This window comes from Amycolatopsis sp. NPDC005003 (assembly GCF_053600695.1).
The window spans coordinates 169574-280773 of the sequence record NZ_JBSGAI010000005.1 but is presented as its reverse complement, the minus strand read 5'-3'; the positions used below and the strand labels follow the sequence as shown (position 1 = coordinate 280773).

Here is a 111200-nt window from a genome sequence, read left to right as displayed (position 1 = left end):
TGCGGGCCGGAGGTCGAGGTCGAGGGCATCATCAGCCTCAAGACCGGCGGCTGCCCCGAGGACTGCCACTTCTGCTCGCAGTCCGGCCGCTTCCCGACGCCGGTGCGCTCGGCGTGGCTCGACATCCCGAACCTGGTCAAGGCCGCCCGGCAGACCGCCGAAACCGGCGCGACGGAGTTCTGCATCGTCGCCGCCGTCCGCGGTCCCGACAAGCGGCTGCTCTCGCAGGTGCGTGAGGGTGTTCGCGCGATCCGCGAGGACGGGAACGACATCCAGATCGCCTGCTCGCTGGGCATGCTGACGCAGGAGCAGGTCGACGAGCTCGTCGACATGGGCGTGCACCGCTACAACCACAACCTCGAGACGGCGCGCTCGCACTTCCCGTCGGTGGTCACGACGCACACGTGGGAAGAGCGCTGGGACACGCTGCGCATGGTCGCCGACGCGGGCATGGAGGTCTGCTGCGGCGGCATCATCGGCATGGGGGAGACGGTCGAGCAGCGCGCGGAGTTCGCGGTGCAGCTGGCGTCGCTGAACCCGGACGAAGTGCCGATGAACTTCCTCATCCCGCAGCCGGGCACGCCTTACGAGCACTACGAAATCGTCGAGGGCCGCGACGCGTTGCGGACGGTCGCGGCGTTCCGGCTCGCGATGCCGCGCACGATGCTGCGCTTCGCCGGCGGCCGCGAGCTGACGCTCGGCGACCTCGGCGCGGAGCAGGGCATGCTCGGCGGGATCAACGCGATCATCGTCGGCAACTACCTGACCAACCTCGGCCGGCCGGCTTCGGCGGACCTGGAGATGCTGGACGAGCTCAAGATGCCCATCAAGGCCCTCAGTGACAGCCTCTGAAGCTGCGGGGTTCTGTGTCCACTGTGGACAGCCGTCGCCGGGTGGCGCGGACCACCCGGCGTGCCACAACCCACGGACGGCGCTGGAGCCGCCGCGCTACTGCACGTTCTGCGCGCGGCGGCTGGTGGTCCAGGTGAGCCCGCTCGGCTGGACGGCGCGCTGCAGCCGGCACGGCGAGACAGCCGGCGGCTGATGGCGGGCGTGGCGCGGGTAACGAACCGGATCGTTCATTGGCCGGGTGGGCTGCGGGCCTAACGAACCAGATCGTTCATCAGCGACCGGCCGTGGCGTAACGAACCGGATAGTTCACAAGCGGCGGGTCGGCGACACGGCGAGCGGCTCACCGCGCCCACGCGTCGACCGGTTACGCTCGGTGGGCACAGTCGCAGGAGGGAGTCCGGGTGAGTGAGTCGTCGGGGCCCGCGCACCGGCCGTCGGCCGTGGCCGGCCCGTGGTCGGTGCCCGTGCTGTTCCGGGAGCGGCGGCCGCGCGTCGTCGTGAAGGCCGACCTGCTGCCCGCCATCAGCGTGCTCGGCGTCCTCACCCTGCTGAGCTTCCCGCTCGCCTTCGCCTGGTCGCGGCTCGCGCCGCCGGAGCGGGTGCGCATCGTCGCCGCCGACGGCACCCAGGGCGCCCTGGAGCTGGAGAGCTGGCACCGGTTCGACGACCTGGCCGTCTTCGGGTTCCTCGCGCTCGGAATGGGGATCGTCGTCGGCGTCGTCGTCTGGCTGCTGCGCGAACGCCGCGGCCCGGTGGTCTTCCTCGCCGCGGTGCTCGGCGTCGCGCTGGCCGGCGCGCTGGCCATGCTGCTCGGCGTCGGCTGGGCGAACAGCCACTACGCCATCGCCACCCCGCCCGCGCTCGGATCGGTGATCGAGCTGGCGCCGCGCCTGGAGTCGTGGTGGGTGCTGCTCACCGGCCCGCTCGGCGTGTCGATCGCCTACACCCTGCTGGCCACCTGGAACGGCCGCGACGACCTGGGCCGCCGCCTCGGCTGACCGCTTTCCCCTAAGGTGGTGTCCGTCACCTACAGGGGGGATCCAGCAGTGACCGACGACATCGAGGTTTCGCGGCACAACGCCGTCCGCTTTCCCGGCATCAGCCCGCGTGCGTACGAGCACCCGGTGGACCGCGGTGCGCTCGCCACGCTGCGCGCGGTGCCCGGCTTCGCCCAGGTCGTCAAGACCGTTTCGGGCTTCTACAACGAACGCGGCGAGCGGCTGATGGCGCTCGCGTCGTCGATCCGCGTCGGCCCGAAGCAGTACCCGGAGCTCGACCGGCTGCGCCACGAATGCGCCGAGACGCTGGACCTACCGTCGGTGCCGAACCTGTTCGTCTTCCAGAACGCGCAGATCCATGCGGAGACGGTCGGCATGGACGAGCCGTTCATCGCGATCAGCACCGGGCTCGTCGAGCTGATGAACGTCGACTCATTGCGGTTCGTGATCGGGCACGAGATGGGGCACGTGCTGTCCGGGCACGCGGTCTACCGCACGATCATGGTGCGCCTGATCCGCCTGCAGCTGGCGATGTCGTGGACGCCGGTCAGCGCGCTCGGCATCCGGGCGATCATCGCGGCGCTGCGCGAGTGGTTCCGCAAGGCGGAGCTGTCGTGCGACCGGGCCGGGCTGCTGTGCAGCCAGGACCCGACGGCGGCGCTGCGCGCCCAGATCCAGGTGGCGGGCGGCATCGACCCGGCCCGCATCGACGTCCCGTCGTTCCTGCAGCAGGCCGCCGAGTACGAGTCGGTCGAGGACATCCGCGACAGCTTTCTCAAGCTCAGGTTCGTCGAGACGGAGTCGCACCCGTTCGCGGTGGTCCGCGCGGCCCAGCTGCAGAAGTGGGCGGCGTCCGAGGACTACCGCGCAATCCTGGCCGGCGACTACCCCCGCCGCGACGAAGACTCGCCGACGTCGGATTGGAAGGACGACCTGAAGTCGGCGGCCAAGTCGTACAAGGACTCGTGGAACTCCTCGACGGACCCGCTGACGAAGGTGTTCAGCGACGTCGGCGAGGCGGTCTCCGGCGCGGCGGGCAAGGTGTGGAACAAGTTCGGGAACGGCAACGGGAACCGCAGCGGTTCGGAGGAGAACGCCTGACCCCGCGCCCCGGCCGGGCGGGGTCAGTTCAAACTCGCCGGGCGGCTGAGGTCGGTCAGCTCGCCCGGGGGCAGGGGGACCGCGCCCAGGGTGTTCAGGAAGCCCGCTTCCCGGGTCAGCAGGCGGCAGGCGATGCGAAGGCGGCGCAGCGGGTGGCGTTCCTCCAGCAGTCGCTGGCGGTCCTCCAGCGGCAGCAGGCAGTCCGCCGCCAGCACGTACGCCAGCTCGGCGATCGTCGTTTCCGAGGCCGGGGCGTGCCAGTCGTCGCTGCGCCAGGCCGTTTCGCAGTACCTCTGGTGCGCCGCGCGGGCCACCGCGGCCAGGCGCTCCGCCATGCCTCCGGACGGGGCCACCGGGTCGTCGTCGACCCACTCCACCGAGGCGATCAGGTACGGGGCCGACACGCAGTCGAGGTCGCGCAGGCGGAAGCGGCGCCGGGCCTGCGTCACCACGTCGAACCGGCCGTCCGGGAGGCGTTTGGCCTCGCGCAGGACCGTGCTGCAGCCGATCTCGTGCAGTTGGTCCAGACCACGGACCTCGCGGGTCAGTGACGACCGGAGGGCGATCACGCCGAACTCGCGGCCCGGCACCGTGCCGCTCACCAGGTCCGCCGTCAGCTGCCGGTACCGCGGTTCGAAGATGTGCAGCGGGAGCTTGGTGCCGGGCAGCAGCACGGTCTGAAGCGGGAACAACGGCAGGATCGTCGTCGTCGCGTCACTATCCGGTTCCGGCTCGGTCACGCGTCCACGGTAAGGGGAGAACGCCTTCGGCGCAGCACGGTCACCTCGATGGCGGCTTGAACACGGCGAACGGATCCGTGATCTGCATGCCGTTGCCGGCGAAGGAGAACAGCGCCGCCGGCCGCCCGCCCGCGCGGCCCGGTGCCGCCGTGTGGCCCGTCGGCACCAGCAGCCCGCGGCGGGACAGCACCCGCTGCAGGTTGGTCGCCGACACGCGGTAGCCCAAAGCCGCCGAATACAGGCCGCGCAGCGCCGAGATCGTGAACTCGTCCGGCGCCAGCGCGAAGCCGAGGTTGGTGTAGGAAAGCTTCGACCGCAGCCGGTCGCGGGCGCGCAGCACGATCGCCTCGTGGTCGAACGCCGTCCGCGGCAGCGAAGCGACGTCGTGCCACTCGGTGTCCTCGGGCACTTCGGGGTCGACGTCGGACGGCACCAGGCCGAGGAAGGCCGTCGCCACCACGCGCGGCCCCGGGACGCGGTGCGGGTCGCTGAACACCGCCAGCTGCTCGACGTGCTTGAGCTGGCGGACGTCCACTTTCTCGGCGAGCTGGCGCCGGATCGACGTCTCGACGTCCTCGTCGGGCCGCAGCCGCCCGCCCGGCAACGACCAGCGCCCGAGGTGCGGGTCCAGCGCGCGGCGCCACAGCAGCACCCGCAGTGTGTCCGAGCGCACTTGAAGGACCGCGCCCAAAACCTCGTGGGCCAAGGGGGCCTGGGTGTTAAGATGACTTCGCACGGTTTTCGATTGTAAGGCGAAAACCGGAGATCGGTCCAGGAGGGCCAACCATGACTTCGACGCTCGATCAGGACCTCACCCCCTACGGCGGGGTCGAGGCGAACGCGGCCTGGGCGGAGGAGGTGCGGCGCCTGGCGAAGCAGCGCGACGCGGTCCTGCTCGCGCACAACTACCAGGTCCCCGAGATCCAGGACATCGCCGACCACACCGGCGACTCCCTCGCGCTCAGCCGGATCGCGGCGAGCAGCGACGCGTCCACCATCGTCTTCTGCGGCGTGCACTTCATGGCCGAGACCGCGAAGATCCTCGCGCCCGAAAAGACCGTCCTGATCCCGGACGCGCGGGCCGGCTGCTCGCTGGCCGACTCCATCACCGGCGCCGAGCTGCGGGCCTGGAAGGCCGAGCACCCGGGCGCGGTGGTCGTCTCCTACGTCAACACCACGGCCGAGGTGAAGGCCGAGACCGACATCTGCTGCACGTCGTCGAACGCGGTCGACGTCGTCGCCTCCATCCCCGCTGACCAGGAAGTTCTCTTCCTGCCGGACCAGTTCCTCGGTGCGCACGTCAAGCGCGTCACCGGCCGGGAGAACATGCACGTCTGGGCCGGGGAGTGCCACGTCCACGCGGGCATCAACGGCGCCGAGCTGGCCGAGCGCGCGGCCGAGGAGCCGGACGCCGACCTGTTCATCCACCCCGAGTGCGGCTGCGCGACGTCGGCGCTCTACCTGGCCGGCGAGGGGGCCGTGGCGCCGGAGCGGGTCAAGATCCTCTCCACCGGCGACATGGTCCACGAGGCCCGCGACACCCGCGCCAAGACCGTGCTGGTGGCCACCGAGATCGGCATGATCCACCAGCTCCGCAAGGCCGCGCCCGGCATCGACTTCCGCGCGGTGAACGACCGCGCGTCCTGCCGGTACATGAAGATGATCACGCCCGCCGCGCTGCTGCGCTGCCTGCGTGACGGCCTCGACGAGGTCCACGTCGACCTCGAGACGGCGGCGCGCGCGAAGGCCTCGGTGCAGCGGATGATCGAGATCGGGCAGCCCGGCGGCGGCGAATGACCCCGCCGGTTAATGACCCACAGGCGAAAACCCCGGTCTGGGAAGCCCGTGCCGACCTGGTCGTGATCGGCAGCGGCGTCGCCGGGCTGACCGCGGCGCTGCGGGCGCAGGCGCTCGGGCTGCACGTCCTGGTGGTCACCAAGGCCGCCGTCGCGGACGGCAACACGCGCTGGGCGCAGGGCGGCGTCGCCGTCGTCCTGGACGACCAGCACGACCTCGACGACTCCGTCGCCCGGCACGCGGAGGACACGTTCACCGCGGGCGCCGGCCTGTGCGACGAGCCGGCGGCGCGCTCGATCATCGACGGCGGCCCGGCCGCGGTCGCCCGGCTGCGGGCGGACGGCGCGAAGTTCGACGTCGCGGCCTCCGGGCTGCTCGCGCGGGGCCGCGAGGGCGGGCACAGCGCGTTCCGCGTGATCCACGCGGGCGGCGACGCGACCGGCGCCGAAGTCGAACGCGCCCTGGTCGCGCAGGCCGGGCAGGCGGGCGTGCCGGTGCTGGAGCACCACATCGCCGTCGACGCGCTGCTCACCCCCGGCGGGCGGGTCGCCGGCGTGACGGTGCTCGACCGCCACGGCGTGCCCGGCGCCGTCCGCGCTTCGGCCGTGCTGGTGGCCAGCGGCGGCCTCGGGCAGCTCTACCAGGCGACCTCGAACCCGGAGATCGCCACCGGCGACGGGCTCGCGCTCGCGCTGCGGGCCGGCGCGACCGTCGCGGACATCGAGTTCGTGCAGTTCCACCCGACCGTGCTCTACACCCCGGGCGCGCGCGGCCGGTGCCCGCTCGTCACCGAGGCGGTGCGCGGCGAGGGCGCGACACTGGTGGACGGTGCCGGCCTGCCGGTGATGCCGGGCGTGCACCCACTCGGCGACCTCGCGCCGCGTGACGTCGTCTCGGCGGCGATCACCCGGCGGATGGCGGAGGCGCCGGGCGGCATCGACGACCACGTCTTCCTCGACGCGACTTCGGTCGCGGGCTTCGCGCAGCGGTTCCCGACGGTATTCGCGGCTTGCGCGGCGCTGGGCCTCGACCCGGCCGTGGACCCGATCCCGGTGACCCCGGCGGCGCACTTCTCGTGCGGCGGCGTGGTGACCACTGTGGACGGACGATCGGCGGTGGCCGGGCTCTACGCGGCCGGCGAGGTCGCGCGCACCGGGCTGCACGGCGCGAACCGGCTGGCGTCCAACAGCCTGCTCGAAGGCCTGGTCGTCGGGCAGCGCGTCGCCGAGGCCGTCGCGGCGGACCTCGCGGCCGGCCTGCTGGCCGATCCTTCGCGAGGGCGGCTGCCGTCGCGGATCACCGCGCCGGCGGCGGAGCGCGACTCCCTGCAGCGGGTGATGAGCCGGTACGCGGCCATTGGCCGGGACGCCGACGGGCTGGCGGCCGCCGGTTCGGTGCTGGATCTGTCCCTTTCGGACACTCCGCTGTGGACGCACGCGGGCGTCGAAGACGCGGCGCTGACCGTGGTGGCGCAGGCGTTGCTCGCCGCGGCCGTCCGGCGCACCGAGTCGCGGGGCTGCCACGTGCGCACCGACTTCCCGGCGCGCGACGACGGCTGGCGGCGCAGCCAGCTCATCCGGCTCAGCCCGTCCGGTCAGCCCGTGCTGGCCGACCCGATCCCCCTGGAAGGCGTGGCATGACGTTCCCGATCTCCGACTCCGTCCGCCGGCTGATCGCGGCCGCCGGGCTGGACGTCGACGACGTCGAGCGCGTGGTTTCCACGGCGCTGGGCGAGGACCTGCGGTACGGGCCGGACGCGACGACGGCGGCCACGGTGCCGGCCGACGCGGCCGCGGTCGCCGAGCTGACCCCGCGCGTGACCGGGGTCGTCGCCGGGCTGCCGGTGGCGCTCGCGGTGTTCGACATGGTCCTCGGCGACGGCTACGAGGTGCTGGCCCGGCGCGAGGACGGCGACCGGCTGGTCGCGGGGGAGCCCGCGCTGGTGCTGGCCGGCCCGGTGCGCGGGCTGCTCACCGCCGAGCGCACGGCGCTGAACCTGCTGTGCCACCTCTCCGGCGTCGCCACCGCGACCGCCGCCTGGGTGTCCGAAGTGGACGGCACCGGGTGCGCGATCCGGGACTCGCGCAAGACGTTGCCGGGGCTGCGGCTGCTGCAGAAGTACGCCGTCCGCTGCGGCGGCGGGGTCAACCACCGGCTGGGCCTCGGCGACGCGGTGCTGATCAAGGACAACCACGTCGTCGCCGCGGGTTCGGTGACGGCGGCGCTGGCGGCGGCCCGGGCGCACGCGCCGGAACTGGCCTGCGAGGTCGAGGTCGACACGCTCGACCAGCTCGAGGAGGCCCTGTCCGCCGGCGCGGACGAGGTGCTGCTGGACAACTTCACGCCCGAGCAGTGCCGCCGGGCCGTGGCGCGCCGCGACGAAGTTTCGCCGAAGACGCGGCTGGAATCCTCTGGTGGGCTCACCCTCGACCGTGGTAAGGCCTACGCACTGTCCGGTGTGGACTACCTGTCGGTGGGCGGGCTGACGCATTCCTCACCGGCGCTGGATCTGGGCATGGACCTTCGCTGAGGCGTCGTCGGAGGCTAGACTGGCGGTGGCGGACTTCCTTGTCCGCCACCGTCTTTCGGTTTCGGGGGTTCGGGTGCGGTTACCGGCGTTGCTCGCGGTGGCGGGCCTCGTGGCGGCTTCGGGTGTCTTCGGTGCACCGGCCGCCTGGGCGCAGGGGTGCGCGAACCCGTCCGGCACCTACACCGGCGAGGTCCCGTGGGGCCAGCGCCTGGTCGACCCGGCGCGGCTGTGGCCGCTGACCCGGGGCGGCGGCCAGCTGGTGGCCGTGGTCGGCACCGGCGTCGACGGGCAGAACGCGCAGTTCGCCCCCGGCCAGCTCGACACCGGGGCCGGCACCGAGCGCACGGACTGCGACGGCCGCGGCACGATCGCGGCCGGGATCGTCGGCGCGCAACCGGATCCGTCGACGACGTTCGCCGGCGTCGCGCCCGGCGTGCGGCTGCTGCCGATCCGGTACACCACCGGCGACGGCGGTGACCCCGGCGAGCTGGCCGAGGCGATCGACCGGGCGGTGGACCGGCGCGCGGGCGTGATCCTGGTCGCCGTGCCCGCGGCGGCCGACAGCCCGGCGTTGTCGGGGGCGGTTTCCCGGGCGCGCTCGCGAGGGGCGGTGGTCGTCTCGGCGGCGTCGGCGACCCAGCAGGGCGCGCGGACGTACCCGACGGCGACGTCCGGCGTCCTGGCCGTCGGGTCGGTGAACCCCGCGGGCGCGCCGGTGCAGACCGAAGCGGGGGACCACGTCGGCCTCGCCGCGCCGGGCGCGGAGCTGGTGAGCACGTCGGCGGGGGCCGGCGGCGCGGTGGCGCACCGCTGGCCGCTGACCGACCCGAGCCTCGCGGCGGCGTACGTCGCCGGGGTCGCGGCGCTGGTGCGGGCCTACCACCCGGAGCTGTCCGGCGACCAGGTCGTCACGCGCCTGACGCTGACGGCCCACCGCCCGCCGTCCGGCAGCCACGACCCGCGGCTGGGCTGGGGAGTCCTGGACGCCTACGCGGCGGTGTCGTCGACCCTCCCAGCCGACGTCCCGCCACCCGGCGCTCTCCCGCCTTCGGCCTCGGCCCCGACGGTGGTCCCGGCCGCCGCACCCGCGCCCCGGCCGTCGAACGTCCCGGCGGGCACGATCGCCCTGGCCGGGGTCGCCTTGGCCGCGGCCGCCGGGGTGACGGTGGCCGCGGTCCGCCGCGCCCGCCGCCGTGGCTGGCGCCCCTCCCGCTTCACCCCGTAACCCCGTGTCGTCCCCCCAATCACGTGTGATTGGAGGGGCATCACTCGTGATCGGGGGGACGACACGTCAGGTGGGGAGGGGGCGGGTGGAGCCGATGATCGTGACCGAGCCGGCCACGTGGATCGTGAAGTCCGCGCCTTCGCGGGTGAAGCGGGTGATCTGCTCGCGGGGGGTGCTGCGGTCGTGGGATTCCCAGCCGTCGCGGTGCAACGCCGGGAGGAGCGCCGCCAGGCTGGTTTCCGGCGCGGCCGGGTGGTCGACGCGGACGCCGTACTGCCAGCACAGCAGGTGACCCGGGCTGGTCGGGTCGCAGTCCAGCTCGCCGGAAAGCGTCGGCTCCGCGGAACCGCCGAAGGCGGCCGCGACGTCGTCGATCACCGTGGTCAGCTCGGCCGCCAGGCGGGTCAGTCCGGGCGTCATCGGAGGTCCCCGGCCGAGGTGAGGACGCGGTAGATGTTCGTCCACGAATCCGAACCCGGCTTCAGCACGTCGTTGTGCGACGACACGCCCCAGATCGCCGAACCGGAAGCGTCGCTGCCGGTGCCCAGCTCGGTGACGCCGGGGAAGACGTCCGGGTCCGCGCCGTGCCCGATGCCGGTCCACTCCAGGCCCCAGGCGTTGCCCTGCGCGAGCACGATCGGGTCCAGCGGTGCCGTCATCGAGAACCGCTGGACACCCGCCTGGCTCGGCGGCAGGTCGGCCGGCGACCACACGCCGTGGCCCATGCCGGCCGACTCGACGTGCAGCACGCGGTCGACGTCGAGGCCGTGCGCCTCGGCCAGCCCGACCGTCGCCCCGCCGTAGCTGTGCCCGATCGCGGTCAGCGTGACGCCGGAGCCCGCGTGGCTCGCGATCTCGCCGCGCAGGTCGTCGGCGAAGTGCTTGAGGTCCGGCGCCATCGCCTGGGCGTACCCCGCGTCCGGCCCCTGCGCCACCGGGCCCTGCGGGAACACGCCGTCGGCCCAGACGACGACCGCCGTGCGCCCGGCCGGGTCCGCGGCCACCAGGCTGCGCCCGAGACCGGCGTAGGCGTCGAAGTTCGACAGCTGCGTGTTGACGCCGGGCACGAACAGCCCGACGTTCCGCGTCCCCGGCTCGATGTGCCCGACGAGCTCGACGATCCGGCCGTTGCCCGCGGGATCGAACCGGAGGATCTGCCGGTCGTGCGCCAGGATGTCCTCGTACAGCTTGATCCGCGCCTGCGACCGCGCGATGGCATCCGCATCGGTCAACGCCGCCAGCCGCAACCGCTCGGCGGTGAGGGCATCGGCGACCTTGCCGCGGTTGTCCGCGATCGCGTGCGCCCACGCGCCGGTGTCGGCCGGGCCGCCGATCCCGGCCGGGTTTCCCGCGCGGGGCAACGGATCCTCGGGCAGCAGGGCCCGGTACATCGCCGCGACCTGCGCGTCCGCCCGCCGGTACCCGGCCGCGCACGAAGTCAGTCCACTTCGGAGCGTCCGCAGCCGGGACACGCTCGACTCGAGCTTCGCACCCAGCTCGGTCATCGTCTTCTCGAACGTCTTGGCCGCGGCGGCCGACTCGCTCACCTGGCCGAACGCGGTGGCGGGCAGCTTCTCACCCGCCACCGCCGACTGCGCCGCGGAAAGCGCCTCGGCGCGGGAACCGGACTCGCCGGCCACCGCGTCGAGGCGCGCCGGGGCCACGCGATAGCCCGCCGCCGTCATCAGGAGCCGTCTTCGCCGATGACCGGCGGCGCGACCGGCGCCGACTGGCCCCAGACGTTCTCGGTCTCCACCAGCCACGCCGGGATCCGCCGGCCGGAGCCCATGTCCCCGCCGCCGCCCATGCCCATCGGCATCATGGGCATCATCGGCATCGCGCCCTTGGCCGCCGACGCCGCCGCGGCCCCGGCCGCGCCACCGGCGAGCCCGCTCAGCGCGTTGCCCGCGCCGCCGTCGCCGGCCAGGCCGGAATGCGCCGCCGGGACTTCGCCGGGCCCGGTGAGCCCACCGCCGATCGGCACGCCACCGCCGCCTCCGCCGAGCGAAGGCGCGTCGCCGCCGCCGATCGGGATGCCGCCGCCCTTGCCGCCCTCGACGCCGGCGCCGCCCCCGCCGAGCTTCGTCCCGGGCGGCTGTTCCTTGTCGTCCTTGGGATCCTTGCCGGTCGCCCACGACGGCACCTTCGGCATGATCGAGCCGAACCGGCCGAACGCGGCGGCCGAAGCCGCCGCGAGCCCGGCGGTGAACATGTCGCCGAACAGCGGGTTCGACGTCGGCACGGTCGTCCCGGGCTGGGTCGTCGTCGTCCCGCCACCGGGCAGCGGGTGCCCGTCGGTGGGGGTGACGACGACACCGCCGCCGGTCATGCCGTTGCCGACGAGCCCCGGCGAACCGGCGCTGCCCGCGCCCCCACCGGCGGGCGGGGTCGTGGGCACGGGCACGGCGTTGGGCGAGGCCGGGATCGACTCCTCCGCGGCGGTGTACTCCCCGGCGAGCTGGGTCATCACGACGATGGCCTTGCCGTGCGCCGAGCCCGCGGCGTTCGCGGCGGCCTGCTGCGCTTCGACGTTCGCGATGGCCTGCTGACGCTGCTGCGCCGCGGCCTGGATGACGGCCGGCGAGGCGTCCGGCGGCAGCAGCGGCGGGTTCACCGCGAGCGCGACGTCGGCGGGGGCGACGTCCGGCACCGAAACCGGCGGCGGCATCTCCTTCTTGGCCTTCACCAGCGCGTCGGCGGCGTCGCCGAGTGTCACGTTCATCGCCTCCGCGGTCTGCGCCACCTTCGAGATGCCGTTCGCGAGGTCGGTGATCATCCGCTGGTACTGGTCGGCCGCCCCACCGGTCCACTGGTCCTTGAACTCGGTGAGCTCGGCATTCAGGTTGTGGGCCTGCTCGTGCAGGTGCAGTGCGGCGGACTTCCACTTGTCGGCGGCGTGCCGCGCGCTGTTCGGGTCGCCGGCCTGCAGCATCGCGTACAGCTGCTGGTGGCTGTACGCGGCGAAGTTCGTGTGCGCGGTGTTCGTCATCCCTTGCGGCTCCCGTCGCTGTCACCCGAGCCGAGCAGGCCGAGCACCGGGTCGAGCAGGCCGGTGACGGCGCCCGAAGCGTGCAGGTCCCCGGCCACCGACTGGTCGGCGTGCTGGTACCCGTCGGCGACCGTGGTGGTCACGTCCTGGGCGAACCCGATCGCGCTGCGGACCTGGTCGAGCAGGCCCTGCATCTCCGACACGGCGGCGCGGTGGGCGTCGGCCAGCGACCCGGCCTCGCCGAACTCGCCGAACAGCAGCGGCTCCTCGCCGAGGGTGAGCAGGAAGTCGTTCGGTTTCGACATCGCGTGGATCTGGGTTTCCAGCTCCCGCACGAAGTCCTTCAGCGATTCCAGGTGGACGTAGTACGACTGGTCTGGCATCGGTCCCGGCTCTCTGGCGCGATGGGGCTGACGTGGGGAAAGCCGGTCGGCCGGTGCGAGCGGGGGGTTTCCCGCACCGGCCGACCGACGTCTGGGGCGCGGTCAGCCCGCGAACAGTCCCTGGTTGCGGTTCTCCAGCGACTGCTGGAGGTCGTGCGCCTCGCCGACCTTCCCGCCGAACTGCGCGATGATCGCGACGATGTCCGCGGTGGCCTGGCGCAGGCGCGTTTCGGCCTGGCGGGCGGCGTCACCGGCGGAGCTGCCGGAGGCGTACCAGGTCGCGGTGATCGGCTGCAGGTTCTGGTGCAGCTGCTCCAGCTGCGAGGTGAGCGCCTTGGCCTTGGCGGCCAGGGATGCCGAGCTGTGCTGCAGCGCGGCGAAGTTGATTTCGACGACGTCGGCCATGGTGGGCGTCCTCTCGGGTCAGGGGTTGAGGCGGGGGAGCACGCCCGAGCCCTCGAGGGTGTTGCCGACCCCCTGGAAGCTCTGGTGGACGTCGGCGTCACCGCGGCCGTAGTTCGCGTGGCTGGTGTGCACGAGCTGCGACATCGTGTCGAGCTCCTTCACCGCGGCGGACATCTTCTCCTGCAGCCGGCGCTGGAGGTCCCAGAAGGCCACGGCCTGGTCGCCCTTGTAGTTGCGCAGCGCCTCGGTCAGCTCGGACTCCAAGCTGGCCATCGTGGACTTGGCGTTCGTCGCGGTTTCCTCGAAACCCTGGACGGCGCGCGTCATGGCAGCGGAATCTGCCTGGAATCCCGGACTGGACATCGACGGGCCACCTCCTTCCTGAAGCGAATTCCCCTGGCGCGGTGGTCCGCGCGGTGTGAAAGTCACGCTAGAAAAGAGGCCTGTTCGGTCAAACGGCACAACTGCCGGTCGCGGTGACGGCACTATTACCCACGCGGCCGGGGTAGGGCGGTCCCCACCTCGGGACGGTGGTGCGCTCCAGTGCCCCCGGGCCGCTCCCGCGCCAGGCTTGAAACTATGGCAGACAAGGGAAATCCGCTGGTCACGCTGCGGGCGTGGCACCGCCCGCTGGTGGTGCTCGCCGGGGCGACGGGGGTGCTGTGCGCGGTCTCGCTGCTCGGGCTCCTGGTCGATGATCGCACGCTGGTCAACGCGCCGATCTGGCTCAAGCCCTTCAAGTTCTCCGTTTCGATCGGCCTGTACGCGCTGACGCTCGCGTGGCTGCTGACGCACGTGCGCCGCGGCCGCCGCGCCGGCTGGTGGTTCGGCACCCTGTTCGCCGTGGGCATCGGCCTCGACTTCGTGCTGCTGGTGTGGCAGATCATCGGCCGCGGCCGCACGCTGCACTTCAACCAGGCGACGCCCACCGACGCCGCGATCAACAGCGTCGTCGCGGGTGGCGCGTACACGGCGTGGCTGATGACCGCCGCCGTCGCCGTCCTGCTGCTGTTCCAGCGCATCCCGGACCGCGCGCTGCGCTCGGCCCTGCGGTGGGGCGCCGGTCTGGCCGTGGCCGGGATGTACGTCGCGACGCTGATGTTCTCGCCGACGCCGGCCCAGCAGGCCGTGCTCGAGGCCGGCGGCGAGTACTCGACGTTCGGCGCGCACTCGGTCGGCGTCGAGGACGGCGGCCCGGGGCTGCCGGTGGTCGGCTGGAGCACGGCCGGCGGGGACCTGCGGATCCCGCACTTCGTCGGCATCCACGGGCTGCAGGTGCTGCCGCTGGCCGCGTTCGGGCTGCTCCTGCTGGCCCGCCGGTACCGGGTGCTCGAATCCGACGTCGTCCGCCGCCGGCTGGTCCGGACCACGGGCGCGGGCTACCTGGGCCTGCTCGCGCTGCTCACCTGGCAGGCCGAGCGCGGCCAGTCGATCGTGCACCCGGACTTCTGGACGCTCGCCGCCGCCACCGGCCTGATCGGGGCCGTCGCCCTCGCGGGCACGCTGTCCCTGCGGTCGCTTCCGCGGGAGCCGGTCGGTTCTGCCGAAATTCTGAGATCCGCCCGGTAGACCGGGACGCCCCGGCGAGAGGTGAGTCGCGATGGTGCACCCGCAGGCACTGCTGGACGAGCTGGAGCGCGCTCCGGAGGTCCCCGCGTTCGAACACGGTTCGCGGGTGACCACCCGCGGCGAGCTGCGGGAGCTGATCGGCCGGTGCACCGCGGGCCTGCGGGCGGCCGGGGCCGGCCCGGGCGAGGGGGTCGGGCTGGCCACCGGCGTCACCCCGGAGGGGTTCGCGGCGCTCGTCGCGGTGCACGTGCTCGGCGCCCGCGCGGTCGCGGTCCGGCCCGGGCTGCCGGAGGCCCAGCTGCGGCACATCCTCGGTGACGTCGCGGTGGTGGTCGCCGACGGCACGCTGCCGGTGGAGACGGCGGTGCCGGTGGTGCGCATGGAGCGGCTGCTGGCCCGCTACGCCGAGCCGGTGCCGCAGGGGCGGCCCGACGACATCGCGACGGTCGTGTTCACCAGCGGCAGCACCGGCGTCCCGAAGGGGGTGGCCTACAGCTACCGCGCGCTGACCGAAGGCCGGGTCTGGCGGCCGCCGGTCCCGGGTTCGGCGCACGAGCGGCTGGGCGCGGGGTTCCGGCGGTACCTGCTGTTCGGGTCGCTGGCCAGTGCGGTGATGGTCGAGCAGCTGGGGGTGTGCCTGTTCGCCGGCGGCACGGCGGTGATCCCGCAGGGGGCGCCGGACTTCCCGTGGGTGCTGCCGCGGCTGGGCATCACGGCGGCGCTGACGACCGTGCCGCGCCTGCACCGGATGCTGGACGTGCTGCGGGACACGGACGTCGACCTGAGCGGGCTGCGGTGCCTGATCGTGGCCGGGTCGCCGGTGCCGCCGCACAAGCTCGCCGAGGCGGCCGAGCGGATCGGGCCCGCGATGCACCACGCGTACGGGCAGACCGAGACGGGGATGCTGACCCTCTGCCGGGCCGACGAGGGCCCGGGTTCGGTCGGGAGGGCCTGCGACACGGTGGAGATCTCGGTGCGCGACGGCGAGGTGTGGGTGCGCACGCCGTCGGCGTTCGCGGGCTACTGGCGTGATCCCGCCGGGACCGCTGCCGTTCTGAGCGACGGCTGGGTGCGCACTCAGGACCTGGGCCGGGTGGACGCCGCGGGCTACCTGCACCTGTCCGGCCGCGCGCGGGACGTGGTGATCGTGAACGCGATCATCCACTACACCGGCCCGATCGAGCGGGCGATCGCCGCGTGCCCGGACGTCGACCAGGCGTACGTGGTGGCGGTGCCCGACGAGCGGACCGGGGAGGCGGCGCACGCGTTCCTGGTTCCGGCGCCGGGCCGTTCGCCGGACCTCGACGAGGTCCGCAAGGCGGTGGCGGCCGAGCTGGGGGAGGCGGCGGTGCCGGCGCGGTTCAGCTTCGTGGGATCGGTTCCGGTGGCGCCGTCGGGGAAACCGGACAAGGCGGCGCTGCGGAAGTCCATTATGGAGTGAACACCGTGGAGTGAACACTGTGGAGTGAATGGACTACTTCCCGGCGCGCAGGTCGGTGATCACCTTGGCGACGCGCCGCTGCCGGGTCTCCGCGGTCTTCGCCTGGCCGATCGGCAGCACGAACCGCTGTTTCGCGCTGTAGGACAGGCTTTCGAACCGGGTCCGCGCGGTGTCGTCGGCGGCGAGCGCTTCGGCCAGATCGGCGGGGATTTCGAGTTCGCGGGGCGCGGTGTCGAGGGCGATCTCGACCTCGACGTCGTCCCCGGCGGCGACCCCGGCCCGCGTCCGGTTCTCCGCGCTCAGCGGCACCAGGAACTGCCCGCCGCGGCTGGCGACCGTCGTGCGGTAGGTGTGTCCGCCGAGCGTCACGGTGACCGCGGGCTTCTTGCCGGCGCCGAGCGCCTCGACCACGTCGGCGGGAACCGGCAGGCCGGTCGCGGTCTTGCCGCCGAGCAGGACCTGGGTGCGGAACTTCATGCCGCGAGTATGCCGCGTGCCGGCCACCCTCGCGGGGCGGCCGGCGCGCGGTGTGCGGTCAGACGCCCGTGGTCGTGCGGATCCAGCTGCGGCTGGAGGCGATGCTCGCGTAGTTCTGCGTGCCCTGGGTGTTGGAACCGGAGTTGCTGCCCGTCGAGCACACCCCGACCTGGACGCCGTTGTAGAGCTGCGGACCGCCCGAGTCGCCGTGCCACGCCGAGCCGTTGATGCCCTGGCTGGCGATGGCCGTGCCGCCGTAGGCGTCCGAGCTCAGGCCCGTCACGCGCACGTTGGCCGTCTTCAGGGTGCTCGACGGCGGGTTGCTGCCCTGCGTGCGGCCCCAGCCGTAGATCTGGTTGGTCGATCCGGTCGGCGGGTTGCCCGTGCCGAGCTTCATGTACGTCGTGCTGACCGCCGTCGTCAGGTGCAGCAGGGCGATGTCTCCGTTGGGGGAGGCCTTCTGCTGGTCGACGTTGGCGTTCGTGCCCTGCTGGAGCGTCACGTTGCCGACCTTGACGTGCATGCCCGGCGAGTTGAGGCAGTGCCGGGCGGTGAGCACCCATTGCGGGGCGATGATCGTGCCCGAGCACTCGAAGCCGCCGTACGTGGTGACGTCGTTCCAGTAGATCTGGGCGCCCCACGGCGCGGAGGAGACCGTGCTCCCGCCGATGATGTCCTGCTGGGCGTCCGCAACCCCCGCTGAGACCAGACTCAGCGCCGCGGCGGCAGCTCCCACCGCGGCTACAGCCCTCGACATTCGCATGAAAATGCCCTTCGGCCCAGGTGATCCGGATATCCGTCCCGAACGGGACGGCCAGCTCAACGTAAAAGCCGTGAAGGATTTTCGGAACCTACCGAAGTCGGTAACCGGCCTCCGGGACCGTGGTCCCGGAGGCCGGCAGCGCTTCCCTAGAGGATCGGGATCGCCCGGGGGAGGGGAACCTCGCTGTTGTAATCGAAGTCGCCGTGCCAGGCCGAACTGGTGTCGAACTTCGCGCCGGTCGACAGCGAGACGTAGACGTCTCCGGCGGTTCCGCGGACGAAGACGGCGATGTCGTCCTTGCCGTCGCCGTTGAAGTCGCCGGTGGCGGGGATTTCTTCGGCGATGCCGAAGTAGTCGTGCCAGAGCGAGCTGGTGCCGAACTTGGTGCCGTCGGAGAAGGCGACGTACACGTCTCCGGCGGTTCCGCGGACGAAGACCGCGATGTCGTCCTTGCCGTCGCCGTTGAAGTCGCCGATGGCCGGGATCTCGTTGGCGATGCCGAAGTAGTCGTGCCACTTCACGCCGCTGCCGACGAACTTGGTGCCGTCGGAAAGGGCCACGTAGACGTCTCCGGAGCTGCCGCGGGTGAAGACGGCGATGTCGTCCTTGCCGTCACCGTTGAAGTCGCCGACGTAGGGCAGTTCGGCGTTGTACCCGAAGTCCGTGTGCCACGCCGAGCTCGTGCCGAACTTGGTGCCGTCCGACAGGGAGACGTAGACGTCACCGGTTGCGCCCAGGGTGAAGGTGGCGATGTCGTCCTTGCCGTCGCCGTTGAAGTCCCCGACCGCGGGGATCTCGTTGCCCGCGGCGAAGTAGTCGTGCCAGAGGGGGCCGGCGCCGAACTTGGTGCCGTCGGAGAGGGCGACGTACACGTCCGCCGCGCTCCCGCGGGTGAAGGTGGCCACGTCGGCTTTGCCGTCGCCGTCGAAATCGCCGGAGAGCGGCACTTCCGAGGCGGCCGAGAACCAGTCGCTCCACAGGACGCCCGAGCCGTTGAACTTCGTGCCGTCGGAGCCGGCCACGTAGACGTTGGCGGTCGACCCGCGGGTGAACGCGGCGATGTCGGCCTTGCCGTCGCCGGTGAAGTCGGTCAGCGACCGCGCTCCGGTGGTGACGGTGATCTGCGGGCTCGCGGCGCCGCCCGGACCCACGACCAGGTACGACCACGTCTTGCGGGAGGTGGCCGAGTGGACGAACGAGGTCGCCTTCGTGGTGCCGATGAGCTGGGTCGCGCTGTTGGTCGCGGGACCGGCCGAGCTGGCGTAGACGGAGTAGGTCGCGTCTTCGGAGGCGGCGAGCGGGGTCCAGGAAAGCGTGACACCGTGGCCGATCGCTTTCGCGGTACCGGTGATCGCCTGGCCGCGGATCCAGCCGCCCAGGTCGTCCACCCGGACCCCGGTCGTGCCCTGCCGGGTCTCGGTCTCGCCGAAGCAGCCGTGCTGCCAGGAGGCCCCGGCCACGGCGGCGATCGTGCCGTTCGGCCGGACGACCGGCGCGCCGGCGTCGCCCTTGCAGGCGTCGACGCCGTCGGCACCGGTGAGGGCCAGGGTCGTCGCGGTCCCGGAGGCGGCCTTGAACTTCGCGGCGTGCGAGGCGTCCGGCACCCATTCGGTGGCCGTCCGTCCCCAGCCGGTGAGCGAGAGCTCCTCCGCCGGGTCCGGGAGGTTGGCGGTGGAGCCGAGCGGCGCCGTGGCGACGTCGGTGATCGTGGTGTCGATCCGGGCCAGCGCGACATCGCGGTCGGAGCGCGTGATCAGGCCGGTCACCTTTGCGGTGTGGCCGCCCACGGTGACGGTCGTGGCCTTCGCGGGGGTGCCGCCCTGCGGGTTTTCGGGGAAGCAGCTCGCGGCGGTGAGCACGAGCGTGGGTTCGACGAGCGCGCCGCTGCAGGCACGGCCGTCCATGGTGATCTTGGCGGCGAAGCCGGCGGTGCCCGGCGGGGTGCCGGGATCCGTCGGCTGGGAGGAGCCGGGCAGGACCCCGGTGACGACGAGCTGCAGCAGGGTGGTCGGCTGGTTCGCGGGACTCGCGCCGACCCCGACCGGGGTGCTCCCGCTGGGGTTCACCGCGACCGACGTGCGCTGGCCGGTGTCGGTGGTCAGGTCCGCGGTCACCTGGTGCCCGGCCCCGGACACCTGGCCGTCGCCACGGATTTCGAAAACCGCGGGCACCTTCAGCGACAGCCGCGCGGTGGGCGCCAGTGCTTTGAAGCAGAGCGTCTTGTTCGGCGTGGTCACGGGGTCATCGGTGGTGCGCACGCGGATCAGGCCGAGGTTGCCGTCGGCCGGGGTCGTGCAATCGGTGAAAACCAGGTGGCCGTCGCCCGAAATCAGGGTGACGCCGTAATCCGCCAGAACGCCTGCCGCGCCCGGATAGCTGAAATCCTCCGCGAGCGGGCTCTGCTGATCTGCCGCCGAGGCAGGCGTACCCGAGCCGACGAACGTCGTGGCCACGAGGGCGGCGACAATACTCGGCAAGGCCTTCGAGCGCGTTCTCATCGATGTCCGATCTTCTCCGTTGCGTGCGGATTTTCGCAGCATGCACCGCCGGGCGTATCGGGCGGAACGGTGACTTCCTTACCGAAAACGGGAGTGATCTACGCCATGTTTTCCGCCGGTTGACAGCTGGATAGCGTGAGGGGCGCTGCCGCTTTCCGGGTGGCCTTTCGCTGGTTTCGGATACGCCATTCGGTGGCATGGTCGTCGGTTTTCACGAGGGGGAACTGGGTGATGTTCGCGCGCCGGGAATCGGGCCGGGCCGCTGTCGGGCTGGTCTTGCTCATCGGCACCCTGCTGGCGGGAGCGGTGAGCGCGCCGGCGGCGTCGGCCGCCGATCCGGAGCCGCCGGAGACGTCGGCGCCGCCGCTGACCGACCGCGACCGGGTCGTCCAGTTGTGGCGGCTGGGCGGACCCACGGTGAAAGCCGATGCGGCGGCGGCGCTGGTCGGGACCGAGGCCGATGTCACGGCCTTCCTGACCGTCAAGCTGCCGCAGGACCGGAAGGCCGACGACCGGATCAGCGTGAACCGGATCCTGGCTTCGGGTGGCCCGACCGTCCGGCACGCCGCCCAGCAGGCGCTGGACGCGACGGACGACGCGGCGAACGCCACGTTCCTCGCCTCGGGCTGGCAGCTGCCGTCGAGCCTGGACCGGCGGATCCGCGTGGACCAGATGCTCGCGGTCGGCGGTCCGCAGCTGCAGAAGGCCGCGCAGGCGGCGTTGGACGCCGAGACCGACGAGGCGCTGGACACCTTCCTCGACACGGGGTGGAAGCAGCCCTACGCGCTCGACCAGCGGATCCGGGTCGACCAGGCCCTCGCGGTCGGCGGTCCCGAGACACGCGCGGCCGCACAGCGGGCTCTCGACGCCGACACCACCGAGGCCTACGCCCAGTTCCTCAACCACGATCGCGCGATCGCCGAAGCGCGGGACCTGGAAACCGCCACGATCGCGCAGCTGGCCGGGGCGGCCAAGGACGCCGGGGAAGAGGCGGCCCGCGAGACCCAGGCGTCCAAGGACGCCTCGGCCCGGGCGGTGACCGAGGCGGAGCTGGCCAAGCAGGCCGCCGAGGCGGCGGCGACCGCGAGCGCGAACGCGCACAACGACGCGAACGCGGCGACCTCCGCGGCGGTGCAGGCCGCCGACGCCGCGGACAAGGCCGCCTCGGCCGCACGGGAAGCGGTCGGCGCGGCGAACGCCGCCAGTGTCGCCGCCCGTGTCGCGTCCGGCGCGGCCACCCGCGCGGCGACCGCGGCGACGAAGGCGGGGCAGGCGGCGTCGCAGGCGTACAACTCGGCCTCGGCCGCGGCCACCGACGCGAAGAACGCGGACACCGCCCGCCAGGCCGCGGAAACGGCGAGGGACGCCGCTCGCGGGGCCCGCGACGCCGCCGCGGCCGCCAAGTCCGCCGGTGACGCGGTCACCGCGGCCAAGAACGCGATCTCCGCGGCCGGCTCGGCCGGGAACAACGCCGCGGCCGCGGCGCGCGCGGCCGAAGCCGCGAGCAAGAACTCCGCGGTGGCGAAGGCGCAGGCCGCCAAGGCGCGCCAGGCTGCCGCCAGCGCGGCCGCGAACGCTGCCCGCGCGACCCGGGCCGCTCAGGCCGCTTCGGCGTTCGCCGACACCGCGGCCGGCGCCGCCTACGCCGCACAGGCCGCCGCGGAACGGGCCGCCGCGGATGCCGACGCGGCCGCGGCGGCCGCGCTGGACGTCGCCAGTCATGCGCACAACGCGGCCGAGGCGGCCGACCTCGCCACGACCCACGCGAACGCGGCGACCCAGGCGGCGCAGGCCGCGATCACGGCGGCGACCCAGGCCAAGCAGGTCTACGAAGCCGCCCGGACGGCCGACGCGGCCCGCCTCGCCGCGGAAACCGAGCGGGACGACGAACTCGCTCTCCGCCTGGGCGCCGTGGCGGACCAGGTGGTGCTCGCCGACCGCTGGAACAAGACCCAGAACGACCTGCGCTCGGCCGAGACGAACCGCCTGATCGCCGAAGCGACCGCCCCCGGCACCGCTCCTGCCCTGGCGCTGGCGGACGCGCGCAAGGCGGCGCTGGCCCTGGCGACCGGCGGGGGCCCGTGGACGCGGGCCGCGGCCGAGAACGCGCTCGCCGGTCCCGACATCGTCGCGATGGACTTCGTCCGCACCGGCCTGCCCCTCGCCGCCGGCCAGGACGACCGCGTCACCCTGACCAACCTCGCCCGGACCGCGACCGACGGGTTCAAGAAGGCCGCCGACGCCGCGCTCGCCGGCAGCGACGCCGACGTCCAGGCGTTCCTGCGCAGCCAGGACTACCCCGGCCGCGGGCTCGACGACCGGATCGCGGTGGACCGCATCCTGGCCGCCGCGCAGCAGGCCGGCAACCTGGCGACCCAGGCTGCCGCGCAGAAGGCGCTGGACGCCGACACCGATCAGGCCCTGCGTCAGTTCCTCGATTCCGGGCAGACCGGGGCCGCGGTCAACGACGACCGGATCAAGACCAACCAGATCCTCGCCGCCGCCACCAGCGGTCCGCAGCTGAAGGCCGCGGCCCAGATCGCGCTCGACGGCACCCCGGCGATGGTGCACGACTTCCTCGTCTCGGGGCAGTACGCCGCGGCCCAGCAGGACCAGGACAGCGCCGCCCACGACGCCCAGGTTTCCGGCTACCTCGCCCAGGCGATGCAGACGGCGCAGACCGCGGCCCAGAACGCGGACCTGGCCCAGCAGGTCGCCGCCACCGCCCGCGGTGCCGCCGCCGAGGCGGCCGGCCACGCCCAGCAGGCCGAGAAAGACCGCCAGGCGGCCGCGATCAGCGCGCAGCAGGCCCACGAGTCGGCGTTGGCAGCCCAGGACGCGGCCACCCGGGCGGCCCGTTCGGCGGCGACCGCCAACACGGCCGCGGCGAATGCGCGGGCGTCGTCGCGCAGCGCCGCGATGTCGGCGGCCTGGGCGAATTCGTCGGCGAACTTCGCCGCCCGCATGGCCTCGGCCGCGTACGGTTCGGCCCGCGACGCGTTCAAGAGCGCGTTGGCCGCGGGCGACAGCGCCGAGAAGGCGAAGACGGCGGCGAACGACGCGGTGTCGGCGGCACTGGCCACCGTCAAGCGGCAGCAGGAGGAAGCGAACGGGATCCTGCTGCTGCACTGCAAGAGCCTGCCGGGCGGCATCGGCTACGACGAGTGCATCCAGTTCGCGCAGATGTCGGACGCCGACAAGGTGATGCGCGTCCTGAGCAACGACTGGCTCTGCCGGCACACCGAAAACATGGGACGCGCGTTCCAGCAGCAGTGCTTCGCCGCCGAGACGAGCCCGACGTTCGCTACGGACCTGGCTTTCACGGCGGCGGCGCAGGCGCTCAACGAACTCGGTGCGATCTACGGGGCTCTTGCCACCGTGGAAACCGCGTTGCTCGGCGGGACGCTGTGCGCTGCTTTCGAACCTTGCGCTCTGCTGGCCGCATCGATCATTCCCGAGGGGACGGCATTCACCTCGTGGATGGCCATCGCCACCGGAGATGCCCTCGTCACCTCCCGAGTCGCCGGGCTGTTCGAGCAGTTCGGCATAGACGCCGAAGTCACCGTGGGTGCGGTGGCCGACACGATGTCCCGGCCACGATCCATGCTCGACCCGCGGCTGCTGGAGCAGTTGTCCCTCAGCGGGGTGAAGTTCACCCGCGAGAACCTGGTCGGCGTGCGGCTCAATGCGGATGGGAAGCTTATTTTCCTCGAAACCGGCAACGAGGGCGCAGGCTTGATCCACGTCCTGCGTCATGGTGACGAGTTCGCGCAGCTCGGCATTCCCCAGGAGGAGGTCGGGGAGTTCGTCCTGACCGGCGCTGCCACCGGCCGCATCGTCGGCTACCAAGGGAAGGGTACGGGACGTCCGATCTACCAGTTCACCTACAAGGGCAAGGAGTATCGCTTGGCCATCACGGTCGGGAGCAACGGATTCATCGTCGGAGCCAATTCGGTGGGGTCGTGGTGACCGCGGAGAAAACTCTCCGGGTACTGGCGGATTACGACTGCTGGGCACTGTGGGTGTCCGCGGGGTCGGGTACCGAAAACGTCGACCCAGCGGATCGCAGGCTGGGCTTGAGCCCCGCTCTCGTGCGCGATTTGAACCGCTGGGCCGACGAGTACACCGCGACTCTGGACCGGGACGACCCGATCGCTTCGGGGTTCCCGTCGGAAGCCGCCGAGCAGGCGTTCGTGGCCGAGGGTCGCCGGCTGGCGGCACAGGTCCGCGCTCAGGTGGGCCCTGACTGGCGGGTCGTGTACTACGACAGTGAGCTCGGCCGAGACGTAGTGGTCGAAGCCACTCCCTGAAGTCAGGACTCCGCCGGTTTCGTCCAGGCCACCTGGACCAGCCCCGTCCCGTGCCGCCGCGATACCAGCGTGCCGCGGCCCGGCGGCTGTGGTGACGGCTTCACGTCCGCCAGCAACGCGCCTTCGTCCTTCGTCCCCGACATGATCAGCCCCGGCGAGCCGAGCTCGCGCAGGCGCTGCAGCACCGGCTCGAACAACGCCCGGCCCGCGCCACCCGAGCCGCGCACGATCACCAGGTGCAACCCGATGTCGCGGGCCTGCGGCAGGAACTCCAGCAACGGCTGCAACGGGTTCCGGCCGACCGTCGCCACCAGTTCGTAGTCGTCCACCAGGACGAACAGCTCCGGGCCGCGCCACCAGGACCGATTGCGCAGCTGTTCCGCCGTCACCTCCGGCCCCGGCAGGCGGTTGCGCATCGCCTGCGCGCACTCGCCGATCAGGTCCGTCAGCTTGCCCTCCGCGCCCGCGTACCCCAGCAGGTGCGGCTCGGACACCGCGCCCAGCAGGCCCCGGCGGTAGTCCGCGACGATGATCGCCGCTTCCTCCGGCGTGTACGCCGACGTGATTCCCGAAGCGATCGCCCGCAGCAGCGAGCTCTTGCCGGATTCCACGTCGCCGAAGGCGATGAAGTGCGGGTCCGCCGCGAAGTCCAGGTGCACCGGGCGCAACGTCGATTCCGCGATCCCCAGCGTGACCTGGCGCGAAGGGGCCGGGGGCAATCCGTCGAGGGGCACCTCCGGCGGCAGCAGCCGGACCTGCGGGGCGCGCGGCCCCTGCCACGCCTCGGAAATCCGCCGGACCAGGTCGACGCCGCCCGCGCCGACCGTCTCCGGGCGCTGGTCCGCATCGATGCGGGGCAACGCCGCCAGGAAGTGGAGCTTCTCCGCCGTGATGCCGCGGCCCGGGCGGTCGGCGGGCACGTTCGCCGCCACCTTGCGGTCGATCGACGAATCCATCGGGTCGCCCAGGCGCAGCTCGAACCGCGTCCCGATCGCGTCGCGCAGCTGGGCACGGACGCCGATCCACTGGTTGAGCGAGACGATCACGTGGATGCCGAAGCCGAGCCCGCGCGCGGCCAGGCCGGTGATCTGTTCCTCCAGCTGCTCGTACTCCTGGCGGATCGTCGTCCAGTTGTCCACGAACAGGAACACGTCACCGAACTCGCGCTCGTCCGTGCTCTCGGTGAACTCCGCACGCCGGGCGCGGAACGCCGCCATCGACTCGATCCCCTGCGCGGCGAAGAACTCCTCGCGCTGCTCCAGCAACGTCGTCAGCTCGGCGACCACCCGGCGGCAGCGCTGCGCGTCCCGGCGGGTCGCGTACCCCGACACGTGCGGCAGGCCGGCGATCGGCGCCAGTGCGCCACCACCCATGTCCAGCACGAACAGCTGCACCTCGGCCGGGGTGTGCGTGAGCGCGAGCATGCCCGCGATGTCCTTCATCAGCGTCGACTTCCCGCTCTGCGGCGCGCCGACGATCAGCGCGTGCCCGGCCGCGCCGGAGAAGTCGGCCCACAGCAGGTCGCGGCGCTGCTCGAACGGCTTGTCGACCAGCGCCACCGGGATCGTCAGCTTCCCGTTGCCGCCCCAGCCGAGCGGGCACAGGCCGCGCGCGGCGTCCTCGCCGAGCGGCGGCAGCAGCTGGTCCAGCGTCGGCGGTTCGTTCAGCGGCGGCAGCCAGATCTGGTGCGCGGCCGGGCCGCGGCCCTCCAGCCGCGACAGCATCGCGCCGATGATCGTCTCGCCGGTGCCGCCCTCCGAGGGAGCCGAAGACACCTCGGTCGTCACCGGGATTTCCACCGGGGCCAGGGAAAACGGCAGCACGCCCAGTTCCTGCCCGTCCTCGCGCACGACCGTGCTCCGCGGCGGCAGCTCGCCGGAGACGTAGGCGGCCTTGAGCCGGATCAGCGTTTCGGTGTCGGACTTCAGGTACGCCGACCCCGGCACCGGCGGCAGGTGGTAGGCGTCCGCGACCCCCAGCACCGCGCGGCTTTCCGCGGCGGAGAACGTCCGCAGCCCGATCCGGTACGACAGGTGGGAGTCGAGCCCGCGCAGCCGGCCCTCTTCCAGGCGCTGCGAGGCCAGCAACAGGTGGATGCCCAGCGACCGCCCGAGCCGGCCGATCGCGACGAAGAGGTCGATGAACTCCGGGCGGGAGGACAGCAGCTCGCTGAACTCGTCGATGATCACCAGCAGCGACGGCAGCGGGTCCAGCGGCGCGCCGTCCGCACGGGCCTTCTCGTAGTCGCGCACCGACGCGTAGTTCCCGGCCGCGTGCAGCAGTTCCTGCCGCCGCAGCAGCTCGCCGTTCAGCGCGTCCGCCATCCGGTCGACCAGCGCGAGGTCGTCGGACAGGTTGGTGATGACGGCGCAGGTGTGCGGCAGCCCGGTCATCCCGGCGAAGGTCGCGCCGCCCTTGAAGTCGATGAGCGCCAGGTTGAGCGTCTCCGACGAGTGCATCACGGCCAGCGCCGTCACCAGCGTCCGCAGCAGCTCGCTCTTGCCCGACCCGGTCGCGCCGATGACCAGGCCGTGCGGGCCCATCCCGCCCTCGGCCGACTCCTTGAGGTCCAGCTCCACCGGACGGCCTTCGGGGTTGACGCCCAGCGGGATCCGGAGCCGGTCGCGGGCCGCGCGCGGCGCCCACGTCACCGTCGTGTCGGTGTCGCGCGGGTCGCCGATGCCGAGCAGCCCGGCCAGCCCGAACGTCGTGGACATCGGTTTCTCGCCGACGACCGCGGCGGGCGTGTGCAGCGGCGTCAGCATCCTCGCCAGCGCTTCGGCGGCGCCGCGGTCGAGGAGGTCCGGGCGGCCGAGGAAGCCGAGCCGCTGCTCGCCGCCTTCGCCGACGACCATGCCGAGCGACTCCGGCGCGGTGTGCAGGCTCAGCAGCTTCTCGGACGACGACGCCCGCGGGTGTTCCTGCCCGATCTCGATCACCGTGACGCCGAGCCTGCCGTCGGGGCCGACCAGCCGGGGTTCGCCGTGGGCGTTGCCGCCGTCGACGAGGACGACGAGGTGGGGCAGGTCGAGTTCGGCCGCCGCGCGCCGGCTGAACGCGGGGCGTTCGCCGAGGTCGGCGCCCAGCAGCTCGGTCAGCCCGGCCGCGGTGTCGGCGGCCAGCCGCCGCGCGCCGACGGCGTCGGCCGCGCCGGCCGCCGTCGCGTGCGGCAGCCACTTCGCCCATTCCCAGTCGTGCTGCCGGTCCGGCGAAACGCAGAGCGCGATCCGCAGGTCCGCGGGGGAGTGGAAGGTGACCAGCTGGCACAGCAGCGCCCGCACCAGGCCGAGCACGGCCGGGCGCCGCCCGGCCACGGTGACCGCGGCGAACGAGCGCAGCGACAGCGCGACCGGCAGGCCGTCCACCGTCGAGTAGGTGCGGATGAAGTGCTTGAGGCTGGTGGAGGACACCGGGTCCAGGTCCTCCAGCGGCACGGTCTGCGGCGCCTTCAGCGGCGTCGCGAGCCGCTGCGGCCCGGTGCCCGCGCGCACCTGGGCGAACTGCGGCTCGCCGCGCCGGCGATCCCACAGCTTCCCGGTCTCGACGTAGGCCCACAGGTCGGCCGGGTCGGGCTGGACGGCGACCATGGCCGCGCGCTGGCCGTCGGCGATGTCGCGGACCTGGGCGCGCAGCCCGGAGAGGTAGCGCTGGTAGTCCCGGCGTTCGTCGTTGATCTGCGCCTTCTTCGCCATCCCGCCGCGGCCCAGCGACATCACCACCATGCCGCCCATCGCGCAGATGAAGAGGGCGCCGAAGATCCACGTCATCACCCCGCCGTCGCGTCCGATGTAGACGAACGACATCGCGCCCATGCCGAGCATCATCGGCAGGAACATCATCAGCTGCACCATGCCGCCGGACGAGCTCTTCGGGAGCATCGGCGGTGACTGCAGCACGATCTCGGACGGGCGCTCGGGGATGAGGCTCATGCGGCAATGCTCCAGCGGATCGGGGCGGCTCTGACCGGTATTTTGGCCACTTGCCGTCCTGCCGCGGTGGGTACTTTTGCCGTCCGCCCGGTTCCGGGGCCGAACTTACGCTCGGGCTCAGCACCTCCCCCGGAAGGAGACCCATGGCCGGCGAGTACCGGGCTGAGCCCGAGGCGATGCGCTCCGCCGTGGGCAACGTCGGGGGCATCATCGCCCACGGCATCAACGCCGTGGCCGACCTCGAACGGCTCGTGGTCCAGCCGATGTCGTTCGCGACGTTCGGCAGCGCGGTCGCCGCCGCGAACGCGGCCCTGCACTCCGGCCAGATCACCGCCGTCCGCACGCTGCTGCAGCTGCTGCAGCAGGTCAACGGGCTCGTCAAGGCCAGCGCCGACGCCTACCAGGCGGCGGACCAGGACGTCGCTTCCGGCTTCGGCGGCGGGCACGCGCCGGGCGGCACCGCGTCGTCGATCTGGGGCAGCTCGCACGCTTCCGAGCTCGCCACCCTGGCCATCAACGACAGCGCGGGCGCCCACGGCGAGCCGTCGTCGGTCGGCAACGTGCTGCGCTACCTGGGGGACGCGCGGCTCGGCAGGCTCGGCGACCACCCGATCACCGACACGCGCTTCCACGGTGTCGCCGACTTCAACGACTGGCTCGCCGGCGACGCCGACAACCAGGCGAGGGTCGGGCTGATCGAGGTCTACGCGGGCACCGCGCGCACGTTCTCCGACGTGCCCGGCGGGGTGCACAGCGGCGACGTCGTGGTCGTGGAGCCGCTGCTGTTCTCCGACCGCCAGCCGGTCATCGGCGTCGCCGGCGACGGCGGCCGCCTCTACAACCACGGGCTGCTCGACGCCCGCACCGGCGGGCTGGCGAAGGTCAGCGTCTACCGGCCCGCCTCCGTCGTCTGATCGTCCGCCCCTCGAACTCCGCCGCTCAAGGACTCTGTGAGGACCGATGCTGACTTTCCCGAACTCCAGCGCGATGGACGCGACCGCGTCCTCGGGCGGGCCGATCACCATCCTGCCGCAGATCGTCACCGGCCAGCCGGAGCAGATCGCCAAGCACGTGGCAGACCTGGTCCGCAAGGCCGAGCAGTTCCTCAGCATGTACAACGAGCTGTCGAAGGCCGCCGACCAGCTGGGCAAGATCTGGTCGGGGGCGGCGAGCGAGTCGGCGCTGAAGAAGATCAGCGACTCCCTCGACCAGCTGACGAAGATCATCAACGTCGTCCAGAAGGGCGCCGAGCTGCTCGGCGTCTCCGGCACGCTGATCAAGACCGCGCAGGAGGCCTACCGCGCGGTCGTCTCCGCGGTGAACCCCACGGTCGCCGCGCTGATGTCGAACTGGTGGACCTACGGGGCCGCGGTCGCTTTGTCGACCGCGACGAGTGCGTCGCTGCGGGCGTTCATCACCGCGATCGGCGCGCTGCTCAAGGCGCTCGGCGCGGTGGACCTCGCCCAGCAGGTCACCACGCTCGCGCAGGTCATCGGCGAGATCGAGAAGCTCTTCCACCACTCCTCCGGCAGCTCGGGTGCGACGGCGCCGTCGATCGGGAGCACCCCGGTCACCGCGCCGCAGACCCCGCCGCCGGTGGCGAGCCCGTCGGGGCAGCAGGCGGTGGCGGGCGGGAGCGGCGGGGGGATCCCGCAGCAGCCCTCGTTCACTGACTACACCCCGCCCGCGCTCGCCACCGGCGGCGGTTCCAGCGGCGCGGCCACGCCCGCGAACAGCTGGATCCCGGTCGACCACCCGGTGACGCCGCCCTCGGTGCCCGCACCCGCGCCGGCGCCGGCACCGGCGATTCCCGCGCCTTCGGCCGGGCACGCCGACGAGGTCGTCATCCACACCAACCTGACCACCGGTGAGTCCACTGTGGAGGCTCCGGGTGGCCAGGACTTCGACCTCGACATCGACTTGGACTTCAACGGCAAGCACTTCAGCCAGCACGTCGGCTACGACGCGGCCGGGAACTAGCCGGTGGCGGGCTCGGGGGTGGTCGACGCGTCCGGGGTGGTCAGCTCCGTGCTGTCCGGCTACCGGCGCGTGCTCGTCGAGTGCCGCCGGCGCGTCACCGGGGATCCCGGGGCGCTGAGCGCCGCCTCGCAGCGGGTCGCGACCCGCGCGTCGGCGGTTTCGGGCCGGGCGCGGGAAATCGACGAGTCCGCGAAGACCCTGCACGCGGACTGGGACGGCGACGCCTACACCGCGTTCGCGACGGCCGCGGGCGAACTCGGCAAGGACCTCGCCGAAACGGCCACGAAGCTCGGCGACCAGGCGAACCGGCTCGCCACCGCGGGCCGGCTCGTGCAGTCCGCGGAAGCCGCCGTGGACTCGGTGCTCGCGCAGTTCGACCAGTACGCCGCCCAGCTGACCGCCCAGGCCCGGGCGGTGAACTCCGCCTCGGTCGGCGCGTTCATCCAGGCCGCGCGGCAGCTCGGCGAACAGAGCGTCGCCGCGGCCCGGCAGGTCGTCGACGAGTTCTCCGACACGCTCGCCGAGCTGTTCCCGCCCGAGGGCGTCGGACGCCTGGAACACGAGCTCGGCAAGTGGGCCCGCGGCCCGCTGCACTGGCTCAACGGCGAGCCGCTGGACGGTCGGAAGCGGCCGCGGACCGTGCCGTCGTGGTTCGGCAACTCCGGCTGGAAGAAGCTCACCTGGGACGGCCTCGAAGGCACCCGCGCGCCGAAGAAGGCCGACACGCCGTTCGGGCAGCCGGAGCCCGAGGGCCTGAAGAACAAGATCGGCCGCAACACCGAGATCACCTACTACAAGTTCCAGCACGAGCAGGACGGCTGGTCGCCGGAGTACGACGGGAAGATCACGTCGAAGGGCTGGGACGCGTCCGCGTCCGGGCACGCGGAACTCGCGGCCCTGCACGGCGAGGCCGAAGCCAAGAAGGAGTGGGGCGTCGCCGAAGCCCACGCCAAGGGCACGGTGTTCGCCGGCGGGGAGGCCAGCGCGTCCGGCACGATCGGTGCCCACGGCGTCGGCGCGCACGCGAACGCTTTCGTGGGCGGCAAGGTCGAGGGTGAAGTCGCCGCGGACGTCGCCGGTATCGGCGTCGGCGCGAACGGCACCCTGCAGTACGGGCTCGGCGCGCAGCTCGACGCCCAGGCGGTCTACGACGCCGGGCACCTCAAGGTGAGCTTCAAGGCGGGCGCGGCGCTCGGCCTCGGCCTGGGGGTCGGCGCGAAGATCGACATCGACCTGCCGAAGCTGGGCCACACGATCGGCGAGTACGGCGGCGCGGCCGTGGACGCCGTCAGCCACGCGGCTTCGGACGCGGCCGACGCCGTCGGGTCCGCTTGGGACGACGCCGTCGCGTATGTGGGGCTGTGATGACGCTTCCCCTCGACTTCGTCATCCCGGACGGCTGGACCGCCGTCGACCCGGGCGACTCCGGTGCGGTGTTCGTCGCCGTGCACGACACCGCACCGGGCGAGTTCGTCCCGAACATCACGGTCAGCGTGCAGCAACGGCCGGACGACGCCACGATCGACGCCGTCGCCGCCGAAGCCGTCGAGCGGCTTTCGCGGACGCTGGCCGGGCTCGAGGTGCTGAGCCGCCGCGACGTCGGCGACCCGGCCGCGCCCGCCGTCATGCAGCTGCTGCGGCTGCGCACCGGCGAAGGCACCGAGCTGGTCCAGACCCAGGTGCACCTGACGGTCCCGGGCGCCACGCCCGAGGAACGGCTGGTGCTGGAGCTCGCCTGCACGGCCGCGCCCGCGACCGCCCGGCGGCTCTCACCCGGTTTCCAGCGGTTCGTGGCCAGCGTCCACGTCCGCCAGCACGAAGGGAAAGCACAGTGACCGACCCGTACGCGGTGCCCGACATGGACGAGCTCCTCTCCCAGGTGCGCAAGCAGACCGAAGAGGTCCAGCGGATCCAGCGCACGGTCGAGGCGATGGAGATCAAGGCGCACTCGCGGCAGAACGAGGTCACCGTCACCCTCCGCGGCGACGGCCGCTTCACCTCGATCGACATCGACCCCCGCGCCATCCGCGAGTACGACGCCCGCAACCTGTCGGAGATCGTGCTGGAAGCGGTGAACGCCGGGCTGCAGAAGCTGGCCGAGGCGTCGAGCGCGAAGTTCGCGCCGGTCATCGCGGCCGCGAAAGACGTGTGATGACGGCGTCGCTCACCGGCACGACTCGCCGGGTCACGGTGGTCACGCCGCGAGCTCGCGTCGACGTCGCCCTGCCGCAGCAGTCGACGTTCGCGGAGCTGGTCCCGCAGCTGGTGCGGCTGGCCGGAGCGTCCGGGCAGGCGTCGGCCGAGCACCCCGGTTGGGTGCTTTCCCGGCTCGGCGGCGCACCACTGGCGTTGGGCCTGAGCGTCGCCGCGGCCCAGATCCGCGACGGGGAAGTGCTCCACCTGACCCCGCGGGAGCGCCCGCGGGGTCCGCTGCTGTTCGACGACGTCGTGGACTCGATCGCCAGCGTCGCGGACACGTCGGGCGGCTGGGGCCCGTCGGTGGCCCGGCGGTCCGGCCTGGTGGCCGCGGTGGTGCTGCTGCTGGCGGGCGGCCTGCTGGTGCAGGCGGCGGCGTCCGGCAGCGTCCTGGCGCCGGTCGGGACCGGGCTCTTGGCGCTGGTGCTGCTGCTCGGCGGCGGTGCGCTGAGCCGTGCTTACGGAGACGCCGAAGCGGGCGCGGCGGGATCGCTGGCCGGCGTCGGCGTGGCGTTGCTGGCCGGGATGTCGGTGCTGCCACCGCATCCGCTGTTCTCGCTGTCGGCCGGCCCCCTGGCCGCGGGCTTCGCGGCGGTGACGGTGTACGGCGTGCTCGCGGCGGTCTCGGTGGCGGACCGCCTGCCGTGGTTCGTCGCGATCACGGGCGCGGCGGGCTTCGGCGCGGTGACCACCGGGGTCGTGCTGCTGGCGGGTGTCTCCGCCGGTTCGGCCGCGGCGGTGGTCGCGGTGCTCGGCACGGCGCTGGCGGCGGTGGCGCCGATGCTGGCGTTGCGCCTGGCCCGGCTGCCGCTGCCGCGCGTCCCGGACGACATGGAGGCGTTCCGCGCGGACGAGCAGCCGTCGCTGGGGACGGAGATGATCGGCCGGACGTCCCGGGCGCAGGCGGTGCTGACCGGGCTGCTGGTCGCGCTGGGCCTGGTGGTCCTGGCGGCTTCGGTCGTGCTTTCCTCGGGCGGGCCGTGGGAAGCGGGCCTGGCGGGGTTGCTGGGCGTGGCGTGGATCCTGCGGTCGCGGTCGTACGCGGGCCGGGCGCAGCGGCTGGTGCTGATCGGGTTCGGCGTGCCGACGCTGGTGTGCGCGGGGGTGTGGCTGGTGGCCTCCGGCAACCGCACGGCGGTGTTCGCGGCCGGGTGCGCGGTGGTCCTGGCGGCGGTGATCTGCCTGGTGTACGCGACGCGGGTGGCGCGCGGGCTGCGTTCGCCCTACTGGTCGCGGCTGCTGGACGTGACCGAGTTCCTGGTGCTGCTGTCGCTGGTTCCGATGGTGGCGATGATCGCCGGGGTGTACGAAGCCGTCCGCGGCTGACCGGCCTTCCGGCGGTCGACGTATTCGACTGAACGTTTCATTGACGGTGCCTCACGGGCGCTGTTAAGACTGTTTTGGGAGCGCTCCCAGGCTGTTCGCCAGTCGACTCCAGGGAGATGCCATGTCACCACGTCCAGAGCAGTCCGAGAGTTCGCCGCTCGTGCGCCGGCGCACCGTGCTGGCGGCGGGCGCCGCCCTGCCGGTGCTGGCGGCGGCGACCCCGGCCGCGGCGGCCACCGCGGTGGTCGTCGAGCCGTCGAACGTGCAGCAGACGATCCTGGGCTTCGGCGGGATGAACCACACCGTCTGGATCAGCGATCTCACCGCCGCCCAGCGCGAGACGGCGTTCGGCAACGGCACCGGGCAGCTGGGGTTCACCGTGCTGCGCATCCCCGTGCACGAAGACCGCAACAACTGGAGCCGCGAGGTCGCCACGGCCAGGCGGGCGAGCGAGCTCGGGGCGAAGGTCATCGCCTCGCCGTGGAACCCGCCCGCCTCGATGACCGAGAGCTTCTCCGGGGGCAAACGGCTGCGGTACAACGCCTACGGCGCCTATGCGCAGCACCTGAACGACTTCACCGCTTTCCTGGCGAACAACGGGGTGCCCCTGTACGGGATCTCGGTCCAGAACGAGCCGGACTACGCGCACGACTGGACGGCGTGGACCGCGAGCGAGATCGTCAAATTCCTGCGCGAGAACGCCGGCTCGCTCACCACCCGGGTCATCGCGCCGGAGTCGTTCCAGTACCGCAAGACCATGTCCGACCCTATCCTCAACGATGCCGCCGCACTGGCCAATGTGGACATCATCGGCGCGCACCTCTACGGTACCTCGTTCGCGAACCTGCCCTACCCGCTCTTCCAGCAGAAGGGCGGCGGCAAGGAGCTGTGGATGACCGAGGTCTACTACCCCAACAGCACCGACTCGGCCGACCTGTGGCCGCAGGCGCTCGACGTCGGCGAGCACATCCACCGCGCCTTGGTGGACGGCCGGTTCCAGACGTACGTGTGGTGGTACATCCGCCGTTCCTACGGCCCGATGCGGGAGGACGGGCAAATCAGCAAGCGCGGCGCCTGCATGGCGCACTTCGCGAAGTGGGTGCGCCCCGGCTACCAGCGGATCACCGCGACCGCGAACCCGCAGCCGAACGTCTACATCTCGGCGTACAAGAGCGGGGCCCGGGTCGTGATCGTCGCCGTCAACAAGAACACCGCGGCGGCCGACCTCGCGTTCACCGTCCGGGACATCGGTTCCGCGGTCGCGCAGACCTGGGTGACGAACCAGAGTGCGAATCTCGCGCGGTCCACTGATGTGGCTGTTTCGAACGGTTCGTTCACCGCGCAGTTGCCGGCGCGGAGTATTCGTACTTTTGTCGTGAACTGAATCAGGAGTCCAGCGCGAGGGGGAGGGTGCGGCGCACGCCGGCCTCGTGCCGCCCGTGCAGCGGGACCACCGCGGGCGGCACCGGCACCGGAGCGCCCGCCCGCACCCCCACCCGGACCGTCACTTCCGCCTTCTCACGGCCGCCCGCGGTCCGCGTCAGGGTGTACGACGTCGCCGTGAAGGCCGCGCCCGGCACCGCCAGATCCAGCACCCGCGGCGAACGCGGAGTGAAGCACACCTGCGTGGAATCGCCCCACACCCAGGACTTCCACCGGTCGGGCGGGCCGGACGCCGGGCCTTGGACGCCCAACGCCACCCGAAGCTCCTTCGCCAGCTCCCCGGCCTCCAGCACCGTGCTCTGGTACCCGGCCTCGGCGAGCGCGCCCATCAAGCTCAACGCCGCCGACGCCGTGCTCCGCAGCGCCCCGAGCTCGCCCCCGCCGCGGGCCAGCGCCGCGACCGGGGCCAGGTCCGGCCGGTAGCGCACCGCCAGCCAGCGCACCCGCAGCACCTGGTCGCCGCGCGGGATCGCCCACGTCAGCAGTTGCGCCGACGCCAGCGGGATGTCCGCGCGCCGGTAGGCCGAGCGGAGGGCGTCGACCAGCGGCCCCGGCGCACCCGGGCCGGGTGTCAGGCGGACCAGCGCGCTCCACCCGCCGTCGATCTCCGCGACGCCGAAGCGGTTGCCCGCGCGGTCGACGTGCTGGCGCACCTTCACCGGCCCGGCCACGCGCAGCAGCGGGTCCGGGCCGTCGCGGCGGGTGTCGTGGCGGCGCAACCGGAACGCCGTCCACGTCAGCGCCCAGCCCGCCGGGTGCCGCCCCGCGAAGCGCACCGACGTCAGCAGCACGACCAAGCCCGCGCCGATGCCGACGCCGAGCCGGACCGGCTGCGTGACACCGTCGACCAGCCACGCGAGCAGCACGGCGATCGCGGCGAGCTCCCACAGCGCCGCCTGCAGCGGCCGGATCGGCAGCAGCCACCGCAGCGGCGCCGCCGAAGGCCGGGACGGTGCCGGGTGGACGGCGGTATCGACGGACACGGGCTCCCCTTTCCCCGGCCTTCGACGCTACTGCCTGCCCGGATACCGCGTGGGCGTAAAAATTACCCTCGCCGCCCACCGGTGTGGTGCCTAGCATCGAGTACTCGGGAGGACGACGCACACAGCCGGGGGCACAGCAGCGTGTGGACGCAGCGGGACCAGATCCAGGCGTACCAGTTCCTCCGCCGCAGGCTCGTTTCCGCGCTCGTCGCCGCCGACGCCAACCACCCCGTCTCGCCCAGCCGCCGGCTCGTGCTGGGCACGGTCCTCGGCGTCGTGGCCGCCCTGCTGGTCACCGCCGTCTTCGGCATCATCGGGCTGCTGAACCCCTCCGGTGGCAAGGATTGGCTGGCCGGCGGCAAGGTGATCGTCGAGGAGGGCACCGGCGCGCGGTTCGTGCTCGGCGCCGACGGCGTGCTGCACCCGGTGTTGAACTACGCCTCCGCGCGGCTGCTGGCCGGCGGAAACGGCGACGCGACCGTTTCGGTGTCGCCGGAAAACCTCGGCAAAGCGGGCCGTGGCAACCAGATCGGCATCCCGGGCGCGCCCGACTCGCTGCCCGCGCCGGGCGCGCTGGTGACCACGCCGTGGACGAGCTGCAGCCGGACCACCCAGGACGCGCCCGCGTCGGCCGAGCCGCGCACCGCCGTGCTGCTGGCCGCGCCCGCGTCCGGCGTGGAGCTGCCGCGGGACCAGGGCGTGATCGTGCGGCTGCCGAAGGGAGAGCGCTTCCTGCTCGCCGGCGGGCGGCGGCACAAGCTGAGCGCCGAGGCCGCGACCGCGCTGCAGTTCGACAGCTACCCGACGATCGCGGTGGCCTCGCGGTGGCTCGACACCGTGCCGGCCGGCCGCGACCTCACCGCGCTGCCGGTCGCCGGCGCCGGGAACCCGGGGCCCGCGGTGGGCGGCCGCGGCACCCGTGTCGGCGAAGTCCTCGCCGTGGTGGACGCGATGGCCGCGCCCGGCACCGCCACGTCGTACTACCTCGTTCGCCGCGAGGGTCTCGAACCGGTCGGGCAGACCGAGGCGAGCCTGCTGGTGACGACCGGGGCCAACGCCGCCGCCTACCCGGGGCCGCCCGCGCCGGTGGAGGTCCGCGCGGCCGACGTCGCCGCGGTCCCGAAGGTCGCCGCGCCGCGGGCCGGCGGCGCCGACCCGGCCGGCTATCCCGACCGCATTCCCGGCAAGGCGCCGATCACCGGCGGCTCCGTGGCGTTGTGCGTTCAGGGCAGCCGGTTGCTCGTTTCGGCCGAATTCCCGCTTCCCGTTGGCGCCAAAGCCATCCAGGTCGCCACCCGGACCGAAGCAAGGGTGGCGGACGAGGTGTTCGTACCTCCCTCGGGGGGAGCCGTCGTCGTCGAAGCCGGTTCGGTCACCGCGTACCTGGTGACCGACACCGGCCGGAAGTACCCGGTGGTGAATGCGCAGGCCTTGGCCTCGCTCGGCTACGGAGGCGTCGCCGAACCGCCGGTCACGGGTAGTTTGCTGGCATTGGTGCCGACGGGCCCCGCGCTGGACCCGGCCACGGCCGGGCGGCCGGCTCCGTCGGGTGGAACGGGGTGAAAGTCGTGCACATGACAGAAGAGCGTCCGACCGAGGGTGAGCTGGGCCAGGGGCGGGTCCGGGTCGCGGTCATCGAAGACCACCCGCTGTACCGAGTCTCCGTCGAACGCGTGCTGGCCGAAGCCGACTTCGTCGAGCTCGGCGCGGTCGTCGATTCGGTCGCCCGGTTCCACGTCCACCGGCAGCCGCCGGGCAGCGTGGTCCTGCTCGACCTGGGCCTGCCGGGCGTCGCGGGGGCGGCGGCCGTGCTGGAGGTGTGCGAGCTCGGGCACCACGTGCTCGTGGTCTCCGCGCAGGCCGAACCGGAGGTCGTGCTCGGCGCGATCGCGGCGGGGGCGCGGGGGTTCCTGTCGAAGGACGTCGACGCCGACGAGCTGCTGATCGCGATCAAGACGGTCGCCGGCGGCGGTGCGTACGTTTCGGCGGTGGTGGCCGGGATGATCATGAAGGACAACGCCGACCGGCCCGCCGTGTCGGCCGAAGCCGAGCTTTCCCCGCGCGAGGAGCAGGTGCTGCGGCTGGTGGCGGCGGGGGAGCGGGACGTCGACATCGCGCTGATCCTCGGCATCGGCGTCCGGACGGTCCGCGGCTACCTGGACCGCATCCGCGACAAGACCGGCGAACGGCGGCGGCCCGGCCTGGTCAAGGAGGCCATCCGGCGCGGCCTGATCGGTGAGGCCGGCCCGCGGCGCGGCGGCCGCAAATGAGCGACTCCGCGCCGTCTTCCCGGCGCATCTCCGTGGGCGTGATCGAGGACCACCCGCTCTACCGGTACGCGCTGACCCGCGTGCTGACCGAGGCGCCGGACATCGAGCTCGGCGCGGTGGCGGACTCGGTGGCCCGGTTCGCGGTGCAGGACCAGCCGTCGGGCAGCGTCGTCGTGCTGGACCTGAAGCTGCGCGGCGTCCAGGACGCGGCCGCGGTCCTGGAAGTGGGGCAGATGGGGCACAAGGTGCTGGTGGTGTCCGCGCACGCGGAGCAGCCGGAGGTGCTGGGCGCGATGCAGGCGGGCGCGAAGGGCTTCCTGTCCAAGGACGTCGACGGCGACGAGCTCCTGCGCGCGATCCGCACGATCGCCGACGACAACGCGTACGTGTCGCCGACCTTGGCCGGGATGATCATCCAGGACAGCGAAGAGCGCCACGCGGGCCCGAAGATCGTGCTGTCGGAGCGCGAGAAGCAGGTGCTGCGCCTGGTGGCGGCGGGGGAGCGGGACGTCGACGTGGCGGAGATCCTCAACATCAGCGTCCGCACGGTCCGGTCGTACCTGGACCGCATCCGCGACAAGACCGGCGAACGGCGACGCGCGGGCTTCGTGCGCGTCGCCATCCGCGAAGGCCTCCTCCGCTAGCCCCGGCCCCAAACGCCCCAATGGGGCATTGGGTGCGTCAGATGCACCCAATGCCACATTGGGGCGCTAGAGCCGGCGGTTCGCCAACGCGCCGGTGGCTGCGCGAGCCTGGGCGGAGACTGCCGGGTCCACGTCCACGAGCAGGGTCTCCGGGGCAGCGCCCGCGGCGGCGGCCACCCGGCCGAAGCCGTCCGCGGCCAGCGAGTACCCGATCCCCGTCGGTGCCTTCGGGTTGACCGTGACGCCCGTCGCCGCGGGGTCGGCCTGGCCGCAGGCCAGCACCCAGCAGCCCGAATCCAGGGCCCGGGCCCGCACCAGCACCTCCCACTGCTCGCGCTTGCCCTCGCCCGCGCCCCACGACGCCGGCAGCAGCACGACGTCGGCGCCGTCGTCGGCCAGCGCGCGGAACAGCTCCGGGAAGCGCACGTCGTAGCAGGTCGCGACGCCGTAGACGACGCCGTCCAGCTCGAACGTGGCCGGCGCCGAGCCGGGTGCCACCGTGTCGGACTCGGCGAACCCGAACGCGTCGTAGAGGTGGATCTTGTCGTAGCCGCGGTGGTGGCCGCCGCCGGTGATCAGGAGCGTGTTGCGGACCCGCCCGTCGCCCGCCGGGGTGAACATCCCGGCGACGACGACCACGTCGTGCTCGGCGGCCACCGAAGCCACGGCCGACGCCCACGGGCCTTCCAGGGGCTCCGCGACCGGCTCGAGCGGCCGTCCGAACCGCGCCATGGTCGCTTCGGGGAACACGACGATCCGCGCGCCGTCCGCCGCCGCGGCCTCCACTCCGGAGCGAACGAGCTTCAGGTTCGCCTCCGGATCGTCACCCGAGTTGACCTGGCACAACGCGATTCGCGCCACCGCTGCCTCCTGCATGCTGGGATCGGCCGTCACCGGGGAGTATCGCCGAAAACCCCTTCGGCGTGACCTCGTACCCTGGTGGGCATGTTGAACCGCACCGACCTGCGCGGGCAGGTCCCGACAGCCGCCGAACTGCGCGCCACGCTCCCACGCGCCGAATACGACGTGGACGCGGCGCTGCATCACGTGCGCCCGGTGGTCGAGGCGGTCCGCGACCGCGGTGTCGAAGCCGTCCTCGAGTACACCGAGAAGTTCGACAAGGTCCGCCCGGACGCCGTGCGCGTGCCGCGGGCCGAGCTGACGCGGGCTCTGGAGCAGCTCGACCCGGCTGTGCGCGCGGCTCTGGAGGAGTCGATCACCCGGGCCCGGAAGGTGCACGCCGAGCAGCGCCGCACCGACGTCACGACCACGGTGGTCGAGGGCGGCACGGTCACCGAGAAGTGGGTGCCGGTCGAGCGCGTCGGGCTGTACGCACCGGGCGGGCTGGCCGTGTACCCCTCGACCGTGGTGATGAACGTCGTCCCGGCGCAGATCGCCGGCGTCGGCTCGCTGGTCGTCTGCTCGCCGCCGCAGGCCGCGTTCGGCGGGCTGCCGCACCCGACCATCCTCGCCGCGGCCGAGCTCCTCGGTGTCGACGAGGTGTGGGCGGCCGGCGGCGCGCAGGCCGTCGCGCTGCTGGCGTACGGCGGCACGGACACCGACGGCGCCGAGCTGGCCCCGGTCGACATCGTCACCGGCCCGGGCAACATCTACCTCACCGCGGCCAAGCGGCTCCTGCGCGGCCTGATCGGCATCGACGCCGAGGCCGGGCCCACCGAGATCGCCATCCTCGCCGACGAGACGGCCGACCCGGCGCACGTCGCCGCCGACCTGATCAGCCAGGCCGAGCACGACCCCCTCGCCGCGAGCGTCCTGGTGACGACGTCGGCCGAGCTGGCCGACGCCGTCGACAAGGAACTGATCGGCCGCGTCGCCGCGACGAAGCACAGTTCGCGGGTCGCCGAGGCGCTGGGCGGCAAGCAGTCCGGCATCATCCTGGTGTCCACAGTGGACGACGGGCTGCGCGTCGTCGACGCCTACGCCGCCGAGCACCTGGAGATCCAGACGGCGGACGCGCGTTCGGTCGCGGCCCGGGTCCGCAACGCGGGCGCGATCTTCGTCGGCGCGTACGCCCCGGTGTCGCTCGGCGACTACTGCGCCGGATCCAACCACGTGCTGCCCACCGGCGGGTTCGCCCGCCACTCCTCGGGCCTGTCCGTGCAGAGCTTCCTCAAGGGCATCCACGTCGTGGACTACACCGAGGACGCGCTGCGCGAGGTCGCCGGCCGCGTCGTCGCGCTGGCCGACGCCGAGGACCTGCCCGCGCACGGCGAGGCCGTCGCCGCGCGCTTCGGAGGTGCCGTCCGATGACGATCGGCGAAGAGGTCACCCTGGACCAGCTGCCACTGCGCGAAGACCTGCGCGGCAAGTCGCCCTACGGGGCGCCGCAGCTGGACGTCCCGGTCCGGCTCAACACGAACGAGAACCCGTACCCGCCGCCCCCGGAGCTGGTCGCGGACGTCGCCGAAGCGGTCCGGCTCGAGGCGGCCGAGCTGCACCGCTACCCGGACCGCGACGCCGTGGCGCTGCGGCAGGACCTGGCCGACTACCTGAGCGTGTCGACGCGGGTGGTGCTGTCGGAGGCGAACGTCTGGGCGGCGAACGGGTCCAACGAGGTGCTGCAGCAGATCCTGCAGGCGTTCGGCGGGCCCGGGCGCAGCGCGCTGGGCTTCGAGCCGTCGTACTCGATGCACCCGATCATCGCGTCCGGCACCCGCACCGAGTGGGTCCCGGCGCCGCGCCGCGACGACTTCACGCTCGACACGGCCGCGGCGGCCGCGGTCATCTCGGAACGGCGTCCGGACATCGTGTTCGTCACCAGCCCGAACAACCCGACCGGCGGCTCGATCCCGCTCGACGAGCTGCGCGTCCTGCTCGACGCGGCCACCGGCATGGTGGTCGTCGACGAGGCGTACGCGGAGTTTTCGTCGCAGCCGAGCGCGGTCTCGCTGCTCGCGGACCACCCGTCTTCGTTGATCGTCTCGCGCACGATGAGCAAGGCGTTCGCGTTCGCGGGCGGCCGGCTGGGCTACCTGGCGGCGGCCCCGGCGGTGGTCGACGCGCTGCAGCTGGTGCGCCTGCCGTACCACCTCTCCCGCCTGACGCAGGCGGCGGCGCGAGCGGCGCTGCGGCACGCGGACGCCACTTTGGACAGCGTGCACAAGCTGGCCGCGGAGCGCGACCGCGTCGTGGAAGCGTTGGCGGGCCTGGGGTACGACCCGGTGCCGAGCGACTCGAACTTCGTCCTCTTCGGACGGTTTTCGGACCCGCACGCGGCCTGGCAGTCCTATTTGGATCGCGGGGTGCTGATCCGCGACCCGGGCATCCCGGGTCACCTGCGCGTGAGCATCGGCACCCCGGAAGAGAACGACGCCTTCCTCGAGGCGAGTAAGGAAGTCTCGCGATGACCCGCATCGGCAAGGTCGAACGGACCACCAAGGAGTCCTCGATCGCCGTGCAGCTGGACCTCGACGGGACGGGCGAGGTCGAGATTTCGACCGGCGTCCCGTTCTACGACCACATGCTGACGGCGTTCGGCGTCCACGGCTCGCTCGACCTCAAGGTCGAGGCCACCGGCGACGTCCACATCGACGCCCACCACACGGTGGAGGACACGGCGATCGTGCTGGGCCAGGCGCTCCGCCAGGCGCTGGGCGACAAGAGCGGCATCCGCCGCTTCGGCGACGCCTGGATCCCGATGGACGAGACCCTGGCCCACGCGGCGATCGACGTCTCGGGCCGGCCGTACTGCGTGCACGTGGGCGAGCCGGAGCAGTTCACCACGTTCACGATCGGTAACAACTACCCGTTCGTCCTGACCCGGCACGTGTTCGACTCGCTGGCGTTCCACGCGCAGATCGCCTTGCACGTGCGGGTGATCCACGGCCGCGACCCGCACCACATCGCGGAGGCGGAGTACAAGGCGGTGGCCCGGGCCCTGCGCGCGGCGACGGAACCGGACCCGCGCGCGGGCGGCATCCCCTCGACGAAGGGCGTCCTGTGAACAGCGGAGTCGTCGGTGTGCTGTTGCTCGCCCTCGGGGGTTTCCTGGTGGGCGGGGTCTGGTCGACCTGGAAGACGGCGAAGTTCATGGCTGTGGTCCTGGGCATCGCAGCGGTGCTCGCCATCGGCGGCGCGATCTTCTGGTTCTCGAGCTGAGACACGGAAAAGGCCCCCTCGCGCGCGAGGGGGCCTTTTCCGTGTTCGCTAGCGGCTCGCGCCGACCAGCTCGCGCTCTTCGGGCTCGTCCAGGTGCTTCGTGAGCTTCTCGCCCTCGACGTCCACGTCCGGCAGGATCCGGTCCAGCCACTTCGGCAGCCACCAGGCGCTGCGCCCCAGCAGGGACATAACCGCCGGCACCAGGGTCATGCGGACCACGAACGCGTCCACCAGCACGCCGAACGCCAGCGCGAAGCCGATCGACTGGATCAGCGACGATTCCGCGAGGATGAACCCGGCGAACACGCTGATCATGATCAGCGCCGCCGCGACGACCACCCGGGCGCCGTGGCGGAAGCCCGTCACCATCGCTTCCTGCGGCTCCGCGCCGTGGACGTGCTCCTCGCGCATCCGGGTCACCAGGAACACCTGGTAGTCCATCGCCAGCCCGAACAGCACGCCGATCAGCAGGATCGGCAGCATGCTCATGATCGGGCCCGTCGACTCGACGCCCAGCAGGTCCGTGAGCCAGCCCCACTGGAACACCGCGACCACCGCGCCGAACGTCGCCGCGACCGAGCCGAGGAAGCCGATCGTCGCCTTCAGCGGCACCACCACCGAGCGGAACACCAGCATCAGCAGCACGAACGCCAGCCCGACGATCAGCGCCAGGTACGGCAGCATCGCGTCCGACAGCTTCTCGGAGACGTCGATGTTCGCCGCTGTCTGGCCGGTGACCGCCAGCTTGGCGTCCAGCGCGCCGGACTCGGCGCGGATCGCGGCCACCAGGTCTTCGGTCTGCGTGCTGCTCGGGCCGCTCTTCGGGATCACCGTGAGCAACGCCGTGTCGCCGGCCTGGTTGAGGCGCGGCGGGGTGACGGCGGCGACGTCCGGCAGCTTCTGGATGTCGGCCGCGGCCTGGCCGAGCGCGGCCTGGCGGTTGGCGCTCGCGGAGACGTCGACGACGACCAGCAGCGGCCCGTTCGAGCCTTCGCCGAAGCTGCGGCTGGCGATCTCGTACGCCTTGCGCTGGGTCGACTCCGGCGCGGCGGTGCTGTCGTTGGGCAGGCCGAGCTGCATGCTCAGCGCGGGCAGCGCGACGACGGCCATCCCGGCCAGCGCGACCAGCAGCACCGGGATCCGGTGGCGGTCGACGAACCGCGCCCAGCGCTCGCCGTGCGTCGTTTCGACCGGCTTGCGGCGCAGCCGGATGCGGCCGCCGGCCACCCGGGCCCCGGCGAAGCCGAGGATCGCGGGCAGCAGCGTCAGCGCGATGAGCACGGCGACCGCGACGGTGACCGCGGCGGCGACGCCCATCTGGCCGAGGAACGGGATGCCGATCACGGTGAGGCCGGCCAGCGCGATGATGACGGTGAGCCCGGCGAACACCACGGCCGAGCCGGCGGTGCCCGCGGCGCGTCCGGCGGCTTCTTCGGGATCGCGGCCGATGCTCAGCTCGTGCCGGTAGCGCGACACGATGAACAGCGCGTAGTCGATGCCGACGGCCAGGCCGATCATCAGCGCCAGGACCGGCGTGTTCGAGTTCAGCTCGAGGAACCCGGAGGCGAGGAAGATGCCCGCCATCCCGGTGCCGACGCCGATCAGCGCGGTGAGCAGCGGGATCCCGGCCGCGAGCAGCGAGCCGAACGTGATGACCAGCACGACGGCGGCGACCGCGACGCCCAGGCCCTCGGTGGCACCGGTCGCGGGCGTGCCCTGCACGGCGTCGCCGCCGAACTCGACGGTGAACCCGGCCGCGCGGCCGGCGTTCGCGGTGTCCAGCAGCGCCTGACGGTCTCCGTCGGTCAGTTCGTACGCTTTCGCTCCGTAACTGACCTGGGCGAGTGCGACGCGCTGATCGGGTGAGATGGACCGCGCCTGGAACGGGTCCACCACCGCGGCGACCTTCGGCGCCGCCTTCAGCTGCCCGACGAGCGCTTCGACGGCCGCCTTGCCCTTCGCGTCGGTCACCGTGGTCCCGGCCGGGGCCTCGATGACCACCCGCGCGGTCGCGCCACCGGCGTTGGCCTGCGGGAACTTCTCGGTGAGCTGGTCGACGGCCCGCTGCGACTCGGTGCCGGGGATCGTCACCGAGTTCGAGAGCTGGCTCGAGAGCGTCAGCGCGCCCAGGCCCAGTGCCACGAGGACCGCCGCCCAGACGGCCGCGACCAGCGCTCTGCGCCGGAAGGAGAACCGGCCGAGCCGGTACAGGAAGGTCGCCAAGAGTCAGCTCCTTTTCGCCCGAACGAGGTCGGTTCACGCCAAAGTGTGGTTCTCACGCTAGCCGATCGGCTAGGGGGACTCCAAGCCGATCGGCAAGTATGTGACTTGCCGAACAGCAAGGGGTGTTCCCAGCCGTTCGGCTAGTAAGGCGGTTTGCCGATCGACAGGGCGTGACGTACGCTCCGACGGCTCGATGAGGAGGAAGAATGACCGCCGGCCCGGCCGAGGACACCCGGACCCGACTGCTCCAGACCGCCCTGCGCCTGTTCACCGAACACGGGGTCGAGGGCACGTCGTTGCAGATGATCGCCGACGCGCTGGGCATCACCAAGGCGGCCGTGTACTACCACTTCAAGACGAAGGCGGAGATCACCGAGGCGGTCGCCGAGCCGGGCGTCCGCGACCTGGACGACCTCGTGCGGCGAGCGGCGGCGCTGAAGCGCCGGGGTGCGCAGGTGGACCTGCTGCTGGAGGGTTTCGTCGAGCTGGTGATCCGCCACCGCACGCTGGTGGCGCTGTTTTCGAGCGACCCGGGCATCGCCCGCGCGATCGAGAAGTCCGCCCACGGCGGCACGCAGGGCTTCGGCCAGGCGCTCCTCGGCATCCTGTCGGGCCCGGACCCGGACACGACGACCCGCGTGAACGCGTTGGTGGCCCTGACGGGCATCGCCATGGCGGGCGGCTCCCCGGACCTGGCCGGCCTGGGTGACGAAGAGCTGCGCGCGGAGCTCCTGGACGTGGGCCGCCGCCTCCTCGGCCGCCCCCGCCGCCGAACCCTCACCCCCGTGTCGCCCCTCTGATCACGCGAGATGCCCCTCCAGTCACGCGAGATGCCCGCCTGATCACGCGAGATGCCCGCCTGATCACACGAGTTCCGCCCCCAATCACGCGAGTCCCGGGTTCTGTCACGGGAGTTCCGGCTTCGATCACGCGAGTCCCGCGGGTTCTGTCACGCGAGTTCCGGCTCCGATCACGCGAGATCGGGTTCCGTCACGCGACCCGACCCTCCGGGTACGCGGGCCGACCCTCCGGGTACGCGGGCCGACCCTCCGGGTACGCGACCCGACTCACCGGGTGCAAGTCAGCCGGTCTGCGACAGGTACTCCGGTGGTACCGCCGACGTCAGCCAAACTCCGTTCGCGCTCACCTGGAACGCGTGGCCCGCCACCGCCATCGCCGCGGCGTCGACCCGGAGGACCACCGGCTTGCCGCGGCGGGCGCCGACGATCGTCGCCGTCTCGACCGTGGCCGACAGGTGGACCGCGTGGCGGTTCATCGGGCGCAGGCCTTCGCGGAAGATCGCGTCGAGGTACTTCGCCACCGTGCCGTGGTAGAGCACGTCCGGCGGCGGCGCGTCCGGCAAACCCAGGTCGACCGCCACGCTGTGGCCCTGGCTCGCCCGGATGCGCGTGCCCGTTTCGTCGAAGGCGAAGCGGCGCTTGTTGTTCTTCTCGACCACTTCGTCGAGCTCCTCGCGGGTGATCGAGAGCGCGCGCACGAGCTGGTCGACCGGGACCCAGCCGTCGGACGAGAGAGTCAGGCCGAGGGCGGCGGGGTCGTGGCGCAGGTGCCGCGCCAGCCGCTTCGAGATGCGGATCAGTTGCTTTTCGTTCATTGCCCACCCAGCATCCTCCCCGCGCGCAAGCGGTTTAGACGCCGCCTTCGACCGCGGGACGCAGCTTGCTCGCGCCCGGCCCGAAGCGGGCCAGCTCGTCGTCGTTGTTGTACAACGCGCAGCTGCGCAGGGACAGGCAACCGCAGCCGACGCAGCCGGTGAGCCGGTCGCGAAGCCGCTGGAGGGCGTCGATGCGCGCGTCGAGCTCGTGCTGCCAGTCGCGGGACAGGCGTGCCCAGTCCGCCTTCGTCGGGGCGTGGTCCACCGGCAGCGTCGCCAGCGCCGCGCTGATGTCCTCCAGGGAGAGCCCGACCCGTTGCGCGGCGCGGATGAACGCGATCCGGCGCAGCACCGAACGCGCGTAGCGGCGCTGGTTGCCCGCCGAGCGCTCCGAACTGATCAGCCCCTTCTCCTCGTAGAACCGCAGTGCCGTGTGCGGAACCCCGCTGCGTTCCGCCACCTGTCCGATGCTGAGATGTTCAGCGAGCCTGGTCACCAGGTCAGGCTATCCTTGACTTCGAGTTTAGTCGAGGTTGCATCGTCGGGTCATGACCACTGCGACGGAGCCGGGCCACGCCGACCTGCCCCGGCTGATTTCCCTGATGACCGGCGACGAAAAGCACCGCGCCGCGGCCGAGTCCACTTTGGACGTCCTGTGGGTGCTCTACGACCGCGTGCTCGACGTCACGCCCGCGAACTTCCGCGAGCCGGGCCGCGACCGCTTCCTGCTGTCCAAAGGGCACGGGCCGATGGCGTACTACGCCGTCCTCACCGCGAAAGGCTTCATCGACGAAGCGGAGCTCGAGACGTGGTCCGACACGGTGTCGCGCCTCGGCCACCACCCGGACCGGCGACGCCTGCCCGGCGCCGAGATTTCCAGCGGCTCCCTCGGCCACGGCCTGCCGATCGCGTTCGGCACCGCGCTGGGCCTGCGCGCCCGTGGCCTGACGAGCGCGAAGGTCGTGACGCTCGTCGGTGACGCCGAGCTCGACGAAGGTTCGAACCACGAGGCGATCGTCGTCGCGGCGCGCGAGCGCCTCGAAAACCTGACCACGGTGGTGATCGACAACCAGTCGTCGACGCACGGCTGGCCGGGCGGCATCGCCCGCCGCTTCGCCGTCGAAGGCTGGGAGACGCGCACGGTGTCCGGCCGCGACCACGACGCACTCTACGAAGCCTTCACCACCGCCCACCCCGGCCGGCCGCTGGCCGTGGTCGCCGTCGTCGAACCGAAGGGCTGAACATGCCGAACACGCGGTCGATGCGAGAGGAATTCCTCGCCACCACCGAACGGATCATCGACGCCGACCCGGACGTCGCGGTCGTGCTGGCCGACATCTCGGCGGCGCAGCTCGCCGGCGCCGCGCGGCGGCACCCGGACCGGGTGATCAACGTCGGGATCCGCGAACAGCTGCTGGTCAGCACGGGCGCCGGGCTGGCGCTCGCCGGGCTGCGGCCGATCGTGCACACGTTCCCGTCGTTCCTGGTGGAGCGCGCGTTCGAGCAGATCAAGCTGGACTTCTCGCACCAGGAGGTGGGCGGCGTCCTGGTGTCGTGGGGAGCGTCGTACGACATGCCGACGGCGGGGCGCACGCACCAGTCCCCGGGCGACGTCGCACTGATCGATTCGCTGCCGGGCTGGACGGTCCACGTGCCGGGCCACCCGGCCGAGGCCGAGCGGCTCCTGCTGGAGTCGATCCCCGGCGACGGCCGGGTCTACCTGCGGCTTTCGGCGCAGGAGAACGCTTCCCCGCACCTGGGGGTGGGGTTCACGCGGCTGCGGCAGGGATCGCGCGGCGTGGTGGTGGCGGTGGGCCCGGTGCTGGACCGCGTCCTGCGCGCGACGGCGGGCTTGGACGTGACCGTGCTCTACGCCTCGACGATCCGGCCGTTCGACGCCGCCGGCCTGCGGTCGGCGGCGCTGTCCGCCACCGCCGACGTGGTCCTCGTGGAGCCCTACCTCGCCGGCACGTCGGCGCATTGCGTGGCGGAGGCGCTTTCCGATGTGCCGCACCGGATGAAGGCGCTCGGGGTGCGGCGGGACGCCGAGGTCCGCACGTACGGCCGGATCGCGGACCACGACCTGGCGCACGGCCTGGACGCCGGCTCGCTGGGCCTGTCGATCAGGGAGTTCCTGGGGGAGTAGGAACCCGCTAGCGTGACCGCCATGCCATCGATCCGGCCCATCGTCCTCGCCGTCCTCCGGCGCGGGGACGCGCTGCTCGTCTTCGAAGCGCACGACGACGTCAAGGGCGAGACCTTCTGCCGCCCGCTCGGAGGCGGGATCGAGTTCGGCGAACACAGTGCCGACGCGCTCAAGCGGGAGTTCCTCGAGGAGCTCGACGCCGAGATCGAGGTCGGCGAGCTGCTCGGGGTGCTCGAGAACGTCTTCACCTGGCAGGACCGGCCCGGGCACGAGATCGCCTTCCTCTACGCCGCCGAGTTCGCCGACGCCGATCGCTACCAGCGCGAGGAGATGAAGATCCTCGACGATCCCGCCACCGCGCGCTGGGTCGGCCTCGCCGAGTTCCGCGAGGGCCGCAAGATCCTCTACCCCGCAGGGCTCGTCGAACTCCTCTCAGCGGATCGGTGACCGCGACGTCGGGACGAGCTCCACGGAACCCGGCGAAGCGACCCGGCTGAACCACACCGCGAACGGGCCGTCCGTGCGCACCGGCAGCTGCGGGAACGTGTTCTCCGACGGCTCCGTCTCGAACGCCGCGAACGCCGACTCCGGCGGGGGTGCGGGAGCGGAAACCGTGACGTGCACGCCCGCGCCCGGTGGTGGTGCGGCGAGGCCGCGGCGGACCGGGCGCAGCAGCAGGACGTTGCCGGAGTCGATCATGGTCGCGTTCGCCGCCTCGCGGTGTTCCTTCCAGACCGGGCCGGTGTAGAACTCCTCCAGCGCGGCCTGGCGCTCGGGCATCGAACGGAAGCCGCGCAGCCACACGAACTCGTCCGGCGACGCCGGCGACCGGAACAGCCCGAACAGGTGTGCGCCCGCCGCCTCCTGCGGCTCGACGAACTCGCGCTCGAACAGCTCGATCAGCTCATCGCGCCGGCCGGGGTGCAAGGTGTAGCGCCGCAGCTCCACCACGGCTTCGAACTCGGAAAACGTCATGCCGGAGAAGCTAGCGGGCACCACCGACAAAAAACGATCAGCGGAACGCCGCGAGCCCCGTGACCGCTTGGCCGAGCGACAGCGCGTGCATCTCCTCGGTGCCTTCGTACGTCAGCACCGTCTCGAGGTTCGCCATGTGCCGCATCACCGGGTACTCCAGCGAAATCCCGTTGGCGCCGAGCATCGACCGCGCCGTCCGGGCCACGTCGAGCGCCGACCGGACGTTCGCCATCTTCCCGAAGCTGACGTGGTTGTGGTGCAGCTCGCCGGCGTCCTTGAGCCGCCCGATCTGCAACGCCACCAGCCCGGCGCGGTTGACCTCGACGACCAGGTCGGCGAGCTTGCGCTGGGTCAGCTGGAACCCTGCCAGGGGCTTCCCGAACTGCGAGCGCGAGAGTGTGTACTCCAACGCGGCTTCGTAGCACGCGCGCGCCGCGCCGACGACGCCGAAGAGGATCCCGTAGCGGGCTTCGTTCAGGCAGGACAGCGGCCCGCGCAGGCCGCGGACCTCGGGGAACGCCGCCGACGACGGCAGCCGGACGCCGTCGAGCACCAGTTCCGCGGTCAGCGACGCCCGCAGCGACAGCTTGTGCTTGACCTCGTTGGCGGTGAAGCCCGGCGTCGACGTCGGGACGACGAAGCCGCGGATGCCGTCGTCGGTCTGCGCCCAGACGACCGCGACGTCGGCGACGGTTCCGTTGGTGATCCACATCTTCGTGCCCGAAAGCACCCAGTCGTCGCCGTCGCGCACCGCGCGCGTCCGCATCGAGCCCGGATCGCTGCCCGCGTCCGGCTCGGTCAGCCCGAAGCAGCCCAGCGCCTCGCCGGTGGCCATCCGCGGCAGCCACTCCTGGCGGTGTTCCTCGCTGCCCCACTTGTGGATCGCGTACATCGCGAGCGACCCCTGCACCGAGACGAAGCTGCGCAGCCCCGAGTCGACGGCCTCGAGTTCGCGGCACGCGATGCCGTACGCGACGGCGCTGGTGCCGGCGCAGCCGTAACCCTCCAGGTGCATGCCGAGCAGGCCGAGCGAGCCGAAGCCCTTCGCCAGCTCCGCGGCCGGGAGCGCGCCCGTTTCGTACCAGTCGGCGACGTGGTCCAGCAGGTGATCCTTCGCGTACGCGCGGACGGCGTCGCGGATGGCGCGGTCCTCCTCGGCGAGCCCGGCGTCGAGGTCGAGGAAGTCGTGCGGATCAGGGGTGCGACTCATGAAGGGCTCCCGGGGACGCGTCGATGCGGCCACCGCAGGAAACCACAGTCAGGCGTCTGTTCTCCGCGTGGCGTTCGTCACGCGAGCGGCAGACGGGCCCGGGACGCACCGCGGCCGGGTCTGCTGACGCGGGATCAGCAGCTCGCTGAACTGCGGAAAGGGCACACTTTCAATGTCGTCGCGCCAGGCGTGCAGCATCTGGGACAGCAGATCGTCCTCGGCCATCTTCGCCTCCCTGGCGTCCGGTCGTGCCGGCTGAGCGCACACGAACGAGTGAGTGATACCCAGAGAGCGGGGACCCTCAAACGGGTATCTTCAAGATTTTTCCGCCGGTCGAGCGCTGTGTAACAGGCCCTATTCGGTCGAAGGTCGCCGAGACCGGCGGCTACGCTGGGTGGCGTGTCTCGTGTGGTGATCCTCGACTACGGTTCCGGCAACCTCCGCTCCGCCGAACGCGCTGTGGCGCGCGCGGGCGCCGATGTCGAGGTCACCGCCGATCCGCATGCCGCCGTCGAAGCCGATGGCCTGGTCGTTCCCGGTGTCGGTGCCTACTCCGCCTGCATGGCGGGGCTGCTGGACGTGCACGGGCACCGGATCATCGGCAAGCGGCTCGCCGGGGGCCGCCCGGTGCTCGGCATCTGCGTCGGCATGCAGATCCTCTTCTCCCGCGGCGTCGAGCACGGCGAGGAGACCGAGGGCACCGGCGAGTGGCCCGGCGTGGTCGACCGGCTGACCGCCGACGTCCTGCCGCACATGGGGTGGAACACCGTGCGCGCGCCCGCGGACTCGCGGCTGTTCGCCGGGCTCGACCCGGAGGAGCGGTTCTACTTCGTGCACTCCTACGCCGCGCGCAAGTGGGAGCTCGACGGCCTGCCCGGGCAGGAACCGAAGGTCACCTGGGCCCACCACGGCGAAGACTTCGTCGCCGCGGTCGAGAACGGGCCGCTGTGGGCCACCCAGTTCCACCCGGAAAAGTCCGGGGACGCCGGGGCCCAGCTGCTGCGCAACTGGCTGGCGACCCTCTGACCGGGTGATCCGGGTCTCCGCCCTAGAGTAAGCCGCGTGACTTTCACGCTCCTTCCCGCCGTTGATGTGGCCGATGGCCAGGCCGTGCGACTCGTCCAGGGCGAGGCCGGCACCGAGACCTCCTATGGCAGCCCGCTGGAGGCCGCCTTGGCGTGGCAGCGCGACGGCGCCGAGTGGATCCACCTGGTCGACCTCGACGCCGCCTTCGGCAAGGGCAGCAACCGCGAACTGCTCGCCGAGGTCGTCGGGCGGCTCGACGTGCAGGTCGAGCTCTCCGGCGGCATCCGCGACGACGCGTCGCTGAAGGCCGCGCTGGACACCGGGGCCCGGCGGGTCAACCTCGGCACCGCCGCGCTCGAGGACCCGGAGTGGACAGCCCGGGTCATCGGCGAGTACGGCGATCGCGTCGCGATCGGCCTCGACGTGCGGATCACCGAGGCCGGCCACCGGCTCTCGGCGCGCGGCTGGACCTCCGACGGCGGCGACCTCTGGGACGTCCTGGAGCGCCTCGACCGCGACGGCGCGTCCCGGTACGTCGTCACCGACGTCAGCAAGGACGGCACCCTGCGCGGCCCGAACCTCGAGCTGCTGCGCGACGTCGTCGCCCGCACCGACGCGCCGGTGATCGCCTCCGGCGGGGTGTCGAGCGTGGCCGACCTCGTCGCGCTGGCGGGCCTGGCGTCCGACGGTGTCGAGGGTTCCATCGTCGGCAAGGCGCTCTACGCCGGCGCGTTCACGCTGCCGGAAGCCCTCGCCGCGGTGGCGAAGGCCTAGCCGAGCAGGGACACCGCGGCAGCAGCCCGGCGGCCGCGTGGCCAGTTACCGGGAAGCGCCGGAGGAGAGCCGGGCGGCGACGCGGGATCGGCGCAGACAACTCCGAATGTAGTACTTTGGTCGGAGTCCTACGTCTGGAGCCCACGTCATGGTGCGACGCAACCCCGAGCGGCGCGCGGCGCTGCTCGACGCCGCGATCGAGGTCCTGGCCGGCGAAGGCGCCCGCGGGCTCACCTTCCGCGCGGTCGACCAGCAGGCCGGGGTGCCGGTCGGCACGGCGTCCAACTACTTCGCCAACCGCGACGAAATCCTCAAGCACGCGGGGGAGCGGGTCTACGAGCGGCTGGTCGACGAGAGCGTCATCGCGGGCGGCCTCGAAGGGCCGCGTGACCGGGCCCGCGTCGTCGAGCTGATGCACGAACTCGTCGACCGCGTCGCCGCGTTCCCGACGGGTTTCCTCGCGTTGCTGGAACTGCGGCTCGAAGCCACGCGCCGGCCGGAGCTGCGGGACGTGCTCACCCGGCGGATCCGCGCGGACGTCGACTTCAACGTCGAGTACCACGAGAAGTCCGGCCTGCCCGGCGACGGCACGATGGTGGTCCTGCTGTGGCTGGCGCTGAACTGGCTGATCATGGAACGGCTGACGTTGCCGGACCTGTTCACCGACGAGCAGCGCCACGACCTCGTGACGGCGCTGGCCGAGCGGCTCCTGGCCGGGCAGCCGGCGTCCGCTTGACCCCGAAAAGCGGCTGACAGCGATCCCCGTGGGTCGTAGGTTGCCGCGGGTGGAGGAGATCGTCACCCAGCTGGAAATGACCGCCGCCGGTCAGCTGAATCCCGCGCCGCTCGTCGAGGGGGTTGCGCTCCGGACCGCCGCGGCGGGGCCGCTGATCCGCGAACTGCACGTCCGGATCGGGACGCCGTACCGCTGGCCGAGCGCCACCCGCGGGGACGCCGAATGGGACCGCTGGCTCGCCGCGCCGCACCGCGAATACCGGCTCATCGAGTACCGCGGCGAAATCGCCGGCGCGGCGGATTTCGAGCCGCAGCCCGGGAACGACGTCGAGATCACCACGTTCGGCCTGGTGCCGGAATTCGTCGGCAAAGGACTCGGCGGGTTCGCGCTGACCCTCGTCGTCGCCGACGCGTGGGCGCTGCCCGGCACGCGGCGGGTCTGGCTGCACACCTCGACCCTCGATCACCCGAACGCGCTGCCGAACTACCTCCGGCGCGGTTTCCGCAGCTTCAGCCGTCCACTTTGACCGCGATGCCGACCGTCCGGTCCGCCGGGCCGCGCAGCTTCGAGAAGAACATCGTGACGCGCCCGACGATGCCGTACTTGCGGGCGATCGCCCGCCGGGCCCGCTCGCTGTCCGCGGCGTCCAGCAGCCGAGCCCGGCCGGAGACCTTCGCGCCGTGCGTCTTCCGCCCACGCACGTCACAGGCCTGGATCTCCACCCGGCCGTCGTTGCGGATGCGCTTCACCTTGCCGGTGTCCCGCACCGACGACATCAGGAGCTCGGTGCCGTCACCGGCCACCCAGATCGGGGTCGGCACGGCGCGCCCGTCGCGCCGGAACGTGGTCAGGACGACGTAGCGCTCGGCGGCGAGGCGGTCGGTCTCGGAGGTCATGCGCCCACCGTAGCCGGGTGGCGGACGGCGATCCCGGGATAGCGGGTGATCAGGCCCGTGTCGTCGTATTCGAGGACGCAGGCGAAGCCGAACGCCGGCGCCGCGTAGCCGTACCGGCCGGGTGACAGGTGCTCGTAGGTCTGCTCCAGCCGGTCGACGCCGAGGTCGGCCGCGCGGACGTAGGCGGCAGGCGCCTCGGCCCGGCCGCCGGCCGGCAGGGCGAGCCGGTGCACCGGGAAGGTGTTCGTCATCGCGGACGCCTCGAGGTCGAGGTCGAGGCAGCCGTCCAGGTGCGGCGCGGGCCGCCCGTCGAGCCGCCAGTGCCCGCGGCCGTCCGCTTCGACCACCAGCTCCCGCTCGCCGAGGCCGCCGATCCGCGCCGAGCGCAGCGTCCACTGTGGACCGACGACGAGGGTGTACCGCACCGCCCACGCGACGCCGTCCTCGACCGCGCTCGTGGCGCCTTCGGCGAGCCAGCCGCCTTGGTGGGGGCGGAATCGCGTCACTTCGAAGCCGGTGCGGGCGTCTTCGTGCCGCCAGGCGGCGCTGCCGGGGAAGGTCATGTCCCACCGTAACCGGCGGGGGCGCCTTCCTGCGGGCCTCGACAGGCTGGGCCGGTTCGCAGGGAGCCTGACCGGTGCTCCCGTCGGGCGGAGTCGCCGGCTCGGGTGGCCACGAGCTCGAGAAGTCAACGCGAATTCCAAACTCTTCGGCCAGGCGCAGCAGACGCGAAGGCTGACCAGCAATGTCTCACCGTAATCGGCCGGGAAAATTGCCTAGGCCTTTTGGCGCCCAAAGCCCACACGCTCGGCCGAAGCGTTTCAAGACCTGATTCTGCAACGCTTTGAATGCTGAATCCCCGCATCCTGGAGGCATCGATGGCGGTCAAGCAGCAAGTCCCGGTCCATCCGCAAGCAGGCTTCTTCGGCGCCGGGCCGTATCCGGCGCGCCGGGCCGCGATCGCCGTCGCCGCGATCGTGGCGGGCTTCGTGCTGACCGCCATCTGGTCGGCGCCGTTCGTCGACTCCGTGATCGGCGACAGCGTCGCGAACGGCCTCCTCGGCTACGACGCCAAGGCCACCCCGATCAGCGGCGTCCTGGCCGGGACGCTCTTCGCGTTCGTCTCCGGCCTCGCGGGCTCCTTCACCGCCTGCAACATCGCCGCGTTCGGCGCGGTCGCGCCGCTGGTCGGCGACCAGACCACCACGAAGCGGAACGCGCTCAAGCCGCTCGGCTGGATCGCCGCCGGCATGCTCACCGTGTCGGTCGTCTACGGCGTCATCGTCGCGCTCGTCGGCACGCGGATGCCGCAGTTCTCCACCGCGAAGACCACCGGACTCTCCCCGCGCAGCATCCAGTCCATGGTCGCCTTCGGCGTCGTCGGCCTGGTCTTCCTGCTGATGGGCCTGATCGCCCTCGGCATCCTCCGCAACCCCTTCGAGGGCTTCACCCGCCGCCACCCCGCCGCCCCGCTGGTGCTGATGGGGGCGCTCATCGGCGGCTTCCTCATCGGACGGCCGTACCCGCTGTTCCGGATCATGTTCCGCGACGCCGCCGAGCAGCACAACGTCCTCTACGGCGCCGCCGCGTTCGCGCTGCAGTCGCTCGGCAACATCGTCGTCATGGCGGTGCTGTTCCTGATCCTCACCTACGCCACGGGCGGGCGCGTGCAGCGCTGGCTGGCCGCGAAGCCGGCGCGGATCGCCACCGTGACCGGTGTGGCGCTGCTCGTCGGCGGCACCTTCACGCTGCTCTACTGGGACGTCCGCGTGCTGGGCAGGCTCGGGATCATCTGGTTCCCGATGATCAACTGGTAGTCCCGAGCCAGCGGTAGTCGGGTGCCGGGTCGAGCTGGACGCCGTTCGCGACGGCGATCAGCTCGGCCTTCGGCCGCGCACCCGACACCCGAAGCCAGCGTCCCGACGGCAGCCGGGTGAAGACCATCGGGTCCCGTCCGGTCGCCGGCGCCACGAAGAAGCCTTCGCCGCCGCGGACGGTCACCGAAAACGCCATGTCCGGAGTGGGCGGGTACGGCCCGGCGGTGACCCGCAGCAGGGGCACCGACGGCCGGGCCGGGTCGGCCGCGGTCAGCTCGGTACTGCCGTCGTCCGGCCTGGCGCCCTTCACCACGGTCGAACGCTCGGCCAGCCCCGGCGGCAGCGGACCGAACCGCAGCTCGCCGTGGACGCCGACCGGGGCGGCGGCGACCGAGTCGGCGACCTGCTGGGCGATCGCGCGGGCGTCCGGGACCCCGAGGACCTGCACGACCAGCACGTGCCGGTCGTCGGCCAGCCAGGTGAGCTCCGCGGTGCCGCCGGAGCCGGTGAGCATGGCGACCCGGCCGTGCACCAGGGCCTGGTCCTTGAGCGACGCGATCTTCAGCGCGGTCTGCGACCACTCGGGGTCGGCGGTGGAGTACGCCGTCAGCGTGACCTCGGCCGCACCGGCCGTCCACTGCCGCACCTGCGGGGTGATCCCGGGGCCGCCTTCGCGGTACTTCTCGGTGAAGCCCGCGGGCAGCCACTCCAGGCTGTAGGCCAGCACCGGGCGGCCCGCGGCGGGCGCCAGGTCCGGCCGGGTCAGCAGCTGCACCCCCGCGAAGGCGCCGACGACGAGCACGACCACCGCGGCGGCGACGAGGGCCAGCCGGTTCGACGGCCGCCGCTTCCGCCCGGCGCGGGCGAGGGCCTCGTGCACCGCCCGCCCGTCCGGGGCGCGGGTGGCGAGGCGGTCCAGGCTCTCCCGGATCAGCGTCTCGGTCTCGTGCTCGGTGCGCGTCATTCGGGAGCTCCGGTGGTGATGGACATCGGGTGCGGGGCCTGGCGCAGGGTGGCCAGGGCCCGCGAGATCTGGCTGCGCACGGTCGAGACGCCGCACCGCAGGACCGCGGCGATCTCGGCGTCGGAGTAGCTCTCGTAGTACCGCAGCACGACGGCCGCGCGCTGCTTGCGCGGCAGCGTGGCGAGCAGGCCGAGCATGGCGTCCCGCTCGTCGTAGGCGGCCGACGGGTCGGGTTCGGGCGGGCCGAGCGCGTCGAGGACGTCGTGGCTGCTGGCCACCATCCGCCGCACCGCGCGCCGCCGCCACGAGACGTACTCGTTGGTGATCATCCGCCGCACGTAGGTCGGCGGCGCGTCGATACCGTCCCACCGCTGCTGGGCGCGCAGGAGCACGTCCTGGACGACGTCCTGCGCCAGGTGCGGGTCGTTCGTCAGGACGGTGGCGTACCGGAGCAGCCCGTCCAGCCGCTCCGCCACGAACTCTTCGAAGGTCACACGCGTCCTCTCGGTCACCTCTCTGGACGCGCGAGGGGGCCGTGCCGCTGCACGGCGGCCGGAAGTTTTCACCGGGGCAGGACGTCCTCCAGCCGGACGAAGGCGAAACCGGTGGTCGGGAGGCCGCCCGCCGCGGGGCGGCGCTCGCCGTCGTGGACCACCAGGAGGCCGTGCGGGAAGCGGTGGCCGAGGGAGGCCGTGCTGATCGACGAGCCGTCGGAGTGCTCGACCGAATCCGTGCCGCGGCCCGCCACGATCCGCAGGTCACGGACGCGCTTGCCGTACACGACGAACCGCGAGTCGCCCTGGCTGGAGGCGAACAACGTGCCGTTCGCCAGGGCCAGGCCTTCCGCGTCGGCCGTCAGCCAGTGGCCGCCGAAGCCGGGGTCGGGGCCGTCCGGGACGCACTCCCCGGCGGCCGCGTCCCAGCGCGCGGGGACGCCGAAGGAGCGCACGCGGTCGAGCAGCTCGGGCCGCCCGAAGCCCGACGGCGACAGCGGGATCCGCCAGATCCCGACGTCCTCCTGGGCGGTGTAGAGCACGCGGCCGTCGAGCACCGAGCCCTCCAGCTGCGGCCGTTCGCCGGGCTCCTCGCACGGCGACCACGTGGTCCCGTCCGGCAGGCGGAACTCCGAGGGCAGGTCCACGGTGGCGATCGGCGCGGTGGCAACCGAGCCGTCCGGCCGGTCGACCAGCCGCAGCAGCGCCACGCGCGTCTCGTGCCGCCGGGTCACCGCGACCCACCGGACGCCGGTGCGCGGGTCCCGGCCCGCGGCCAGGCCGTAGGCGGTCCGCTGCTCGTCCACTTCGGACTCCGACGCGGAGAACACCGGCGCGGCGGCGGGATCGGTGACGTCCCGCAGCACGTGCGCGCCGGCGGCCGCGCCCGCGGGGTCGATCCGGTAGACGCGGACGCGGTCCCGGCCCCGGTCGCTGACCACGGCCAGGTCGCCGACGACGTCGACGTTGTTGAACCGCCCGCCCGGCCCGGCGGGCACCGGCTGCAGGGTTCGCGCGCCCAGGTCGAACGCGGCCAGGCCGCCCTTCTTGAGGGTCCCGAGGACGACGCTGCGTCCGGGATCGCGCGGGTGCACCCAGATGGCGGGATCGTCGGCATCGGCGTCGGCCGGGGAGGCGCCGGGGTCGTCGACGAACGCCTGGGTCTGCAGGACGGGCGCCGGATCGCGGGGAGCGGCCGAAGCGGGGACGGCGGCCGGCAGGGTGACGGCGGCCACGACCACCGGGAGGAGTCTGCGCACGCGCGGAAACTAGCCGGATCGGGTGGCCGGAGCGTGAACGGCGGATGCCCGGACCGTGCCATTCGCAGAGGTCCGGAGCCCCTTGACTACGCTGGTGGCCATGTCTGTCGCGGTGCGGGTGATCCCCTGTCTCGACGTCGACGCGGGCCGGGTCGTGAAGGGTGTCAACTTCGCCGGCCTCCGCGACGCCGGTGACCCCGTCGAGCTGGCCCGGCGCTACGACGCCGAGGGCGCCGACGAGCTCACCTTCCTCGACGTCACGGCCTCCTCGGGCGACCGTGAGACCACCTACGACGTCGTCCGCCGGACCGCCGAGCAGGTCTTCATCCCGCTCACCGTCGGCGGCGGGGTGCGCAGCAACGACGACGTCAACCGGCTGCTGCGCACCGGCGCCGACAAGGTCAGCATCAACACCGCCGCCATCGCGCGGCCCGAGTTCCTCAGCGAGGCGTCGAGACGGTTCGGCGCCCAGTGCATCGTGCTGTCCGTCGACGCCCGGCGCGTGCCCGAGGGCGGCGAGCCGACCGCGTCGGGCTTCGAGGTCACCACCCACGGCGGCCGCCGCGGCACCGGGATCGACGCCGTCGAGTGGGCCGCCCGCGGCGAGGAGCTCGGGGTCGGGGAGATCCTGCTCAACTCGATGGACGCCGACGGCACCAAGAACGGCTTCGACCTCGAGCTCATCGGGCTCGTGCGCAAGGCCGTGCGCGTCCCGGTGATCGCCAGCGGGGGAGCGGGCGCGGTCGAGCACTTCCTGCCCGCGGTGCGGACCGGGGCCGACGCCGTGCTCGCCGCCAGCGTGTTCCACTTCGGACAGCTGAAGATCGGGGACGTCAAGAGCGCCCTGCGCGAAGGCGGGGTCGAGGTCCGGTGAAGTCCTGGCAGGCACCCGTCGAGGTGAAAGTCGTCGCGGGGCTCATGGTCGGGCTGCCCGTCGCGTGGGCGCTGCTCGACCTGATCCCGGTGCTGAGCGCCGGGGCGAGCCTGGCCATCTACCGGATGCCCGCGCTCGCGCTGATCCTCGGCGGCGTCGTCACCACCGGGCTCGTGCTGAAGATGGGCAGCGCGCGGATCGGCGGCCTGGTCGTCGCCGTGGTGTTCGCGGTGCTGCACGCGTTCCTCCTGCTCGGCGCCGAGCTGTGGTTCAACAAGCTGTTCTCCGGCCTTTCCTTCGTCGGCTACGCCTACGCGTTCGTCCTGCTGAACTCGATGCCGCTCAAGCGGCACATCCTGGGAGCCACCGCATGACCCTGGACGCGACCGTCTCGGCGCGCCTCAAGCGCAACGCCGACGGCCTGATCGCCGCGGTCGTCGTCGAGCACGCCACCTCGGACGTGCTGATGATGGCCTGGATGAACGACGACGCCCTCGCGGCGACGCTGGCCACCCGCCGCGGCACATATTGGTCGCGCAGCCGGCGGAAGCTGTGGGTCAAGGGCGAGACGTCCGGGCACTACCAGCACGTCCGCGAGGTGCGCATCGACTGCGACGGCGATACTGTCCTGCTGCGCGTCGACCAGACCGGCCCGGCCTGTCACACCGGCACGCACACCTGTTTCGACACCGAGGAACGCCTCCTCCTGGCGGATGAGAAAGAGCACGCGTGACCATCGTCGCCGACATCCTGGTCGGGCTCGTCGCCCTGATCCACGTCTACATCCTCGTCCTCGAGATGTTCCTCTGGACGTCACCCCGAGCGCGCGCCGGCTTCGGCACGACGAAGGAATTCGCGGAGGAGACCAAGACCCTCGCCGCGAACCAGGGACTCTACAACGGCTTCCTGGCCCTCGCGCTGGTGTGGGGGCTCGTCGCCGGTGAGTTCCAGCTCCAGCTGTACGGCCTCGTCTGCGTGATCATCGCGGGTCTCTACGGCGCCGCGACGGCCAGCAAGCGGATCCTGTTCGTGCAGGTGGTGCCGGGCGCGCTGGCGCTCATCGCGCTGCTGCTCGCGCGGTAGGTCAGCGCAGCCGGTCGAGGACGGAACGCCAGGCCCGCGCGGAGACGGTCAGCTGACCGGCCCGCCGGGCCTTGGTGTCCCGCACGCCCACCCACGCTTGCCCACGATCTGAGCCTTTGCCACGGATCATGTGGTCGCCTCGTGTCAGTGCGCAGTTTCTTCGAGCAGTTGCCGGGCGGCAGCTTCGCTCAACGCTCGTTTGCCGAGCAACTTCGCGGCTCGCTGATAGCCGAGGGTTTGCTCGCTTTCGTGGAGAAAAGCGCATGACTTGATGCTTTCCGCCAAGATGATCGGAGGCGAGCTGGTGAACTCATAGATTTCGAATGGCCCCACCAGACCGGGATGGTAACCGGTTCCGGCCGGGACGATGTGCACGGAAACATTCGCGCGCTGCGCCATGGCGAGCAGGTAATCGGCTTGATCGGACATGATGTCCGGGTTGCCGATGCTCTCACGGAGCGCCCACTCGCCGATCAGGGCATGCAGGGCAACCGGTTCTCGCCGGGTGAGGATCGATTGCCGCTGGAGCCTGATGCGCAGGCGCTTGTCGGCTTCCTCGATCGGGACCGAAGAAGCCTCCATGATCGCCCGGATGTAGTCGGGCGTTTGCAGGAGCCCCGGAATGAGCAAGGGCGACCATGTGGTGATCTTGGTGGCGGCCTTCTCGAATGTCAGCAATCCGGTGAGGGCGCTGCTCGAAGCAAGCCAGTTGGGTTCGCGGGCGTTTCGGGCGAGGGTGCGGATCCGGTCCCGCTTCTCCCCGGTGACACCCAGCAGGGCAAGAATCGCCGACACATCCTCGACGCTCGGCAGGCGATGGCCTTTCTCCCACACCGACAGTAGCTGCGGGAGGATCCCCAGCATATCCGCGAGGACGCGTAGACCGACATTCCGCGATTCGCGTTCTTCGCGCAGTAAAACGGCGAGAGTTCTTGCGGCGGGTCCGGAAGACGTTGGCTTCATGAGCTGATAATGCGAGCTTAGTCGATACCTCGAATGCGTGAATGGTGTCCACGAATTGCGACGAACCGGCATCCGGGTGATGGTGCCTGCTTCGCGCCGCTAAGCTCGGCTGGTGGATCCCCTGCGCAGCCTCGTCCGGAGCCGGGAGAGGTGGGTGGCCGTCGCTGCGGCGGGCTCGTCCGTTTCCGGGTTTTTCGTGGTGGCCGTGGCGGTTTTCCGCCCGGGCGACGTTTCTCCCCTGATTGTCGTTTTCGCGGTATCGCTCGGCTTCGCGGGGCTCGGCGCCTGGCGCCTGCGGGTGCTCGGCCGCCGGATCCGGGGCACCGCGAGCGAACACGGCTTCGGGGCGTGGCTGCCGCCGCCGGCCACCGCCGACCACGATCCGCGGATCGACTTCGACGTCGAAACCGGGCGGGTGCGCCGGACCGCCCGGCGCGCCGCGGCGTCGATCCTGATCTGGGTCGCGCTGGTCGCGAGCGGGCTCACCGGGCTGAAGATGCTCGACACCGCCGCCGACGAGCTCCTCGCGACCGGGGACCGGGTGCCCGGCGTGGTGCTGTCCGTGTACCGCCCGACCAAGGGCACGCCGTCGATGCAGGTGCGCTACGGCAGCCGGACCGCGAAGATCGAGCTCGGCTCCGGGCACCGTTACCAGGTCGGGGAGCCGGTCACCGTCGTCGTCGATCCCGCCGATCCGGACCACGTGCGCACCACCGAAGAGGAGAACGAGAACCAGTTCGTCTTCCTCCTCTGCGTCGCGGGGGTGCTGTTCGGCTTCGCCGGGACGCCGTTCGCCCTCGGGGCCGCGGTCGGGTGGCGGCGCCGGGCCCGCGCGGTCGCGGTCACCGGATGGCGGGTCGCCACCGTCGACGTCGTGCCCGACCGCTCCGCCGGCCGCCGGAAGCGGCCGCCCACCATCCGCGTCCGCTATTCCGACGGCACCGGGATCGGGTTGCGCGCGCTGCCTTCGTCGCACGGCGCCAAGGCGCTGGCCGACTTCACCGACCGGCTCGCGTGGGTCGGCGGCTGGGGGCGGGAGATGGTCGTCCTCTTCCCGAACGGCCCGCGCAGGCCGGGACCGTACGCGGTGCCCGCGGCCGCGAAAGCGCCCCGCTCGGTGGGCGGAAGCCGCCGGTGACCTGGCGATCAGCGGCTAAACTCCGCTGATGGAGCTGCGGCGGGGATGGCTCGTGCTGACGGTGGCCGCCGCGCTCGTCTTCCTGTTCTTCGGCGCGGGCACGACGTACTCGCTGCTGACCCCGGGATACGACTTCGCGGACGGCGAACTCCTCGGCGAGGCCGTCATCCTGACCGGCACCCTGGCTCTCGCCGCGTTCGGCGTGCACCGCCTGCACGCTCCCGACCACCGGCGGCTCGCCGCGGTGCCGGACTTCGGCGCCTGGCTGCCCACGCGCGAGGGCTCCCACGGCGAGGGCCGGGTCGACCTCGCCGCCCAGACCGCCCGGCTGCGCCGGACCGCCCGCCGGGCGGCCGCGATCGCCGCCGCCTGGGCCGTGCTGTTCGCGGGCGGCCTCGCCGCCGTGATGGCGGCCGAGCAGGCGGCGGCGAACCTCCTGGCCACCGGCGTCCGCGTCGAAGGCTCGGTGGTCGCCGTCCACGACCGGGCCCGCGGCACGCCGACGATCGAGGTGCGTTACGAGGCCCAGGGCGCCTCCCGGGTGGCGGAGATCGCCCGTGACTCCGGGCGCGAGTACCACGACGGCGATCCGGTGACCGTCGTCCACGATCCCGCCGACCCGGCGCACGTCCGCACCACCGAAGAAGCGAACGACGACCGGGTTCTCGAGGGCTTCGGCGTCGTGTTCCTGGTGGCCGGCTTCATCGGGCTCCCCCTGGCGGCGTCCGTGGCGCTGGGCTGGTGGCGCCGGGCCCGCGCGGTCGCGGCCACCGGGTGGCGGATCGCGACGGTGAGCGTCGTGCCGCAGGTCCGGCGCGCGGTGGAGATCGAGGCTCGCTACCGCGACGGCAGCGGCATCGAGCTGCGGTGCGCGCCGTCGCTGCACCGCCCGGACGCTGTGGTCCGCCGCCGCGCGTGGATCGGCGGCTGGGGACGGCAGATGGTCGTCCTGTTCCCGTACGGCCCGGATCGGCCCGGCCCGCACTGCGTCCCGGTGTACGCACTCGGTCCGCGGGCCCTACGCTGAACTGTCACACGGCGGTGACACTTAGCGACAGGGTGCGCGCACGGCCACCGCGGGACCGGGGAGCGGCTGCTTCAGCCGATGTCGCCGGTGAGGTAGCGCTGCAGGTTCGGCGCGATCGCCCGCACCAGGACCTCGACGTCCTCGGTGGCCAGCGGCTCGAACTTCGCGACGTACCGGACCATGCCCAGGCCCACCATCTGGGTCGCGCACAGGTTCATCCGCAGCGGGATGCGGTCCGAGCCGATCGAGGAGATCAGCCCGCTGAAGAACTTCTGGAAGAAGTCGCGCAGCACGTGCCCGGCCTGCTCGTGGCCGGTGATGCTGCGGATCAGCGCCACGAACTGGCCGCCGCCCGCGCTGTCCCAGCGGGTGACGAAGGTGCGGACGATCCGCTCGCCCAGCTCGTCGTCGGGGCCGTGGCGCAGGACCTTCTGCAGTTCCATCGGGTCGAACGGGAGCTCGAGGACGGCCTGGGCGAACAGGCCCTCCTTGCTGCCGAACCAGTGGTTGACCATGGCCGCGTCGACGCCCGCGCGGGTGGCGATCGCGCGCACGGTCGCCCCGTCGTAGCCGGTTTCGGCGAACACGGCCCGCGCGGCTTCGACCAGTGCCGTGCGGGTGTCCTGGCCGGCGGGCCGCCGCCCGCGGCGGCGGGCCGTAGTCTCGGTGTTGTCGGTGGTGCTCACGGCTCCATCATGACGCACGGACCCGTGGAATTCAATGAACGTTGAATTTGGCACCCGGCGTCGGCGGGTGCCAGGGGACCGGCACAATGAGGGTCATGGTCAGCGCATCCGCCGGTTCGACCGGTCCCGGCACGGTCAGCCCGTCCCGCGAGGACTTCCGAGCCCTCGCCGAGAGCCGCCGCGTGATCCCGGTCGTGCGCCGGGTCCTCGCCGACGGCGAGACGCCGATCGGGGTGTACCGCAAGCTCGCCGCCGACCGGCCCGGCACGTTCCTGTTCGAGTCGGCCGAGAACGGCGCGTCCTGGACCCGCTGGTCGTTCATCGGCGTCCGCAGCCCGGCGGCGCTCACCGTCCGCGACGGCGAAGCGGTCTGGACCGGCACCCCGCCGGTCGGCCTGCCGAATGAAGGCAACCCGCTGCAGGTCCTGCGCGAGACCATCGAAGCCCTGCACACCGAGCCGCTGCCCGGCCTGCCCCCGCTGACCGGCGGCATGGTCGGCTACATCGGCTACGACGCCGTGCGCTGGCTGGAAAAGCTGCCCGAGCTGGCCGAGCGCGACCTCGACGTGCCCGAGCTGACCATGCTCCTGGCCACCGACCTGGCCGCGTTCGACCACCACGAGGGCACGGTCACGCTCATCGCGAACGCCGTCAACTGGGACGACTCGCCCGAGCGCGTGGACGCGGCCTACGACGACGCCGTCGCCCGCCTCTCCGCGATGACCGAGCAGCTGCAGGTGGCCGCGCCCGCCACCGTCGCCGCGTTCGACCGGCCCGCGCCGGAATTCACCCGGAAGCGGTCGAAGGCGGACTTCCACGCGGCCGTGGAGAAGGCCGTCGAGGCGATCAAGGCCGGCGAAGCGTTCCAGATCGTGCCGTCGCAACGGTTCGAGATCCCGACCGCGGCCGACGCGATCGACATCTACCGCGTGCTGCGGACGTCCAACCCGAGCCCGTACATGTACCTGCTGCGGCTGGAGGGCTTCGACATCGTCGGCTCCAGCCCCGAATCGCTGGTCACGGTGCGGGACGGCCGCGCGACCACGCACCCGATCGCGGGCACCCGCTGGCGCGGCGCGGACCCGGAGGAGGACGCCCAGCTGGCCAAGGACCTCCTGGCCGACGAGAAGGAGCGCGCGGAGCACCTGATGCTCGTCGACCTCGGCCGCAACGACCTGGGCAAGGTCTGCAAGCCCGGCACTGTGCGCGTGGTCGACTTCTTCCAGATCGAGCGCTACAGCCACGTCATGCACATCGTGTCCACCGTCACCGGCGAACTGGCGGAGGGCAAGACGGCGTTCGACGCGGTCACGGCCTGCTTCCCGGCCGGGACGCTCTCCGGCGCGCCGAAGGTCCGCGCGATGGAGCTGATCGAGGAGCTCGAGCCGGTCCGCCGCGCGCTCTACGGCGGGGTCGTCGGCTACCTCGACTTCGCCGGCGACGCCGACACCGCGATCGCGATCCGCACGGCCCTGGTGAAGGACGGCATCGCGCACGTCCAGGCCGGCGGCGGGGTGGTCGCCGACTCGGTGCCGGACTACGAGGACACCGAATCGCTGAACAAGGCCCGGACCGTGCTCTCGGCCGTGGCCGCCGCGCAGACGATGGTGGCGGCGGGCGCCCTCGACCCGGCCGCGGACGCCGCTCATGTCTGACACGCCGGGCGCTCCCTCACCGGCCGTGGATGCTCCGGCGGCGACGGCGTCGAAGCGTCCACTGTGGATGATCGTGGTCGCGCTCCTGCTGGCCGCGCTGGCCCTGTGGGGTGCGTCACGCCTGACCTGGTTCGCCGAGTTCCGCGACGGCGGCGTCCGGGGGACCGTCCTGTACCGCGAGACCGGCGAGCAGCGGGCGACCGCGCTCGTGCCGCTGGCGCTGCTGGCGCTGGCCGGCGTGGCCGGGCTGGTGGCCACCGGCGGCTGGGCGCGGCGGGTGCTCGGCGTCGTGCTGGCGCTGGCCGGCGTGGCGGCGGCCTGGCTCGGCGTCGCCGGGGTCCGGTTCTCCGGCTACGCCGACGGCCTGCCGGTCACCCAGCTGCTGCTGGGCCGCGGGCTCGCCGTGGTCGCGGGAATTCTCCTCGCCGCGGGCGGGTTGGCAGCTCTCAAGGGCGCGGGCCGGGCCACCCGGCTCGGGGCGAAGTACGCGGCCCCGGCCACCCGGAAAACGGTCCGTGACCCCGACGTCCAGCTGTGGGACGCGCTGTCCGGCGGGGAAGACCCCACGGACGTCCGGGGCAGGCATTCGGAGTAACGCGCACACCCGGAACCGGGCGGCTCGGATGCGGGGGTTAGCATCGTTTCGGCGGGAAGGGGAAGGTTTTTGTGAGCGACCTTGCGAGTGAATCCGTGAGCACGCGCCCTGGTGGGGGCGCCCGGTGAGCGTGCTCGAAGACATCGTCGCCGGCGTGCGGGAAGATCTCGCCGTGCGGGAATCCGCGCTGCCGTTCGACGAACTGAAGATCCGCGCGGCCGCCGCCCCGGCGCCCCGTGACGTGATGGCCGCCTTGCGCGAGTCCGGCATCGGCGTGATCGCCGAAGTCAAGCGGCGCAGCCCTTCGAAGGGTGAGCTGGCCGACATCCCCGACCCGGCCGCGCTGGCGAAGGACTACGAAGCCGGCGGGGCGCGCGTGATCAGCGTGCTCACCGAGCAGCGCCGCTTCGGCGGCTCGCTGGCCGACCTGGACGCGGTCCGCGCCGCGGTGGACATCCCCATCCTGCGCAAGGACTTCGTCGTCAGCCCCTACCAGGTGCACGAGGCCCGCCTGCACGGCGCCGACATGGTGCTGCTGATCGTCGCCGCGCTGGAGCAGAACGCGCTCGTCGCGCTGCTCGACCGCGTCGAGTCGCTCGGCATGACCGCGCTGGTGGAGATCCACAACGCCGAGGAGGCCGACCGCGCGCTCGAAGCGGGTGCCAAGGTCATCGGCGTCAACGCGCGCAACCTGCACACCCTCGAGGTCGACCGGGACGTCTTCTCGCGGCTGGCCCCCGGCCTGCCGATGGACGTCTACAAGGTCGCCGAATCCGGTGTCCGCGGCCCGGGCGACCTGATGTCCTACGCCGGCCACGGCGCCGACGCGGTGCTGGTCGGCGAGGGCCTCGTTGCCTCCGGCGACCCGAAGGGCGCCCTGGTCAAGCTGGTCACCGCCGGATCCCACCCCGCCTGCCCGAGGCCGTCCCGGTGACCGCAGAGCACGACAAGCACGACCCGGACGAGCGGGGCTACTACGGCCCGTACGGCGGGCGGTTCATGCCGGAGGCGCTGATCGGCGTCGTCGACGAGGTCGCCACCGAGTACGACAAGGCCCGCCACGACCCGGACTTCCTCAACGAGTTCAACCGCCTGCTGCGCGAGTACGCGGGCCGTCCGTCGCTGCTCACCGAGGCCAAGCGCTTCGGCGAGCACGCCGGCGGCGCGCGGGTGTTCCTCAAGCGCGAGGACCTGAACCACACCGGCTCCCACAAGATCAACAACGTGCTGGGCCAGGCGCTGCTCACCAAGCGGATGGGCAAGAAGCGCGTGATCGCCGAGACCGGCGCGGGCCAGCACGGCGTCGCGACGGCCACCGCGTGCGCGCTGCTCGACCTCGACTGCGTCGTCTACATGGGCGAGGTCGACACCGAGCGCCAGGCGCTGAACGTGGCCCGCATGCGCCTGCTCGGCGCCGAGGTGATCCCGGTCAAGACCGGCTCGCGGACGCTGAAGGACGCGATCAACGAGGCGCTGCGCGACTGGGTCACCAACGCCGACACCACGCACTACCTGTTCGGCACGGCCGCCGGGCCGGCGCCGTTCCCCACGATGGTGCGCAACTTCCACCACGTCATCGGCACCGAGGCCCGCGAGCAGATCCTCGAGCAGGCCGGGCGCCTGCCCGACGTCGTCGCGGCCTGCGTCGGCGGCGGGTCGAACGCCATCGGCATCTTCTCCGGCTTCTACGACGACCCGTCCGTGCGGCTGGTCGGCCTGGAGCCGGGCGGCGAAGGCATCGAGGGCAACCGCCACGGCGCGACCCTGACCAAGGGCACCCCGGGCAACCTGCACGGCGCGATGACGTACCTGCTGCAGGACGAGGACGGCCAGACGGTCGAGTCGCACTCGATCTCGGCCGGGCTCGACTACCCGGGCGTCGGTCCCGAGCACGCGTGGCTCAAGGACACCGGCCGCGCCGAGTACCGCCCGGTCACCGACGCCGAGGCGATGGACGCGTTCAAGCTGCTGTCCCGCACCGAGGGCATCATCCCGGCGATCGAGTCGGCGCACGCGCTGGCCGGCGCGCTGGAGCTGGGCCGCGAGCTGGGCCCGGACGGGCTGATCGTGGTCAACCTCTCCGGCCGCGGCGACAAGGACATGGACACGGCGGCCAAGTGGTTCGGACTGGTGAACGGATGAGCGGGCTGGACGACCTCTTCGCGACGACCCGCGCGGAGGGCCGCGGCGCGCTGATCGGCTACCTCCCGGCCGGGTTCCCCACGGTCGAGGGCTCGAAGGACCTCATCGCGGCGTGCGTCGACGGCGGCGCGGACCTCATCGAGGTCGGCGTCCCGTATTCGGACCCGGTGATGGACGGCCCGACCATCCAGGCCGCCTCGGTGACCGCGCTGGACAACGGCTTCCGCCTCAAGCACCTGTTCGAGGTGGTCGAGTCGGTGTCTTCGCGGGGTGGCCGCGCGGTCGTGATGACGTACTGGAACCCGGTGAACCGCTACGGCGTGGACCGCTTCGCGCGCGACCTCGCCTCGGCGGGCGGGCTGGGCCTGATCACGCCGGACCTGATCCCGGACGAGGCTGCTTCTTGGATGACGGCCTCGAAGGAACACGGCCTGGACCGCACGTTCCTGGTGGCGCCCTCGTCTTCGGAGGAGCGGCTCGCCCTCACGGCGGCGGCCTCGTCGGGCTTCATCTACGCGACCGCGGTGATGGGCGTGACGGGCGCGCGCGACCGGGTCGGCGCGGGCGCCGAGGAGCTGGTCCGCCGCACGCGAGCGCACACCTCGCTCCCCATCGGCGTGGGGCTGGGCGTGCGATCGGGCGACCAGGCGGCCGAGGTGGCCTCGTTCGCGGACGCGGTGATCGTGGGTTCGGCACTGGTCACGGCGGCGGCCGAGGGGCCGGCCGGGGTGCGTGCCCTGTCGGCCGAGCTGGCCGACGGCGTGCGCCGGGCGGTCGCGACCGCTTGACCTGGAGTGCGCTCCAGGTGTCAGGCTGGGTCCCGTGACCACCTACACCCCGGCTCAGGTGACCGAAAAGACCGGCTTCACGATCGACACGCTGCGGTATTACGAGCGCATCGGCTTGTTGCACGAAGTCGGCCGCACGGCCGGCGGCCGGCGTTCTTTCACCGAGCAGGACGTGGAGTTCCTCCAATTGCTGCGGTGCCTGCGCTACACGGGCATGCCGGTGGCGGAGATGCTGCGGTTCGTGGAACTGCTGCGCTCCGGTGAGGCCACCCGCGAGGAGCGGGTCGACCTGCTGCGGGAGCACGAAGCCCGGGTGGCCGCGCAGATCGCGCGGCTGGAGGAACACCGGGAACACGTGCGGTTCAAGATCCGGCTGTACAGCGGCGCGCCGGAGATGGTCACCGCGGGCTGAATCCCCGTCCCGCGATTACGCCGAATGCCAATTTCTCGCCGGTTTCCCCGGCATACGGGCCAATTCGTTGGGAATTGACTTCCCGGAAACGTCTCCGACTGGGAAAGAATGCGCCGTCGAAGATTGACTCTTACGGACGGGAAAGATCGGCGCTAAGGTCTTGCTCGCCGCTCCACGGCAGTTCGCCGGCCATCTCTTCAGTGCCTGCCGCGCAAACCGGGGCGCGGTTCCCGTGCACTGCCCGATGTCGGGTTTCGCTGCGTGGCGAGCACCTCAAGTCCCTGTCGCCGACCGCCCCACGAGGACCTGATCGATGTCAGTGCAGTTACCCGCCCACGATCGGGCCGCGCGCCTGCCGGTGGGTCGAGCTTCCTTCGTCCTGGCGGTCGCGGTCGTCCTCACCGGCGGGGCCTGGTGGTGGGTGACGGCCGCCGTGTCCGCGGCGGACCGGACGGTCGTGGCCTGGTCCGGCGCGGTGGCCGCGGTGGTGGTGTGCGCGGCCGTCACGGGCCTCGCGTACTGCGCGCAGGCGGCGCGCCACTTCCGGGCCCGGACCGCGGTACTGGACGCGGAGGTCGCCCGGCTCGCCGACGACACGCTGCCCGCGGTGGTCCGGCGGGTGCGCGACGGAGCGTCGGCGGACACCGCGCTCGCCGAGGTGCCGGATTCCGTCGGCGGCGCGCACCGGCGGCTGCTCGAGACGGTCGCGCAGGAGATCGGCCGGGGCGAGCGCATGCGCGCGGCGACGATGGCGGCCTGCGCCAACGCCGCCGGCCGCGTCCAGGCGCTGGCCACCAGCATGCTGGCCGACCTGCGCGAGATGGAAGGCAAGTACGACGAAAACGTCCTCGGCGACCTGCTCGAACTGGACCACAGCACCGCGCAGGCGGGCCGCCTGGCGGACAGCATCGCCGTCCTGACCGGCGCGCGTTCCGGCCGCCGCTGGACCAAGCCGATCGTGATGGAAAGCATCCTGCGCGGGGCGATGGGGCGCATCAGCGCCTACCAGCGGGTGCGGACGCACTCGACCAGCACCGTCGCGGTCGCCGGGTACGCCGCCGAAGGCGTCATGCACGCACTGGCCGAACTGATGGACAACGCCACCAGCTTCTCCCCGCCGTCGGAGGACGTGCACGTGTACGTGGAGGAGGTGCACGCGGGGGTGGTGGTCACGATCGAGGACAGCGGCCTCGTCATGAGCCCCGCCGCGCTGGAGCGGGCCGTGCGGGCGGTCTCCGCCGAGCCGCTGGACCTGACCACGCTGTCCGGGACCCGGCTCGGGCTGGCGGTGGTGGGGTGCCTGGCGCGCAAACACGGGTTGACCGTGCACTTCCGGCCGTCCGCGCGGGGCGGCACCGGCGTCGTGGTGATGATCCCGCGTTCCTTGATCACCCAGCCCGAACCGGACGCGCCGCCGGTCACGCCGAGCCCGGCGCAGGAGCGCACCCCGCCCGCCAAGACACCCGCCCCCGCCGAGTCCACAGTGGAGAGTGAGCTGTCCGGGCTGCCGCAGCGGCGTCGTGGGCAGACGCTGGCGGCCGCGCCCAGGCCGGTGCCGCCGCCGGTGGCGAGTCCCGCACCGGTCCGGGCCGACGCCGGCGCGAAGTTCAGCGCGTTCCACGCGGCCGGCCGGGGAACCCGCCCTTCTGCTCCCTCGGAGGACCGCCGATGAACACCACCGATCACGATCTCGACTGGCTGCTGGAGAACCTCGTCGGCAAGACACCGGGCACGCGGCACGCCCTGGTGCTGTCCAAGGACGGCCTCAAGCTCTGCCACACCCGCGGGCTCACGATCGACCAGGCCGACCAGCTGGCCGCCATCGCCTCCGGCATCCAGAGCCTGGCGTACGGCACGTCCATCGAATTCGGCGACGGCACCGGCGGCGTCCGCCAGTCCATGACGGAGTTCCACGGCGGGATGCTGTTCATCGTGGAAGCCGGCGCCGGCGCCCACCTCGCCGTGATCGCCGCCGACGACGCGGACGTGGGCCTCATCGGCCACAACATGAACGAGCTCGTCGAGCAGCTCGGCGAGTACCTGACCGCGCCACCCCGGCCCCAGCACACCGCGGCCGGATGAGATGAGCCGGGAGAACCTCCACCGGGAGGACCCGGACCGGTTGTACACGGTCACCGGCGGGCGCAGCCGCGCGAACGAAAGCGCGCTGGACCTGGTGACGCTGATCGTGAGCGAAGGCGATCCGGTCCCGGGCATGCAGTCCGAGCACGTCAAGATCCTGCACCTGTGCCGGCACCCGACGGCGATGGTGGAAGTCGCCTCGGTGCTGGGCCTGCCGGTGAGCGTCGTGAAGATCCTGCTGTGCGACCTGCTCGACACCGGCCGGGTGACCGCCCGCCACCCGTCCTCGGCTCCGGTCGACACCGAGCTGCCCGATCTCGAAACCCTGAAGCAGGTGCTTGTTGGACTCAAGAAGCTCTGAGCAAGACGCCCGGACTCCGCTGCCGAGCACCGCCAGGGACGGGCTGAAGATCGTGGTCGTCGGCGGGTTCGGGGTCGGCAAGACGACCATGGTCCGTTCCGTCAGCGAAATCCGCCCGCTCAGCACGGAGGAAACCATGACGCAGGCGGGCGTCGGGATCGACGACGGCGCCTCGCACGGCAAGACCACCACCACGGTCGCGTTCGACTTCGGGCGGATCAGCCTGAACGAGCACATGGTGCTGTACCTGTTCGGCGCGCCGGGCCAGGAGCGGTTCTGGTTCCTCTGGGACCGCCTGTTCGCCGGCACCCTGGGCGCCGTCGTGCTGGTGGACACCGACCGGCTGGCCGACTCCTGGTACTCCATCGACCGCCTCGAACACCACCGGACGCCGTTCATCGTCGCACGCAACAACTTCGGCGAGCCGAAGCACTCCCTGGCCCAGGTGCGCCAGGCGCTCGACCTGTCCGCCGAGGTGCCGCTGATCGACTGCGACGCCCGCCGCCGCGACTCCAGCAAGACCGTTCTGCTCACGCTCGTCAACCACCTCTTCGCCCTGTCCTCCGCCCGGGAGACCGCTTCATGACCATTCCTCAGCCCGTCGTCGCCACGCCGTTGTCCGGGCCGCAGTTCCAGCAGAAGTCCGCGGATCTCTACGCGGAGATGCGACGCGCGCACGGGCCGGTGGCCCCGGTCGTGCTCGACGGGGACGTGCCGGCGTGGCTGGTGATCGGCTACCGCGAGCTGCAGCACGTCGTGAGCAACCCGGAGGCCTTCGGCCGCGACTCGAGGCGCTGGAACGCCTGGGACCGGGTCCCGCCCGACTGGCCGTTGCTCCCGCTGCTGGGTTACCAGCCGACGATGATGTTCGCCGAAGGCGCCGAGCACCGGCGCCGGTCCGAGGCGCTCGACGAAGCACTCGGCGCCGTCGACCAGTTCGACCTGGGTGCGCGGGCCCAGCAGGTGGCCGACGAGCTCATCGACGCCTTCGCCGGGAGCGGCGAGGCCGACCTGATCACCCAGTACGCCGATGGGGTGCCGCTGCCCGTCGTCGCCCGGATGATCGGCGTGGCGGAGGCGGAGACCGCCGGACTGGTCGCCGACGTCTACCGGACCCACGCCGCCGGCGAGGGTGCGAACGAGGCGTACGGGCGCGTCCGGGAGACGGTGCGGCTGATGGTCGAGTCCAAGCGACGCGAGCCCGGGCCCGACGTCACGTCGCGGTTGCTGGCCCACCCGGCCGCGCTCGCCGACGAGGAGATCACCGAGGACCTGCTCCACCTGATGAACGCCGGGCAGCTGCCGACCGCCTACTGGATCGGCAACACCCTGCGGCTGATGCTCACCGACGACCGCTTCGCGATGACGCTGTCCGGCGGCCGCCGGAGCGTCGGCCAAGCGCTCAACGAGGTGCTCTGGGAGGACACGCCCACCCAGAACTTCCCGGGCCGGTTCGCCGCCCACGACCTCCGGCTGGGCGGCCGGCAGATCCGCAAGGGCGACCTGCTCATCCTCGGGCTCGCCGCGGCCAACCAGGACCCGCTCGTCCGGCCGGTCCCGCAGGCATCGACCGGCAACCAGGCGTACATGTCGTTCAGCCACGGCGACCACCGGTGCCCGTACGCGGCCCAGGAGATCGCCAAGGTCATCGCCGAGGCCGCCATCGAAGTCCTGCTCGACCGGCTCCCCGACGTGGTGCTGGCGGTGCCGGCCGACGAGCTGGAGTGGCGGCCGTCGCCGCTGTTCCGTGGCCTGGCGGCGCTGCCGGTGAAGTTTTCCACGGCCTGGTGACGGCTTTTGTACGAAAGCTGTACGCCGCCGCGGGAGAGTGCGCGCCATGGACATCGCACACCTCCCGCGGCGCGGCTTCCTCCGCGGGGCCGCCGGCCTCGCCGTCGCCGGGGCCGCCGGCCTCGTCCTCCCCGGAGCGGCCCGGGCCGCGGGCACCGAGCCGCGGATCTACAGCTGCGCCGAGTGGGGTGCCCGGCCGCCCGCCGACGCGCTCACCACGCTCGACCACCCCGCGAACCGGATCCTCGTCCACCACATCGCCGGCGCCAACAGCACCGACTACTCCCTGGCCCACGCGTTCCAGGTCGCGCGCGACGACCAGCACGACCACATCGACAACAACCACTGGTCCGACACCGGCCAGCACTTCACCATCAGCCGCGGCGGGTACCGGCTCGAAGGGCGGCACGGCAGCCTCGACGCGCTGCGCGGGCGCACCACGATGATCCAGGGCGCGCATTGCCCCGGGCAGAACACCAACGCCATCGGCATCGAAAACGAAGGCCTGTACACCAGCGTCGAGCCGCCCGAGGCGCAGTTCGCCTCGCTCGTCGTCTTCTGCGCCCACATCTGCCGCCAGTACGGCATCCCGGTCGAGGAGATCAAGGGCCACCGCGACTTCTACAACACCGAATGCCCGGGCGACAAGCTCTACGCCAAGCTGCCGCAGCTGCGCAGCGAGGTCGCCAAGGCGCTCAGGTCAATGTAGGTACCGCAGCACGGCGCACAGCTCGTCCGGCGGCAGCGCGCCGAGCCGGTCGAGCTCGCCGCGGCGGACGTCCATCAGCGTGGTCGCCAGCTCCGGGCCGAACGCCGAGGTCAACGCACTGTCCGCTTCGAACGCCGTCACCGCTTCGGCCAGCGAAGCCGGCAGCCGCTCGGCGCCGGGAAGCGTTCCGGGGTCGACGTCGACCGGCTCCGGCAGGCTCTCCCGGGCCTCGACCCCGGCCAGGCCCGCGAAGATCAGCCCGGCCACCACCAGGTACGGGTTCGCCGTCAGGTCGAAGCACTTGACCTCGAAGTTCGCCGCCCGGTCGCGCTGCCCGGCCGGGCCCTGGACCAGCCGCAGCGGCGCTTCGCGGTTCTCCAGGCCCCACGCGCGGAACACCCCGGCCCAGTGGTGCGGTTCGAGCCGCAGGTAGCTGACCACCGAAGGCGCGCCGATCGCCAGCAGCGCCGGCAGCCGCGACAGGATCCCGGCGCCGAACGCCTCCGCCGTCTCCGTGAGCCCGAACCGCCGGTCGCCGCCGGCGCACAGGTTGCGGTCGCCGTCCCACAGGCTCAGGTGGACGTGGCCGCCGTTGCCGACGCCGTCCGGGGCGAACTTCGGCGTGAACGACGCCCGCAGCCCGTACTGCGCGCTGACCGTCCGGATCGTCTCGCGCGTCAGCACCGCGACGTCCGCCGCCCGCACCGGGTCGCCGGCGGCCACCGAGACCTCGAACTGCCCGGCCGCGTACTCCGGGTGGATCTGTTCCACCGCGATGCCCTGGGCGGTCAACGTGGCCACCAGTTTGCGCAGGTAGCCCGCCTGCGCCGAAAGCCGCGCGTAGCCGTAGGCCGGGCCCGCGGTGGCCGAGCGCGGGTCGTCCGGCGCGTCGGCCGCCGTGATCACCCACTCGATCTCGAAGGCCGTCCGCGCGTTGTAGCCCAGCTGCGCGAGCCGGGCCGTCGCGGTGGCGGCCAGTGCCCGCGCGTCCTGCGGGTGCGGCTCGCCTTCCTGGTCGTACCGCCACGCCGGCGCCCAGGCCCAGCCGGGCTGCGCGGCCAGGGGCACGAGTGCGTCGAGGTCCGGGTGCAGCCGCAGGTCGCCGACCGGGCCGCGGGAATGCGTGCCGCCCACGATGTCGTCGGTGGCCAGGAAGAAGTCGAACGAGTTCGACGCGCCGACGCCCCAGGCCGCCGCCGACCACAGCCGGTCGACCGGGACGGCCTTGACCCGCGCGATGCCGCTGTTGTCCACGAAGGTCAACGCGACCAGCTCCACGCCCGCGGCGCGCAGGGCGTCGGCCCGGAGTGCGCCTTGTTGCGCGAGTTCTGCCCGATCGAGCTGGCTCATCCTGCCCCCGTCGCTGTTCACTGGATCCGCTCACCTGACGAATGAGGTGAAGATCGTGTCAGACACCGTCGAAACCCGTCCAGGGCTGCGCCGAACCCTGTCCGTCTGGCAGGCCGTCGGCCTGTCCGTGGCGTTGATGGCTCCGAGCATGGCCGCCAACATCAACCCCCAGCAGACCGCCGCGGCCGCCGGGCGTGCCGTGCCGCTCGCCTTCCTGCTCTCCGCGGTCGGCGTCCTGCTGGTCGCGTACGGCTTCGTCAAGCTCTGCCAGTACTACCAGCACGCCGGTTCGGTGTACGCCTTCGTCGGCGCCACCCTCGGCCCGCGCGCGGGCGTCGTCTCCGGCATCGGTCTCCTCGGGACGTACACGTTCTACGCCGTCGTCACCAGCTCGGCGGCGGGGACACTGGGCACGGCTTTCCTGACCCAGACCGGGATCTGGCCGGATCCGCCGTCCTGGGGCCCGTTCGTGCTGACGGCCGTCGCGCTGATCGGCGCGTGGCTGCTGGCCGTGCTGCCCGCCCGTCGCGGCACGAGCACCCTGCTCGCCGTCGAGGGCGCGACGATCGCGGTGATCCTGCTGGTCACCGTGGTCATCCTGGTCCGGCTCCTGGCCGGGAACGCCCCCGGCGGCGCCCGGTTCTCGATGGCCGTCTTCGTCCCGGAAACCGGCCTGTCCGGGGTGTTCCTCGGCGCGGTGTTCGGCTTCCTCTCCTTCGCGGGGTTCGAAGCCGCCGCGACGCTCGGCGAGGAGACCCACGACCCGAAGCGCAACATCCCGCGCGCGATCCTCGGCACGGCGCTCTTCGGCGGCCTCTACTTCGTGGTGGTGACGGCCGTGGAGATGATGGCGTTCGGCAGCGACGCGTCGGCGTTCCACGACTCGCCGTCCCTGCTCGGCGACCTCGGCAGCCGGTATGCGGGCGCGTGGGTCGGCGACGTGATCAGCGTGGGCGCCGCGATCAGCGCGTTCGGTTGCTGCCTGGCCTGCGTCGTCGGCGGTTCGCGGCTGCTCTACGCCCTGGGCCGCGACGCGGGCGGCGGCCTCGGCCGGACGTCCTCGCGCGGCACGCCGGTGGCGGCGGTCAGCGTCGTGACCGCCGCGGCGGCGCTGATCATCGTGGTGTGCGCGGTCTTCTTCGGCGCGACGGCGGCGGACACGTTCGCCTGGTCCGGTTCGATCGGGACGCTGATCCTGCTGGTCATCTACCTGCTCACCACGATCGGCGCGATCCTGCTGCTGTTCGTGAAACGCCGGATGCGCGTGCCGGCCTGGCACCTCGTGTTCCCGGTCGGCGCGCTCGCCGTGCTCGGGTACACCGTGTACGTCAACGTGGTGCCGTACCCCACCGAAGGCCCGGCGCGCTGGTTCCCGGTGGTAGCCGCGGTGGTCCTGGTGCTCGCGGTGCTCGCCGTCCTGTCCGCGCCGCGCTTCGCTCGTAGGGTGGGGGAGAGGCTGACGAGTGTGGACGGAGGCGCATGAGGAGTTTGCTCCCGTTCGTCGCGGATCTGCCGCTGGTGGACCACCACTGCCACGGCGTGGTCACCCGGGACGTCTCCCGCGCGGGCTTCGAGGCGATGCTGACCGAGGCCGACTCGCCGTCGCCGCTGGGCACCAGCCTGTTCGACTCGCTGATCGGGCTGGCCGTGCGGGAACGCTGTGCGCCCGTGCTCGACCTGCCGAAGCACGTGCCCGCCGAGGCCTACCTGCAGCGCCGCGCCGAACTGGGCGCGGCCGAGGTGGCCCGGCGGTTCCTGCGGGCCACCGGCACGACCGACTTCCTCCTGGACGGTGGCTTCCTGCCGGACGCGCTGACCACGACCGCCGAGTTCGCCGAGCTGGCGGGCACGCGCGCGCACGACGTCGTCCGGCTGGAACAGGTCGCCGAGGCGGTGATCGGGGGCACCACCGCGGCCGGGTTCGCCGCGGCCTTCGCAGACGAGCTGGCGAACCGGGCCGCGACGGCCGCCGGGCTCAAGTCGATCGCGGCCTACCGCGTCGGGCTGGAGCTGGCGGGTTCGCCGCCGTCGCCGCCGGAGGTCGAGGCCGCGGCCGGGCGGTGGCTGGCCGCGGGCGGCGGCCGGCTGGCCGACGAGGTGCTGCACCGGCACCTCGTGTTCACCGGCCTCGAGCTGGGCCTGCCGGTGCAGTTCCACGTCGGCTACGGCGACTCCGACGTCGACCTGCACCGGTGCGACCCGCTGCTGCTCACCGGGCTGCTGCGGGCCACGCGCGGCCGCGGCGTGCCCATCCTGCTGCTGCACAACTACCCGTTCCACCGCAATGCGGCGTATCTGGCGCAGGTTTTCGAGCACGTGTTCGTCGACGCCGGGCTCATCACGCACAACGCGGGCTTCCGGGCGCCGGCCGTGCTGGCCGAGCTCCTGGAGATCGCGCCGTTCGGGAAGGTGCTCTTCTCCACCGACGCCTTCGGCCTGGCCGAGCTGTACCACCTGGGCACGGCCCTGTTCCGGCAGGGTTTGTCGGACTTCGTGCGGGCCGCGCTCGACGCGGACGCGATGTCCGAAAAGGACGCCGTCCGGCTGTGTGCTTTGGTGGGACACGAGAACGCGAAGAGGATCTACCGCTTGGAGCCCGTGTGAGTGATCTGTGGACCCGGTGGACGCAGGCGATCGCCGACGAACTGCCCGCCGCCGTCGAGCTCCGGCACGCCGTGCACGCCGACCCCCGCGGGTCCGGCGACGAGGAGGACACCGCCCGCCTGGTGGCCGGCGCGCTGGGCGCGGGCGAGGGCACCCGCGTCGCCAAGACCGGCCGGGCGATCCCGCTGCCGGGTGGGGACGGCCCGGCCGTCGCGCTGCGGGCCGAGCTCGACGCGCTGCCGGTGCTGGAGGGCACCGGCGTGCCGTGGGCGTCCGGGAACGAGTTCATGCACGCGTGCGGCCACGACGTCCACCTCGCCGCGCTGGTCGCCGTCTGCCGGGCCGCTGTCCGCGTCGGCGTGCCGCGGCCGATCCTGGCGCTGCTGCAGCCGCGGGAGGAGACGTCGCCGCCCGGCGCGGTCGACGTCGTCGAGTCCGGCGTGCTGGCCGAGCACGGCGTGGACGCGGTGATCGGCGCGCACGTCCAGCCGCGGATCGCGCACGGCGTCGTCTCGGCGGTGCCGGGCCCGGTGAACGCCTCCACCGACGAGTTCGAGGTCACCATGCACGGCCAGGGCGGCCACGCCGGCTACCCGCACCTGCTGCGCGACCCGATCCTGGCGCTGTCCCAGCTGGTGGTGAGCCTGCAGCAGCTCGCGTCCCGCCGGATCGACCCGGTGTTCGGGGCGGTCTGCTCGATCGGCCGCATCCAGGGTGGCGCGGCGGCCAACGTCGTCCCGAACAGCGCGAGCGCGTTCGGTTCGCTGCGCCTGATGCGCGCGAAGGACCGCGAGCGTGCCCTGAAGACACTGGCCGACATCGTGCACGGCACCGCGCGGGCGCACGGCTGCACGGCCGAGCTGGAGATCAGCCCGTGCGAGCCGGTGCTGGACAACGACGCTTCTCTGGCCGCGGGCGCCCAGCGGTGGCTGGCGCACGCCGGCTTCGCCGTGGACGACAAGTTCCGCTCGTTCGGCGCCGACGACTTCGCCCACTACTGCGGCGGCGGCACCCGCGGGCTCATGCTGTTCGTCGGCCTCGGCGACACGGCGGGTGTGCCGAGCCTGCACGACGAGCGGTTCCTGCCGCGTGACCAAGCCGTCACCCAGGTCGCGCACGCGCTGGTGGCGGGGTACCTGGCCGCCTTGGACGCCCCGGCGACCTAGCGCTACGGTGGCCGCGTGATGAGCGCCTACCTCGCGACGATCCCCAGCCCCGACCGCGGTGTCTGGCACCTGGGACCGATCCCGCTCCGCGCGTACGCCCTGTGCATCATCGCCGGCATCATCGTGGCGATCTGGTGGGGCGAGCGCCGCTGGATCGCCCGCGGCGGCACCAAGGGCACGGTGGTCGACATCGCGGTGTTCGCGGTGCCGTTCGGCCTGGTCGGCGGCCGGTTGTACCACGTGATCACCGACCCGGAGCTGTACTTCACCGAGGGCCGCAACCCGTGGAACGCGTTCGCGATCTGGGACGGCGGCCTGGGCATCTGGGGCGCGATCGCCCTCGGCGCGGTGGGCGCGCTCATCGCCTGCCGCCGCAAGGGCATCCCGCTGCCGGCGATGGCGGACGCGGTCGCGCCGGGCATCGTCGTCGCGCAGGCGATCGGCCGCATCGGCAACTACTTCAACCAGGAGCTGTACGGAGCGCACACGGACCTGCCGTGGGGGCTCGAGGTCTACCAGCGCTTCAACCCGGAGGACCCGGACAACCTGCTGAACGGCGTCGCGACGGGGCACATCCCGCTGCCGGAGAGCCCGGTCCACCCGACGTTCCTGTACGAGCTGATCTGGAACCTGCTGGTCGCGGCGCTGGTGGTGTGGGCGGACCGCAAGTTCAAGCTCGGGCACGGGCGGGCGTTCGCACTGTACGTGGCCGGGTACACGGTGGGCCGCGGCTGGATCGAGATGATGCGGACCGACACGGCCAACCACATCCTCGGGCTGCGGGTGAACGTGTGGACGTCGATCCTGCTGTTTCTCGGGGCGGCGGCGTACTTCGTGGTGGCCGCGAAGCGGGGGCCGCGGGAGGCGCCGGAGACCCTGGTGAGCAAGGACGCCGTGGTGGACGCCCCGGGGCCGGACGAGGTCCCGGTGGCCGCGGGGGAGGCCGGCTCCGCAGCCGCCGAGGAGCCGGAGGCTGCCGCCGACGAGCCGGAGCACGCGAAGGTGGCGGCCGAGGCCTCGAGCCCGGAGAAGCCCGCGGAGGAGACTCCTGCCGAGGAGCCGAAGAAGACCGACGAAAGCTGAACGCTTTCCGAAGGCCGCTGCCGGGCGCCGGTAGCGGCCTTCGGCGTGTGCGGGGTTGGGGCGTGTGCGGGGTTTTGGGCGCCGCCCCCCGGTTTCCACGCTACCGGGAGACACCGACAGTTTCGGGCCGTCCCCAGCGCCCCGATGTGGCCTTCGGTGCGTCAGACGCAACCAAGGCCGCGTCGGGGCGCTTGAGGCGGGCGCCGGGTCAGTCCAGGTCGGGCAGGCCCAGCTCCAGGTTCGGCGTCTGCAGCCCGCCGTCGACCTCGAGGATCTTGCCCGTGATGTACCCGCCCGCCCGGGACGCCAGGAACACCACCGTCGCCGCGATGTGGTCGGCTTCGCCGATCTTCCGCAACGGCGTCGCGGACTCCATCTTCTCCTTCAGCTCCGGGTTGCCCACCACGATCTCCAGGGCCGACGTCGCCACCGAGCCCACCGAGATCGCGTTCACCCGCACCTTCGGGGCGAGGTCCGCCGCCGCCAGGCGGGTGTAGTGCGCCAGTGCCGCCTTCGCCGTTCCGTATGCCGCGAAGCCGCGGCCGGCCACGCGGCCCATCACCGACGAGATGTTGACCACCGAGCCGTCCGTCTTCAGCAGCGCGGGGGCCGCCGCCACCGTCAGGGCGTGGGCCGTCGCCACGTTGAAGCGGAACGCCTCCTCCATGAAGTCCACCGTCGACTCCAGCAACGGGCGCGGGTAGGTGCCGCCGACGTTGTTGACCACCAGGTCGAGGCGGCCGAACTCGGCCACCGCCGTCTCGGCCAGTGCGGCCGCCGCGTCCGGTGAGGACAGGTCCACCGGCACGGCGTGCGCGCGCCGTCCTGCCGCCGCGACCCGGGCGGCGACCTCGTCGAGCTGTGCGGCAGTGCGGGACGCGATGACCACGTCGGCGCCCGCTTCGGCGAGGGCCACCGCGGTGGCCGCGCCGATTCCGCGTCCGGCGCCGGTGACCACCGCGACCTGGTCGGTGAGCTTGAACCGATCGAGGATCATGCGGCGAAATGTAACACGTTCTAGTGACCGGGGACACAGTGCTCCGATCACGTCACGTTAGACTTGACGGGAGTTTCCGGGCCGTATACTTAGCGGAACGAACTACCGGAAGCTCATCAGGAACTACGTCGTTCCACGCAGCCAGATCGTTACCGTCCGACGCCGTCCGGGGCGCTCCGAAGTGCTGCTGCCATGTTTCCCAGGTGTTAAAGTCGCGCTAACGAAGCGGGCCATCGTCGTCCCGTGCGCTCCCCCGGCCGGTAGCCCGGCCCCGCACGACAAGACGACGAAGGAGGTCCCGTTGATCTTCTCCGCCATGCCCGGCAAGCAGGGTCTGTACGACCCGGAGACCGAGCAGGACTCCTGCGGTGTGGCCATGGTGGCCGACATCCGCGGACGCCGTTCCCACGGCATCGTCACCGACGGCCTGGCCGCGTTGACGAACCTCGACCACCGCGGCGCCGCGGGCGCCGAGCCCACCAGCGGCGACGGCGCCGGCATCCTGCTGCAGCTGCCCGACACGCTGCTGCGCGCCGAAGCCGGCTTCGACCTGCCCGCACCGGATGAACACGGCCACCACACGTACGCGGCCGGCATCGCTTTCCTGCCGCAGGACGCCGAGCAGCGCCGCAAGGCCGTCGAGCTGGCCGAACACATCGCCGTCGAAGAGGGGCTGGAAGTCCTCGGCTGGCGCGAGGTCCCGGTCGACGCCGACCGGGCCGACATCGGGCCGACCGCCCGCTCGGTCATGCCGCACTTCGCCATGCTTTTCGTCAGCGCCGACGGAAAATCCGGCCTGGAGCTGGACAGGCTGGCCTTCTGCCTGCGCAAGCGCGTCGAGCACGAAAGCGCGAACTCCGGCTGCGGCACGTACTTCCCGTCGCTGTCCTCGCGGACGATCGTCTACAAGGGCATGGTGACGCCGGAGCAGCTGCCCGCGTTCTTCGCCGACCTGCGCGACGAGCGGCTGGAAAGCGCGATCGCGCTGGTGCACTCCCGCTTCTCCACCAACACCTTCCCGTCGTGGCCGCTGGCGCACCCGTTCCGGTTCGTGGCCCACAACGGCGAGATCAACACCATCCGCGGCAACCGCAACCGCATGCGGGCCCGCGAGGCGCTGCTGGAATCCGACGTCCTCACCGGCGACCTTTCGCGGCTGTTCCCGATCTGCTCGCCGGACGCGTCGGACTCGGCGTCCTTCGACGAGGTTCTCGAACTGCTGCACCTGGGCGGCCGGTCGCTGCCGCACGCGGTGCTGATGATGATCCCGGAGGCGTGGGAGAACCACGCCACCATGAAGCCCGAGCGCCGCGCTTTCTACCAGTTCCACGCGAGTCTCATGGAGCCGTGGGACGGCCCGGCCTGCGTCACCTTCACCGACGGCAGCCTGGTCGGCGCGGTCCTGGACCGCAACGGCCTGCGCCCGGCGCGCTGGTGGCGCACGGCCGACGACCGCGTCGTGCTCGCCAGTGAGGCCGGCGTTCTCGACGTCGCCCCGAAGGACGTCGTCGCCAAGGGGCGGCTGAAGCCCGGCAAGATGTTCCTGGTCGACACCGAGGCCGGCCGGATCGTGGACGACGAAGAGGTCAAGTCCGCGCTGGCCGCCGAGCTGCCCTACGACTCGTGGCTGCACGCGGGCCTGCTCCAGATCGCCGAGCTGCCCGACCGCGACCACGTCGTGCAGAGCCACGACTCCGTGCTGCGCCGCCAGCTTTCCTTCGGCTACACCGAAGAAGAGCTCAAGATCCTGCTCGCGCCGATGGCCGAGAAGGGCAGCGAGCCGATCGGTTCGATGGGGTCGGACACCCCGCCCGCGGTGCTGTCGAAGCGGTCCCGGCTGCTCTACGACTACTTCAAGCAGAACTTCGCGCAGGTGACCAACCCGCCGCTGGACGCGATCCGCGAGGAGCTCGTCACCTGCATGGCGCGGATCATGGGCCCGGAGCGCAACCTCCTGGCCCCCGGCCCGGCGTCGTGCCGCCACCTGAAGCTGCCGTACCCGGTCATCGACAACGACGAGCTCGCCAAGCTCATCCACATCAACGACGACGGCGACCTCCCCGGCTTCGCCTGCAGCGTCCTTTCCGGACTGTACGAAGTGGACGGTGGCGCCGAGGCGCTCGCCGCGGCCATCGAGCGCGTCCGGCGCGAGGCGTCCGAGGCGATCGCGGCCGGCGCGCGCACGCTGGTGCTGTCCGACCGCGACTCCGACCACCGGATGGCGCCGATCCCGTCGCTGCTGCTGGTCTCCGCGGTGCACCACCACCTGGTGCGCACCAAGGAACGCCTGCGCGTCGCGCTGGTCGTCGAATCCGGTGACGCGCGCGAGGTGCACCACATCGCGCTGCTGCTCGGCTACGGCGCCGCCGCGGTCAACCCGTACCTGGCCTTCGAGACCATCGAAGACATGATCGGGCAGGGCGCGGTCACCGGCATCGAGCCCGCCAAGGCCGTCCGCAACTACGTGCAGGCGCTGGTCAAGGGCGTCCTGAAGATCATGTCCAAGATGGGTATCTCGACGGTCGGCGCGTACACCGCCGCCCAGGTCTTCGAGTCCCTCGGCCTGAGCCAGGACCTGCTCGACGAGTACTTCACCGGGACGTCGTCGAAGCTCGGCGGCGTCGGCCTGGAGGTGCTCGCCGAAGAGGTCGCGACGCGCCACCGCCGCGCGTACCCGGAGAACCCGACCGACCGCGTCCACCGTGGACTCGAGACCGGCGGCGAGTACGCCTACCGCCGCGAGGGCGAGCTGCACCTGTTCACGCCGGAGACGGTGTTCCTGCTGCAGCACGCGTCCAAGACCGGCCGCGACGAGGTCTACCGCAAGTACACCGACGAGGTGCACCGCCTCTACCGCGAGGGCGGCACGCTGCGCGGGCTGTTCAAGTTCAAGGAAGGCGTCCGCGAGCCGGTGCCGCTCGACGAGGTCGAGCCCGCCGAGGCGATCTTCAAGCGCTTCAACACCGGCGCCATGTCGTACGGCTCGATTTCGGCCGAGGCGCACGAAACCCTGGCCATCGCGATGAACCGCATCGGCGGCCGGTCCAACACCGGTGAGGGCGGCGAAGACCCCGAGCGGCTCTACGACCCCGAGCGCCGCAGCGCGATCAAGCAGGTCGCTTCGGGCCGGTTTGGCGTCACCAGCGAGTACCTGGTGAACGCCGACGACATCCAGATCAAGATGGCGCAGGGCGCGAAGCCCGGCGAAGGCGGCCAGCTGCCGCCGAACAAGGTGTACCCGTGGATCGCGCGCACCCGGCACTCGACGCCGGGCGTCGGCCTCATCTCGCCGCCGCCGCACCACGACATCTACTCCATCGAGGACCTGGCCCAGCTGATCCACGACCTCAAGAACGCCAACGAGCACGCCCGCATCCACGTGAAGCTGGTGTCCTCGCTCGGGGTCGGCACGGTCGCGGCGGGCGTGTCCAAGGCGCACGCGGACGTCGTGCTCATCTCGGGCCACGACGGCGGCACCGGCGCGTCGCCGATGAACTCGCTCAAGCACGCGGGCACGCCGTGGGAGATCGGCCTCGCCGAGACCCAGCAGACGCTGCTGCTCAACGGTCTTCGCGACCGGATCACCGTGCAGGTGGACGGCGCGATGAAGACCGGGCGCGACGTCGTCATCGCGGCGCTGCTCGGCGCCGAGGAGTACGGCTTCGCGACCGCGCCGCTCGTCGTCGCGGGCTGCATCATGATGCGCGTCTGCCACCTCGACACCTGCCCGGTCGGCGTCGCCACGCAGAGCCCCGAGCTGCGCAAGCGCTACACCGGCGAGGTCGAACACGTGGTCAACTTCTTCAAGTTCGTCGCCGAAGAAGTCCGGGAAACCCTGGCCGCGCTGGGCTTCCGCACGCTCGACGAGGCCATCGGCCACGCCGAGCTGCTGAACACCGACGAGGCCGTCGACCACTGGAAGTCCTCCGGGCTGGACCTGGCGCCGATCTTCGAGATGCCTTCGGAGACGCCGTACGGCGGCGCGAAGCGGCGCACCCGCGGCCAGGACCACGGCCTCGAGCACGCGCTGGACCGCACGCTGATCCAGCTCGCCGAGGCGGCGCTGGAAGACGCGCACCAGGTGAACATCGAGCTGCCGGTGCGCAACGTCAACCGGACCGTCGGCACGCTGCTCGGCTCGGAGATCACCCGCCGCTACGGCGGCGACGGCCTGCCCGAGGGCACGATCCACGTCACGCTCACCGGTTCGGCGGGCCAGTCGCTCGGCGCGTTCCTGCCGCGCGGCATCACCCTCGACATGGTCGGCGACGCGAACGACTACGTCGGCAAGGGCCTGTCCGGCGGCCGGGTCGTCGTCCGCCCCGACCCGGAGGCGACGTTCGCCGCCGAGGCGCAGACGATCGCGGGCAACACGATCGCCTACGGCGCCACCGGCGGCGAGATCTTCCTGCGCGGCCAGGTCGGCGAGCGCTTCTGCGTCCGCAACTCCGGCGCCACGGTCGTCGCCGAGGGCGTCGGCGACCACGCCTTCGAGTACATGACCGGCGGCCGCGCGGTGGTGCTCGGCCCGACCGGGCGCAACCTGGCGGCCGGCATGTCCGGCGGCATCGCCTTCGTCCTCGACGTCGACGCGAAGAAGGTCAACCAGGACATGGTGGACCTGCTGCGCCCGACCGCCGACGACCTGGCGTGGCTGAAGAAAACCGTGCAACAGCACTACGATCTCACCCGCTCCGCGGTGGCGGCCTCGCTCCTGGGCGACTGGCCGCGCCGGTCGGTGGCGTTCACCAAGGTGATGCCGCGCGACTACCAGCGGGTCCTGGACGCGGCGAAGGCAGCGCGCGCTGCCGGCCGCGACGTCGACGAAGCGATCATGGAGGCCGCTCGTGGCTGACCCGACCGGTTTCCTGAAGTTCGAACGCGAAGAGCCCGCGAAGAAGTCCTACGAAGAAAGGCTTTCTTCGTGGGGCGAGGTTTACGCGGACGTCGACCCCGCCGAGCGCAACGAGCAGGTGCGCAAGCAGGCGTCGCGGTGCATGGACTGCGGCATCCCGTTCTGCCACTCCGGCGGCTCCGGCTGCCCGCTGGGCAACCTGATCCCGGAGTGGAACGACCTGGTCCGCCGCGGCGACTGGGCCGCGGCGAGCGACCGGCTGCACGCGACCAACAACTTCCCCGAGTTCACCGGGAAGCTGTGCCCGGCGCCGTGCGAGGCGGGCTGCGTGCTGTCGATCTCGCCCCTGTCGGGCGGGCCGGTGTCGATCAAGCGCGTCGAGCAGACGATCGCCGACCAGTCCTGGGAAGCGGGCTACGTCCAGCCGCAGGTGTCCGAAGTGTCCAGTGGCCGCCGGGTGGCGGTCGTCGGCTCCGGCCCGGCCGGGCTGGCGGCGGCCCAGCAGCTGACCCGCGCCGGGCACGAGGTCACGGTGTACGAGCGCGACGACCGCCTCGGCGGGCTGCTGCGCTACGGCATCCCCGAGTTCAAGATGGAGAAGAAGGTCCTCGACCGGCGCCTCGCGCAGCTGCGCAAGGAGGGCACCCGGTTCGTGACGGGCTGCGAGGTCGGCGTCGACCTGTCGGTGGCGGACCTGCGCGCCCAGTACGACGCGGTGGTGCTGGCGGTGGGCGCGCTGCGCGGCCGCGACGACACGACGACGCCGGGCCGCGAGCTGGCGGGCATCCACCTGGCGATGGAGCACCTGGTCCCGGCCAACAAGTACGTGGAGGGCGACGGCCCGCCGTCGATCGACGCCCGCGGCAAGCACGTGGTGATCATCGGCGGCGGCGACACGGGCGCGGACTCCTACGGCACGGCGACCCGCCAGGGAGCGCTGTCGGTGACCCAGCTCGACCAGTACCCGATGCCGCCGTCTGTTCGCGACGATGCCCGCTCGCCGTGGCCGACGTGGCCGTACATCCTGCGCACGTACGCGGCGCACGAGGAGGCGGGCGAGCGCAAGTTCGCGGTGGCGGTCAAGCGGTTCGTGGGTTCGGCCGAGGGCCGCGTGACGGCGGTGGAGCTGCAGCAGGTCCGCGTCCAGAAGGACCCGGAGACGGGCCGCCGCGAGGTCCTCCCGATCAACGACGAGATCGAGACGCTCCCGGCGGACCTGGTCCTCCTGGCGATCGGCTTCGAGGGCGTCGAGGAGATGCCGCTGATTTCCGACCTGGGCTTGTCCTTGACCCGCCGAGGAACGCTGTCGTGCGGAGCGGACTGGCAGACGGAGACCCCGGGGGTGTTCGTCTGTGGTGACGCGCACCGGGGCGCGTCGCTGGTGGTGTGGGCGATCGCGGAGGGCCGGTCGGTGGCCAACGCGGTGGACACATACCTGACCGGGGCGTCCGACCTGCCGGCGCCGGTGCACCCGACGGCGCTTCCGCTCGCCGTCGTCTGATCGGTTCGGTTCGAAGGCCCCCTCGCCGCTGGCGAGGGGGCCTTCGTCATCGTGGGTGTAACGCCCCGCGCTCGGCCGACGACGCTGGGAGAGCCAGTGGACGGGCGCGGGGAGGATCGTGGATGACCCAGCCGGAGAAAGAAGAGCCGGGCACCATCGAGAACTCGATCACCATCGGTGGGGACATGACCGGGAGCGTTCTCCAGATCGGCACGGTCGTCGGCAACGTCCAGTACGGCGTGCCCGATGTGGAAGAGTCGGGGTACCTGGAGACGGTCCGCGACGCGGCGCCCGGCAACCTGGAGGGGCGCACGAGCGAGCTGGCCGAGCTGAGGCGGTTCTGCCTGGCAGCCGATCCCGCCCCTTCCTACGCTTGGTGGAGGGCGGAAGCGTGGAGCGGGAAGACCGCGCTGATGTCGTGGTTCGTGCTCGACGCGCCCGAGGAAGTCCGGATCGTCTCGTTCCTCATCACGGCTCGGGACACGAGGGCCGATACCCGCGCGGGTTTCCTGGCCGAAGTGGTTCCGCAGCTGGCAGTGGTGGCGCGGGTCAAGGCCCCCGAGCCGGTGAGCGAATCCCGTTTCCGCAGTCTGCTCGATGCCGCCGCGAAGGCGTGCTCGGAGCGCGGCCGGCGGCTGGTCCTCGTCGTCGACGGGCTCGACGAAGACCGGGGTGCGGGCGAGGAGCACGGGGCCAAGAGCATCGCGGCCCTGCTGCCCCGGCGGCCGGCCCACGGCCTGCGGGTCATCGTCTCGGGACGGCCGAATCCCGGCATCCCGCCGGACTTGCCCGACGATCACCCCCTGCGTGATCCGGCGATCGTCCGCGAGCTCGCCCCCTCCCCCGCGGCTTCCGCGGCGGAATACGCGATGACGCGCGATCTCAACCGGTTGCTGGGTGTAGACGCAGGTGAAGCGAAAGACGTCCTCGGCTTGCTCGTGGCCGCCCGCAGCGGGCTCAGCCGCCGGGATCTCGGAGAACTCCTGGGCGGGACCCGCCTCGGCGCGGTCCTGAACAGCGTCGAAAGCCGGGCTTTCAGCCGTCGGCGCGCCCGTTGGCGGCCCGAGACCGCTCCCGAGGTCTATCTGCTCGGCCATCAGGGCTTGTACGCCGAAGCAGCGGACAGGCTCGGCGAGGCGGTGCGCGCCTACGCCGAGCGGATCGTGCAATGGGCCGAAAGCTATCGAGCCAGGGGGTGGCCGCCCGAGACGCCGCAGTTCCTGTTGCACGGCTACCCGCGGTTGCTCCAGGAAACCGGGCAGCTCGGCCGGATGGTCGAGTGCGTCACCGACCTGGCGAGGCAGCGTCGCCTCATCGAAGTCGCCGGCGGCGAAGAAGCGGCCCAGGCCGAAGTCGCCGAAGCCCACGCCGCGATCTGCGCTTCGCCCGATCCCGACGTCGTGAGCCTGGTCAAACTCACCATGCACCGCGACGACCTCAGCGACCGGAATGCGCGGACGCCCGCGCGGCTCCCGGCGTTGTGGGCCAGGATGGGCGAGTTTGACCGGGCCGAAGCCCTCGCACGGTCGATTTCGGCGAAGAACCGGCGGGCCGAAGCCATCGGCGAACTGGTGAGGGTCATGGTGCAGGCCGGGCGGACCGATCGGGTCGATCGGTTGGTGGCCGAAGTCCTGCACGAAGATTCCGACCCCCGCCTGCGCAGCCGGCTCGTGCGCGCTGTCGCCGGAGCCGGGGACTTCGTCCGCGCGAGATCGCTGTCCGAAGGTTTTGCGGAGGCCGATTGGCGCGCGCGAGAGCTGCTCGAGATCGCTGCCGCCGAACGGCCGGAAGATGTCGACCTGCTCGTGGCCGCCGCCGGGGAGATCGGGGAGGGGCTGATCCGGCAGGAGACGATTCACTCGGTGGCGCTTTCGTTGGTCAGGGCCGGATTCATCGAGTCCGCACTCGGCTTTTCGTCGCGGTTGTTTCCCCTGTCCATGTCCAGCGTGATCGCGGAAGCCGCTCGCTTGCTCTTCCTGGCCGGCGAAAAATCGGAGGCGCGCCGGTTGATCGGCAGGCTCGACGACGAATCGGCGCGGAAACTGCTCAGTCGCATCGACCTCGAAGCGACCGCACGGACCGATCCCGCATCGGCGATCGCCGGATTGGAAGTGCTCGAAGAGGGGCGCCGCGAAAGCTTCGTCCTGACGATCATCGACAGCGCCCTCCAGGGCGACGATGTCGATTTTGCGGAATCCGCGCTCGGTGGGCTGGGTGACCACTACGACGAACTCGGCTTCCACAAGGTGCTGGGACACCTCGGCACCAAGGGGGAAGTGGAACGCGCCGAGGCGTTGGTGCGCACCAAGGTGCCGGATACGGACGGCGAGCGGGAACTCGCTGCGTGGGCCGGAGCGCTCACTGCGCTGGCCGAGGGCACGCTCCTCTCGGGTGATGTCGAAACGACGTGGACGCTGGCCGGCCGCGCGGAAGCGATCGCACGTCGGGTAGGCGGCTCCTACCGCTATGGCAGTGTGTTGCGGCGCTTCATGGAATTCGTCACGACGACGAAGAACGTCGAGGCGGCCGAGCGGCTCGCCGGGGTGCTCCTGGTTTCCGAGCCGGCTCCCTACGACATCGAGAAGGTTGCTCTGTTCCTGGCGGAGTCGGGCGAGGTGAAGGTCGCGGAGCCGCTCGCGTTCCGGCTCGGCGACCCGGCAACGGTGCTGAAGACGCTCACGCCATTGCTTCGCCGCCTCCGAGCTGAGGAGAACAGTGGCGAAATACTCCGCATCGTCGAACGGGTCGACGGCCTTTCCGGAGGGCGGATCGATGCTCTCGACGAGCGGCGTGCGGTCGAGTTCTTCTGTGCGGCAGGACTGCCCGACCGTGCGCTCGAGCGAGCCGATGCCGTGGAAAGCGACCACGGCCGCGAGCAGGCGCAGGGCCGCGTGGTCGAAGAGTTGTGCGCCATGGGAAGGATCGATGACGCCGTCGGCATCGTCCGCCGGGACGGCGGTGGCGGACGGGCCGGGGACAGGCTCACCGAAGCGCTGGCGAAGGCGCTGGGAGTCGCGGGGCGCGCCGATGGGCTCGAAATCCTGAGCGGTTTCGGTGTCGAGGGTGGCCGGGTGGCCTTGGCGTTCCTGGAGGAGTTCGCCGTGCACGATGGTGAGCGGGCTCTGCACCTGGCCGCCACGTCGCTCAACAGGTTCGAACGGGAAACGGCATTGCTGGCGATCGCGGGCCGAGTCGACGGGCCCCTTCGGTCGCGGGTGCTCGCCGAGTACATGCAGCGTGGTGACTGGGCGCGAGTCCTCCCACTGCTGAACCCCGTCGAGCAGTCCGGGCTGGCCGACGTCGTCGATCAGTTCGTGGCCCTGCAGGAGGCCCGGTTGGGTCTGGACTCCGAGGACGCCTGACCGGCCTGAACGCGTTACCCCGAACGGCGGCTGTGCACTCTGTACACAGCCAACTACTTTCGAGTAGCTGTGTCGCCTTTGCGACGATTCACTTCTGCGGAAGGTGGGGCGTCTTGAAGCACACGAAAACCGCGGTGATCACCGCCATCCTCGCCCTTGCGTTGGCCCTCGTCGGAACCCCGGCCCAGGCCGCTCCCAAACCCTTCTGGACGCCCGATGCCATGCGGGCGGCCGTTCCGATGGACAAGCTCGTCAAGGCTCCGGCCGCGACGCCGAAGGAGGTGGCCAAAGGGCAGAGCGCGATCATCCAGAGCATCCCGAACGGCGGTGGGCCCTGGACCGGCGGCGGGAAGGTCACCCAGACCGCCGGGCGGGTGTTCTTCCTCTTCAACGGCCAGAAAGCCTCCTGCTCCGGGGATGCCGTCACCAGCACCAACGGCAGCGTCGTCGTCACCGCCGGGCACTGCGTCAAGTACCAGGGCACCTGGCACACCCAGTGGGTCTTCGTGCCCGGCTACAACAACGGCAACGCCCCCTACGGCCAGTGGAGCGCGAAGACCACGCTCACCACGCCGCAGTGGCAAGCCAGTGAGGACATCAACTACGACGTCGGCATGGCCGTCGTCAACCCGCTCAACTCGCAGCGGCTCACCGACGTCGTCGGCGCGCAGGGCATCGCCTTCAACCAGCCGAAGAACCAGAACATGTACACCTTCGGCTACCCGGCCGCCGCGCCCTACGACGGTACGAAGCTGATCTACTGCAGCGGCAGCACCTTCACCGACTTCCTGCTGACCAAGGACCACGGCATGAGCTGCAACATGACCGGTGGCTCCAGCGGCGGTCCGTGGTTCCTCTCGTTCAACGAGGGCACCGGCACCGGTGTGCAGGCTTCGGTGAACAGCTTCGGCTACAACTTCCTGCCCGGCTACATGTTCGGGCCGTACTTCGGCGCCGACGCGCAGAACCTGTACAACCGCGCGCAAGCCGCGTGACCCGCGTCAGCCCAGGGGCGGAGCAAAGGTTCCGGTCCCTGGGCTGACGTCCGCGCGAACAGAGCGCAGCAAGCTCGGGGCATGCGGAAAACCCTGATCGCGCTGGCCTTCCTGCCCTCGCTCGCGGCGCCACCGGCGGACGCGGCCCCGAGGCTGCCGTGGACGGCCCCCTGCCCGGACTACGGCATGACGCCGTCCCCGACGGCCGGCCTCGAGTGCGCCACCCTGCGCGTGCCGCTCGACTACGCCCACCCCGATCGCACCATCGAGCTCACGCTGTCGCGCCACGCCGGCACCCCCGGCAAGCGCCGCGGCGTGCTGCTGATGAACCCCGGCGGGCCGGGCAGCCCCGGGCTCGCCATGCCCGCCCAGCTGCTGCAGCGGACGGGCGGCTCCGGCCTGCCGGACGCCTACGACGTCATCGGGTTCGACCCCCGCGGCACCGGCTACAGCACGCCGGTCACCTGCGGCATGACGACGCCGGAGGAACGCGGCGCGGTCCTCGGCCCGTACGCGGACGGGCCGGGGGACGTCATCGCCACCGCGGTGGATGCACGGGCCGTGGCGGCGAAGTGCGGTAGCGCGTCCACAAAGGACCTGCTGCCGCACATGACGACCGCGAACACCGCCCGGGACCTCGACCGGATCCGGGAAGCGCTGGGGGAGAACAAGATCTCCTACTACGGCGTCTCCTACGGCAGCTACCTCGGCGCCGCCTACGCGTCGATGTTCCCCGGCCGCACCGACCGGATCGTCCTCGACAGCGTCCTCGGCCCGCGCGGGCTCGACGTCCGCGCCAACCAGCGGTTCGCCGAAGGCTTCGACGACCGCTTCCCGGAGTTCGCCGCGTGGGCGGCCCAGCGCGACGACGTGTACCACCTGGGGCGGACGCCGGCGGCGGTGACGGCGAAGTTCTTCGAGCTCGCCGCCGTCCGCGGGCCGGAATTCCGGTCGGACACGTGGAACGGCCTCTACGACGACGCCTTCTTCCCGGCGCTGGCCCGGGAATGGGCAGGCACCGCGCGGGCTGCGGCCGGCCCGCTCGACGGCGACAACCGCGCCGCGCTGCAGCTGCAGGTGATCTGCAACGACTCCGACTGGCCCGAGCGGGTCGGCTACTACCGGCACGCGGTCGAACGCGAACGGGTGCGGCACCCGATGTTCGGCCCGGCCGCGGCGAACGTCAACCCGTGCGCGTTCTGGCCGGTCGAACGCACCGAGCCGCCGGTGCGCGTCGGCGGCCCCGGTCCGGCGAACATCCTGCTGGTGCAGAACCTGCGCGACCCGGCCACCCCGGTGTCCGGCGCGCGCGAGACGCGGGCGGCGTTCGCGGACCGTGCGCGGATGGTGACCGTCGAGGCCGGCGGGCACGGCGTTTTCACGCGGGAAAACGCTTGCGGAAACGAAGCAGTGCTGGGCTATCTGCGTGACGGGGTCTTCCCCGCGGCGGACCGTTCCTGTCAGTCTGGACGGTGAGGGGGACATTTCCCCCTCGGGGGAATCAAGGGGAAAAACAATGAAAAAGATGATGTTCTTCGTCGTGTCCGTGCTGGCCGCGGTCCTGCTGGCCGCGCCGACGGCCTCCGCGCAGTCCGCCGTGAAAGGTCCGGTCTGCATTCCGGAGTCCCTGTGGCTGCGCGGCTCCGGTGGAACGGCGATGTGCACCGCGGGGCCGATTCCGTCGATCGATCCGCCGTTCGCCGCGTTTTCCGAAAGCAATGGCAGCCAGGACGCCTGGTGCCTGTACGCGCAACCGAAGTACCTCGGTTTCGCGGTGCGAATCCCGGCGTTCTCGGGTGCCAATGTACTGATGCGGGTGGCTTCGGTGCGTCCCTGCTGAGCGGGAGGCACGTCCGGGGTGGGGTGGTCGCGCTGCGTGACCGCGCCGCTCCGGACAACCGGGCGACGTGCGGCGCGGCGCGAACCTTATCCTGGTCTGCGTGAACTGGACTGTGGACGTCCCCGTCGACACACTGCCCGAGCTGCCGCCCCTGCCGCCCGAACTGCGGGAACGGCTCGACAAGGCGCTGGCGCTCCCGGCCGCGCAGCAGCCGGAGTGGCCGGACCCCGAGGCGACCCGCCGGGTCCGCGGCGTGCTGGAGAGCGTGCCGCCGATCACCGTGCCGGCCGAGATCGACCGGCTCAAGGACCGGCTGGCGATGGTCGCCCGCGGCGAGGCCTTCCTCCTGCAGGGCGGCGACTGCGCGGAGACGTTCGAGTCCAACACCGAGCCGCACATCCGCGCCAACCTGCGCACGCTGCTGCAGATGGCGGTCGTGCTCACCTACGGCGCGAGCCTGCCGGTGGTCAAGGTCGGGCGCATCGCCGGCCAGTACGCGAAGCCGCGCTCGGCCGCGACGGACGCGCTGGGCCTGCCGGTGTACCGCGGCGACATCATCAACTCCCTGGTCGCCAAGCCCGAGCTGCGTGTGCCCGACCCCGGCCGGATGATCCGGGCCTACGCGAACGCGGGCGCCGCGATGAACCTGGTCCGCGCCCTCACCGGCGCCGGCATGGCCGACCTGCACCAGGTGCACGACTGGAACAAGGACTTCGTGACGTCGTCGCCGGCGGGGGAGCGCTACGAGCAGCTGGCCGGCGAAATCGACCGTGGCCTGCGGTTCATGAACGCCTGCGGGGTCACCGACACGTCCCTGCAGTCGACCGAGATCTTCGCCAGCCACGAGGCGCTGCTGCTCGACTACGAGCGCGCGCTGCTGCGGCTGGACAAGGCCGACGCGGCCAACCCGAAGCTGTACAACCTGTCGTCGCACTTCCTCTGGGTCGGCGAGCGGACCCGCCAGCTGGACGGCGCGCACATCGCGTTCGCCGAGCTGCTGGCCAACCCGATCGGGTTGAAGATCGGCCCGACGACCACGCCGGAGCAGGCGCTGGAGTACGTCGAGCGGCTCGACCCGCGCTCCGAGCCGGGCCGGCTGACGCTCATCGCGCGGATGGGCAACGGCAAGGTCCGCGAGGTGCTGCCGGCGATCGTGGAGAAGGTCGAGGCGTCCGGGCACAAGGTCATCTGGCAGTGCGACCCGATGCACGGCAACACCCACGAGTCGTCGACCGGCTACAAGACCCGCCACTTCGACCGGATCGTCGACGAGGTCCAGGGCTTCTTCGAGGTGCACAACAAGCTGGGCACCTACCCGGGCGGCATCCACGTGGAGCTGACCGGCGAGGACGTCACCGAGTGCCTGGGCGGCGCCCAGGAGATCTCGGACATCGACCTGTCGGGCCGCTACGAGACGGCGTGCGACCCGCGGTTGAACACGCAGCAGTCCCTGGAGCTGGCGTTCCTGGTCGCGGAGATGCTCCGGGGCTAGACGAGTAATGCGTAACTCGGTTAGTGGCCGGGTGATGCCCCCTCAAATGACGGAGCTGGGTGGTCATCCCGTCGCCTGAGGCCTGAAAATCACTTTGAGCCGGGCCCGCAACCAACAGCGCAACGGGACCAGACGACGCAGGCTTGCGGGCCCGGCTCAAAGTGATAGGCCTCGTTCAGGCGACGGGATGACCACCCCGCGGCCCACCTCCAGAAGTCGGGGAGACAGCGGGAGCCGTGGCCATCCCGGAGCCTGCCCGTCCGGCGAGGACGCTTTTGTCTTTGAAGCCGCGGCAGACTCGGCAGCAGCGGCAGGGTGAACCCGCGGCAGAGCGGGTCCGACCTCCCCCGCCCCTCCGGTGGGAGTTTCAGTCGGCGGTCGGGTTCAGCTTGCGCTCCCGGCCTGCGGTTCGCGTGCTGGCCCGGTTGGCTTGCGCCGTTGGTCGGCTTGCGTTGCCGGCCGCCGGTCCGCAACGACGAAGCACCCCCGGAGAGGTGCGGGTCTGCCAATCACCCGAGCGGGAACAGCCGAGCAACCGCAGCCATCGCGCTTCGGAGGTGAACAGGATGTTCGCCGACCGAGTTACGCATTACTCGTCTAGACCGGCGCCAGGCCGGCGGTGCGGGCCAGGGTGAGCGCCTCCGCGCGGCCCTTGGCCCCCAGTTTCCCGCTGATCTCCGACACCCGGTTGCGCACGGTCTTGGGCGCGATCCCGAGCCGGCGCGCGATCACCGCGTCGGCGACGCCGCCCGCGGCCAGTGCCAGGATCTCGCGGTCCCGCGGGCTGAGGTCAGGCAGGGGTGCGGGGGACAGCAGCAGCCGGGGGATCCGGTCCGCGAGGCCGTCGCCGAACACGACCGCGCCGGCCGCGACGTTGCGGATCGCGCGCGTGACGTCGGCCGGTGCGGGGTGCGCCGGAAGGAAGCCGCGCACTCCGGCACGCAGGGCCCCCGCGATCGCCGTGTCGTCCGGGGCCGTGATCGCCAGGACCGGCACCCCGGCGCGGGCCGCCACGCCGGCGCCCAGCGCGAGGTCCAGCACCAGGACGTCCGGGCCGTGCTCGCGGACGGCCTCGATCGCTTCGGTGCCGGTGCCCGCCGTGGCCACCACCGTGATCTCGGTGGTGGCCACGGGGCAGGCGCCGGCCAGGACGACGGTGGTCATCGCGCGACCGGGATGGGCGGGCCCTGCCAGACGTTCTCGCGGGTCATCCGGCCGTCGCGGAACTCGCAGACGTGCAGCAGCCGGAACGTCACCCGCTGCCCGGCCGGTGCGCCCGGGAAGCCTTCGCCGGTGAGGCAGGTGACCTGGCATTCGTCGACGACGAAGCCGTCGCCGTGCAGCCGCGAGACGGGCTCGATCCGCTCGTCGAGCATCGCCCCGAACAGGAACTCGTAGCGGTCGCGGATCGCTTCGTGGTCCCGCAGCTTCTCCACGGGGAACCCGACCGCGTCGTGCACGACGTCATCGCTGAGCGTCGCGAGGATCGCGTCGAGGTCGTGCGCCGCCTCGGCCGCGAAGTGCGCGTCGAGGACTTTGTCCATTTCTTCCGGTGTCATGAGCCTCCCCCTCCTGGGATAGTGCTATCGTCATGAGAAAGGTCTCTCATGTCAAGGAGATTTTCTCACGATGAGCCGCGACAACCAGAAACAGCGCACCCGCACCGCGCTGCTCGACGCGGCGGCGGGACTGGTCCGGGACGGGCGCCCGATGACGGTGGCCAACGTGGCCGAGGCCGCGATGGTCTCGACCGCGACGGCCTACCGCTACTTCCCGAACCCGCAGTCGCTGTGGACCGGCCTGGCGACGCGCTCGGCCGACGAGGTCCACCTCGGCGAGCTGATCGAGGGCGCCGGCGACGACCCGGCGCAGCGGATCGACGCGGTGATCCGGTACGCCGCGGACATGCAGTTCGGCGACGAGGCGTACTGGCGCGCCCTGGTCCGCGCGAACCTCGACCGCTGGTTCGAGCAAGGCGGCACGTCGGCGGAGGCGCCGGTGCGCGGCGAGACCCGGATCCGCATGACGCGGCAAGCCGTCGAGCCGCTCGAGGGCAAGCTGCCGCCCGAGGCGCACCGCCGGCTGACGATGGCCTTGATGCTCGTCTACGGGGTCGAGGCGCTGATCGTCACCCGCGACGCGTGTCACCTGGAGCCGGACGAGGCCACCGAGGTGATGCGGTGGGCCGCCCAGGCGCTGATCCGGGCGGCCACCGGGGGTTAAGAGGCGTCGAGCAGCCGGGCCGCCGACTTCAGCACCGCGTCCCGCAGCGAACCCACGTCCGGGACCGCCGCGCCGTTGGCCTGCAGTCCGATGTGGACCGAGTCCCGGTACGTCGCGACCGCGATGCCCACCGCGTGGCGCGGGGCCAGCGGCACGAACGGGTAGACCTCGGCCAGGCGGGCGCCGTGCAGCGACAGGCGGGCCGGGGGCAGCGGGACCGTCGTGATCACCAGGTCGAACAGCATCGGCGCGGCCTGGCCCGCCGTGCGGGTGCCCAGGCGGTGCAGCAGCGGCGGGACGTGGTCGGCCAGCAGCGGCAGGGCGCCCGCGCCGCGGCTCGGGCCGGCCGCCTTGTTGCGGGTCATCGCCCGGCGGACCGCCCGCAGCCGCTCGACCGGGTCGTCCTCGCCCACCGGCAGGTCGCACAGGTAGCCCGAAAGCTTGTTGCCGCCGAGCTGCTCACCGGCCCGGCCGCGCACGCTCACCGGGATCAGCGCGCGCAGCGTGCGGCCGTCGGCGCGCTGCCCGCGGTTCACCAGCCACTCGCGCAGCGCCCCCGACAGCACCGCCAGCACGACGTCGTTGGTCGTGCCGCCGTGCGCGCGGCGCACCCGGCGCAGTTCGGTCAGCGGCAGCCGGACGAACCCGAGGCGCCGCTCGGCCGACGGCGGTGCCGACACCGGCGAGAGCGGCGGGCGGGCCGCCCGCACCAGCGACGAGGCGATCCCGGCCTGGCCCCACACCGTGCCCAGCGCGTCCTTCACCGTGTCCAAAGTGGAGCGCGGGGCGGGGATCGGCGCGGGGATCCGCTCCGGCAGCTTCACGCCGTCGAGCAGCCCGGCCGCGACCGCGTACGCGCCGGCGCCGTCGGTCAGCGCGTGGTGCAGTTTCAGCAGGAGCGCGAACTTCCCGTCCGGCAGCCCGGTGACGAGCGTCAGGTGCCACAGCGGCCGGGTCGTGTCGAGGGGTTCGGCGATCCACCGCGACGCGTACGCGGACAAGGGGTCCGGCTCGTACAGCGAACTCAACACGACGTGGTGAATGTGGTCGGCCGCAACAAATTCCGGGTCGTCACTCCAGCTGGCCGAACCCGGCGGGAACAGTTCCGAGCGGGCCCGCTGGCGCAGTTTCGGCAGCCGGGCGGCGCGCTGGGCGAGCAACGCCGTCAACGCGGCCGGGTCCACCGGGCCGCGGGCGGTGAAGGTGACCACCGCTCCCATGTGCATCGGGGTGGTTTCGCTTTCCAGGCAAAGGAAAGCGACGTCGAGTGCGCTGAGCGGCGAGCCTGCCATGGGCGACCTTTCCGGGTTCGCGGGGGGCGCACGGCCACGTGCGTCGGAAGGGATTGGACCCACTGCACCAGCCCGACATGACGGCCGGGTGGTCGAAGTGTTTCCACGACGCTAACTACCCACCCCGTTCAGCCATTCGAGATACCCCGTGCGGTGGTGCCGGGGCTCACAGATCAAGAAAAAGATTCATTCGCCCGGAGCAGGCTTGGGTTCTTCCGCCTGGGCCACCGACGTCCCCCAATCGGGGGTGAGCGCGACCTGCTTGCCGACGCGGCGCACCGGCAGGCCGTTCACCTGCCGCCTGCCGAGCCCCGGCCAGATTTCCGCGGCGTCCTTCGCCGCGGACCGGATCGCGCCGCCGTCGAGCGTCGTGCGGGTTTCCGGGATCTCCCGGTCCGTCCACTGCACGACCAGCTTCAGCGGCCCGGCCGAAGGCAGCGGCCACAGGAAGACCTCGTGCTCGACGGCGAACCGCGTGCCGCCCACCGGCGTGGCCCGCAGCACCGGGGCCTCCGGTTCGGACGCGGACGGCACCGAGATCGTCTCGGAGCTCGCCCGGCTGCCGTCGGCGTAGAGCACCCCGATCAGCAGCCCGTTGTAGTCGGGCTTGCGCCGGTGGTCGATCAGCCCCTCGGCGGGATCGTCGACCAGGCTGTCCCGGGAGTACACCGTGACGCGCAGTGTCAGCGCCTCGGGCCACACCTCGATCGCCCGCAGCGCGACCACCGTGCGCTCGGAGCGGCCCAGCGGCTGCGCCCACGGCAGCACGGCCGGGACGATGTACTCGCGCGGGGGATCGGTCCAGTGCCGTCCGTTGAACGCGTAAAGCTCCTGCTCCGGAACGGGGAACAGGGGACGCTCACGGGGACCGCCGGTGAAGAAGCTCATCGGACGGCCCGCGACGCACGGTCCGGCACCATGCGCCCACGGTAGGACAAGAGAGCGGGAATTTCCGCCCCCGAACGGGGGTACGGCCCCTGCGGCCCGTGATCCGGGACACAGAGGCCGTACACCGACAGTGACGGATCAGTCGCTGAGCTTCAGTTCGCCGTTGCGCCGGGCGGCCTCGTCGAGCTCCTTCTCCGTCGGCTTGCCCATGGCGTCCATGAGCTGCCGGGCCAGGCCGAGACCGGTTCCGCCGAGCGACAGCGCCTTGGCGAACATGTCGGACATGCCGTCGGCGCCGTTGAGCACGACCATGTGGTCGACGTTGCCGAACGCGCTCGCGCCCGCCTCGACGATCTCCGGCCAGCGCTCGGCCAGCTGCTGCGCGACGACGGCTTCCTGGTTCTCCGCCAGCGCCGCCGCGCGCGCCTTGATCGCGTCCGCCTCGGCCAGGCCCCGCGCGCGGGCCGCCTCGGCTTCGGCGAGGCCGCGGGCCTTCGCGGCTTCCGCCTCCGCCAGACCGCGGGCCTTGGCCGCGGCGGCTTCGGCCTCACCGGTCGCCCGGGTCGCGCCCGCCATCGCCTCGGCGCGGGCCTTGGTGGCCTGGGCCTCGGCTTCGGCGGCCGTCTTCACGCGGGTCGCGTCCGCCGCGGCCCGCAGCTCGGTCTCCTTCGCCTCGGCCTGGGCCTTGGCGATCGAGGCGTCACGAGCGGCATCGGCCGTCGTGCGCGTGTCGTACGCCTTCGCGTCGGCCGGCTTGCGGACCTGCGACTGCAGCCGCTGCTCGGCCAGCGCGGCCTCCAGCTCGGCCGCCCGCGTCTCCTGGACGACGACCTCCTGGCGCGCGGTCGCCTCGGCCAGCGGACCCGACTGGGACGCCTTCGCCCGCGCCTGGTCGACCTCGGCCTGGTAGCCGGCCTGCTGGATCTGGCTCTCGCGGACGGCGGCGGCCTTCTTCGCGGCCGACACCTGCTCGACCTCGGCGGCCTCCTGGTCGCGCTGGGCCTCGGCGATGCGGGCCGACGCGGCGATCGCGGCGGCGTGCGGCTTCCCCAGGTTGTTGATGTAGCCGGACTCGTCGTCGATCTCCTGGATCTGCAGCGAGTCGACGATCAGCCCCAGCTTGATCATCTCGGTGGCCGAGGACTGGCGCACCTCGCCGGTGAGCGCGTCCCGGTTGTGGATCATCTCCTCGATGGTCAGCCCGCCCACGATCGAGCGCAGGTGGCCGGAGAAGAGCTCGTGGATCGTGTCGTTCATGCCCTTCTGCTGGTCGAGGAACCGGCGGGCGGCGTTGGCGATCGAGGCGTAGTCGTCGCCGACCTTGTAGATGACGACGGCCCGCACGGTGACCGGCAGGCCCTGCTTGGTGACGCAGGAGACCTGCAGGTTGACCCCGCGGGTGTCCAGCGACAGCCGGCGCGCGGTCTGGAACCCGGGGATGACGTTCACCCCGCGGCCGGTGATGATCTTGAAGCCCAGGCTGTCCGCGGTCTCCGCCCGGTCGACGCGGACCCCCAGCCCGGAGATGATCAGCGCCTCGTTCGGTTCGGCCACTTTGTACAGCAGCCGCAGGATGCCGAACACGACGATCAGCACGGCGATGACGCCGCCGGCGGAAACCAGCAGGATTTCCACGAGACTCATGGCACCGACCCCCTCGCTCTTTTCTGTTGTGGGTGTGTTGGTGCCTCTTCGACGCCGTCAGCGGCTCAGGGGTTGCCACCGTTCCACGTAAACCGTCCGGGGCGGCTCGAAGTCGACCACCAGCACCTGGGTGCCGGACGTGAACGTCTCCTCCGGGTCGGCCGGGTACGCGTAGAACGCTTCCGTGCCGCCCCGGACGTTCAGGAGCACCTCGCCGATGAGGCCGGGGCCGATCGTGCCCGTCACCCGGCCCCGGCTGCCGATCATCCCCCGAAGCCCTTCAGCTTGACCTTCGAGTTCTTCGCCACGAACGTGCCCGGCTCCGGGTCCTGCTGGAACACGAAGTCGAAGCCGGGGCCGCCGCCGTTGCCGCGGCCCCGGCCGTCGCGGTCGGCCTTGAGCCCCGCCTGTTCCAGGATCTTCTGGGCGTCGTCGAACGACCGGAACCGGACGTCCGGCACCTGGACGGCGTTGTTCACGAACACGCCGATCCGCTTCGCCTTCGGCTGCGCGTTCGCCGGCGGGTCGGTGCGGGTGACGGCGCCGGCGGGGATGTTCTGCTTGAACTCCTCGCCCGCCTGGAACGGCTCGAAGCCGGCCTGCTGCAGCGCCCTGAACGCGTCGTCCTTGGACTGGCCGGTGACGTCCGGGACCGGCGGCAGCGGGATCGGGCCCTTCGACACGATGAGCGTGACCTGGCCGCCGATGGTCAGCTGGCTGCCCGCCGACGGCGTCGTGCGGATGACCGCGCCCTGCGGAACCTCCGGGTCGAAGTCGTCGGTGCCGCGGACCGGCGTCAGCTGGGCCGCCTTGATCGCCTGCTGAGCGTCGGCGAGCGCGGTGCCCGGCCGGATGTCCGGCACCTGCGGGCGGCCTTTCGACAGCACCACGGACACCGTCGCGTTCGGCGACAGCGTGGTGCCCTCGGCCGGGTCGGCACGCAGCACGGTGTTCGACGGAGCCGTGTTGTCGTACTCCTGGCTGAACGCCGGGTTCAGCTTCACCGCCCGCAGCGCGTCGCCGGCCGCGGCCTGGTTCAGCCCGACCAGCTTCGGCACCCGCGCGGTCTTGTCGCCGCCGGTGTCGGTGAGGATGAAGGCGAACGCCCCGATCAGCCCGCCGAGCAGCAGCACCGCGGCCGCGATCACGAGCGCCCGCTTGCGGTTGTCCTGCGGCGGCTTCTCCGGCTCCGGCCGGCTCCGCCGCCGCGGCGGGGGCGGCGCCACGGGCGGCACCTGCGTGGTCACCGGCCCGGCGGCGTGGCTGAGCGCCCGGGTCGCGTTCGGACGGTGCACCGGCATCGTCTTCTCGGTGTCCGGCACCTGCGGGATCCGCGGCAGCGTGCGCTCGGTGTCGGCGAGGTCGCCCTGGCCGTGGGACACCGGGATCGGCACGGTCACCGGCAGCAGCCCCAGCTGGGCGCGCACCGCGGTCAGCTCGGTGAGGAACTCCCCGGCGTCGGCCGGGCGCAGCTGCGGGTCGCGCCGGGTCGCGCGCACGACGAGGGCGTCGAGGGCGGGCGGCAGGTCCGGGCGCAGCAGGCTCGGCGGCGGCACGTCGTCGTTCACGTGCCGGTAGGCCACCGAGATGGCCGTGTCCCCGGTGTAGGGCACCCGGCCGGTCAGCATTTCGTACAGCAGGATCCCGGCCGAGTAGACGTCGCCGCGCGCGGACGCCGCGCCGGTTTCGACCTGCTCGGGGGAGAGGTAGGCGACCGTGCCGAGGATGATGCTCGAGCTGGTCGTGCCCGCGCTCGCCACGGCCCGCACCAGGCCGAAGTCCGCGACCTTCACCGCCCCGCCGGTGTGCTGCCCGACCCGGCCGATCAGCACGTTCTCCGGCTTCACGTCCCGGTGGACCAGCCCGGAGGCGTGCGCGGCGGCCAGCGCCGACAGCACGGGCTCGGCGACGCTCAGCGCCACCGCGACGTCCAGCGGGCCCTCGTCGTCCAGCAGGTCGCGCAGCGTCCCGCCGTCGACCAGCTCCATCACCAGGAACGCCAGCCCCGACTCCGCACCCGGTGGCAGGTCGAAGCCCTGGTCGTGCACCGCCACGACGTGCGGGTGGTGCAGCTGGGCCGCGGACTGCGCCTCCCGCACGAACCGGTCGACGAACGACCGGTCGTCGGCGAAGCGCGGATCCATGATCTTGATCGCGACCGGACGGTCCAGCCGGGTGTCCGTCCCCCGATAGACGGAAGACATTCCGCCGTGGGCGAGCAGCCGGTCCACCCGGTAGCGCCGCTCCAAGAGCGTGCCGACCAGGCTGGGTTGGGTGCGTGTCACGAGTATGGATCGTACGGAATCGCACACGCCTCGTGGAGGAGACCTCGCGGGTCACCCGTGCGCACTAGCGGGTGAGGGGACGAAATGTGGCACAGTGTCACCTGTGAGTGGGATTCCTGTCGCCGAAGACATCCTCGACACCGCCATCGCGGTCCTTCCGTTGCCGGAGGTGGCGACCGTCCTCGGGACCTCGACCAACAAGGTCCGGCAGATGCTGCGCGACGGGCAGCTGATCGCGCTCAAGCGCGGCGGCGAGCTGTGCGTGCCCAGCGACTTCTTCGTCAAGGACGGCGTGGTCAAGGGCCTCACGGGGACGATCACCGTGCTCGCCGACTCCGGGTTCAGCCGCACCGAGATGCTGCGGTGGCTGTTCACCGCCGACGACACCCTGCCCGGCAGCACGCCGATCAACGCCCTGCGGACCAGCCACGGCACCGAGGTCAAGCGGCGCGCTCAGGCGATGGCGTTCTGACCTGCTGAAACCGGCTGCGACCAGCTGAACACCCGCCGCTGTCAGCAGGCAGGCGGGGAGCGACCACGCGGCCAGCGGACCGGCCACCGCCGCGCCCGCGGCCAGCCCGGTGATCTTCACGCTCGCCGCCGTCGTGAACACCTGCGCCCGCACGTGCTCCGGCGCCTCGCGGTGGCGGATCGCGAACAACGCCGTGAGCTGCGGACCTTCGGCGATCCCGGCCAGCGCGGCCGCCGCGATGACGCCGTGCCCGCTCGCGGCCACGAGGCAGCTCGCGGCCAGGATGAGCGTGCTGAGCCGGACGGTCCGGTCGGGTGCCCAGGGGAGCGGCCATCTCGCGAAGACGGCGTTGGCCAGCAGGGACGCCACGGCCAGGACGGTCAGCAGCAGGGCGCCGTCCGCCGGGCCGCGCAGGTGCGCCACGCCCAGCAGGGGGTAACACACCGTGACCATGCCGATCCCCGTGCAGGAGATCGTCGAAGCGACGGTCGCCCGCCGCAGCGGCCCGTTGCGGACCAGGACGCGGAAGCCGTCCCGGAGGCGGCTCTGCCGGGGTGGCCGCTTCGGCAGGAACCACGCCACCGGGATCGCCGCGGCGACCAAACCGACGGCGACCACGAGTCCGGTGGGGCCGCCGAGAAGCCCGGCCAGGCCGGGGCCGGCGAGCGCGGCGGCGGTGAACGTCATGGCGTCGAAGCGGCTCGCCCGCGGCAACGCGGGCCCGGCGACCGCGGGCAGCTGCGCGGTCCAGCCGCCGGCGATGGCGGGGTTGAGCAGACCGGCCACGACCGCCACCGCGACGACGGCTTCCGGCGGCAAGTGCCCGAAGGTCGCGCTGACCAGCGCAATTCCGCCTGCGTACCCGCCGAGGGCGACGGCGAGCAGCCGTCCCGGCGTCGCGCTGCGGTCCAGCAGGGCGCCGAACACCGGCCCGCCGGCGGCGGCCGCCGCGGTCAGCCCGGCGAGCAGTGCCGCGCCGGCGTGCGGGCCCGCGGTCATCCCGAGCAGCAGCAGCGCGGGCCCGGACAGCTCGTCGCCGGTCCGGGCGAGGGTGGCGCCGGCCAGGTAACGTCTTATCACTGGCAAGACGTTACAATGGGGTATGGCTTTTCCGCACCGGGATTCCGTGCAGCGCGCGGTGGACCTGCTGAACGTCCTGCTGGTCCCGGAGCCCGACGCGGCCGCGGTGGCGCAGGTGCTGCACGAGCACGGCGAACCGGACGTCCCACTGACGCGAGTGGAGGTGGCGGAACTGCGTGCGGCAGCGCTCGAGCTGCGCGAAGTCTTCGCGGCGCGTGACGCGGCTTCGGCGGCGTCGGTGCTCAACAGGTTGTTCGCCGCGTACGCGAGGCCGCCGCGCCTGACCGACCACGAGGACGGCTACGGCTGGCACCTGCACGTCGACGCGGCCGACGACGGCCCGTGGGGTGCGTGGCTCGTGACGTCGTCGGCGCTGGGGCTGGCGTCGCTGCTGGCCGAACGCCAGGGACCGCCGGGCGGGCTGTGCGCGTCACCGGCGTGCGGGCGGGCGTTCGCCCACACGGGTGGCGGCAGCCCGCGGCGGTACTGCTCGCCTCGGTGCGCGACGCGCGAACGCGTCGCCGCGCACCGGGCGCGCGGGTGAAGCGTCAGCTCTGGGTCTTGTCGCGCCAGGCGATCCACGACTTGAGTGCGTCGAGGTCGTAGTCCGGGCCGCCGACGCCGACCGTGAACGTCGTGACGCCCAGTTCGAGCAGCTTCGGGCCCAGTTCGTCCGGCTCGCCCTGGACACCGCACGAACGCTCGATCTCGGCCGGGTCGCGGCCGACGTCCGCGCAGTGCTGGTCGAGGATCTTGACCTTGCGGCCGACGACCTCCGGGTCGCCGAAGCCGTGCCAGATGTCGCCGTGCTTGGCCACCAGCTTGAGGGTCTTCTTCTCGCCGCCGCCGCCGATCAGCACCGGGATCTTGCGGGTCGGGGCCGGGTTCAGCTTGCCGAGCCTGCTTTCGATCCGCGGGAGGGATTCGGCGAGGTCGTCGAGGCGGCCGCCGGCGGTGCCGAACTCGTAGCCGTACTCGTCGTAGTCCTTCTCGAACCAGCCGGAGCCGATGCCGAGGATGAGCCGGCCGCCGGAGATGTGGTCGACCGTACGGGCCATGTCGGCCAGCAGCTCGGGGTTGCGGTAGCTGTTGCAGGTGACCAGCGCGCCGATCTCCACCCGGGACGTCGACTCCGCCCACGCGCCGAGCATGGTCCAGCACTCGAAGTGCATGCCGTCGGGGTCGCCGTAGAGGGGGTAGAAGTGGTCCCAGTTGAAGACGATGTCGGCGCCGAGGTCTTCGGCGGCCGACGCGGTGCGCCGGATGGAGTCGTAGTCGGCGTGCTGCGGCTGGAGCTGCAGGCCGATCCGGATGCGTCGTTCGGTCATGTTCGCAGCCTACGACCGGCGCGGAACGTCTCGCGCGCCCAGACCGTGGCCAAGGGTGGTAGTGCCACCACCAGCCTCCGCCGCTTCGGGACCACGGCCCGCCGCGTCAGGATGTCGTAGTCCAGCGCGGCGATTTCGTCGAGGATGCCTTCGTACAACGTCAACGCCGTCCGCACGCACGGCCGCGATTCGGGACGCAGCAACGCGACCCCGGCTTCGGCACGCCGGTACACCGCCCGCGTCCGCGCGACGAAGTACGCCAGCGCCGCCCGGATCCGCGGGTCGGGGCGTCTCGCTTCGAGCAGTTCGCGGGTGACGCCGAACGCGGCCAGTTCCGAGGTCGGCAGGTACAGCCGTCCGCGGTCGAGGTCTTCGCCGACGTCCCGCAGGAAGTTGGTCAGCTGGAACGCCTCGCCCAGCGCGATCGCGCCCGGCTCGGCTTCGGCGAGCGGCCCGACCGTGCCGAACACCGGCAGCATCTGCAGGCCGATCACCGCGGCCGAGCCGTACATGTATGCGCCGAGCTCGGCGAACGTCCGGTACTCGACCGGCTTCAGGTCCGCCCGCATCGACTTCAGGAACGCGTCGAACAGGTCCCGTGCCAGGCCGTGGCGCCGCACGGTGTCGGCCAGGGCCATCAGCACCGGCTCGTCCGGGGCGCCGCCCGCGAAGACGACGTCGACCATGTCGCCGACCCGGTCCAGCTCGGTCGCGGGGTCGCTGCCCGGTGCCGGGTTGTCGACCAGTTCGTCCGCCATCCGCGCGAACCCGTACAGCGTGTGCGCGGCGGGCCGGGCCCGGGCCGGCAGCAGCCGCGTCGCCAGGAAGAACGTGCGGCCGTAGTGGGCGTTGATGCGGCGGCATTCGGTGTAGGCCGCGCGGAGGTCCGCGCCGGTGATGCCCGCCGCGTCGAGTTCGTTCACCGGCCGGTGATCCGTTCCGCCGCCAGTCGGCCGGAGATCAGCACCGGCGGGATGCCGACGCCGGGGGTGGTGCCGCAGCCGGCCAGCACGACGTTGCCCGCCGCGCGGACCAGGTTCGCCGGCCGGAACGGACCCGTCTGGGTGAACGTGTGCGCGAGCGAGAACGGCGTCCCGGCCGCGAGCCCCCGCGCCGCCCAGTCCGCCGGGGTGATCGTCTCGTCGACGGTGAACTCGCCGCCGAAACCGGTCAGCCCGCGCGCCTCCAGCGTGCGGAGCAGCTCTTCGCGGTACGGCCCGCGGACGCGGTCCCAGTCGATCGGGCCGCGGCGCAGGTTCGGCGCGGGCGCGAGCACCGAGACGATTTCACCGCCGCGCCCGGCCAGTCCCGGGTCGGTCGCCGTCGGCCGGGTGACCAGCAGCGACGGGTCGCTCATGAGCTTCCCCTCGCGGATGATCTCGGCGAACGTCCGCTCCCAGGCGCCGCCGAAGAAGATCGTGTGGTGGCCGAGGTCCCACTTTTCGGTGGTCCGCCCGTGCAGGACCACGGCGGACGGCGAGTAGCGCAGCGGCACGGGTCGTCGGGGCCGCGCGCCGAGGAGCCGGTAGGCCGTGGCGAGCTCGGTGGCCAGCACGACGGCGTCGCAGGCGATCCGCTCGCCCGAGCGCGTCCGGACCGCGCGCACCCGCGAATGCACCCGCTCCAGCCAGGCGGCTTCGGTGCCGAACCGCACGTCCGCGCCGGCTCGCGCGGCGGCCCCGGTCATCGCCCGGCCGATCTCGCCCATCCCGCCTTCGGGGTAGTAGACGCCGCCGACGGTGTCCATGTACGCGATGACGCCGTACGCGCCGATCGCGCGCGCCGGGTCGAGACCGGCGTACAGCGCCTGGAAGGTGAACAGCCGCCGGACGCGCTCGTCGAGCAGGTACCGGCCGACGCGCGGGCCGAGCCGTCCGAACCCGCCCAGCGCGGCGAGCTTCGCCAGCTCGGGGCGGGCCAGGTCGAGCGGCGAATCGAAGTTGGCCGCCAGGAAGCGGTCCTTCTGCGCCGCGTACAGCTCGGTCAGCCAGCGCCGCAGCGCCCGGTAGCCCGCCGCCTCGCGGGCGCCGGCGAAGGCGCGGATTTCCTCCTCCATCGCGTCGCCGTCGGTGCGCAGGGCCAGCGAGCTGCCGTCGGCGAACCGCGCCCGGTAGGCCGGATCGAGGCGGGTCAGGCGCAGGTTCTTGGCCAGTGGCTCGCCGACCGCGGCGAACGCCTCCTCCAGCAGCTCCGGCATGGTGAGCACGCTCGCGCCGGTGTCCACCGCGTTGCCGTCGAAGCTCCGCTGCCCGGCTCGCCCGCCCGGGACGTCCGCCTGCTCCAGCAGCGTCACCCGCCGTCCGGCGCCGAGCAGGTGCAGGGTCGCCGAAAGCCCGGCCAGCCCCGCGCCGATGACGACGACGTGGTCGGCGGGCCCGATCGTCCGCACGTCAGTACGTCCGCTGGGTGGCCTTGACGACCAGCCCGGTCAGCGCCGCGGGCGCCGGCTCGGCCAGGTGCGCGCGGTCCAGCGCGGCCATCGCCGCCGTCGTCAGCTCGTCGATCCGGCGCTCCACGGCGTCGACCGCGCCGACCTGGTGCAACGCCATCCGGACGGTCTCGACGCCCTCGTCGGAGAGGTCCGCGTCGCCGATCGCGTCCGCGATGACCGTGGCCGCGGCCTGCTCGTCCTTCTCGGCCGCGAGCTGCAGGCCGAGCGCGACGAGCAGGGTGCGCTTGCCCTCGCGCAGGTCGTCGCCGGCGGGCTTGCCGGTGACCGACGGATCGCCGAAGACGCCCAGCAGGTCGTCGCGCAGCTGGAACGCCACGCCGACCTCGCCGCCGAACTCCAGCAGCGTGGCGATCAGTTCGGGGGACGCGCCGCCGAGCGCGGCGCCCAGGTGCAGCGGCCGCTGCACGGTGTAGGCGGCGGTCTTGAGCCGGTCGATCTTGAGCGCGGCCTCGACCGAGGCGTCCCCGGTGGCCTGCGTGCGGACGTCGAGGTACTGCCCGGCGAGCACCTCGGTGCGCATCGCGCGCCAGGCCGGGCGGGCCGCCGCGAGCGTCTCAGCGGGCAGCGGGGCGTCGGCGAACATGTCGTCCGCCCAGGCCAGCGCCAGGTCGCCGACCAGCACGGCGGTGGCCAGGCCGAACGTCGTGGGGGAGCCGAGCCAGCCGCGGTCGGCGTGCAGCTTCGCGCCCGCGATGTGCACGGTCGGGTTGCCGCGGCGGGAGTCGGAGGAGTCGATGAGGTCGTCGTGGATCAGCGCGCACGCCTGGATCAGCTCCAGGCTGGACACCGCCTGCAGAACGCCTTCGGCGTCCGGGCCCGCCGGGTCGCCGCCCGCGCCGCGCCAGCCCCACCAGGCGAACGTCGGGCGCAAGCGCTTGCCGC

Annotated in this window: 109 protein-coding genes (2 of these 109 running past the window's edge); 68 read left to right on the top strand and 41 right to left on the bottom strand. The window is 72.2% G+C overall.

From position 1 onward, the window contains the following. The 4 genes from bioB to ACWED2_RS08665 all read left to right on the top strand — a co-directional run. A protein-coding gene (gene bioB, locus ACWED2_RS08680) for a biotin synthase BioB (protein WP_449689822.1) crosses the window boundary here: on the top strand, positions 1-852 show its 3' portion. The gene continues 162 nt to the left of window position 1, outside the view; the window shows 852 of its 1014 coding nt (coding positions 163-1014); the start codon falls outside the window, past its left edge; the stop codon is at positions 850-852. Further along, positions 839-1045 carry a biotin synthase auxiliary protein BsaP gene (gene bsaP, locus ACWED2_RS08675; RefSeq protein WP_449689821.1) on the top strand — a complete coding sequence of 69 codons (207 nt, stop codon included), beginning with the start codon at positions 839-841 and terminating at the stop codon, positions 1043-1045. Before bioB ends, bsaP begins: the two co-directional genes overlap by 14 nt. A 208-nt stretch (positions 1046-1253) precedes the next feature. Further along, on the top strand, positions 1254-1850 hold the full coding sequence (locus tag ACWED2_RS08670; protein ID WP_449689820.1) for a DUF2567 domain-containing protein: 597 nt from the start codon (positions 1254-1256) through the stop codon (positions 1848-1850). A gap of 48 nt (positions 1851-1898) precedes the next feature. After that, the gene (locus tag ACWED2_RS08665; RefSeq protein WP_449689819.1) at positions 1899-2951 is read left to right on the top strand and encodes a M48 family metallopeptidase; all 1053 of its coding nucleotides are present in this window, start codon (positions 1899-1901) and stop codon (positions 2949-2951) included. 23 nt (positions 2952-2974) lie between these two features. Here ACWED2_RS08665 and ACWED2_RS08660 read toward each other — a convergent pair whose 3' ends face one another. Together ACWED2_RS08660 and ACWED2_RS08655 are read right to left on the bottom strand one after the other, a co-directional pair. After that, positions 2975-3691, bottom strand: coding sequence for an LON peptidase substrate-binding domain-containing protein (locus ACWED2_RS08660; RefSeq protein ID WP_449689818.1), 717 nt, complete (start codon positions 3689-3691; stop codon positions 2975-2977). A gap of 40 nt (positions 3692-3731) precedes the next feature. After that, the gene (locus ACWED2_RS08655) at positions 3732-4364 is read right to left on the bottom strand and encodes an NUDIX hydrolase (protein WP_449689817.1); all 633 of its coding nucleotides are present in this window, start codon (positions 4362-4364) and stop codon (positions 3732-3734) included. Positions 4365-4477: 113 nt separating this feature from the next. On the opposite strand from ACWED2_RS08655, the gene nadA reads away from it, so the two are divergent. The 4 genes from nadA to ACWED2_RS08635 all read left to right on the top strand — a co-directional run bounded on the left by nadA (position 4478) and on the right by ACWED2_RS08635 (position 9243). Next, positions 4478-5488, top strand: a complete 1011-nt coding sequence (nadA, locus tag ACWED2_RS08650; RefSeq protein ID WP_449689816.1) for a quinolinate synthase NadA — start codon at positions 4478-4480, stop codon at positions 5486-5488. Then, complete coding sequence (locus tag ACWED2_RS08645) at positions 5485-7128, top strand: L-aspartate oxidase (protein WP_449689815.1); 1644 nt, start codon at positions 5485-5487, stop codon at positions 7126-7128. Before nadA ends, ACWED2_RS08645 begins: the two co-directional genes overlap by 4 nt. Continuing rightward, the gene (gene nadC / locus ACWED2_RS08640; RefSeq protein WP_449689814.1) at positions 7125-8018 is read left to right on the top strand and encodes a carboxylating nicotinate-nucleotide diphosphorylase; all 894 of its coding nucleotides are present in this window, start codon (positions 7125-7127) and stop codon (positions 8016-8018) included. The genes ACWED2_RS08645 and nadC overlap by 4 nt, the downstream gene beginning before the upstream one ends. An 88-nt stretch (positions 8019-8106) precedes the next feature. Then, a complete protein-coding gene (locus ACWED2_RS08635; protein ID WP_449689873.1) occupies positions 8107-9243 on the top strand; it encodes a S8 family serine peptidase in 1137 nt (378 codons plus the stop codon). Between the two features lie 66 nt (positions 9244-9309). On the opposite strand, the gene ACWED2_RS08630 is transcribed toward ACWED2_RS08635, so the two are convergent. The 6 genes from ACWED2_RS08630 to ACWED2_RS08605 form a co-directional block, all read right to left on the bottom strand. Then, positions 9310-9663 carry a hypothetical protein gene (locus ACWED2_RS08630; RefSeq protein ID WP_449689813.1) on the bottom strand — a complete coding sequence of 118 codons (354 nt, stop codon included), beginning with the start codon at positions 9661-9663 and terminating at the stop codon, positions 9310-9312. Beyond that, positions 9660-10928 (bottom strand): alpha/beta hydrolase, encoded by a 1269-nt coding sequence (locus tag ACWED2_RS08625; protein ID WP_449689812.1) that lies wholly within the window; start codon positions 10926-10928, stop codon positions 9660-9662. The genes ACWED2_RS08630 and ACWED2_RS08625 overlap by 4 nt, the downstream gene beginning before the upstream one ends. Further along, positions 10928-12232, bottom strand: a complete 1305-nt coding sequence (locus ACWED2_RS08620; RefSeq protein WP_449689811.1) for a WXG100 family type VII secretion target — start codon at positions 12230-12232, stop codon at positions 10928-10930. The genes ACWED2_RS08625 and ACWED2_RS08620 overlap by 1 nt, the downstream gene beginning before the upstream one ends. Then, complete coding sequence (locus ACWED2_RS08615) at positions 12229-12615, bottom strand: hypothetical protein (protein ID WP_449689810.1); 387 nt, start codon at positions 12613-12615, stop codon at positions 12229-12231. The genes ACWED2_RS08620 and ACWED2_RS08615 overlap by 4 nt, the downstream gene beginning before the upstream one ends. A 102-nt stretch (positions 12616-12717) precedes the next feature. Further along, positions 12718-13020 (bottom strand): hypothetical protein, encoded by a 303-nt coding sequence (locus tag ACWED2_RS08610; RefSeq protein ID WP_003057455.1) that lies wholly within the window; start codon positions 13018-13020, stop codon positions 12718-12720. An 18-nt stretch (positions 13021-13038) separates the two neighbouring features. Continuing rightward, entirely contained in the window at positions 13039-13383 is a 345-nt protein-coding gene (locus ACWED2_RS08605) for a WXG100 family type VII secretion target (RefSeq protein WP_152603733.1), read from the bottom strand. Positions 13384-13599: 216 nt separating this feature from the next. Between ACWED2_RS08605 and ACWED2_RS08600 the strand changes: the two genes are divergently transcribed. Together ACWED2_RS08600 and ACWED2_RS08595 are read left to right on the top strand one after the other, a co-directional pair. After that, on the top strand, positions 13600-14589 hold the full coding sequence (locus tag ACWED2_RS08600) for a hypothetical protein (RefSeq protein WP_449689809.1): 990 nt from the start codon (positions 13600-13602) through the stop codon (positions 14587-14589). A gap of 31 nt (positions 14590-14620) precedes the next feature. After that, positions 14621-16030, top strand: coding sequence for a class I adenylate-forming enzyme family protein (locus ACWED2_RS08595; protein ID WP_449689808.1), 1410 nt, complete (start codon positions 14621-14623; stop codon positions 16028-16030). Between the two features lie 33 nt (positions 16031-16063). Here ACWED2_RS08595 and ACWED2_RS08590 read toward each other — a convergent pair whose 3' ends face one another. The 3 genes from ACWED2_RS08590 to ACWED2_RS08580 form a co-directional block, all read right to left on the bottom strand. After that, entirely contained in the window at positions 16064-16507 is a 444-nt protein-coding gene (locus tag ACWED2_RS08590) for a YdeI/OmpD-associated family protein (protein ID WP_449689807.1), read from the bottom strand. Positions 16508-16565: 58 nt separating this feature from the next. Continuing rightward, positions 16566-17270: a S1 family peptidase gene (locus ACWED2_RS08585; protein WP_449689806.1), complete on the bottom strand. Its 705-nt coding sequence runs from the start codon at positions 17268-17270 to the stop codon at positions 16566-16568. Between the two features lie 146 nt (positions 17271-17416). After that, complete coding sequence (locus ACWED2_RS08580) at positions 17417-19768, bottom strand: FG-GAP-like repeat-containing protein (RefSeq protein ID WP_449689805.1); 2352 nt, start codon at positions 19766-19768, stop codon at positions 17417-17419. Positions 19769-19999: 231 nt separating this feature from the next. Between ACWED2_RS08580 and ACWED2_RS08575 the strand changes: the two genes are divergently transcribed. Both ACWED2_RS08575 and ACWED2_RS08570 read left to right on the top strand, forming a co-directional pair. Further along, positions 20000-23737, top strand: coding sequence for an ALF repeat-containing protein (locus tag ACWED2_RS08575; protein WP_449689872.1), 3738 nt, complete (start codon positions 20000-20002; stop codon positions 23735-23737). A gap of 122 nt (positions 23738-23859) precedes the next feature. Next, a complete protein-coding gene (locus ACWED2_RS08570; RefSeq protein ID WP_449689804.1) occupies positions 23860-24078 on the top strand; it encodes a hypothetical protein in 219 nt (72 codons plus the stop codon). 2 nt (positions 24079-24080) lie between these two features. Here the strand turns inward: ACWED2_RS08570 and eccCa are convergent, their stop codons facing one another. Beyond that, complete coding sequence (gene eccCa, locus ACWED2_RS08565; protein WP_449689803.1) at positions 24081-28007, bottom strand: type VII secretion protein EccCa; 3927 nt, start codon at positions 28005-28007, stop codon at positions 24081-24083. A 143-nt stretch (positions 28008-28150) separates the two neighbouring features. Here eccCa and ACWED2_RS08560 point away from each other — a divergent pair, with 143 nt between their 5' ends. The 7 genes from ACWED2_RS08560 (at position 28151) to ACWED2_RS08530 (ending at position 34893) form a co-directional block, all read left to right on the top strand. Further along, complete coding sequence (locus ACWED2_RS08560) at positions 28151-28921, top strand: WXG100 family type VII secretion target (RefSeq protein ID WP_449689802.1); 771 nt, start codon at positions 28151-28153, stop codon at positions 28919-28921. 46 nt (positions 28922-28967) lie between these two features. After that, positions 28968-29987, top strand: coding sequence for a hypothetical protein (locus ACWED2_RS08555; protein ID WP_449689801.1), 1020 nt, complete (start codon positions 28968-28970; stop codon positions 29985-29987). A gap of 3 nt (positions 29988-29990) precedes the next feature. Further along, the gene (locus ACWED2_RS08550) at positions 29991-31352 is read left to right on the top strand and encodes a WXG100 family type VII secretion target (protein WP_449689800.1); all 1362 of its coding nucleotides are present in this window, start codon (positions 29991-29993) and stop codon (positions 31350-31352) included. Further along, a complete protein-coding gene (locus ACWED2_RS08545; protein WP_449689799.1) occupies positions 31352-31822 on the top strand; it encodes a hypothetical protein in 471 nt (156 codons plus the stop codon). The genes ACWED2_RS08550 and ACWED2_RS08545 overlap by 1 nt, the downstream gene beginning before the upstream one ends. Next, complete coding sequence (locus ACWED2_RS08540) at positions 31819-32139, top strand: YbaB/EbfC family nucleoid-associated protein (protein WP_310977180.1); 321 nt, start codon at positions 31819-31821, stop codon at positions 32137-32139. Before ACWED2_RS08545 ends, ACWED2_RS08540 begins: the two co-directional genes overlap by 4 nt. Then, on the top strand, positions 32139-33509 hold the full coding sequence (gene eccD, locus ACWED2_RS08535; protein ID WP_449689798.1) for a type VII secretion integral membrane protein EccD: 1371 nt from the start codon (positions 32139-32141) through the stop codon (positions 33507-33509). The genes ACWED2_RS08540 and eccD overlap by 1 nt, the downstream gene beginning before the upstream one ends. A 121-nt stretch (positions 33510-33630) precedes the next feature. Beyond that, entirely contained in the window at positions 33631-34893 is a 1263-nt protein-coding gene (locus ACWED2_RS08530) for a glucuronoxylanase (protein WP_449689797.1), read from the top strand. Between the two features lies 1 nt (position 34894). Here the strand turns inward: ACWED2_RS08530 and ACWED2_RS08525 are convergent, their stop codons facing one another. Further along, the gene (locus ACWED2_RS08525; RefSeq protein WP_449689796.1) at positions 34895-35935 is read right to left on the bottom strand and encodes a type VII secretion protein EccE; all 1041 of its coding nucleotides are present in this window, start codon (positions 35933-35935) and stop codon (positions 34895-34897) included. 141 nt (positions 35936-36076) lie between these two features. Here ACWED2_RS08525 and eccB point away from each other — a divergent pair, with 141 nt between their 5' ends. From eccB to ACWED2_RS08510, 3 genes are read left to right on the top strand one after another with little or no spacing between them, the layout of a single operon-like run. Beyond that, the gene (gene eccB, locus ACWED2_RS08520) at positions 36077-37498 is read left to right on the top strand and encodes a type VII secretion protein EccB (protein ID WP_449689795.1); all 1422 of its coding nucleotides are present in this window, start codon (positions 36077-36079) and stop codon (positions 37496-37498) included. 11 nt (positions 37499-37509) lie between these two features. Next, positions 37510-38205 carry a response regulator transcription factor gene (locus tag ACWED2_RS08515; protein WP_229902734.1) on the top strand — a complete coding sequence of 232 codons (696 nt, stop codon included), beginning with the start codon at positions 37510-37512 and terminating at the stop codon, positions 38203-38205. Further along, positions 38202-38849, top strand: coding sequence for a response regulator (locus tag ACWED2_RS08510; RefSeq protein WP_449689794.1), 648 nt, complete (start codon positions 38202-38204; stop codon positions 38847-38849). Before ACWED2_RS08515 ends, ACWED2_RS08510 begins: the two co-directional genes overlap by 4 nt. Positions 38850-38915: 66 nt before the next feature. Here the strand turns inward: ACWED2_RS08510 and ACWED2_RS08505 are convergent, their stop codons facing one another. Then, positions 38916-39710 carry a carbon-nitrogen hydrolase family protein gene (locus tag ACWED2_RS08505; protein ID WP_449689793.1) on the bottom strand — a complete coding sequence of 265 codons (795 nt, stop codon included), beginning with the start codon at positions 39708-39710 and terminating at the stop codon, positions 38916-38918. 84 nt (positions 39711-39794) lie between these two features. On the opposite strand from ACWED2_RS08505, the gene hisD reads away from it, so the two are divergent. Genes hisD through ACWED2_RS08485 form a run of 4 tightly spaced genes read left to right on the top strand, consistent with a single transcriptional unit; the run spans position 39795 to position 42968 of the window. Beyond that, positions 39795-41120, top strand: a complete 1326-nt coding sequence (gene hisD, locus ACWED2_RS08500) for a histidinol dehydrogenase (protein WP_449689792.1) — start codon at positions 39795-39797, stop codon at positions 41118-41120. After that, a complete protein-coding gene (locus tag ACWED2_RS08495; protein ID WP_449689791.1) occupies positions 41117-42217 on the top strand; it encodes a histidinol-phosphate transaminase in 1101 nt (366 codons plus the stop codon). Before hisD ends, ACWED2_RS08495 begins: the two co-directional genes overlap by 4 nt. Next, the gene (hisB, locus tag ACWED2_RS08490) at positions 42214-42813 is read left to right on the top strand and encodes an imidazoleglycerol-phosphate dehydratase HisB (RefSeq protein WP_449689790.1); all 600 of its coding nucleotides are present in this window, start codon (positions 42214-42216) and stop codon (positions 42811-42813) included. The genes ACWED2_RS08495 and hisB overlap by 4 nt, the downstream gene beginning before the upstream one ends. After that, a complete protein-coding gene (locus tag ACWED2_RS08485) occupies positions 42810-42968 on the top strand; it encodes a hypothetical protein (protein ID WP_449689789.1) in 159 nt (52 codons plus the stop codon). Before hisB ends, ACWED2_RS08485 begins: the two co-directional genes overlap by 4 nt. Before the next feature lie 48 nt (positions 42969-43016). On the opposite strand, the gene ACWED2_RS08480 is transcribed toward ACWED2_RS08485, so the two are convergent. Next, complete coding sequence (locus tag ACWED2_RS08480) at positions 43017-45191, bottom strand: MMPL family transporter (RefSeq protein ID WP_449689788.1); 2175 nt, start codon at positions 45189-45191, stop codon at positions 43017-43019. Positions 45192-45397: 206 nt separating this feature from the next. Here ACWED2_RS08480 and ACWED2_RS08475 point away from each other — a divergent pair, with 206 nt between their 5' ends. Continuing rightward, positions 45398-45991: a TetR/AcrR family transcriptional regulator gene (locus tag ACWED2_RS08475; protein ID WP_449689787.1), complete on the top strand. Its 594-nt coding sequence runs from the start codon at positions 45398-45400 to the stop codon at positions 45989-45991. Between the two features lie 281 nt (positions 45992-46272). Here the strand turns inward: ACWED2_RS08475 and ACWED2_RS08470 are convergent, their stop codons facing one another. Both ACWED2_RS08470 and soxR read right to left on the bottom strand, forming a co-directional pair. After that, positions 46273-46806, bottom strand: coding sequence for an RNA 2'-phosphotransferase (locus tag ACWED2_RS08470; protein ID WP_449689786.1), 534 nt, complete (start codon positions 46804-46806; stop codon positions 46273-46275). A 34-nt stretch (positions 46807-46840) separates the two neighbouring features. Next, on the bottom strand, positions 46841-47302 hold the full coding sequence (gene soxR / locus ACWED2_RS08465) for a redox-sensitive transcriptional activator SoxR (protein WP_449689785.1): 462 nt from the start codon (positions 47300-47302) through the stop codon (positions 46841-46843). A 52-nt stretch (positions 47303-47354) separates the two neighbouring features. On the opposite strand from soxR, the gene ACWED2_RS08460 reads away from it, so the two are divergent. Genes ACWED2_RS08460 through ACWED2_RS08450 form a run of 3 tightly spaced genes read left to right on the top strand, consistent with a single transcriptional unit; the run spans position 47355 to position 49399 of the window. After that, a complete protein-coding gene (locus ACWED2_RS08460) occupies positions 47355-48047 on the top strand; it encodes a thiamine pyrophosphate-dependent enzyme (protein WP_449689784.1) in 693 nt (230 codons plus the stop codon). Between the two features lie 20 nt (positions 48048-48067). Continuing rightward, positions 48068-48952: a transketolase family protein gene (locus ACWED2_RS08455; protein WP_449689783.1), complete on the top strand. Its 885-nt coding sequence runs from the start codon at positions 48068-48070 to the stop codon at positions 48950-48952. Between the two features lie 21 nt (positions 48953-48973). Beyond that, a complete protein-coding gene (locus tag ACWED2_RS08450; protein ID WP_449689782.1) occupies positions 48974-49399 on the top strand; it encodes an NUDIX hydrolase in 426 nt (141 codons plus the stop codon). On the opposite strand, the gene ACWED2_RS08445 is transcribed toward ACWED2_RS08450, so the two are convergent. The 3 genes from ACWED2_RS08445 to ACWED2_RS08435 are packed head-to-tail and all read right to left on the bottom strand — an operon-like array spanning position 49385 to position 51362. Then, positions 49385-49927 (bottom strand): NIPSNAP family protein, encoded by a 543-nt coding sequence (locus tag ACWED2_RS08445; protein WP_449689781.1) that lies wholly within the window; start codon positions 49925-49927, stop codon positions 49385-49387. The genes ACWED2_RS08450 and ACWED2_RS08445 overlap by 15 nt on opposite strands. Before the next feature lie 37 nt (positions 49928-49964). Further along, the gene (locus tag ACWED2_RS08440; RefSeq protein ID WP_449689780.1) at positions 49965-51137 is read right to left on the bottom strand and encodes an acyl-CoA dehydrogenase family protein; all 1173 of its coding nucleotides are present in this window, start codon (positions 51135-51137) and stop codon (positions 49965-49967) included. 48 nt (positions 51138-51185) lie between these two features. Further along, positions 51186-51362: a hypothetical protein gene (locus tag ACWED2_RS08435; RefSeq protein WP_449689779.1), complete on the bottom strand. Its 177-nt coding sequence runs from the start codon at positions 51360-51362 to the stop codon at positions 51186-51188. Positions 51363-51545: 183 nt separating this feature from the next. Here ACWED2_RS08435 and hisH point away from each other — a divergent pair, with 183 nt between their 5' ends. The 4 genes from hisH to ACWED2_RS08415 all read left to right on the top strand — a co-directional run bounded on the left by hisH (position 51546) and on the right by ACWED2_RS08415 (position 54199). Continuing rightward, complete coding sequence (hisH, locus tag ACWED2_RS08430) at positions 51546-52163, top strand: imidazole glycerol phosphate synthase subunit HisH (RefSeq protein ID WP_449689871.1); 618 nt, start codon at positions 51546-51548, stop codon at positions 52161-52163. A 36-nt stretch (positions 52164-52199) separates the two neighbouring features. Then, positions 52200-52937 (top strand): bifunctional 1-(5-phosphoribosyl)-5-((5-phosphoribosylamino)methylideneamino)imidazole-4-carboxamide isomerase/phosphoribosylanthranilate isomerase PriA, encoded by a 738-nt coding sequence (priA, locus tag ACWED2_RS08425; protein WP_449689778.1) that lies wholly within the window; start codon positions 52200-52202, stop codon positions 52935-52937. 148 nt (positions 52938-53085) lie between these two features. Continuing rightward, the gene (locus ACWED2_RS08420; protein ID WP_449689777.1) at positions 53086-53673 is read left to right on the top strand and encodes a TetR/AcrR family transcriptional regulator; all 588 of its coding nucleotides are present in this window, start codon (positions 53086-53088) and stop codon (positions 53671-53673) included. A 49-nt stretch (positions 53674-53722) separates the two neighbouring features. Then, positions 53723-54199, top strand: coding sequence for a GNAT family N-acetyltransferase (locus tag ACWED2_RS08415; RefSeq protein ID WP_449689776.1), 477 nt, complete (start codon positions 53723-53725; stop codon positions 54197-54199). Here ACWED2_RS08415 and ACWED2_RS08410 read toward each other — a convergent pair. Next, positions 54183-54569, bottom strand: a complete 387-nt coding sequence (locus tag ACWED2_RS08410) for a PPOX class F420-dependent oxidoreductase (RefSeq protein ID WP_449689775.1) — start codon at positions 54567-54569, stop codon at positions 54183-54185. The two genes, ACWED2_RS08415 and ACWED2_RS08410, sit on opposite strands and share 17 nt — an antisense overlap. Continuing rightward, entirely contained in the window at positions 54566-55132 is a 567-nt protein-coding gene (locus ACWED2_RS08405) for a putative glycolipid-binding domain-containing protein (protein ID WP_449689774.1), read from the bottom strand. Before ACWED2_RS08405 ends, ACWED2_RS08410 begins: the two co-directional genes overlap by 4 nt. Positions 55133-55447: 315 nt before the next feature. On the opposite strand from ACWED2_RS08405, the gene ACWED2_RS08400 reads away from it, so the two are divergent. After that, positions 55448-56386 carry a hypothetical protein gene (locus tag ACWED2_RS08400; RefSeq protein WP_449689870.1) on the top strand — a complete coding sequence of 313 codons (939 nt, stop codon included), beginning with the start codon at positions 55448-55450 and terminating at the stop codon, positions 56384-56386. On the opposite strand, the gene ACWED2_RS08395 is transcribed toward ACWED2_RS08400, so the two are convergent. The 3 genes from ACWED2_RS08395 to ACWED2_RS08385 form a co-directional block, all read right to left on the bottom strand. Next, positions 56376-57350 carry a hypothetical protein gene (locus ACWED2_RS08395; RefSeq protein ID WP_449689773.1) on the bottom strand — a complete coding sequence of 325 codons (975 nt, stop codon included), beginning with the start codon at positions 57348-57350 and terminating at the stop codon, positions 56376-56378. The genes ACWED2_RS08400 and ACWED2_RS08395 overlap by 11 nt on opposite strands. Then, on the bottom strand, positions 57347-57844 hold the full coding sequence (locus ACWED2_RS08390; protein ID WP_449689772.1) for a SigE family RNA polymerase sigma factor: 498 nt from the start codon (positions 57842-57844) through the stop codon (positions 57347-57349). Before ACWED2_RS08390 ends, ACWED2_RS08395 begins: the two co-directional genes overlap by 4 nt. A gap of 68 nt (positions 57845-57912) precedes the next feature. After that, positions 57913-59085, bottom strand: coding sequence for a phytase (locus tag ACWED2_RS08385; RefSeq protein ID WP_449689869.1), 1173 nt, complete (start codon positions 59083-59085; stop codon positions 57913-57915). 118 nt (positions 59086-59203) lie between these two features. On the opposite strand from ACWED2_RS08385, the gene hisF reads away from it, so the two are divergent. From hisF to ACWED2_RS08365, 4 genes are read left to right on the top strand one after another with little or no spacing between them, the layout of a single operon-like run. Beyond that, positions 59204-59977 carry an imidazole glycerol phosphate synthase subunit HisF gene (gene hisF, locus ACWED2_RS08380; RefSeq protein ID WP_449689771.1) on the top strand — a complete coding sequence of 258 codons (774 nt, stop codon included), beginning with the start codon at positions 59204-59206 and terminating at the stop codon, positions 59975-59977. After that, a complete protein-coding gene (locus ACWED2_RS08375; RefSeq protein ID WP_449689770.1) occupies positions 59974-60351 on the top strand; it encodes a hypothetical protein in 378 nt (125 codons plus the stop codon). Before hisF ends, ACWED2_RS08375 begins: the two co-directional genes overlap by 4 nt. Beyond that, complete coding sequence (gene hisI, locus ACWED2_RS08370) at positions 60348-60710, top strand: phosphoribosyl-AMP cyclohydrolase (protein ID WP_449689769.1); 363 nt, start codon at positions 60348-60350, stop codon at positions 60708-60710. Before ACWED2_RS08375 ends, hisI begins: the two co-directional genes overlap by 4 nt. Next, complete coding sequence (locus ACWED2_RS08365; RefSeq protein ID WP_449689768.1) at positions 60707-61060, top strand: DUF1304 domain-containing protein; 354 nt, start codon at positions 60707-60709, stop codon at positions 61058-61060. The genes hisI and ACWED2_RS08365 overlap by 4 nt, the downstream gene beginning before the upstream one ends. Position 61061: 1 nt before the next feature. Here ACWED2_RS08365 and ACWED2_RS08360 read toward each other — a convergent pair whose 3' ends face one another. Next, positions 61062-61151, bottom strand: a complete 90-nt coding sequence (locus ACWED2_RS08360; RefSeq protein ID WP_449689767.1) for a DUF397 domain-containing protein — start codon at positions 61149-61151, stop codon at positions 61062-61064. Positions 61152-61204: 53 nt separating this feature from the next. Continuing rightward, positions 61205-62023 carry a helix-turn-helix domain-containing protein gene (locus ACWED2_RS08355; RefSeq protein ID WP_449689766.1) on the bottom strand — a complete coding sequence of 273 codons (819 nt, stop codon included), beginning with the start codon at positions 62021-62023 and terminating at the stop codon, positions 61205-61207. A 205-nt stretch (positions 62024-62228) separates the two neighbouring features. On the opposite strand from ACWED2_RS08355, the gene ACWED2_RS08350 reads away from it, so the two are divergent. Continuing rightward, the gene (locus ACWED2_RS08350) at positions 62229-63161 is read left to right on the top strand and encodes a DUF3592 domain-containing protein (RefSeq protein ID WP_449689765.1); all 933 of its coding nucleotides are present in this window, start codon (positions 62229-62231) and stop codon (positions 63159-63161) included. A gap of 28 nt (positions 63162-63189) precedes the next feature. Further along, on the top strand, positions 63190-64188 hold the full coding sequence (locus ACWED2_RS08345; RefSeq protein WP_449689764.1) for a hypothetical protein: 999 nt from the start codon (positions 63190-63192) through the stop codon (positions 64186-64188). A gap of 71 nt (positions 64189-64259) precedes the next feature. Here ACWED2_RS08345 and ACWED2_RS08340 read toward each other — a convergent pair whose 3' ends face one another. Beyond that, positions 64260-64874, bottom strand: coding sequence for a TetR/AcrR family transcriptional regulator (locus ACWED2_RS08340; protein WP_449689763.1), 615 nt, complete (start codon positions 64872-64874; stop codon positions 64260-64262). Between the two features lie 95 nt (positions 64875-64969). Here ACWED2_RS08340 and ACWED2_RS08335 point away from each other — a divergent pair, with 95 nt between their 5' ends. The 12 genes from ACWED2_RS08335 (at position 64970) to ACWED2_RS08280 (ending at position 75409) form a co-directional block, all read left to right on the top strand. Beyond that, on the top strand, positions 64970-66529 hold the full coding sequence (locus ACWED2_RS08335) for an anthranilate synthase component I (protein WP_449689762.1): 1560 nt from the start codon (positions 64970-64972) through the stop codon (positions 66527-66529). A gap of 67 nt (positions 66530-66596) precedes the next feature. After that, positions 66597-67124: a Trp biosynthesis-associated membrane protein gene (locus ACWED2_RS08330; RefSeq protein ID WP_449689868.1), complete on the top strand. Its 528-nt coding sequence runs from the start codon at positions 66597-66599 to the stop codon at positions 67122-67124. 124 nt (positions 67125-67248) lie between these two features. Beyond that, complete coding sequence (gene trpC / locus ACWED2_RS08325) at positions 67249-68058, top strand: indole-3-glycerol phosphate synthase TrpC (RefSeq protein ID WP_091307414.1); 810 nt, start codon at positions 67249-67251, stop codon at positions 68056-68058. Beyond that, positions 68037-69266, top strand: a complete 1230-nt coding sequence (gene trpB / locus ACWED2_RS08320; protein WP_449689867.1) for a tryptophan synthase subunit beta — start codon at positions 68037-68039, stop codon at positions 69264-69266. Before trpC ends, trpB begins: the two co-directional genes overlap by 22 nt. Beyond that, the gene (gene trpA / locus ACWED2_RS08315; protein WP_449689761.1) at positions 69263-70054 is read left to right on the top strand and encodes a tryptophan synthase subunit alpha; all 792 of its coding nucleotides are present in this window, start codon (positions 69263-69265) and stop codon (positions 70052-70054) included. The genes trpB and trpA overlap by 4 nt, the downstream gene beginning before the upstream one ends. Positions 70055-70088: 34 nt before the next feature. Then, positions 70089-70466, top strand: a complete 378-nt coding sequence (locus ACWED2_RS08310; RefSeq protein ID WP_449689760.1) for a MerR family transcriptional regulator — start codon at positions 70089-70091, stop codon at positions 70464-70466. A 313-nt stretch (positions 70467-70779) separates the two neighbouring features. Further along, positions 70780-72138 (top strand): sensor histidine kinase, encoded by a 1359-nt coding sequence (locus tag ACWED2_RS08305; RefSeq protein WP_449689759.1) that lies wholly within the window; start codon positions 70780-70782, stop codon positions 72136-72138. Beyond that, entirely contained in the window at positions 72135-72548 is a 414-nt protein-coding gene (locus ACWED2_RS08300) for a roadblock/LC7 domain-containing protein (protein ID WP_449689758.1), read from the top strand. Before ACWED2_RS08305 ends, ACWED2_RS08300 begins: the two co-directional genes overlap by 4 nt. Before the next feature lies 1 nt (position 72549). Beyond that, positions 72550-72909: a DUF742 domain-containing protein gene (locus tag ACWED2_RS08295; RefSeq protein WP_449689757.1), complete on the top strand. Its 360-nt coding sequence runs from the start codon at positions 72550-72552 to the stop codon at positions 72907-72909. Between the two features lie 52 nt (positions 72910-72961). Next, positions 72962-73495, top strand: coding sequence for a GTP-binding protein (locus ACWED2_RS08290; protein ID WP_449689866.1), 534 nt, complete (start codon positions 72962-72964; stop codon positions 73493-73495). Continuing rightward, on the top strand, positions 73492-74700 hold the full coding sequence (locus ACWED2_RS08285) for a cytochrome P450 (RefSeq protein ID WP_449689756.1): 1209 nt from the start codon (positions 73492-73494) through the stop codon (positions 74698-74700). The genes ACWED2_RS08290 and ACWED2_RS08285 overlap by 4 nt, the downstream gene beginning before the upstream one ends. 46 nt (positions 74701-74746) lie before the next feature. Further along, positions 74747-75409 (top strand): peptidoglycan recognition protein family protein, encoded by a 663-nt coding sequence (locus ACWED2_RS08280; RefSeq protein ID WP_449689755.1) that lies wholly within the window; start codon positions 74747-74749, stop codon positions 75407-75409. On the opposite strand, the gene ACWED2_RS08275 is transcribed toward ACWED2_RS08280, so the two are convergent. Beyond that, positions 75401-76759 (bottom strand): glutamine synthetase, encoded by a 1359-nt coding sequence (locus ACWED2_RS08275; RefSeq protein ID WP_449689754.1) that lies wholly within the window; start codon positions 76757-76759, stop codon positions 75401-75403. The genes ACWED2_RS08280 and ACWED2_RS08275 overlap by 9 nt on opposite strands. A gap of 55 nt (positions 76760-76814) precedes the next feature. Between ACWED2_RS08275 and ACWED2_RS08270 the strand changes: the two genes are divergently transcribed. From ACWED2_RS08270 to lgt, 4 genes are read left to right on the top strand one after another with little or no spacing between them, the layout of a single operon-like run. Beyond that, positions 76815-78242, top strand: coding sequence for an APC family permease (locus ACWED2_RS08270; RefSeq protein WP_449689753.1), 1428 nt, complete (start codon positions 76815-76817; stop codon positions 78240-78242). Next, a complete protein-coding gene (locus ACWED2_RS08265) occupies positions 78239-79363 on the top strand; it encodes an amidohydrolase family protein (RefSeq protein WP_449689752.1) in 1125 nt (374 codons plus the stop codon). The genes ACWED2_RS08270 and ACWED2_RS08265 overlap by 4 nt, the downstream gene beginning before the upstream one ends. Further along, on the top strand, positions 79360-80529 hold the full coding sequence (locus ACWED2_RS08260) for a M20 metallopeptidase family protein (protein ID WP_449689751.1): 1170 nt from the start codon (positions 79360-79362) through the stop codon (positions 80527-80529). The genes ACWED2_RS08265 and ACWED2_RS08260 overlap by 4 nt, the downstream gene beginning before the upstream one ends. Positions 80530-80547: 18 nt before the next feature. Next, entirely contained in the window at positions 80548-81612 is a 1065-nt protein-coding gene (gene lgt / locus ACWED2_RS08255) for a prolipoprotein diacylglyceryl transferase (protein WP_449689750.1), read from the top strand. Between the two features lie 208 nt (positions 81613-81820). Here the strand turns inward: lgt and ACWED2_RS08250 are convergent, their stop codons facing one another. Then, positions 81821-82609, bottom strand: coding sequence for an SDR family oxidoreductase (locus ACWED2_RS08250; protein ID WP_449689749.1), 789 nt, complete (start codon positions 82607-82609; stop codon positions 81821-81823). 301 nt (positions 82610-82910) lie between these two features. On the opposite strand from ACWED2_RS08250, the gene gltB reads away from it, so the two are divergent. The 7 genes from gltB (at position 82911) to ACWED2_RS08215 (ending at position 96654) form a co-directional block, all read left to right on the top strand. Further along, a complete protein-coding gene (gene gltB / locus ACWED2_RS08245; protein WP_449689748.1) occupies positions 82911-87464 on the top strand; it encodes a glutamate synthase large subunit in 4554 nt (1517 codons plus the stop codon). Next, positions 87457-88965, top strand: coding sequence for a glutamate synthase subunit beta (locus tag ACWED2_RS08240; RefSeq protein WP_449689747.1), 1509 nt, complete (start codon positions 87457-87459; stop codon positions 88963-88965). Before gltB ends, ACWED2_RS08240 begins: the two co-directional genes overlap by 8 nt. 122 nt (positions 88966-89087) lie before the next feature. After that, positions 89088-92327 carry a hypothetical protein gene (locus ACWED2_RS08235; protein WP_449689746.1) on the top strand — a complete coding sequence of 1080 codons (3240 nt, stop codon included), beginning with the start codon at positions 89088-89090 and terminating at the stop codon, positions 92325-92327. 113 nt (positions 92328-92440) lie between these two features. Continuing rightward, positions 92441-93322, top strand: a complete 882-nt coding sequence (locus ACWED2_RS08230; protein ID WP_449689745.1) for a trypsin-like serine peptidase — start codon at positions 92441-92443, stop codon at positions 93320-93322. Positions 93323-93403: 81 nt separating this feature from the next. Further along, the gene (locus ACWED2_RS08225; RefSeq protein WP_449689744.1) at positions 93404-94798 is read left to right on the top strand and encodes an alpha/beta hydrolase; all 1395 of its coding nucleotides are present in this window, start codon (positions 93404-93406) and stop codon (positions 94796-94798) included. A 49-nt stretch (positions 94799-94847) separates the two neighbouring features. Beyond that, positions 94848-95162, top strand: coding sequence for a hypothetical protein (locus tag ACWED2_RS08220; protein ID WP_449689743.1), 315 nt, complete (start codon positions 94848-94850; stop codon positions 95160-95162). A gap of 100 nt (positions 95163-95262) precedes the next feature. After that, positions 95263-96654: a class II 3-deoxy-7-phosphoheptulonate synthase gene (locus ACWED2_RS08215; RefSeq protein ID WP_449689742.1), complete on the top strand. Its 1392-nt coding sequence runs from the start codon at positions 95263-95265 to the stop codon at positions 96652-96654. 597 nt (positions 96655-97251) lie between these two features. Here ACWED2_RS08215 and ACWED2_RS08210 read toward each other — a convergent pair. Together ACWED2_RS08210 and ACWED2_RS08205 are read right to left on the bottom strand one after the other, a co-directional pair. Next, on the bottom strand, positions 97252-97818 hold the full coding sequence (locus ACWED2_RS08210; RefSeq protein WP_449689741.1) for a LuxR C-terminal-related transcriptional regulator: 567 nt from the start codon (positions 97816-97818) through the stop codon (positions 97252-97254). Further along, positions 97815-98213: a nuclear transport factor 2 family protein gene (locus tag ACWED2_RS08205; protein ID WP_449689740.1), complete on the bottom strand. Its 399-nt coding sequence runs from the start codon at positions 98211-98213 to the stop codon at positions 97815-97817. The genes ACWED2_RS08210 and ACWED2_RS08205 overlap by 4 nt, the downstream gene beginning before the upstream one ends. Positions 98214-98283: 70 nt before the next feature. Here ACWED2_RS08205 and ACWED2_RS08200 point away from each other — a divergent pair, with 70 nt between their 5' ends. Continuing rightward, positions 98284-98877 (top strand): TetR/AcrR family transcriptional regulator, encoded by a 594-nt coding sequence (locus tag ACWED2_RS08200; RefSeq protein ID WP_449689739.1) that lies wholly within the window; start codon positions 98284-98286, stop codon positions 98875-98877. On the opposite strand, the gene ACWED2_RS08195 is transcribed toward ACWED2_RS08200, so the two are convergent. The 5 genes from ACWED2_RS08195 to pknB form a co-directional block, all read right to left on the bottom strand. After that, entirely contained in the window at positions 98874-100169 is a 1296-nt protein-coding gene (locus tag ACWED2_RS08195) for a wax ester/triacylglycerol synthase family O-acyltransferase (protein WP_449689738.1), read from the bottom strand. The genes ACWED2_RS08200 and ACWED2_RS08195 overlap by 4 nt on opposite strands. A 186-nt stretch (positions 100170-100355) precedes the next feature. Then, the gene (locus tag ACWED2_RS08190; RefSeq protein ID WP_449689737.1) at positions 100356-101057 is read right to left on the bottom strand and encodes a hypothetical protein; all 702 of its coding nucleotides are present in this window, start codon (positions 101055-101057) and stop codon (positions 100356-100358) included. A 138-nt stretch (positions 101058-101195) separates the two neighbouring features. Then, complete coding sequence (locus ACWED2_RS08185) at positions 101196-102701, bottom strand: SPFH domain-containing protein (RefSeq protein ID WP_449689736.1); 1506 nt, start codon at positions 102699-102701, stop codon at positions 101196-101198. Positions 102702-102758: 57 nt separating this feature from the next. After that, on the bottom strand, positions 102759-102968 hold the full coding sequence (locus ACWED2_RS08180) for a hypothetical protein (RefSeq protein ID WP_003100783.1): 210 nt from the start codon (positions 102966-102968) through the stop codon (positions 102759-102761). Continuing rightward, the gene (pknB, locus tag ACWED2_RS08175; RefSeq protein WP_449689735.1) at positions 102965-104986 is read right to left on the bottom strand and encodes a Stk1 family PASTA domain-containing Ser/Thr kinase; all 2022 of its coding nucleotides are present in this window, start codon (positions 104984-104986) and stop codon (positions 102965-102967) included. Before pknB ends, ACWED2_RS08180 begins: the two co-directional genes overlap by 4 nt. A gap of 103 nt (positions 104987-105089) precedes the next feature. Between pknB and ACWED2_RS08170 the strand changes: the two genes are divergently transcribed. The 3 genes from ACWED2_RS08170 (at position 105090) to ACWED2_RS08160 (ending at position 107082) form a co-directional block, all read left to right on the top strand. Beyond that, on the top strand, positions 105090-105458 hold the full coding sequence (locus ACWED2_RS08170) for an Rv2175c family DNA-binding protein (protein WP_160169751.1): 369 nt from the start codon (positions 105090-105092) through the stop codon (positions 105456-105458). Between the two features lie 451 nt (positions 105459-105909). Then, entirely contained in the window at positions 105910-106527 is a 618-nt protein-coding gene (locus tag ACWED2_RS08165; RefSeq protein WP_449689734.1) for a hypothetical protein, read from the top strand. A 33-nt stretch (positions 106528-106560) separates the two neighbouring features. Further along, positions 106561-107082, top strand: a complete 522-nt coding sequence (locus tag ACWED2_RS08160; RefSeq protein WP_449689733.1) for a CGNR zinc finger domain-containing protein — start codon at positions 106561-106563, stop codon at positions 107080-107082. Between the two features lie 4 nt (positions 107083-107086). Here ACWED2_RS08160 and ACWED2_RS08155 read toward each other — a convergent pair whose 3' ends face one another. The 4 genes in view from ACWED2_RS08155 to ACWED2_RS08140 are tightly spaced (at most 1 nt apart) and all read right to left on the bottom strand, a layout consistent with a single transcriptional unit that may run on beyond the window. Then, positions 107087-107866: an LLM class F420-dependent oxidoreductase gene (locus tag ACWED2_RS08155; RefSeq protein WP_449689732.1), complete on the bottom strand. Its 780-nt coding sequence runs from the start codon at positions 107864-107866 to the stop codon at positions 107087-107089. Continuing rightward, on the bottom strand, positions 107863-108789 hold the full coding sequence (locus ACWED2_RS08150) for a phytoene/squalene synthase family protein (RefSeq protein WP_449689731.1): 927 nt from the start codon (positions 108787-108789) through the stop codon (positions 107863-107865). Before ACWED2_RS08150 ends, ACWED2_RS08155 begins: the two co-directional genes overlap by 4 nt. Continuing rightward, positions 108786-110255, bottom strand: coding sequence for a phytoene desaturase family protein (crtI, locus tag ACWED2_RS08145; RefSeq protein ID WP_449689730.1), 1470 nt, complete (start codon positions 110253-110255; stop codon positions 108786-108788). The genes ACWED2_RS08150 and crtI overlap by 4 nt, the downstream gene beginning before the upstream one ends. 1 nt (position 110256) lies before the next feature. Beyond that, positions 110257-111200: the 3' portion of a polyprenyl synthetase family protein gene (locus ACWED2_RS08140; protein WP_449689729.1), read on the bottom strand. Its footprint extends 148 nt past the window's final position; only the last 944 of its 1092 coding nucleotides appear in the window; the start codon falls outside the window, past its right edge — the gene reads right to left on this strand; its stop codon occupies positions 110257-110259.

What these genes read in the sequence shown, in the direction of transcription:
- lgt (WP_449689750.1), top strand. Translation starts at nt 80,548, where the DNA reads ATGAGCGCCTACCTCGCGACGATCCCCAGCCCCGACCGCGGTGTCTGG.
- ACWED2_RS08510 (WP_449689794.1), top strand. Translation starts at nt 38,202, where the DNA reads ATGAGCGACTCCGCGCCGTCTTCCCGGCGCATCTCCGTGGGCGTGATC.
- ACWED2_RS08285 (WP_449689756.1), top strand. Translation starts at nt 73,492, where the DNA reads ATGACCATTCCTCAGCCCGTCGTCGCCACGCCGTTGTCCGGGCCGCAG.
- ACWED2_RS08300 (WP_449689758.1), top strand. Translation starts at nt 72,135, where the DNA reads ATGAACACCACCGATCACGATCTCGACTGGCTGCTGGAGAACCTCGTC.
- hisB (WP_449689790.1), top strand. Translation starts at nt 42,214, where the DNA reads ATGACCCGCATCGGCAAGGTCGAACGGACCACCAAGGAGTCCTCGATC.
- ACWED2_RS08400 (WP_449689870.1), top strand. Translation starts at nt 55,448, where the DNA reads ATGGCGGTCAAGCAGCAAGTCCCGGTCCATCCGCAAGCAGGCTTCTTC.
- ACWED2_RS08460 (WP_449689784.1), top strand. Translation starts at nt 47,355, where the DNA reads ATGACCACTGCGACGGAGCCGGGCCACGCCGACCTGCCCCGGCTGATT.
- ACWED2_RS08440 (WP_449689780.1), bottom strand. Translation starts at nt 51,137, where the DNA reads ATGAGTCGCACCCCTGATCCGCACGACTTCCTCGACCTCGACGCCGGG.
- ACWED2_RS08330 (WP_449689868.1), top strand. Translation starts at nt 66,597, where the DNA reads ATGATCGTGGTCGCGCTCCTGCTGGCCGCGCTGGCCCTGTGGGGTGCG.
- ACWED2_RS08220 (WP_449689743.1), top strand. Translation starts at nt 94,848, where the DNA reads ATGATGTTCTTCGTCGTGTCCGTGCTGGCCGCGGTCCTGCTGGCCGCG.
- ACWED2_RS08265 (WP_449689752.1), top strand. Translation starts at nt 78,239, where the DNA reads ATGAGGAGTTTGCTCCCGTTCGTCGCGGATCTGCCGCTGGTGGACCAC.
- ACWED2_RS08275 (WP_449689754.1), bottom strand. Translation starts at nt 76,759, where the DNA reads ATGAGCCAGCTCGATCGGGCAGAACTCGCGCAACAAGGCGCACTCCGG.
- ACWED2_RS08205 (WP_449689740.1), bottom strand. Translation starts at nt 98,213, where the DNA reads ATGACACCGGAAGAAATGGACAAAGTCCTCGACGCGCACTTCGCGGCC.
- ACWED2_RS08495 (WP_449689791.1), top strand. Translation starts at nt 41,117, where the DNA reads ATGACGATCGGCGAAGAGGTCACCCTGGACCAGCTGCCACTGCGCGAA.
- ACWED2_RS08410 (WP_449689775.1), bottom strand. Translation starts at nt 54,569, where the DNA reads ATGACCTCCGAGACCGACCGCCTCGCCGCCGAGCGCTACGTCGTCCTG.
- ACWED2_RS08450 (WP_449689782.1), top strand. Translation starts at nt 48,974, where the DNA reads ATGCCATCGATCCGGCCCATCGTCCTCGCCGTCCTCCGGCGCGGGGAC.
- ACWED2_RS08645 (WP_449689815.1), top strand. Translation starts at nt 5,485, where the DNA reads ATGACCCCGCCGGTTAATGACCCACAGGCGAAAACCCCGGTCTGGGAA.
- ACWED2_RS08615 (WP_449689810.1), bottom strand. Translation starts at nt 12,615, where the DNA reads ATGCCAGACCAGTCGTACTACGTCCACCTGGAATCGCTGAAGGACTTC.
- ACWED2_RS08160 (WP_449689733.1), top strand. Translation starts at nt 106,561, where the DNA reads ATGGCTTTTCCGCACCGGGATTCCGTGCAGCGCGCGGTGGACCTGCTG.
- ACWED2_RS08180 (WP_003100783.1), bottom strand. Translation starts at nt 102,968, where the DNA reads ATGATCGGCAGCCGGGGCCGGGTGACGGGCACGATCGGCCCCGGCCTC.
- ACWED2_RS08250 (WP_449689749.1), bottom strand. Translation starts at nt 82,609, where the DNA reads ATGATCCTCGATCGGTTCAAGCTCACCGACCAGGTCGCGGTGGTCACC.
- ACWED2_RS08355 (WP_449689766.1), bottom strand. Translation starts at nt 62,023, where the DNA reads ATGAAGCCAACGTCTTCCGGACCCGCCGCAAGAACTCTCGCCGTTTTA.
- ACWED2_RS08620 (WP_449689811.1), bottom strand. Translation starts at nt 12,232, where the DNA reads ATGACGAACACCGCGCACACGAACTTCGCCGCGTACAGCCACCAGCAG.
- ACWED2_RS08335 (WP_449689762.1), top strand. Translation starts at nt 64,970, where the DNA reads ATGGTCAGCGCATCCGCCGGTTCGACCGGTCCCGGCACGGTCAGCCCG.
- ACWED2_RS08470 (WP_449689786.1), bottom strand. Translation starts at nt 46,806, where the DNA reads ATGAACGAAAAGCAACTGATCCGCATCTCGAAGCGGCTGGCGCGGCAC.
- eccCa (WP_449689803.1), bottom strand. Translation starts at nt 28,007, where the DNA reads ATGAGCCTCATCCCCGAGCGCCCGTCCGAGATCGTGCTGCAGTCACCG.
- ACWED2_RS08610 (WP_003057455.1), bottom strand. Translation starts at nt 13,020, where the DNA reads ATGGCCGACGTCGTCGAAATCAACTTCGCCGCGCTGCAGCACAGCTCG.
- ACWED2_RS08530 (WP_449689797.1), top strand. Translation starts at nt 33,631, where the DNA reads ATGTCACCACGTCCAGAGCAGTCCGAGAGTTCGCCGCTCGTGCGCCGG.
- ACWED2_RS08395 (WP_449689773.1), bottom strand. Translation starts at nt 57,350, where the DNA reads ATGACGCGCACCGAGCACGAGACCGAGACGCTGATCCGGGAGAGCCTG.
- ACWED2_RS08590 (WP_449689807.1), bottom strand. Translation starts at nt 16,507, where the DNA reads ATGAAGTTCCGCACCCAGGTCCTGCTCGGCGGCAAGACCGCGACCGGC.
- ACWED2_RS08455 (WP_449689783.1), top strand. Translation starts at nt 48,068, where the DNA reads ATGCGAGAGGAATTCCTCGCCACCACCGAACGGATCATCGACGCCGAC.
- ACWED2_RS08420 (WP_449689777.1), top strand. Translation starts at nt 53,086, where the DNA reads ATGGTGCGACGCAACCCCGAGCGGCGCGCGGCGCTGCTCGACGCCGCG.
- eccD (WP_449689798.1), top strand. Translation starts at nt 32,139, where the DNA reads ATGACGGCGTCGCTCACCGGCACGACTCGCCGGGTCACGGTGGTCACG.
- ACWED2_RS08575 (WP_449689872.1), top strand. Translation starts at nt 20,000, where the DNA reads ATGTTCGCGCGCCGGGAATCGGGCCGGGCCGCTGTCGGGCTGGTCTTG.
- ACWED2_RS08515 (WP_229902734.1), top strand. Translation starts at nt 37,510, where the DNA reads ATGACAGAAGAGCGTCCGACCGAGGGTGAGCTGGGCCAGGGGCGGGTC.
- ACWED2_RS08605 (WP_152603733.1), bottom strand. Translation starts at nt 13,383, where the DNA reads ATGTCCAGTCCGGGATTCCAGGCAGATTCCGCTGCCATGACGCGCGCC.
- ACWED2_RS08545 (WP_449689799.1), top strand. Translation starts at nt 31,352, where the DNA reads ATGACGCTTCCCCTCGACTTCGTCATCCCGGACGGCTGGACCGCCGTC.
- ACWED2_RS08165 (WP_449689734.1), top strand. Translation starts at nt 105,910, where the DNA reads ATGCCGATCCCCGTGCAGGAGATCGTCGAAGCGACGGTCGCCCGCCGC.
- ACWED2_RS08200 (WP_449689739.1), top strand. Translation starts at nt 98,284, where the DNA reads ATGAGCCGCGACAACCAGAAACAGCGCACCCGCACCGCGCTGCTCGAC.
- ACWED2_RS08295 (WP_449689757.1), top strand. Translation starts at nt 72,550, where the DNA reads ATGAGCCGGGAGAACCTCCACCGGGAGGACCCGGACCGGTTGTACACG.
- ACWED2_RS08600 (WP_449689809.1), top strand. Translation starts at nt 13,600, where the DNA reads ATGGCAGACAAGGGAAATCCGCTGGTCACGCTGCGGGCGTGGCACCGC.
- trpA (WP_449689761.1), top strand. Translation starts at nt 69,263, where the DNA reads ATGAGCGGGCTGGACGACCTCTTCGCGACGACCCGCGCGGAGGGCCGC.
- ACWED2_RS08235 (WP_449689746.1), top strand. Translation starts at nt 89,088, where the DNA reads ATGACCCAGCCGGAGAAAGAAGAGCCGGGCACCATCGAGAACTCGATC.
- ACWED2_RS08305 (WP_449689759.1), top strand. Translation starts at nt 70,780, where the DNA reads ATGTCAGTGCAGTTACCCGCCCACGATCGGGCCGCGCGCCTGCCGGTG.
- nadC (WP_449689814.1), top strand. Translation starts at nt 7,125, where the DNA reads ATGACGTTCCCGATCTCCGACTCCGTCCGCCGGCTGATCGCGGCCGCC.
- ACWED2_RS08560 (WP_449689802.1), top strand. Translation starts at nt 28,151, where the DNA reads ATGGCCGGCGAGTACCGGGCTGAGCCCGAGGCGATGCGCTCCGCCGTG.
- ACWED2_RS08345 (WP_449689764.1), top strand. Translation starts at nt 63,190, where the DNA reads ATGGAGCTGCGGCGGGGATGGCTCGTGCTGACGGTGGCCGCCGCGCTC.
- ACWED2_RS08185 (WP_449689736.1), bottom strand. Translation starts at nt 102,701, where the DNA reads ATGAGTCTCGTGGAAATCCTGCTGGTTTCCGCCGGCGGCGTCATCGCC.
- ACWED2_RS08225 (WP_449689744.1), top strand. Translation starts at nt 93,404, where the DNA reads ATGCGGAAAACCCTGATCGCGCTGGCCTTCCTGCCCTCGCTCGCGGCG.
- ACWED2_RS08475 (WP_449689787.1), top strand. Translation starts at nt 45,398, where the DNA reads ATGACCGCCGGCCCGGCCGAGGACACCCGGACCCGACTGCTCCAGACC.
- hisF (WP_449689771.1), top strand. Translation starts at nt 59,204, where the DNA reads ATGTCTGTCGCGGTGCGGGTGATCCCCTGTCTCGACGTCGACGCGGGC.
- hisD (WP_449689792.1), top strand. Translation starts at nt 39,795, where the DNA reads ATGTTGAACCGCACCGACCTGCGCGGGCAGGTCCCGACAGCCGCCGAA.
- ACWED2_RS08585 (WP_449689806.1), bottom strand. Translation starts at nt 17,270, where the DNA reads ATGCGAATGTCGAGGGCTGTAGCCGCGGTGGGAGCTGCCGCCGCGGCG.
- ACWED2_RS08630 (WP_449689813.1), bottom strand. Translation starts at nt 9,663, where the DNA reads ATGACGCCCGGACTGACCCGCCTGGCGGCCGAGCTGACCACGGTGATC.
- ACWED2_RS08210 (WP_449689741.1), bottom strand. Translation starts at nt 97,818, where the DNA reads ATGACCACCGTCGTCCTGGCCGGCGCCTGCCCCGTGGCCACCACCGAG.
- ACWED2_RS08405 (WP_449689774.1), bottom strand. Translation starts at nt 55,132, where the DNA reads ATGACCTTCCCCGGCAGCGCCGCCTGGCGGCACGAAGACGCCCGCACC.
- ACWED2_RS08435 (WP_449689779.1), bottom strand. Translation starts at nt 51,362, where the DNA reads ATGGCCGAGGACGATCTGCTGTCCCAGATGCTGCACGCCTGGCGCGAC.
- nadA (WP_449689816.1), top strand. Translation starts at nt 4,478, where the DNA reads ATGACTTCGACGCTCGATCAGGACCTCACCCCCTACGGCGGGGTCGAG.
- ACWED2_RS08595 (WP_449689808.1), top strand. Translation starts at nt 14,621, where the DNA reads ATGGTGCACCCGCAGGCACTGCTGGACGAGCTGGAGCGCGCTCCGGAG.
- ACWED2_RS08555 (WP_449689801.1), top strand. Translation starts at nt 28,968, where the DNA reads ATGCTGACTTTCCCGAACTCCAGCGCGATGGACGCGACCGCGTCCTCG.
- ACWED2_RS08155 (WP_449689732.1), bottom strand. Translation starts at nt 107,866, where the DNA reads ATGACCGAACGACGCATCCGGATCGGCCTGCAGCTCCAGCCGCAGCAC.
- hisI (WP_449689769.1), top strand. Translation starts at nt 60,348, where the DNA reads ATGACCCTGGACGCGACCGTCTCGGCGCGCCTCAAGCGCAACGCCGAC.
- ACWED2_RS08190 (WP_449689737.1), bottom strand. Translation starts at nt 101,057, where the DNA reads ATGAGCTTCTTCACCGGCGGTCCCCGTGAGCGTCCCCTGTTCCCCGTT.
- ACWED2_RS08195 (WP_449689738.1), bottom strand. Translation starts at nt 100,169, where the DNA reads ATGGCAGGCTCGCCGCTCAGCGCACTCGACGTCGCTTTCCTTTGCCTG.
- ACWED2_RS08625 (WP_449689812.1), bottom strand. Translation starts at nt 10,928, where the DNA reads ATGACGGCGGCGGGCTATCGCGTGGCCCCGGCGCGCCTCGACGCGGTG.
- ACWED2_RS08445 (WP_449689781.1), bottom strand. Translation starts at nt 49,927, where the DNA reads ATGACGTTTTCCGAGTTCGAAGCCGTGGTGGAGCTGCGGCGCTACACC.
- ACWED2_RS08580 (WP_449689805.1), bottom strand. Translation starts at nt 19,768, where the DNA reads ATGAGAACGCGCTCGAAGGCCTTGCCGAGTATTGTCGCCGCCCTCGTG.
- ACWED2_RS08280 (WP_449689755.1), top strand. Translation starts at nt 74,747, where the DNA reads ATGGACATCGCACACCTCCCGCGGCGCGGCTTCCTCCGCGGGGCCGCC.